The sequence below is a fragment of the Paenibacillus sp. MSJ-34 genome, from assembly GCF_018918005.1.
In the GTDB taxonomy this organism is placed as follows: Bacteria; Bacillota; Bacilli; order Paenibacillales; family Paenibacillaceae; genus MSJ-34.
Window position 1 is genome coordinate 1 of the sequence record NZ_JAHLPR010000034.1, and the last position, 82,327, is coordinate 82,327.

At 51.4% G+C, this 82,327-nt stretch carries 72 protein-coding genes, 2 pseudogenes and 1 riboswitch; of the genes and pseudogenes, 21 read left to right on the plus strand and 53 right to left on the minus strand.

Annotated elements, in window-relative coordinates; genetic code table 11:
* Positions 1–27: 27 nt before the first annotated feature.
* Positions 28–663, minus strand: coding sequence for a MerR family DNA-binding transcriptional regulator (locus KQI79_RS17475; RefSeq protein ID WP_216539581.1), 636 nt, complete (start codon positions 661–663; stop codon positions 28–30).
* Positions 664–805: 142 nt separating this feature from the next.
* On the opposite strand from KQI79_RS17475, the gene KQI79_RS17480 reads away from it, so the two are divergent.
* Entirely contained in the window at positions 806–1,183 is a 378-nt protein-coding gene (locus KQI79_RS17480) for a hypothetical protein (RefSeq protein WP_216539582.1), read from the plus strand.
* Positions 1,184–1,362: 179 nt separating this feature from the next.
* Positions 1,363–1,776, plus strand: a pseudogene (locus KQI79_RS17485) (chromosome condensation regulator); the annotation flags it as partial.
* On the opposite strand, the gene KQI79_RS28310 reads toward KQI79_RS17485, so the two are convergent.
* The 5 genes from KQI79_RS28310 to KQI79_RS17510 form a co-directional block, all read right to left on the minus strand.
* Positions 1,709–2,023, minus strand: a complete 315-nt coding sequence (locus KQI79_RS28310) for a GNAT family N-acetyltransferase (RefSeq protein WP_216539641.1) — start codon at positions 2,021–2,023, stop codon at positions 1,709–1,711. The pseudogene KQI79_RS17485 and the gene KQI79_RS28310 overlap by 68 nt on opposite strands.
* Before the next feature lie 490 nt (positions 2,024–2,513).
* Complete coding sequence (locus KQI79_RS17495; RefSeq protein ID WP_216539583.1) at positions 2,514–3,029, minus strand: thioredoxin domain-containing protein; 516 nt, start codon at positions 3,027–3,029, stop codon at positions 2,514–2,516.
* Positions 3,030–3,031: 2 nt separating this feature from the next.
* Positions 3,032–4,057 (minus strand): aliphatic sulfonate ABC transporter substrate-binding protein, encoded by a 1,026-nt coding sequence (locus tag KQI79_RS17500; protein WP_216539584.1) that lies wholly within the window; start codon positions 4,055–4,057, stop codon positions 3,032–3,034.
* Between the two features lie 3 nt (positions 4,058–4,060).
* A complete protein-coding gene (locus KQI79_RS17505) occupies positions 4,061–4,756 on the minus strand; it encodes an ABC transporter ATP-binding protein (protein WP_216539585.1) in 696 nt (231 codons plus the stop codon).
* A gap of 20 nt (positions 4,757–4,776) precedes the next feature.
* On the minus strand, positions 4,777–5,556 hold the full coding sequence (locus KQI79_RS17510) for an ABC transporter permease subunit (protein ID WP_216539586.1): 780 nt from the start codon (positions 5,554–5,556) through the stop codon (positions 4,777–4,779).
* A gap of 199 nt (positions 5,557–5,755) precedes the next feature.
* Between KQI79_RS17510 and KQI79_RS17515 the strand changes: the two genes are divergently transcribed.
* Together KQI79_RS17515 and KQI79_RS17520 are read left to right on the plus strand one after the other, a co-directional pair.
* A complete protein-coding gene (locus tag KQI79_RS17515) occupies positions 5,756–6,454 on the plus strand; it encodes a hypothetical protein (protein ID WP_216539587.1) in 699 nt (232 codons plus the stop codon).
* Positions 6,455–6,534: 80 nt separating this feature from the next.
* Positions 6,535–7,047 carry a hypothetical protein gene (locus KQI79_RS17520; RefSeq protein WP_216539588.1) on the plus strand — a complete coding sequence of 171 codons (513 nt, stop codon included), beginning with the start codon at positions 6,535–6,537 and terminating at the stop codon, positions 7,045–7,047.
* Between the two features lie 174 nt (positions 7,048–7,221).
* On the opposite strand, the gene KQI79_RS17525 is transcribed toward KQI79_RS17520, so the two are convergent.
* Positions 7,222–7,635: a VOC family protein gene (locus tag KQI79_RS17525; RefSeq protein WP_216539589.1), complete on the minus strand. Its 414-nt coding sequence runs from the start codon at positions 7,633–7,635 to the stop codon at positions 7,222–7,224.
* 214 nt (positions 7,636–7,849) lie between these two features.
* Here KQI79_RS17525 and KQI79_RS17530 point away from each other — a divergent pair, with 214 nt between their 5' ends.
* On the plus strand, positions 7,850–8,317 hold the full coding sequence (locus tag KQI79_RS17530; RefSeq protein ID WP_230193035.1) for a PaaI family thioesterase: 468 nt from the start codon (positions 7,850–7,852) through the stop codon (positions 8,315–8,317).
* Positions 8,318–8,353: 36 nt separating this feature from the next.
* On the opposite strand, the gene KQI79_RS17535 is transcribed toward KQI79_RS17530, so the two are convergent.
* The 5 genes and pseudogenes from KQI79_RS17535 to KQI79_RS17550 all read right to left on the minus strand — a co-directional run bounded on the left by KQI79_RS17535 (position 8,354) and on the right by KQI79_RS17550 (position 10,740).
* Positions 8,354–8,860, minus strand: a complete 507-nt coding sequence (locus tag KQI79_RS17535; RefSeq protein WP_216539590.1) for a tetratricopeptide repeat protein — start codon at positions 8,858–8,860, stop codon at positions 8,354–8,356.
* Positions 8,838–9,437, minus strand: coding sequence for a GNAT family N-acetyltransferase (locus tag KQI79_RS17540; protein ID WP_216539591.1), 600 nt, complete (start codon positions 9,435–9,437; stop codon positions 8,838–8,840). Before KQI79_RS17540 ends, KQI79_RS17535 begins: the two co-directional genes overlap by 23 nt.
* Positions 9,438–9,507: 70 nt before the next feature.
* A complete protein-coding gene (locus KQI79_RS27675; protein ID WP_253298234.1) occupies positions 9,508–9,984 on the minus strand; it encodes an AraC family transcriptional regulator in 477 nt (158 codons plus the stop codon).
* 132 nt (positions 9,985–10,116) lie between these two features.
* Positions 10,117–10,425, minus strand: a pseudogene (locus KQI79_RS27680) (helix-turn-helix transcriptional regulator); the annotation flags it as partial.
* 81 nt (positions 10,426–10,506) lie between these two features.
* Positions 10,507–10,740: a hypothetical protein gene (locus tag KQI79_RS17550; protein WP_216539593.1), complete on the minus strand. Its 234-nt coding sequence runs from the start codon at positions 10,738–10,740 to the stop codon at positions 10,507–10,509.
* 206 nt (positions 10,741–10,946) lie between these two features.
* Between KQI79_RS17550 and KQI79_RS17555 the strand changes: the two genes are divergently transcribed.
* Both KQI79_RS17555 and KQI79_RS17560 read left to right on the plus strand, forming a co-directional pair.
* The gene (locus KQI79_RS17555) at positions 10,947–11,321 is read left to right on the plus strand and encodes a BlaI/MecI/CopY family transcriptional regulator (RefSeq protein WP_216539594.1); all 375 of its coding nucleotides are present in this window, start codon (positions 10,947–10,949) and stop codon (positions 11,319–11,321) included.
* Between the two features lie 14 nt (positions 11,322–11,335).
* A complete protein-coding gene (locus tag KQI79_RS17560; protein WP_216539595.1) occupies positions 11,336–12,784 on the plus strand; it encodes a M56 family metallopeptidase in 1,449 nt (482 codons plus the stop codon).
* A 342-nt stretch (positions 12,785–13,126) separates the two neighbouring features.
* Here KQI79_RS17560 and KQI79_RS17565 read toward each other — a convergent pair whose 3' ends face one another.
* From KQI79_RS17565 to KQI79_RS17585, 5 genes are all read right to left on the minus strand, one after another.
* Positions 13,127–15,211 (minus strand): S-layer homology domain-containing protein, encoded by a 2,085-nt coding sequence (locus KQI79_RS17565; RefSeq protein WP_216539596.1) that lies wholly within the window; start codon positions 15,209–15,211, stop codon positions 13,127–13,129.
* Between the two features lie 72 nt (positions 15,212–15,283).
* Positions 15,284–16,009 (minus strand): carbohydrate ABC transporter permease, encoded by a 726-nt coding sequence (locus tag KQI79_RS17570; protein ID WP_216539597.1) that lies wholly within the window; start codon positions 16,007–16,009, stop codon positions 15,284–15,286.
* A gap of 113 nt (positions 16,010–16,122) precedes the next feature.
* A complete protein-coding gene (locus KQI79_RS17575) occupies positions 16,123–16,998 on the minus strand; it encodes a carbohydrate ABC transporter permease (RefSeq protein ID WP_216539598.1) in 876 nt (291 codons plus the stop codon).
* A gap of 81 nt (positions 16,999–17,079) precedes the next feature.
* Positions 17,080–18,456 carry an ABC transporter substrate-binding protein gene (locus KQI79_RS17580; RefSeq protein WP_216539599.1) on the minus strand — a complete coding sequence of 459 codons (1,377 nt, stop codon included), beginning with the start codon at positions 18,454–18,456 and terminating at the stop codon, positions 17,080–17,082.
* 87 nt (positions 18,457–18,543) lie between these two features.
* Positions 18,544–19,770: an ROK family transcriptional regulator gene (locus KQI79_RS17585; RefSeq protein ID WP_216539600.1), complete on the minus strand. Its 1,227-nt coding sequence runs from the start codon at positions 19,768–19,770 to the stop codon at positions 18,544–18,546.
* A gap of 290 nt (positions 19,771–20,060) precedes the next feature.
* Between KQI79_RS17585 and KQI79_RS17590 the strand changes: the two genes are divergently transcribed.
* From KQI79_RS17590 to tkt, 3 genes are read left to right on the plus strand one after another with little or no spacing between them, the layout of a single operon-like run.
* Complete coding sequence (locus tag KQI79_RS17590) at positions 20,061–21,110, plus strand: NAD(P)-dependent alcohol dehydrogenase (protein WP_253298229.1); 1,050 nt, start codon at positions 20,061–20,063, stop codon at positions 21,108–21,110.
* 46 nt (positions 21,111–21,156) lie between these two features.
* Complete coding sequence (locus tag KQI79_RS17595) at positions 21,157–22,842, plus strand: ribulokinase (RefSeq protein ID WP_216539601.1); 1,686 nt, start codon at positions 21,157–21,159, stop codon at positions 22,840–22,842.
* Positions 22,843–22,870: 28 nt separating this feature from the next.
* Positions 22,871–24,880, plus strand: a complete 2,010-nt coding sequence (gene tkt, locus KQI79_RS17600) for a transketolase (protein WP_216539602.1) — start codon at positions 22,871–22,873, stop codon at positions 24,878–24,880.
* A gap of 123 nt (positions 24,881–25,003) precedes the next feature.
* On the opposite strand, the gene KQI79_RS17605 is transcribed toward tkt, so the two are convergent.
* The 5 genes from KQI79_RS17605 to KQI79_RS27690 all read right to left on the minus strand — a co-directional run bounded on the left by KQI79_RS17605 (position 25,004) and on the right by KQI79_RS27690 (position 28,077).
* A complete protein-coding gene (locus tag KQI79_RS17605) occupies positions 25,004–26,518 on the minus strand; it encodes a glycosyl hydrolase family 18 protein (RefSeq protein WP_216539603.1) in 1,515 nt (504 codons plus the stop codon).
* 120 nt (positions 26,519–26,638) lie between these two features.
* A complete protein-coding gene (locus tag KQI79_RS28315) occupies positions 26,639–26,821 on the minus strand; it encodes a hypothetical protein (RefSeq protein WP_356711414.1) in 183 nt (60 codons plus the stop codon).
* Entirely contained in the window at positions 26,796–27,236 is a 441-nt protein-coding gene (locus KQI79_RS17610; RefSeq protein WP_356711417.1) for a hypothetical protein, read from the minus strand. Before KQI79_RS17610 ends, KQI79_RS28315 begins: the two co-directional genes overlap by 26 nt.
* 84 nt (positions 27,237–27,320) lie before the next feature.
* Positions 27,321–27,734 carry a S66 peptidase family protein gene (locus KQI79_RS27685; protein WP_367398212.1) on the minus strand — a complete coding sequence of 138 codons (414 nt, stop codon included), beginning with the start codon at positions 27,732–27,734 and terminating at the stop codon, positions 27,321–27,323.
* A 76-nt stretch (positions 27,735–27,810) separates the two neighbouring features.
* Complete coding sequence (locus KQI79_RS27690) at positions 27,811–28,077, minus strand: S66 peptidase family protein (protein WP_253298230.1); 267 nt, start codon at positions 28,075–28,077, stop codon at positions 27,811–27,813.
* A gap of 109 nt (positions 28,078–28,186) precedes the next feature.
* On the opposite strand from KQI79_RS27690, the gene KQI79_RS17620 reads away from it, so the two are divergent.
* Positions 28,187–29,056: an immunoglobulin-like domain-containing protein gene (locus KQI79_RS17620; protein WP_216539605.1), complete on the plus strand. Its 870-nt coding sequence runs from the start codon at positions 28,187–28,189 to the stop codon at positions 29,054–29,056.
* A 32-nt stretch (positions 29,057–29,088) separates the two neighbouring features.
* The gene (locus KQI79_RS17625) at positions 29,089–29,622 is read left to right on the plus strand and encodes a hypothetical protein (protein WP_216539606.1); all 534 of its coding nucleotides are present in this window, start codon (positions 29,089–29,091) and stop codon (positions 29,620–29,622) included.
* Positions 29,623–29,640: 18 nt separating this feature from the next.
* Here KQI79_RS17625 and KQI79_RS17630 read toward each other — a convergent pair whose 3' ends face one another.
* Entirely contained in the window at positions 29,641–30,090 is a 450-nt protein-coding gene (locus tag KQI79_RS17630) for an SRPBCC family protein (protein WP_216539607.1), read from the minus strand.
* An 85-nt stretch (positions 30,091–30,175) separates the two neighbouring features.
* Here KQI79_RS17630 and KQI79_RS17635 point away from each other — a divergent pair, with 85 nt between their 5' ends.
* The 6 genes from KQI79_RS17635 (at position 30,176) to KQI79_RS17660 (ending at position 35,650) form a co-directional block, all read left to right on the plus strand.
* Positions 30,176–30,970, plus strand: coding sequence for an AraC family transcriptional regulator (locus KQI79_RS17635; RefSeq protein WP_216539608.1), 795 nt, complete (start codon positions 30,176–30,178; stop codon positions 30,968–30,970).
* Positions 30,971–30,986: 16 nt separating this feature from the next.
* A complete protein-coding gene (locus tag KQI79_RS17640; RefSeq protein ID WP_216539609.1) occupies positions 30,987–31,469 on the plus strand; it encodes a GNAT family N-acetyltransferase in 483 nt (160 codons plus the stop codon).
* A 117-nt stretch (positions 31,470–31,586) separates the two neighbouring features.
* Positions 31,587–32,315 (plus strand): YwaF family protein, encoded by a 729-nt coding sequence (locus KQI79_RS17645; RefSeq protein ID WP_216539610.1) that lies wholly within the window; start codon positions 31,587–31,589, stop codon positions 32,313–32,315.
* A gap of 184 nt (positions 32,316–32,499) precedes the next feature.
* Positions 32,500–33,837, plus strand: a complete 1,338-nt coding sequence (locus tag KQI79_RS17650; protein WP_216539611.1) for an ABC transporter substrate-binding protein — start codon at positions 32,500–32,502, stop codon at positions 33,835–33,837.
* 31 nt (positions 33,838–33,868) lie between these two features.
* Entirely contained in the window at positions 33,869–34,810 is a 942-nt protein-coding gene (locus KQI79_RS17655; RefSeq protein WP_216539612.1) for a carbohydrate ABC transporter permease, read from the plus strand.
* A gap of 15 nt (positions 34,811–34,825) precedes the next feature.
* The gene (locus tag KQI79_RS17660) at positions 34,826–35,650 is read left to right on the plus strand and encodes a carbohydrate ABC transporter permease (protein WP_216539613.1); all 825 of its coding nucleotides are present in this window, start codon (positions 34,826–34,828) and stop codon (positions 35,648–35,650) included.
* Between the two features lie 1,048 nt (positions 35,651–36,698).
* Here the strand turns inward: KQI79_RS17660 and KQI79_RS17665 are convergent.
* From KQI79_RS17665 to KQI79_RS17770, 22 genes are all read right to left on the minus strand, one after another.
* Complete coding sequence (locus tag KQI79_RS17665) at positions 36,699–37,313, minus strand: C40 family peptidase (RefSeq protein WP_216539614.1); 615 nt, start codon at positions 37,311–37,313, stop codon at positions 36,699–36,701.
* 225 nt (positions 37,314–37,538) lie between these two features.
* Positions 37,539–38,735, minus strand: coding sequence for a GNAT family N-acetyltransferase (locus KQI79_RS17670; RefSeq protein WP_216539615.1), 1,197 nt, complete (start codon positions 38,733–38,735; stop codon positions 37,539–37,541).
* 33 nt (positions 38,736–38,768) lie between these two features.
* A complete protein-coding gene (locus KQI79_RS17675; RefSeq protein ID WP_216539616.1) occupies positions 38,769–39,410 on the minus strand; it encodes a phosphatase PAP2 family protein in 642 nt (213 codons plus the stop codon).
* A 213-nt stretch (positions 39,411–39,623) separates the two neighbouring features.
* The gene (locus KQI79_RS17680) at positions 39,624–42,062 is read right to left on the minus strand and encodes a glycoside hydrolase family 31 protein (protein WP_216539617.1); all 2,439 of its coding nucleotides are present in this window, start codon (positions 42,060–42,062) and stop codon (positions 39,624–39,626) included.
* A complete protein-coding gene (locus KQI79_RS17685; RefSeq protein ID WP_216539618.1) occupies positions 42,049–45,771 on the minus strand; it encodes a glycoside hydrolase family 31 protein in 3,723 nt (1,240 codons plus the stop codon). Before KQI79_RS17685 ends, KQI79_RS17680 begins: the two co-directional genes overlap by 14 nt.
* Positions 45,768–47,600: a glycoside hydrolase family 125 protein gene (locus KQI79_RS17690; RefSeq protein WP_253298231.1), complete on the minus strand. Its 1,833-nt coding sequence runs from the start codon at positions 47,598–47,600 to the stop codon at positions 45,768–45,770. The genes KQI79_RS17685 and KQI79_RS17690 overlap by 4 nt, the downstream gene beginning before the upstream one ends.
* Positions 47,601–47,729: 129 nt before the next feature.
* Positions 47,730–49,031 (minus strand): ABC transporter substrate-binding protein, encoded by a 1,302-nt coding sequence (locus KQI79_RS17695; RefSeq protein WP_216539619.1) that lies wholly within the window; start codon positions 49,029–49,031, stop codon positions 47,730–47,732.
* A 140-nt stretch (positions 49,032–49,171) separates the two neighbouring features.
* Positions 49,172–49,999: a carbohydrate ABC transporter permease gene (locus KQI79_RS17700; protein ID WP_216539620.1), complete on the minus strand. Its 828-nt coding sequence runs from the start codon at positions 49,997–49,999 to the stop codon at positions 49,172–49,174.
* Positions 49,989–50,879, minus strand: a complete 891-nt coding sequence (locus KQI79_RS17705; protein ID WP_230192659.1) for a carbohydrate ABC transporter permease — start codon at positions 50,877–50,879, stop codon at positions 49,989–49,991. The genes KQI79_RS17700 and KQI79_RS17705 overlap by 11 nt, the downstream gene beginning before the upstream one ends.
* 19 nt (positions 50,880–50,898) lie before the next feature.
* Positions 50,899–51,924, minus strand: coding sequence for a LacI family DNA-binding transcriptional regulator (locus tag KQI79_RS17710; RefSeq protein WP_216539621.1), 1,026 nt, complete (start codon positions 51,922–51,924; stop codon positions 50,899–50,901).
* A 1,001-nt stretch (positions 51,925–52,925) separates the two neighbouring features.
* Positions 52,926–54,494 (minus strand): cobyric acid synthase, encoded by a 1,569-nt coding sequence (locus KQI79_RS17715; RefSeq protein WP_483311398.1) that lies wholly within the window; start codon positions 54,492–54,494, stop codon positions 52,926–52,928.
* A gap of 30 nt (positions 54,495–54,524) precedes the next feature.
* Positions 54,525–55,346 carry an adenosylcobinamide-GDP ribazoletransferase gene (cobS, locus tag KQI79_RS17720; RefSeq protein WP_216539622.1) on the minus strand — a complete coding sequence of 274 codons (822 nt, stop codon included), beginning with the start codon at positions 55,344–55,346 and terminating at the stop codon, positions 54,525–54,527.
* Entirely contained in the window at positions 55,343–55,948 is a 606-nt protein-coding gene (locus KQI79_RS17725; RefSeq protein WP_216539623.1) for a bifunctional adenosylcobinamide kinase/adenosylcobinamide-phosphate guanylyltransferase, read from the minus strand. Before KQI79_RS17725 ends, cobS begins: the two co-directional genes overlap by 4 nt.
* 13 nt (positions 55,949–55,961) lie before the next feature.
* On the minus strand, positions 55,962–57,029 hold the full coding sequence (gene cobT / locus KQI79_RS17730; protein WP_253298232.1) for a nicotinate-nucleotide--dimethylbenzimidazole phosphoribosyltransferase: 1,068 nt from the start codon (positions 57,027–57,029) through the stop codon (positions 55,962–55,964).
* Positions 57,007–57,837, minus strand: a complete 831-nt coding sequence (locus KQI79_RS17735; protein WP_216539624.1) for an ABC transporter ATP-binding protein — start codon at positions 57,835–57,837, stop codon at positions 57,007–57,009. Before KQI79_RS17735 ends, cobT begins: the two co-directional genes overlap by 23 nt.
* Before the next feature lie 6 nt (positions 57,838–57,843).
* Positions 57,844–58,881, minus strand: a complete 1,038-nt coding sequence (locus KQI79_RS17740) for a FecCD family ABC transporter permease (protein ID WP_216539625.1) — start codon at positions 58,879–58,881, stop codon at positions 57,844–57,846.
* Positions 58,882–59,910 carry an ABC transporter substrate-binding protein gene (locus tag KQI79_RS17745; protein WP_253298233.1) on the minus strand — a complete coding sequence of 343 codons (1,029 nt, stop codon included), beginning with the start codon at positions 59,908–59,910 and terminating at the stop codon, positions 58,882–58,884.
* Positions 59,911–60,086: 176 nt separating this feature from the next.
* A riboswitch (cobalamin riboswitch) is annotated at positions 60,087–60,287 on the minus strand.
* A gap of 97 nt (positions 60,288–60,384) precedes the next feature.
* Positions 60,385–61,350 carry an adenosylcobinamide-phosphate synthase CbiB gene (gene cbiB, locus KQI79_RS17750; protein WP_216539626.1) on the minus strand — a complete coding sequence of 322 codons (966 nt, stop codon included), beginning with the start codon at positions 61,348–61,350 and terminating at the stop codon, positions 60,385–60,387.
* On the minus strand, positions 61,351–62,100 hold the full coding sequence (locus KQI79_RS17755) for an adenosylcobinamide amidohydrolase (RefSeq protein WP_216539627.1): 750 nt from the start codon (positions 62,098–62,100) through the stop codon (positions 61,351–61,353).
* Positions 62,097–63,197, minus strand: coding sequence for a threonine-phosphate decarboxylase CobD (cobD, locus tag KQI79_RS17760; protein ID WP_216539628.1), 1,101 nt, complete (start codon positions 63,195–63,197; stop codon positions 62,097–62,099). The genes KQI79_RS17755 and cobD overlap by 4 nt, the downstream gene beginning before the upstream one ends.
* A 603-nt stretch (positions 63,198–63,800) precedes the next feature.
* Complete coding sequence (locus KQI79_RS17765) at positions 63,801–65,108, minus strand: FtsW/RodA/SpoVE family cell cycle protein (RefSeq protein ID WP_216539629.1); 1,308 nt, start codon at positions 65,106–65,108, stop codon at positions 63,801–63,803.
* Complete coding sequence (locus KQI79_RS17770; RefSeq protein ID WP_216539630.1) at positions 65,105–65,437, minus strand: PadR family transcriptional regulator; 333 nt, start codon at positions 65,435–65,437, stop codon at positions 65,105–65,107. The genes KQI79_RS17765 and KQI79_RS17770 overlap by 4 nt, the downstream gene beginning before the upstream one ends.
* A 175-nt stretch (positions 65,438–65,612) precedes the next feature.
* Between KQI79_RS17770 and lplA the strand changes: the two genes are divergently transcribed.
* Together lplA and KQI79_RS17780 are read left to right on the plus strand one after the other, a co-directional pair.
* Entirely contained in the window at positions 65,613–66,620 is a 1,008-nt protein-coding gene (lplA, locus tag KQI79_RS17775; protein ID WP_216539631.1) for a lipoate--protein ligase, read from the plus strand.
* A gap of 31 nt (positions 66,621–66,651) precedes the next feature.
* Complete coding sequence (locus tag KQI79_RS17780; protein ID WP_216539632.1) at positions 66,652–67,455, plus strand: Cof-type HAD-IIB family hydrolase; 804 nt, start codon at positions 66,652–66,654, stop codon at positions 67,453–67,455.
* A gap of 121 nt (positions 67,456–67,576) precedes the next feature.
* On the opposite strand, the gene KQI79_RS17785 is transcribed toward KQI79_RS17780, so the two are convergent.
* The 7 genes from KQI79_RS17785 to aspA all read right to left on the minus strand — a co-directional run bounded on the left by KQI79_RS17785 (position 67,577) and on the right by aspA (position 75,526).
* Positions 67,577–68,503 (minus strand): carbohydrate kinase family protein, encoded by a 927-nt coding sequence (locus KQI79_RS17785; protein WP_216539633.1) that lies wholly within the window; start codon positions 68,501–68,503, stop codon positions 67,577–67,579.
* 4 nt (positions 68,504–68,507) lie between these two features.
* Complete coding sequence (locus KQI79_RS17790) at positions 68,508–69,524, minus strand: ADP-ribosylglycohydrolase family protein (RefSeq protein ID WP_216539634.1); 1,017 nt, start codon at positions 69,522–69,524, stop codon at positions 68,508–68,510.
* 59 nt (positions 69,525–69,583) lie between these two features.
* On the minus strand, positions 69,584–70,315 hold the full coding sequence (locus tag KQI79_RS17795) for a GntR family transcriptional regulator (protein ID WP_216539635.1): 732 nt from the start codon (positions 70,313–70,315) through the stop codon (positions 69,584–69,586).
* A gap of 90 nt (positions 70,316–70,405) precedes the next feature.
* Complete coding sequence (locus KQI79_RS17800; RefSeq protein ID WP_216539636.1) at positions 70,406–71,107, minus strand: M50 family metallopeptidase; 702 nt, start codon at positions 71,105–71,107, stop codon at positions 70,406–70,408.
* 19 nt (positions 71,108–71,126) lie between these two features.
* Positions 71,127–72,464: an MFS transporter gene (locus KQI79_RS17805; RefSeq protein ID WP_216539637.1), complete on the minus strand. Its 1,338-nt coding sequence runs from the start codon at positions 72,462–72,464 to the stop codon at positions 71,127–71,129.
* Between the two features lie 146 nt (positions 72,465–72,610).
* A complete protein-coding gene (locus tag KQI79_RS17810; protein WP_216539638.1) occupies positions 72,611–74,044 on the minus strand; it encodes an NAD-dependent malic enzyme in 1,434 nt (477 codons plus the stop codon).
* A gap of 57 nt (positions 74,045–74,101) precedes the next feature.
* Positions 74,102–75,526: an aspartate ammonia-lyase gene (gene aspA / locus KQI79_RS17815; protein ID WP_216539649.1), complete on the minus strand. Its 1,425-nt coding sequence runs from the start codon at positions 75,524–75,526 to the stop codon at positions 74,102–74,104.
* A 260-nt stretch (positions 75,527–75,786) separates the two neighbouring features.
* Here aspA and KQI79_RS17820 point away from each other — a divergent pair, with 260 nt between their 5' ends.
* The gene (locus tag KQI79_RS17820; RefSeq protein WP_216539639.1) at positions 75,787–77,427 is read left to right on the plus strand and encodes a hypothetical protein; all 1,641 of its coding nucleotides are present in this window, start codon (positions 75,787–75,789) and stop codon (positions 77,425–77,427) included.
* A gap of 425 nt (positions 77,428–77,852) precedes the next feature.
* On the opposite strand, the gene KQI79_RS17825 is transcribed toward KQI79_RS17820, so the two are convergent.
* Complete coding sequence (locus tag KQI79_RS17825) at positions 77,853–82,193, minus strand: S-layer homology domain-containing protein (protein WP_216539640.1); 4,341 nt, start codon at positions 82,191–82,193, stop codon at positions 77,853–77,855.
* Between the last annotated feature and the right edge of the window lie 134 nt (positions 82,194–82,327).

Sequence of the window (82,327 nt, forward strand, 5' to 3'; positions counted from 1 at the left end):
GTCCATGTTCATCAAAGAAGATTCGTTTTAGCACGTTCGTCTCCATATCCTAACCTTACCAAAAACAAAAACGAGGCGGAAGCCCTGCCCACCCCAAAATTTTATAAATTCTATAATGTTGAAAAAGACGGTTTTCCGTAAACTGCTTAGCACAATAATCTTTTTTAATTCCCGCGACGTAAAGGCCCTATATCCGTTTTCCGGGTTCCGCTTAGAGCGAATGAGCCCCTCCTTTTCCCAATGTCGAATAGCGGATGGGTTAACACCGGCGATAGCGGCAACCTCCCCGATTTTCATCTCTTCCGTTACCTGCATATTCCTGTACTTGGAGAAGTCGGTTTGTTGAATCAGGCTCATGACCTCTTCGACGCGTTGTTTCTCTGCTTGGATGTTGTACTGTTGTAAATTGATTTTCCAAAGTGCCTGTTCGAGGCAGCCTTTTTTTAACAAACTCATGACATCGTAGCTGACAGGAATATCGAATCCTTTTCTTAAGGCACGTAAAGCAATGAAAGCTTGAACATGGACCGGTGTATAATATCTTCTATTACTGGCTGTCCGAGGTACGTCGGGCACCAAATCGAGATCTTCATATCTTCGCAAAGTGGTGGTGCTAACATGAAGTCTCTTGGCCATTTGTTTCGGCGTAAAGGTTTTGTCCATTGGCGACACCTTCCTTAAAGTCAAACCTTAAAGTACGACAACAACATTATAAGAAATACCGGCCCTCCCCACAAGGATGATTGGTATATCAAACGAAATCTTGCATGAATGTTGTATGATCGAAGTTGGAGGTGATTTGTTCATGGAAAATTTGACAGCAGAAGAAAAGCGGCAGTCGGTTGAAGCGTTTAAGTCGATAATTCGTAAATCGGAAAAGGCGCTTTCCCATATGAAAACAGATGCGCCACAGACGAGGTTGCTTGAGAAGCGAATGAAGTCTGCTCGGATTGGCGTAGATACGCTTCTTGCACGTTGGGAAGGCCAGGAGTTGGATGTCAGCAAAACAGATTTAATTGAAGCAAAAAAGGAACTTGAGGGCTTGCTGTTGACACTTCCTTCATTTCTTAAGAAATCAAAAGCGGGCAGTGGGCAGCGGACCTACATTACGAGAAGGATAAAGGCTTTTAAAGTTGCCGTTTTCTATATGGACGATTTGATTAAAGAGTTGGAACAAGCGTAATCAACATGCACTGTTGCACATTTTTGAGCGACAAAATGGCGCGATTTCCCCGTTATCCGGAAAAGATGGGAAGCCGATGCGGACCTTAGCTAAGGCGCTCGACCGCGATTCTACGCGGCATCCGCTCGGAGTGGAGCCGGTTTAAAATAAAATAGGTCTTGTTTTCAAGGAGGTAGAACATGGGTTATATTTCACCGAAAGAAGCGGCGTTAAAGGGGAAACGGTGGCCTAAAGATACCATAGCGGCGGGGCGTCGTCATACCGTTGGGCTTAACTCTGATGGCACGGTGACGGCTGTGGGCGATAATAAATATGGCCAATGCGATGTAGGCGGCTGGCGCGATATTGTAGCGGTCGCCGCTGGTAATGTTCATATGGCGACGAACACGGGTAATGCTCATACCATTGGTCTTACATCGGACGGCACGGTAGCGGCTGTGGGTTGGAATAAGCATGGCCAATGCGATGTAAGCGGCTGGCGCGATATTGTGGCGATAGCGGCGGGTTGCGCTCATACTCTCGGCCTTACATCGGACGGCACGGTCGTTGCTGTGGGTGATAATGAATACGGCCAATGCGATGTAAGCGGTTGGTGTGGCATCCAACTGCCCGTTTTTCAAAGAGTTTGACGCTTTCGAAGCCACTCAGAGGACCTAGGTCGTTAAAACCGAACTCAATCAAAGCTTGGCAAGCTTCTGTGGAAAAACCCATATTCCAATATTCGTGACGAACGAAGAATCCGAGTTCACCGTTGTTATGTTCTTTTGAGATGCTGACCAATCCGCAATTCCCAATATAATCGTTTGGTGAATCCTTCTTGAATAATCCAAACTCATATATACGTCTATATCACCCTAAAAAACGTTGCAACGCTAATGTCGCGACGCGGACAAAGGATCCCTTATTTGGGGAAAATACATGCATCGTGAGTCAATTTCATCATACCGCTGCGCGGCTGACGACCCGGGGAGCGGGCTAATGAAACGTAAACACGCTAATAGCCTGAAAATCACCTTGTTGCTCGTGTAACGAAACTGAAACACGCTAATGAGGGGAAGAAGGCGATAAAACCGCCGATTTCCAAGGAATACCGATACGTACTTTCGTTAGATTGGGAATGTCCTCATTTTGAGCCCAATAAGGATGGTCAGTTTCGTTAGCGCCAAACAAGGAGCACCGTGCGGATCGCCTTCGCAATGTAGGGGCAACCCTTTCTATATGTGCAATAAAGCCAGTTACTTCAACGGTGGCGGATTATGAAGTTGACTCTTTTTCATAGAACAAGTCATGTTCCGGTTTCTCAACAGTCCGTTCGAATGCCGATCATCTCTTAGGCCAGAGCCTGCTCGACTTCCTTTTTTAACCCGCCGGCGTCAATTTCAACAGGGTATTGAAACTCTTTGCCGTTAATGAATACCGTCGGGACCATCTTCACCTGACGTTTTATGGCTTCTGCGATAATTTTCAAACTTAAGTCTATATTTTCAGGTTGCTCCTGTAAACCGTACTCTTTGGCTAACAGCTTTTTAATCGAATGGCTGTCGGATTCGCTCCACTCGCTTTGTTTGGCGAACAAATCCTTCATCAGCTCGTAGACTCGCTGCGGATCCTTATAGTCTAAAAATGCGTTCGCCAGTGTGCCATATAAAAGCATTTCGCGCGGTTTATCATAATGTTTCACCACATATTGAACTTGGCCGTTCTCAATATAAGGGGGCAATGTTTCGTCAGCCGCTTGAAAGAATGTTGCGCAATACGGGCACGCCAGGTTCAAAAACACTTCTATTTTTACAGGCGCATTTTCGTTGCCATAGCTTAAGAATGCATTTTCGATTACTTGTGTCATGTTTAATCCTCCTGCTTGATGTTGCTTGGAATGATAGACTTGTCGATCTGAACGGCGTCTTTGACGTTAATTTTTGTTTCCAGCAGTCCCGCCTCAACGAATTTGTCGGCCAGTTTTTGCTGGCTTGTAATTATAGCGTCGCCAATCTGTTCAACGCCGAATGTACGGCGGTCATTGGCTTTTTGCAAAGGCGCAACGTCTAACCCCAATTCAGCGGATAGGATTTTCGAAATTTCTTGTTTATTTTCATTGGCCCACGTATCGGCATTTTGCAATTCTTGAAGAATGGTCGTCACGACTTCCGATTTGTTGTCCAAAAGTTCTTTGGTCGCAAAATAGAACGTCCGATTTTCCGAATTGCCGGAGCCATTAACAATGGTGCGCGTTTCTACCGTGTTCTCTACAATTGCCAAGTACGGATCCCATGTACCGTATACGTCGAACTCGCCTTTCGTAAAGGCAGCCAAGCCTTCAGCGGCATCTTTATATAACTTGATGTTGACATCGTTCAAATCAATGCCGGCCTTCTCCAAGGCGACCAAAAGCAAATAATGCTGGTTGCCGCCTTTGGTTACCCCGATCGTTTTCCCTTTGAAATCATTGACGCTTTGAATCCCGGAATCCGCTTTGACAACTAATGCGACGCCTTCCGGATACGGGGCTTCAGATGCCACATAGTTCAAAGGATGTCCCCCGGCTTGCATAAACACGGCGTTACCGTCGGATGCATGGCCGAAGTCAATGTTATTCGTATTTAAAGCTTCCAATAACACCGTACCGGTAGGAAACACTTTCCATTCCACCTTATAGCCTTTTTCACTTAACGCTTTATCCAGATTCCCGTGTTCTTTTAAAATGTTTAGCGTATTTCCTTTTTGATAGCCAATAGTGACAACGCCTTTTTGATTATTTTCCGGCGGAACGGCAGATCCGTCAGCGCCGGCGGGCGTGTTGGCGGAATCGTTTCCGCAAGCCGCTAAAACCAGAGTAAAAAGAGCAACTAGAGTAATTAAAAATGTTTTTTTCATGTTCTACACTCCTAGAATTTGATTTAATATTTTTTTCTCATGGAAGGTAAACGTATCGTCACGTTCCCGAGGTCTTGGCAAGTCAATGCGTTCATCCAACTGAATGACGCCCCGGTCGATCACGATCACGCGATCCGCTAAACGTACGGCTTCCGTTACATCATGGGTAACGAGCAGGGAAGTGAATTTCTGCTGCTGCCACAACTCTTCAATCAGGTTCTGCATTTCGATTCGGGTTAGCGCGTCAAGCGCGCCAAGCGGCTCGTCAAAAAGCAAAATATCCGGATTGCTTGCCAATGCCCGGGCCAGGGCAATACGTTGTTTTTGTCCGCCTGACAGTTGGTCGGGCCAATCATATTGTTTGTCGATCAATCCCACTTTCTCCAATGACTCTTTTGCAACATTCCGATTGACTGCGCCAAGCTCAATGTTCTTCATAATATTTTTCCAGGGCAGCAGCCTATCGTCTTGGAACATGATCCGGATTTTCGGATCGTTCGTTTCTTTACCGGAAAAATGCAATTCCCCCGTTGTGATCTGCTCCAATTTTGCAATGATTCGCAATAGAGTGCTCTTTCCACAGCCGCTTCTTCCAACGATGGCCGTAAAGCTTCCTTGCTCGATCGATAAATCGATATGATGTAATACTTCATTCTCGCCGTAACTTTTGCCGACATGTTTCAGTTCAATGTTGACCATGACATCCCCCAACAGGCTAGTTATTTCTTACGGTAAACAGGATTCCATTGTAAAAAGCGGTGTTCGAACAGTTTCGCAATGACATCGGATAGCTTTCCTAGTATCGCGTATAGAACAATGGTTAGCACGACAATGTCCATTTGCATGAATTCGCGGGCGCTTGTTGCCATAAAGCCAATCCCTGAATCGGCGCCAATCGTCTCCGCTACAATTAATGACATCCACATGACACCGAGCGCATAACGAATGCCAACCAGAATGGAAGGCAAGGCGCCGGGCAAAATAATGTTCGCAAACAATTTCCACTTGGATAACCCATAAACGGTTCCCATCTCAATCAGTTTGCGGTCCACATTTTGAATGCCGCTGAAAGTGTTGATATAGACAGGGAACATGACACCTAGCGCAACGAGAAATATTTTGGCGGATTCGCCGATTCCAAACCATAGAATGACGAGCGGAATCAGCGCCAAATGAGGGATGGTACGAATCATCTGCATGGTTGTATCCGTTGTTCTTTCAAAAAACGTAATCGTTCCATTCAATAGGCCTAGTATAAAACCGATGATCCCCCCTATGAAAAATCCGATTAAAGCGCGTTGCGTACTAATAAAAACATGTTCTTGCAATTTACCGGAACCCGTTAATTGAATCGCAGCCTCTACCACGTCCAACGGCGTTGGCAGGATGGAAGAACTGATAATCTTGGATTGCCCTAGTATTTGCCAAAGTACAATCGTTATGATAGGGAAAAGCCACGGTACTAATTGGTTCGTATACCATTTCTTCGTTTTGTTCATCTTCTGATCTCCCGACAGTTGTGAAAATAGTAAATACGATAGCAAGTTGAGTTTGATTATATGGAATTCCGATAGGAATTGTCAACTATAAAAAATGACGATATTGGAGGAATTAGTAAAGAGGGGCGTTATTGGTAGCTGTAATATGATAAATGGCTTACAATATAAGTAAACTAGCGAGCACCTAAGGGGTGATGAATTGAAACTTTTTCATTTTTCAGAGCCGATCGAGTTCGAAGATTTAATCCCTGGCACGCATAATAGATGGGGAAATGATGCCCTTCTTTTCCGGGTAAACAAAGGGACAGGGAAGTTAACCGCGAAGTATGGGAACGATAAAAATGGCGATACATACGGATTTTTGCTGCTGGACCATAAGCCATTGATAAACAGCTACGGGGAAGAGTTGTACTGTCCTACTTGCGCAAAAATTTTAAGTATTGGGTTAGGCAGAGAGAATGTTGATAAAAGCCTGATTGATACCATTAAATATTCACAGGAATTAGCCAATGACATCGCCGATGCTTTTGAAAATGTGAAACCTATGCTGCCAATCTTAGAAAACGGATACTACTTGCTTACCCGCATCGAGATGATTCCAACGGATGGCGACGGCCATTTTTTTTGGAATCTATCCGCTTCTAAGAAACGCTATAGAGCATCGGCGGACGTATATTATAAGTTTCATGTCAGTTCCGGCACTCCCAAATTCCTACTTCCGTCTCAGAATATTCATTGTTTGAACGAGGAAAGAGTTAACCATTACTTAGATGAGATCAACGACGGGAAGACTATGACAGGACTAGCCTTTTACTATGAAGGGTTCATGAGCACATTATTAGACGGACACATAGAGCAACTGCAGCTTATATCGAAAATAAAAGTATCGATTGTTTAACCATAATTAAAGTGACAGGATTTAGTTACGATCAAAACAAAAAGCCGGATAAGATGTATGCCGGCGGAGAAAGGTACGATTTGAACTTATTTAGAAAACCTGAGAGGATTTATAAATATCTAAAAAAGACATCCGATTCCAGGAAATCGAAACTTGAGATTCAAGAAGTTGAGAAAATTGTTCATGATTGTCGGAACGTATGGCTGCATGAGAATGAACCCGTAGGAATCGATTTTGGAAAAGGAAAATATCCCGACTATTTATCCATTGCGTTCTCCGATCTGGCAGGAGATGTTTCGGATGAACGAATTAGAGAAGTGATGGCTAGGCGGGACGACAAGGCAGAGTTCGAGTTGGAGATGATTTTTAAGAAACTGCAATACCAAGAACCCGACAAAGCGTTCGAACTGGCAAAGAAAATCATCCATGACGCGAATTGGAAGGTGTTGTTCGAGGAAGCGTTTCGTTATTTAGCGACAATAGACAGTACGGAAGTGGAAGATATATTTATTGCATATTTAATCGATTCCGATTATGATTCAAAGGATATTTGCAGAAAAATAGCAGATGAATATTTGAATAACAGGTCCTAATCTATTCCCTTTGAAAAATAGTAGGATCAATAAGATCTATGGCCGAATTCATTTCATAGAAATATCCTATTTGCATTTTCTCTTTGAGAGCCAATCCGGAATAATTGCGGTTGATCTCATCGATCCAATCTTTCTCCAACTCGTCGACGAACCGAGAGAGCAAATTGTCTAACTTTATTTGTAGTAACCGTTGCCTTCTTCTCCAAGAAAGGTCGCGATATACCAATGGTTGCCAAAGGGATCTTCCACCCCTCCGCTTCGCTCGCCATACGGCATGTCCGACGGCTCATACAGCGAAGTCGCCCCGGCGTCCAATGCCCGTCGGTAGCACAGGTCCGTATCTGGAACAAACACGTGAAGCGAATTCTGTCTGGGCGGAAAGTTTTCGTTTCCGGCCGACAATTCGATAATCGTGTCGCCGATGCGGACTTCGGCATGAGTGATTCTACCTTCGTCGTTAGATGCCCGATTCAGTTCAACCCCATCAAAAACTTCTTTCACAAATTCAATCATCTTATTCGCGTCTTCCACCGTAAAATACGGCGTAACAGTGTGAAAACCATGAGGTGTAAACTTATTCTTGTTCATGTTTTATACCCTCCTTGTTTTTTCTCATTTTATTATAAAACCATTTGAGAAATCTATGCAGTGTAACTCCCATTCCGGTCCCATTTATTAATAGAATAGCAAAATTACCAGTATTCGCCAAGGACTAAGATACAATTCAACTCGACTTTCTATTATTTACCATATATTATATAATGAAATAGATAAATCATTAACGCTGGAAGGAGATAATCTCTTGAACGGATTGTTGTCCCAATATAAACGCATTATCGCCGGCGAAACCGCGCCTTCTCCCGTGGAGCTTTTATTGGGTATAAGGCCTTTGGACATCGAGGAGGGGCGTTCGGTCTTCGAATTGGAAGCAAGGAACGATCATTCCAATCCACAAGGAACGGTTACTGGCGGCGTCACGACAACCCTTGCCGACATGGCTATGGGAATGGCGTTCGGAACGACGCTTCAGCCTCATGAAACATTCACGACCATTGAATTGAAAATCAATTTCTTGAAACCGGTTTGGCAGGGAAAAATCAAGGCTGAAGCAGTAGTGAAAAAACGCGGCAAAACGATCGGGTTGGTGGAATGCAGCCTGTTCGATGAGATAGGAAGTCTTGTTGCTTTTTCCACAAGTACGTGCATGGTACTTGAAGGTCAAAAGGCCAATGGCAGGTCGCAGCATATTGCAAATGAGGGAAATCGATAAGATGCAAAAGTCGGAGTTGCATGCAAATTATCGATTTCACTTCGTCTCATCAAGATGTGTCGCGTAATACATAAGACCTCGTTTGAAGTAATGAAGTTTCTCGTCGGTCGTTGTCTCCATCAAATTGACCAGGACGATTTCCATCGCTTCCTTGTAGCTCTGGGTATTATACAGGGCCATCGCGAGTAATACCTGAAGAGCCCGGTTGTCGGGAAACTCCGTCACACCCCGGCGCAATGTTTCTTCCGCTTGCCGGTAGTATCCCAAATAACGATATGTGCTTCCTAGACCAAGCAAGCATCGTTCAAGATCCGGTCCGGAGAGCCCTAATTCAAGGGCTCGTTCGTAGTAAGGAATAGCCTCTGCTCCCAATCCCGAATTGTCATGAGCCACTCCCAACTGGAAACTAATCTCCGCGTCATCCGGGTAAGCGGCGGCCAAATCGGTCAGCAGCGCTCTAGCTTCCTTCAGAATGTCTTGGTCTTGCTTCGCTCTTCCTTCCTCGCGCAGTTGAATCGCTTCAGCTAAACGATCTCGCCTCATTGTTCTTCAAATCCTTCCATTCGACTTTCAAAATACTATAGATCTCCAAATCGACGATACCTTTGCCTGACCAAAGCGTAGCTTGTCTTAACGTTCCTTCATACACGAAGCCATTCTTTAACAATACTTTCTTGGAAATTTCATTCGGAGGCATGACTTCAGCCTGAATTCTGTTGACGTTGACATCCGTAAACAGAAAATCGAGCAATCGATGTACCGCTTCGGTCGCGATCCCTTTCCCCCACTGCGACTCCGACAAAAAGTAGCCGATCGTCGCCATGTTTACCTTTTGATTCAAGTCGAAAGCTTCAATGATACCAAGCAGGCGATCGGGTTCCGAATGGCCGAAGATTCCCCACTTGACTCTCGACTTTTTATGATAGTCTCTCTCAAAATGGCCGATCATATTTTTTACCGTCTCTTTATTATGTTTAGGGATAATACCGCAGTATTCAAATACTTTATCATTGTTATAGATTTCAAAAACGTCGTCAAAATGGTACTCTTCAATTTTCTTAAGCGTTAAACCGTCTGACTTCAAGATAGGGAATTGTCCAAAAATGGCCTCCAAGTTCATTCCTTCACCGCTCCAGTTCCTATTTTTTATTGAAAAAATAGTGCAAGTTCTTGCCGTTGGATATTATTTTTCATGCTCTCTTCTTGATCGGCACGTATAGATCGACCTTGCATTTTCCTTCCGGATCCGAAGCGGGATCGTTCATGCAAAATTCGAGGCACGGCCTGTCGTCGGCCTCATATTCGCTATTCGGCAGCCATAGGCCGAATACGTTTTGATAAGCGAGAACCAATTTATCAATGGTGTCGTAGTACGAGTACAGAGCATACATGCCGCCGGATAAGGTTTGGAATTGCACATGCGTTGCATGCTTATGTTTTTCAAATCCGCTTGGCAACGTAACGCAAGCATCGTAACGGCAAGCGTATTCGTCGACGAGATTCCCATCGTCCAACGATATGCCAATAAAAAACTGATTATGCGGAGTAAGTCCTTGTCGACTTGCCCATTCTCCTAACTTGTCCCACGCAACGCGAGTGTCCATGTAGCTCCCCACATGTCTAACATACGCCACTTCATATTCCGGAAGATCCGTGATTGTGATCATCTTTCCCCAAGCCCTCCTCAAAAGATCATTTTTCCCGTTTTTATTGTAATCGTGAAGAGGAACGAACTCTTCTGGCTTATTGCTAATATATGACGAGAAATTGCTATTTTGTCTTATGCTGTTTCTAAGCTCGCTTGGGGTTTTGCCATAATGTTTCTTGAAGAGTGCGTTGAAGGTCGACACGGATTCAAACCCGCATAGATGCAATATGTCCAGAACGCTCTTGTCGGTTTCAGCCAAATATCGAACAGCCCTTTGCAAACGCACTCGATTTACGAATGCTGCCGGAGTGACGCCAACAAGGGATGTAAATATTCTTGAAAAATGGTACTTTGAAAAATTCGAAACGCCGGCCAATATATCGAGGTTGAGTTTTTGATCGCTATGTTCCTCTATATATTTCATTACTTTATCAATTCTGCCTTGATAGTCATTATTCATTTTGCCCAAACTCCCAATTGCCAATGGTATTAGAATACCCAAATTATACTCCGCAAATGGAAAAGATGGATAGCCTTTTGGTCATTTCAAGCACATCGCCTTTATTTTCAACGCTAAACGAACAGCAACTAGTCTTACTTTCTTCTTTTGTTCTTCGTCAGTATCGCTAAAAAAAGCGGGATCATGGGCCAGTTCTAATAATGCCTCACGAGTTGCTTGAACGGAGAGTTGTTCATTTTGAATGAGATAATAGCAAATCTGATAGCAATACGCTTCATGTTGTCTTAATATCGCCACTTTGGTTTGTATGTCCATGTATACACTCATCCTTATGCAATGTTCTGCAGTTCCATCTTCAGTTACTACGTTCTGTAGTAAATTAATAGTACTACATTTTGTAGAAAATTCAAGGTGAACTTCTCTTGACAATCTACTACGAATTGTAGTAAATTCGTATTACTACGGACCGTAGTAATGAAATCGTTATGGACGCATAACGAGAATTAAAGAGGTGTACACCCATGGAAAAAATGCAAAAATTGTCTGACACTGAAATGGAATTGATGGAGGTGATTTGGGAATGTGACCCGCCTGTCACATCGACCGAATTGTTGCAAATTTTCGCTCAGCGGGGTAAGGAGTGGAAGGCACAAACGATTTCCACCTTCCTATCGCGGTTGGTGGACAAAGGGGCGCTAGAAACCACGAAGCATGGCCGAACGAACAAGTATGTTCCCCTCATATCGCCGAAAGATTACAAACTGGCGGAAACGCAACATGTACTGGACGGGTTATACCAAGGATCGGTTAAAAACTTAATCGCTGCTTTGTATGACGGCGACAAGCTTTCGGATGAAGACATTGCAGAGCTGAAGCAATGGTTTTCGGAGAAGTAAGCGAGGTGCAGTCTATGAGTAAACTTCTGGAACTGCTCGTCTCCCTTTCCGTTGCGGGAAGTACCGTTTTGATCTGCATTCTCCTGTTGCGGCTCGTTTCTCCAGACGTTTTCTCTGCGAAATGGCGATATGCGATGGGAAAAATGGCAGTAGGATTTTATCTTTTACCTGTAGCCTTTGTTACGAACCGGCTTGTGCAACTCTTCATTCCGAAGCAAACGACAACCCTTCCTATAGCCGGTCTGCCTTCGAGCGTGCAACAAGCACAGCCCGGCCTACCCAATGGGTTCATACCAGAACTGAATCTTTCTGCCGATGCAGCTTTCGTCTTTCTGAGTATTTGGGGTACAGGAGCTTTGGTTTTTGCCATATGGCAAGTATATTGTTATCGCAGGTTTATAAAAAACTTACAGCAAACCCGTTCGTCCGTGCCGGAGAACAGCGAAGCTGCCAAACAGCTGAAACTGATGAAGCAAGCTCTTGGCATGCCAAGCAACGTCCGACTTGCTTACAGCTCTGCTGTTCGAAGTCCCGTTCTTGTGGGCTTATGGAAACCTACGATTTATCTCCCTATGGAGAATATCGCGAATGTGGACATGGGCATGGTGATCCATCATGAATTGATTCACTTGAAACGGAAAGACTTATGGATCAAGGCGATTGCATTGGCAGCAAGCAGCCTGCATTGGTTTAATCCCTTCGTTCACCTTCTCCGGAAAGACATTCATACATGGAGCGAGCTATCCTGTGACGAAGAAGTCGTGAAGGAAATGTCTTACACCGAGCGAAAACGGTATGGTGAAACGATCCTGAACGTGATGATAGGTTCAAGGGGCATGCCCATTCGATTTTGCGCCTCCTTATCCGGCGACGGCAAACAATTGAAAAGGAGATTAACGAACATGCTTAATGTGAAAAAACTGAAAAAACATACGATGATTATGACCGCAGCGGCAGTCATTGCTATTGGAGCAATCGGTACATCGACAGCCGCCTGGGCGGCTAGTATGACACCCAATATCAATACCAATACGAATCAAACTATTGAAGGCGCAGGTGACTCTATACTATATGAGGGCGTACAACTCTTGAGATATAGCGCTCTAACGCCTGATGAACAAAAATTCGTAACCGAAGAGGGTCTAGGGGGCGTATATGTTCTTGAAGGTTACGAACACCCTGTACCTTTTGACGAATTGACGCCCGCTGAACAAAAACAGGTCACTAAAGAGGAGGGGTATTATTCGCCTGAGAGCATCGCTAGAGTAAAAGAATCGACTGAGAAGTACCCTCCTGGAACATCAGTTACAATTACACATCAAGAAGACAAGTCGATTCCTCCCGGAACTTCAATAACAGTAAGGAAATTGACTTCCGAAGAAATTAAAGAACTTGAAAAATTGCGATCTGAAAAGAATACGGAAAAAATACGGGCTTTCTACGAACAGATACACAAAAAATGAAAATGAATCTATAAAACATGAAAAAGCATTGCCCAACAGGCAGTGCTCTTTTCATGTAGAATTCAATTTGGAAACTGACAATCCTTATTGGGCTCCAAATGATGACGTTCCCATCCTAACGAAAGTGCGTATCGTTATTCATTGGAAATCGGCCGTTTTATCGCCTTTTTCCCTTCATTAGCGTGTTATAGTTTCGTTACACCCGGCAACAAGATGATTTACAGGCGATTAGCGTGTCTAGGTTTGGTTAGCCCACCCGGCGGGGGAGTCAGCCGCTCGCGGCATGCTGAAATTGACGCTTTTTAGTTTCTTGCAATCTGAACACCAATATTCCGGTATACCCTAATTTTTCAACTCGAGCATCCGCACGATGGCCGACACGGCTTCCGCTCTGGTCGACTTAACCTGCGGCGCAAACCGGTTATCGCGCCAGAAATCGAGGATGCCGTTTTGCTTTGCCGCAGTTGCGGCGTCTTTCGCCCAGGCAGGGATGGCTTCCTCGTCGGCAAAGCCGGTTTGCGACTCTCCGTCGGCAGGCAAGCCTGACGCTCTGGCAACCATGACGATCATTTCCGCATGGCTGATGTTGGCCGACGGCCGGAAAGTACCGTCCGGATAACCGTTGATAATGCCGAGTTGTACGGCCTGCGAGACCGCCTTAACCGCCCAATCCCCGATCTTGTCCTGGTCAGCAAAGGCGAGCTTGGCGCCTTCCGCCGCCGGTTTCATCCATTTCATCAGCAGGACCGCAAACTCGGCGCGGGTCACGTTGCCATCCGGCCGGAATGTTCCGTCCGGATAACCGTTCGCGATCTCTAGCTCGGCGGCTGCTATAATGTTCGTCTTCGCCCAATGCTCCGCAATATCGGGGAATGGAAGTTCCGGCACGGGAACGGGTACCGGTGCTGGCGTCGGTGCCGGAGCGGGGGTTAACGGGGGGGCCGGCGCTTGGGCTGGAACGACCGTGACGACGCATTGGGCGGCGAATCCCCCGTCCTCGGCAGTTGCCGTAATGACGGCGATGCCCGGCGCGATCCCGCTAACTTTGCCCTCGTTGTCCACCGTAGCCACTGTGCTGTCGCCGCTTCCCCATTTCACCAATTTGTTCGTTGATTGCTCGGGGCTCACCTTTGCCGTCAACTCTTCGCTGCTTCCCGCTTGCAGGCTAAGCATATTTTTATTTAAGCTGATGCCGCTCGCGGCGACGGTACCCAACGCGTGCAAGGAAGAAGAAGAGACCGCATAAAGGGTTCCGTCGTTTCCTATAACAGGGTCTTTAGAGCCGATTGAGTTTGCGCCAAACTCCCATTTCACTTTCCCGTCGGCATCTACCGCGTATAACATATTATTAGTACCGGCATAAATGGTGCCATCCATTCCTACAGCCGGTTTCGAGCGCATCGTGTCTTTGGTAAGCATCCTCCATTTCACTGTTCCGTCCGGATTGAAGGCGAGCAACTCCATTTCCGCTCCGACATAAATGGTGCCGTCGGCGCCGATGGTCGGGGAAGAGCGTGGGTAGGAGTAGTCCGTATAGCTCCATTTCTTCAATCCTTCCGGATGAACGGCATATAATCCTTGTTCCTTTAGCCCTAAAACGCGAGTTGTCAAATAGATTGTACCGTCCGGCGCAATTGTCGGCGCATTGAAAATGAGCCCGCCAATAGGAAGTGTCCATTTTTTAGCTCCCGTCGATGTGAATGCATACAGAACCCCGCTGGTGTCGCCGACATAGATCGTCCCGTCTTTCCCGACTATAGGGGAAGCGGCCAACCCCGCTGTCGCGTTCTCCCACTTTTTCGCTCCGTCCGGCTCAATCGCATACATTTTCCTATCGCTGGCTCCGCCGATGTAGATGACCCCATCCGTCCCTACGGCCGGAGCTGAGAACGGATTGTCAAAATAAAGCTTGACTTCGGGTCCTCCCCTTGTAAATTCCCACTTCTTTTTCCCATCCGGATCGAAGGCATGGACCTCGTTGCTTGCATTTGGATCTGCAGCCGCATAGATCGTACCGTCAGATCCGACGGCGAGTTTATTCGGCGAAAAATTTAATTCGATTTCCCACTTCAAGGATCCGTCCGGCTTAATCGCGTACAGTTTTCGCTTATCCGTGCCCACGTAGATCGTTCCGTCCGGACCGACCGCCGGCGCAGTAAATACCATAGCATTAAAACGGTATTCCCATCTGACCGTCGCCTTCGGATTGCCGGGTTGCTTCGGTTGCTCCGGTTGTACCGGAATTTTAAGGATGGGAACGTTTCGTTTGACGTTCGGATCAATCGTCGCATCCTTTAGATCGAACGGTTCCCCCGCAGCGACAGAGGATAGGAGCATTGTCGTTACCGAAATAACCATGATGAAAATGAGCGCTCTTGTTTTCCATCCGGTCTTACCAATATTCTTCCGATGTTTGTCTAATTCCACGCAAAATCCCTCCTTCATATCGATTCTAAAGGAGGGAGCGCTTCGAAAGCGTTTCAAACATAATATTCGGTTTTACCCTTTCACCGAACCTGCCGTCAGCCCTTTAACTAACGACTTATAGGTAAAGAAGCCGATGAGGATCGGGACAAGCACTACCATTGTCCCAGCGGCCGACATCTTGCCCCAGAAATAGCCTTGCTGTGTCATAAACTTGCTCATATAAACCGGCAAAGGCGCGGATTGCGTTGCGGTTGCGGTAACGGCGAAGAAAAACTCGTTCCATGTCACAATAAACACCAGCAATGCCGAAGAGATGATGCCGTTTTTAATTAAAGGCAGCATAATTTTGAAAAAGGTACCTGACTTCGAACAGCCGTCTATTTTCGCAGCCTCTATAATTTCACCGGGAATTTCTTTAAAGTAGGTGGTACACATCCATATCATCAAAGGAATGCCCGCTCCTGTATTCAACAAAATTAAAGCCAGCTTCGTGTCCAACATATTCAATTTCGCGAGCACAATATAGACAGGCGTAATGACAGCGACGGCCGGCAAAAATATGGTCGTAATAAACCAAAAGTAAATGCTGTTCGCTTTTTTCATCGACGAATAGACTAGCGCGTAAGCGCCCAGCACGCCAAAAATTCCGGACGCTACCACCGTACCAAGCGTAATTTGCACGGAGTTGGATAAATGTTTGAAGAATTCGGGAGTGACAACATCCCGATAATTGTCCAATGTCGGTGTAAAGAATAATGATGGAACGGAAACCTGGCTTTCAAATTTGAAACTGGACAAAAACATATACAACATCGGGAAAAGCCATAACAAAACTACAACATACGCTATTGTTGTCATCAGATTCTTTTTTGCGCGTCTGCTCAATTTTTTCACCACCTAGACTAAGAAGTTCATACATTCTTTGTATTGTTCTTGATCATAAATCCGTAAAATCTTTGGACAACAATCAGCGTAAGCGCAACGGTAACGACAGCGATTGCAGCGGCGGTTCCCACATTCCAATCGTAGAATAACGCCTTATAGGAATAGTACGGCAAATTGCTTGACGAACTGCCCGGGCCTCCGGATGTCGTGACATAAATTAATCCGAACACTTTCAAAATATTGATTAATCCGAGTGTCATGGCAACATTGATATGATCGCGAATTAACGGCAATTGAATATGGAGCAACAATTTCCAACCGGTAGCCCCATCGATTCTTGCGCTCTCAATAATTTCGGACGGCATGTTTTGCAATCCGGCCATAATGATGAGGAAGAAGAAAGGTGTCCATTGCCATACGATCAAGATCATAATCGTAAGCAAGGCATATTTCCCGAAGAAATCGATCGGTTCCAGCCCCAGCGCGCTGGAGATATAATAATTGAGACCAAGCGACGGATTCAGCATCAATGTTTTCCATATAATGCCGACGACGGCTTCCATCACAAAATAAGGGATAACAAATAGCGTTCTCAGCAGATTGACGCCCTTAAAGTTGCGATTCAGCATCAAGCCGAATAAAATGCCGAGCACGGTACATATCGCTAATGCAACGATAACAATGAGCAGCGAATTCAATACAACTTGATAAAACTGGCCGTCCGTCAATATTTTTTTATAATTGTCGATTCCGGCAAACTTAATGCCTAAATCGGGTCTTTTCACATTCCAACTAATAAATGAAAATATAATGGTAAGAATAAACGGAATCTGCGTGACAACTCCAACAACAATCAGTGCTGGAAGAATTAATAATTTACTCTTATCGCCCTTTGTATTCATTGTTCTTCTCCTCTTCCATTAAATAAATTACTGGTACGTACTTACTCCGTACCAGTAATTTTGGAGAATGTAGTTCGATCGTTACTTCTTGTATCCTCCCGCAACAGCTACATCCGTCAATATTTTTTGTCCTTCTTTCAATACTGCGTCAATGTTCTTTTGATCGACCAAATGGGATGCAAGCAATTGAGCGATTTGCTCGCCCCAAGATGAATATTCAGCCATATTCGGAATGGAATTTCCTGTATACGGTGTTTTATTTATAGCAGGGTTATGAAAATCTACTTGCAAAATCGCTTTTTTCGTAATGTCTGCAAAATCGCTGGCTTGCTTATAATTTTCATTGTCGTAAGTGGAGATGCGAGTGCCTGACGGCGTGCTTTCCCAACCTTTTTTCTCGCCCACAAGATTGATGTAATCTTTACTTGTAGCCCATGTTAAGAACTTGAATGCCGCCTCTTTATTTTTGGAAGAAGCGTTAATGGCGAGGCCCCAGCCTCCGATGGTATTGGTAGCGTCTTGTTTCACTTGAAGCGGCGCCATGGCGTATCCGATTTTTCCGGAAACTAGCGAGTCTTTCGAATTGGCGAGCGTGCCGGCAGAGACGCTGGCGTCGTACCACATGGCCGCTTTTCCGGTCGACATCAAGTTCAACGCTTCCGTATATCCGGTCGAAGTCGGTCCCGCTTGTCCGGCATCGGCCAAAATTTTCTTATAGAATTCAATGGCATTTTTCATTTCCGGCGTATCAAACGTTGCATTCCAGTCCATATCGTAATATTGCGCTCCGAACGCATTCGCGATCGAACTGAAAATAAACATATTTTGTCCGCTGCCAGGCAAGCCCCTCAGCGCAATGCCGGCAATGCCTTTTTCTTTATCTTGCGCTTTCACCGCCAGATCGTAAACTTGATCCCATGTCGGATTTTCCGGCATCGTTAAATTTTTCGCTTCGAAAATTTCTTTATTATAGAACAATAATGTCGTTTCCGCATAGAACGGCAGCGCTCCGAGACCTTTCGTTTCAGAGGATAAGGAATCCCGTACTACAGGGAACACATCCTCCAGATCGTACCAAGCTTTTTCGTCGTCGCTCATGCCGTTCAGCAGCCCGTCCAACGGCTCCGTCCAACCGTTATCCAAATAAACGGCAGAATCTTGAGCGCCGATGGTGAACAGATCGTACTGCCCGCCGCCTAAACCGACATCTTGCGTAATTTTCGAACGGATTTCGTTCTCGGAGAGAACGGTATAATTGACTTTAATTCCTGTTTTTTCCGTAAATTCGGAAGTCATCTCTTCCATAATCACCATATCGTTGTTATTGACCGTAGCGATATTCAATACGGCGCCATCCTTGGCGGAATCCCCGTTGCCGCTCGAACATCCTGCTAATAAGCTTCCTGCCAAAGTGATTGCCGATAACATACTTAACGCATACTTTAACTGTTTTTTCATAGGTTGACCCTCCATTGATGAACAAATAGATAATGAAAATATTTATGTGATATTCCCCCGCTTGCTTTTGTCCTTCACCTCCTTCCATTACCCATAATGGGTTTCAATGAAATCGATAATATCAAGCGAGTCCATATACTTTCTCACAACCATCAATCCCGCCCCTTCCAACATGCCTCCCTTTTCATATTTGGAAAAGCGGATGTCGATCGAGTCTACAATTTCTTCGGGCAGGTCATTGCTTAAATTGTTTTTTAATTGCGCTAAAAATTTGGGGGAATTGACAATCATATCGCCAAAAACGATCGTGTCCGGGTTCAAGATATACAGCAGATTGGCGATTCCGTAAGAAAGAAACCATGCCATCTGATTCACCGCCCAAACCGCCAGTTCGTCGTCCTTTTCGTAATAATGATAAATCTCGCTGATGGAAGAATGTTCATGAAGCTGCGAATTCGGAAACTCATGCAATCTTTCTTCCACTAATCGAACTAAATTGATGGGAGCCGCATATCGCTCCAAAATGCCAACCTTATTGAACTCATTCCGTTTGGCATTGAAGTTGATGCCCATATGGCCGATTTCGCCCGCGATTCCATTTTTGCCGCGGATTAAATTTCCGTCGATCATGATGCCTCCGCCAATCCCATCCCCTAAATTCAAATACATCATTATGCCCTTCGTATTTCCCGTTTCTTCTACATAGTCTCTCCATTCTCTTAAAGCGGATACATTCGCGTCATGATCGATGTACACGTTCAAGTGAGGATATTTCGCTTGTATTTGCTCCAGGAAATCCACTTTGGAAAGCTCGGGCATATCATATACCTTTGCAATCGTTTTCCCATTATAGGTCATTAACGGACCTACAATCGCGATCCCGATGCCTAATACCTTCTTGCTTGCGTCGCTCGCAATCATTCGGTCTATTCCGTCGTATATAAACGACAATATGGAAGAGATGGGTGTATCCTTATCGATTTTAACCATGCTTTTTTGCAGCACTTCCGCTTGAATATCGCATAATGCAAATTCGATCGCATCGCGGTTAATCCTTACGGCAACGGATACAACATCATCCAGGGCCAGCGAAATGCCGGTAATTTTGCGGCCGTTTTCAGATAAGATCGGGCCTTGTTCTTTAATGACGCCCATTTCTTCAAATTCATTGATAATATTGGTGATGGTGGCTTTATTTAACCCGCTCTTTACAGCCAGCATCGATCGTGAAATGATCCGATGCCTTAAAAGTAAATTTAGCACCAATCCACGATTGGCCTTCTTCACTTCATCTATGTTTTGAGCTCTTTTCATTTTTCCTCCAATCTGTTTATTGTGTAAACTTTTATAAGATAAAAAATTTACGTAATCAACTTAAATATCATTGACAATTTGAATATATTACACACTGGAAGCGGTGTCAACTAGAAAAAAAGCATTTTTTTCGATTGGAAAATAATTTCTGCCCGAAAAAATGGGCCGAATAAGAAAAAGTTGGATTCATTACTTAAATTTTTTTCTTCCTAAGAGTTTACATGATAAACTTTATAATTTATGATATGGATATATTTTAACATGAATACATGAGACGAGGAGTAAGAGACATGAGCAAAACAATGAAGGTAGCCATTATGAATACGGTGGGAAAATTAGATTTCGAACAAAAGCCGCTTCCCCAAGTGAAAGATGACGATGTATTAATTAAACTGGATTACGTCGGAATTTGCGGTTCGGATATGCATCTGTTTGAAAACGGTTTTATCGGAGAAAAGCATGTAACGGAGCCGATTGTTCTAGGACATGAACCGGGCGGAGTGGTAGAAGCGGTCGGAAAAAATGTTACGGATCTGAAGCCGGGAGACCGCGTTGCCGTAGAACCGGGCATTCCATGCTATACATGCGATTATTGCAAATCAGGAAGATACAACCTTTGTCCGAAGGTGTATTTCTACGCCTCTTTGCCTGTTCTCGAAGGATGCTTTGCCGAGTACATTTCGCATCCCGCCAATCTATGCTTTAAGCTGCCGGACAATGTAAGCACGATGGAAGGGGCGTTAATGGAACCTTTGGCCGTCGGCATGCATGCAGCCTTGCAATCCGGCGCTCAAGTCGGAGCGTCTGCCGTAATCTTAGGCGCAGGGGCGATCGGTCTGCTCACAATGCTTTCTTTAAAAAGCATGGGCGTGCACAATATTACGGTTGTCGACCTGGTGGAGAATCGCTTGGAGAAAGCCAAACAATTAGGCTGCACCCATACCGTTAACGCCACCGAAGGCAATGCCATCGACGCCGTCATGGCGTTAACGAACGGCGAGGGTGCGGATTACGTATTTGAAACGGCCGGCGCCGAAGCAACGATTTTGCAAACCGCCAAAATGGTCAAACGAGGCGGAACGATCGTTCTTGTAGGGTATACAAGCAGCGGCAAAGCGCAAATGCATGTGAACAATATTATCGACAATGAAATTACAATCAAAACGGTATTCCGTTACCGCAACATTTATCCCAAGGCGATCGAGGCCGTATCCAAAGGAATCATTCCGCTGAAAGATATCGTTTCCGATATTTTTGAATTTGACCGCATTCAAGAAGGAATGGAGAAATCGATTCAGCAGAAAGACAAAGTAACGAAATGCGTCATTCGCATCCGCTAACCGCATCTCGAGCTTGCCGCTATCTGGATAAAGAGGAGGTCTTGACTTGGAAAACAAAGCAAGCATGATTGTTGCCGGCGTGGATTTTGGCAGCGACTCGGTACGAGTCGTTATGGCGGAAGGAGCAACGGGCCGAACTGTTTCCGAAGCGTCCTGCGCCTATCCGCGCTGGTCGCAAAGATTATATTGCAACGATGAGATCAGCCAATTCAGGCAGCATCCGTTAGATTACATCGAAGCCTTCACCGCTGCCTTTACAGCGGCGCTGCGCGATGCCGGCGAACATGCCGGCGGGCGTTTGCGCGCCATCGGCATCGATACCACCGGATCGACGCCATGTCCTGTCGATGGAGCGGGTGTTCCCTTGGCATTGAAACCCGAATTCGCACATAATCCGAATGCCATGTTCCATTTATGGAAGGATCATACCGCGATTGCGGAAGCGGAAGAGATTAACGCCGTCTTTTCCTCGGCAACTTCGGTCGACTATACGCAATATCAGGGCACCTATTCTTCGGAATGGTTTTGGGCCAAAATTTTGCGCACGATACGACAAGATGAAGAGGTAAAAAAAGCTGCCTATACGTGGATTGAACATTGCGATTGGTTTGCGGGCCTGCTGACCGGACAAACGGATCCGCTGGCGCTGTACCGCTCTTCCTGCGCGGCAGGCCATAAAGCCCTTTGGCATAGCGCTTTTGACGGTTTGCCGGCGGATGAATGCCTTCAGCAATTGGACCCCTATTTAGTATTAATAAAGAAAAGATACGGCGCCGGGCCTAAGCATGCCGACACGGCGATCGGTACGATTTCCAAAGCGTGGGCCGTACAATTAGGCGTGAATGAACAAGTCGTCATATCCGGCAGCTCTTTCGATGCTCATGCCGGAGCGGTCGGAGCAGGCATCAAGCCGCACACTTTAGTCAAGGTCGTAGGAACTTCCACCGTCGATATGATGATCGAGCGGTCGGAGCGCTTGCAGAATAAAGAGATGAAGCATGTATGCGGAATGGCCGAACATTCCATCGTCCCCGGATACGTAGGGATTGAAGCCGGACAAGCCGCCTTCGGCGATATTTTCGCATGGTTCAAATCGCTGTTAATGTGGCCGGTCGAGCAAATGCTTCGGCAAACGGAAGTCTTATCGGAAGACCAAAAAAAGCTGCTGCAACAACAATGGTCGGAGCAGCTGCTGTACCGGCTTGAAGCGGCGGCAAAAGAAATCCCGTTGCTTGCGGCGAATCAAATCGTCGCTTTGGATTGGTTTAACGGCAGACGATATCCCGTTTTAAATGAAAATGTGAAAGGAACGATTGCAGGGCTGAATTTAGGAAGCACTGCGCCTGCGATTTACCAAGCGCTTATCATGTCGGCTATTTTCGGCGCCAAACGCATTTTTGACAGTTTTATCGAACACGGGCTTCGAATCGACCGCATCATCGTCATTGGCGGAATCGCCAACAAATCCCCATACATTATGCAAATGATGAGCGACGTATTGGGCCGGCCGATTATGATCAGCAAAGAAGACCAGGTCTGTGCGAAAGGAGCGGCCATATACGCCGCCGTCGCTGCCGGTTTGTTCGCAAGCATCGAAGAAGCGCAGCAGATCTATTGCGAACCGTACGAAGCCGATTTTAATCCGAACCCCGATAAGCAGCAAGACTATGCCGTAAAATACGAGCAGTATCTCAAACTGGCGCAAAATATTGAGGATTTTCATCGTTTATAACCTATTTTCTTGCAAAGGACGTGCATCTATGATGACGAACATCGAACAGTTATCCGTTCAATCGCTGCGCAGCTTATCCATTGATATGATCGAACAGGCCAATTCGGGACATCCCGGCATGCCGCTCGGCTGCGCCCCGATGGCCTATACGCTGTGGACCAAATTTATGAACCATAATCCGAACAATCCGGCTTGGTTCGACCGGGATCGCTTCGTTCTGTCCGCCGGTCACGGCTCTAGCCTGCTTTATAGTTTATTGCATCTTTCCGGCTATGCTTTGTCGATGGACGATCTCAAACAATTCCGCCAGTGGCAAAGCAAAACGCCGGGGCATCCGGAGTATAAGCATACCCCGGGAGTGGATGCTACGACCGGTCCCCTCGGTCAAGGCATTGCGACCGCAGTAGGGCTGGCCTTAGCGGAACAGCATCTTGCCGCCGTGTACAATCGGCCCGATCTGCGCATTGTCGATCACTTTACGTACGCCATTTGCGGCGACGGGGATTTAATGGAAGGCATCTCCTATGAAGCCGCCTCGCTTGCCGGACATTTGAAATTGGGCAAATTAATCGTGTTGTACGATTCCAATGATATCTCTTTGGACGGCGAGTTGCATATGTCGTTTTCCGAAAATGTACAACAAAGATTTGAAGCCCAAGGCTGGCAATATGTTAAGGTAGAGGACGGCAATAATGTAGAACAAATTTCGCATGCGCTGGAACTCGCCAAAGCCGATCTTACAAAGCCTGCGCTCATTGAAATCAAAACGACTATCGGCTACGGTTCGCCGAATAAAGCCGGCAAATCCGCTTCGCACGGCTCGCCGTTAGGTTCCGAGGAAGCGAAATTAACGAAACAGGCATTGCAATGGGCTCACGAAACCCCTTTCTATGTACCTGAGGAAGTATACGCTCATTTCCAAGCGGAAATCGTGCAAAGGGGCATGAATCGAGAAAAGGCGTGGCAGGAGCTGTGGAACAAATATGCCCTTGCTTATCCGGAACCGGCCAAGCAACTGCAGGCGGCGATCGAAGATCAGCTTACGTTGAACTGGAAAGAAATCTTGCCTGAATATGCATTCGGAAGCTCCGCCGCAAGCCGGGCCGTTTCCGAAGAAATCGTTAACGCGCTTGGGAAAGAATTGCCGAGCGTCATCGGCGGCTCCGCCGATCTTGCAAGTTCCAACAAAACGATGATCAAACAGGCCGAACCGTTCTTGCCGCAATCCTATCACGGCAAAAATATTTGGTTCGGAGTCAGGGAGTTTGCGATGGGAGCCATCCTCAACGGGTTGGCCTTGCATGGCGGATTAAAACCGTATGCCGGTACGTTTTTCGTATTTTCCGATTATTTACGCCCGGCGATTCGTTTGGCGGCGCTCATGGGCTTGCCTGTGACCTATGTCTTTACTCACGATAGTATTGCGGTCGGAGAGGATGGGCCGACGCATGAGCCGATCGAACAACTGGCTTCCTTGAGAGCCATGCCTAATTTGTCCGTCATCCGTCCGGCGGATGCCAATGAAACGATAGCTGCCTGGAGATTAGCCCTGGAATCCAAGAGCACTCCTACTGCGCTTGTGCTTAGCCGGCAAAATCTGCCTACGATGAAGGATACGCGCCTGCTTGCTTACGAGGGAGTTTCCAGAGGCGCATACACGATATCGAAGAGCAAATCCGGCAGTCCGCAGGCTTTATTGCTCGCGACCGGCTCCGAAGTTCATCTTGCCGTACAAGTTCAACAAGCGCTGGCGGAAGAACAAATCGATGTCGCTGTCGTCAGCATGCCTTCCTGGGATCGCTTTGAGAAGCAAAGCGCGGAATATAAACAATCCGTGCTCCCCCCATCCGTCAAGAAACGGATCGCCATTGAAATGGCTTCCTCTCTCGGCTGGGAACGATATGTAGGCATGGAAGGCGATATCATCGCGATTGACAAATTCGGCGCTTCCGCTCCGGGGGAAACGATCATCGAACAATATGGCTTTAGCGTCAATCAAATTGCCGTACGCGTGAAAAAGCTGCTTCATAGCCAATAGGTGAAAAGTTGCAGACATGATGTCTGCAGCTTTTTTTTGTGAAAAAACCGCAACGGTATGTAATACTAAGCCTGTATTTCAATCTAAAAAAGCTGCCAACAAAGGCAGCTTCTTTTCTAACGATTAAGGTTTTAACGATTGCGCCAACCTTGCCAGCAGCGACCCGTCGCGGTCTCCGTTCAATTCCCAGAACATCGCGCCGCCGAGTCCGTTGGATTTGATAAACTCCGCTTTATAACCGATCGATTGCTCATCCTCATAGGAGACGAACTGCCCGGTTTCCGCTTTATATAGATAAGGCACTTTCGTGCTGTCGTTCCAATAGCGGACGAACCCGTTCCCGTTCGCTTCCCAGCGCTCGGTCTTGCCGCCTTCGCAAGGCTGGTACAGCCCGTTGTTGTCCGGAGCGCAGCCGCCCCAGCTTCTGCCGTAGAACGGAATGCCCAGCACGAGCTTCTTAGGCGGAACTCCCGCGTTCAGATGGCCGTTGACCGCGGCTTCGGCATAGAATCGATGGGCATTCGGATCCGGATCGGCCGGATCGAAATAGAGAGGCGCGTTATTCCCGCTGATCGCTTCCCAGTCGCCGTGAAAATCATACGTCATAATATTGATAAAATCGACCGTCGCGCCGACTTGATCCAATTCCGTATTGGCTACATATTTCGGGTTTGCACCGGATGCGATCGTCAGCAAGTAATGCTTGCCGTCCTCCTTGCCCGCGGCGTCCAGCTTCTCGCGGATTTGCTTCAATAACAGCGTGAAGTTCCCCTTATCCTCCGCGCGCCGCACATTCGATTCCAGGCCGGCCTCCACCGGATACTCCCAATCCAGATCGACTCCGTCGAAGCCGTGTTCGCGAATGAACTTCACCGCGCTATCCGCAAATTTGGCCCGCGATTTCTCGGTCAACGCAGCGTCGGAGAAACGTCCCGACCACGTCCATCCTCCCACGCTGACGAGCGTTTGCAGATGCGGATACGTTTGCTTCAATTGCCGCAACGCTTGAAAATCGTCGAGAAACTTGGCGCAATCTTCCCCTTCGCATCGGCCCGGGAACGGTTCTTCCTGTTCCTTGGGACTGCTTAATGCAACCTCTCCGTCTACGATGTTGGCGAACGCATAATTTATATGCGTAAGCTTCGCCCCATCGATATCCGACACTTTCAAATTCCCCCATGATGTGAAGTACGCTACGATTTTATAGGACGGACTGACGACAACCATATTCCGCACCTCATTCCATTCCGCCAAATAACCGGCCGCTGCGGCGACAAATGGCAGCGGAACGTAGACGACCCCGTTCTTCCTTAGCGGAACCGCTTCCAAAACAGTTGATTTATTATTTATGTATGCCTTGTCGCTGTTTAGTTCCATTTCGATGAGCAGCGTATTTTTTTGCAGCGTAAACCGGTTGTTCCGGACGTTCCCCAGCCGCAAATCCAAAGCTTTCGCCAACGGCGCTGCGGCAACGTACAATACATCCCCGGAATAGAAAGGCTCCAAATGTTGAACCGGACGATTATTTACTAGAACTTGCATGTTTGTTGCAACCGTATCTGCCGCAAATACGGATGTCGTACCCAAACAAAGCGAAAAAATGAGGACTGCGATAAGCGTGTGCCATTTCTTCTTCATGCGATCAACCTCCTCGAATGAAACTGATTTCACAGAATCATTATAGAGGAGGCGAAACTTGTACTAGTAGGTATACTTTTCTATAAAATAGGGATACAAATGTCTAATCGTTCGTCAAACTTATTTATGCAATTTGTGAACTTCGGCCTCGACGACGAATAATCTGTCGTTCAGCACCCCGATCTGGCGTTCCTGCATATCCGTTCGCATCGTCAGCTTCTTGTCCATGACTTGGATCATCGCCACGACATCTTCCGTCTGGACATGTTCCATACGATCAAGCTGGTCTTTTACCGATGCCACCTGATTTTCGACCGATGCCAATCTGGTCTCCATCGACGACATCCGATCTTCCATCGATATCATTCGAATCTCCATCGACGATGTCCGATCTTCCATCGATATCATTCGAGTCTCCATCGACGACATTCGATCTTCCATCGATATCATTCGAGTCTCCATCGACGACATCCGATCTTCCATCGATATTATTCGAGTCTCCATCGACGACATCCGATCTTCCATCGATATCATTCGAGTCTCCATCGACGACATCCGATCTTCCATCGATATCACTCGAGTCTCCATCGACGACATCCGATCTTCCATCGTTGTCATTCGGGCTTCCATTCCATCGAGCCTGACTGTTATAGGAGCGAGTTGTTCCTGTAGCACTTCTTTTAACATTTCTTTTAACTGTTCCATTGTCACACCTCAAAGTATAGAGAATGGAGCTATTCTATGTCGTGTTTCTAAGTATATTATAACCGAGGAACAATTGGTATGCAAACGTATGTTCTCGCTAAAGTCTCTCAGCGAACGGATTTTCCAAGAGAATCAGATCGTTCTTAGCTGGGATTAATTCGATCTTCCCTCCGAGCGGGAGGATCAATTTCGGGTCCGTATGCCCGAAATCGACATCGACGACGATCGGTATATGTTCGGCACCGAACTCGCCTTTGATGATATCGATAATGATCTTGTTGAGTTCTATCTTCTCCTCGTCGGAATAATCCTTCGCTCTGCCGAAGATCACCCCTTTGATTTTGGAAAAAATGCCTTGCATGCCGTAATTCCGCAGCATATATCCCACTTGCATCGGCGAAGGCTTGTCTTCCGAAGTTTCGAAGAACAAAACCTTGTCGTTCCAAAACGCTTCATCGGGCCAATAGGCCGTCGATTTCATAAATTCAAGCACTTCAATGCAACCGCCCACAATAACCCCTGTGCTGCGGCATGTCCCTGCAAAAACGTCCATCCCTTCCGATTGTCATAAAAAGGCTGGCATTCGCCTAATGTTTGCAATTTCCCCCAATCTTGATACCGTTTGTCCATTTCCGAAAAGGGGAATACCGATATGGGTAAGAATGAGAAAAGAATATTGATTTTAAGTGGTCCGCATGTTCCGAAGGAAGGCTTTTCAATTGGGCCAGCCCTGCCATAACGGACGGTCCGTAAAATGTTATCACTCCCAAATGATTGAAATACGACAAGAACGTCGTCGCGCCGGAAAAACCCATAATGAATTTAGGATTGTTCCTGACAACCTCCGTATTCAAGAAAGGCAGAATGCGGATCGATTCGTAAATATTGCCCGGGGTTTATCAATAACATATTTGCAACTATTTTCCTGCAGCGTTCGTTTGGAATGCAAGGAGTGATTCGCTTATGAAAAAGCTGGTTTTCATCGTTATCAGTTTGCTGTTATCCGCATGCGCAGGGGCGATTCCGGATTCGGAGAAGGCGCCGTCTGCGGTCATTGATCCTGCCGTCGCCGCTCTCTCGGATACGATAGGCAACCCGGATACGGTGCTCTACTCGGCGATGCTCCCGCCCGACCGGGCGCGCGCCGCGGCCGACGATTACAATCCAAACACCGGCAAATGGTTTGAAGCGGAGAACGGCCTCAATCTGATCGCTTCCTACAGTTCCGGAGTCGTTCGGGCGGGAACGGAGGCCGGCGCCGCAATCGGACAAATTCCGGAAGGTCGCTCGGTCCGGTTTCAAATTACGCGCAGAGACGACGCGGGAAAGAGGTTGGAACTGATCAAGGAATATACGGCGGACGTCACGAATACCGTCAATGGACGCGTCGATTTTTCGCATAAAATGCCTGAGCAGCCAAACGTCAATTACTTGCTCAGCGTCGAAGTCATATCCGCCGAAGGCGCTGTGGAGGATACGCTGCTCTCTCCTCTCTTCGTCCCGCCGAACGAGCTGAACGCGCGGCTTACCGTCGAACCGCCGGCCAAAGGCGCAGAGACCGCCGAATTAACGCTATATAATGCAGGGCCGAATGACTTGTTTCTCGGTTACGGATATACTATGTATCGGAGCGAACCTGCGGGATGGACGTTAGTCCCCATTGAAGGCGCGGTACCGTCCATAGGCATCGTGATCCCGCCGGGCGAATCCTTTCATGAGAAAATTTCGCTTCCCTCGGACCTTGCGCCGGGTTCATATCGGATTGTGAAGCCTTTCGAAGGGCATATGACGGAGATAAGCGTGGATTTAGCGGCCGATTTCGAGATACGATAGATATATCATTCCTATGGAAAGAGGATAACGCCATGTTCGACCCTACCGTTTTCGACAATTTAAAAGTTGCTTTTGAAAATCAATTGTACGATTTGGATAACTTGAGCGGAACGATCCGCATAACCGGCCGGATCGACCGTTTGGAAATGTCGACCATGTCAAGGGAGTTCGCCCTGCAATTTGCGTTGACGGATCAGGATACGGTTAAGGCGGAAATTCGTCTGGCGGCGTCTTTGAAAGATTTAGCGGCGGAAATTCTCGAGGCGCCGGGCGAAACTCCCGGCTGTACGCTGCTGCTGCGCTTTCTTCTTCCGGTGAAAGACATCGCGAAGGAATGCGCAATGATTGAAGACTTGTTGCTGCGGATATGGAAACCCGACCTTCCGCCGGTGCAGACGATAAGCTTCGTATACGGCGGGAAGCACGAGAACTATATGAATACGGTCGAATTGCAATTCAATCGGCAAATTAATGAGGATCAAATGAGGGACATCCCCGAATTAATCGAATATATGCTCCTAACCCTCACGGAATTAAGCGAAACGTTCGGCAAGGACGCCCCATAATCGGGGCGTCCTTGCTCATTACCAGCCAAAATCCATCGTTTTTCCCGTTTCGGCCCAAGTCTTGACGGCGCTTAAAATCATCCACCAACTGCTCTTCGCGTTTTCGAACGATGGGTGATCGGGCGTCCACCGGTCGTTCACCAGGGTCAGTTTCGTGCATTGGCCTACCGTCTCCAGCGTATATGTGATTCTCGATTCGAGCGAAGCATGGTTTTCCCTGTAAGATGGACCGGGATGTTCGGTCATGCTTAACGTTCGGCAAGGCTCGAAAGCCAGAATGGTTCCATACACATGCACGGTTTCTTCGCCGTCGTTGCCCGGTCCGACGTACTCGAAAGAATCGCCGACTTGGAAATTCGATCGAAGCGCGCTTCCGAAAAAAACGCTGCTCGTTCCTTCCGCCGTTGTTAGCGCGTCCCATACCTTCTCGGGCTCCGCATTAATATAAAACTCGTATTTCAATTCCATACGATCCCTCCTTCGTGCTATGATTGATTATATCGATCTATTAGATCGTCGTATTGTAAAAACGCGACAATCGGGAGGGACAAAGATGCATTTAAAGCCGAGCTTAGGCATTTTAAAAATGCGCGACATGGAAAAGAAATATAAGCTTACGCGCCACGCGCCCTCCGGCGACCTTGCATTTTTCGTCAAACATTACTGGATCGTCAGCTGGGATTTAACCGGGGAAGAACCGTACTTGCAGCACGTAATCCCGAACCCGTGCGTCAATATGGTGATCGAACATGGCAAATCAGGCATTTTCGGTCCGGCGAAACATAAATTTTCCTATCTTCTCAAAGAGAAAGGATGCGTCTTCGGCGTGAAGTTTAAACCGGGAGGATTTTACCCTTTCTGCAAAAGACCGATATCCTCGCTCACGGAGCGGGCAGCGACGATCGCTGGCATGTTCGGTGCGGATGCCGGCTGCGTGGAAAGCTCCATCCTATCGCAAACCGACGAACGGAGAATGGTTGAACTGGCGGAGAAGATCTTGCGTCCAAAGCTTCCGGACAAGGACGAGAATATTATATTTGTCAACCGGATCATAGACCGGATCAACGAAGACCGGGACATTATCAAAGTCGATGACGTATGCCGATATTTCCATATCAATATTCGAAAGCTGCAGCGCCTGTTCGACCAATACGTGGGTGTCAGCCCGAAATGGGTTATTAAGCTCTGCCGGTTGCAAAATGCGGCGGAATCGGTCGATCGCGGCCAAGCCTGCGATTGGTTGAAGCTATCCTCCGATCTCGGATATTTCGATCAATCCCATTTTATTAAAGATTTCAGAACCGTAATCGGGCAAACCCCGGAGGAATACGCCCGCGGCAAAAACTAAGCAAGGAGGAACGGCCTTGAAAATACGTAAAGCGGTGCAACGCGAAGCCGGTTTGCTTAGCGAGCTGGCATTTCGCTCGAAAGCTTATTGGGGATACAGCGAAGACTTTATGGAGGCATGCAGGGAAGACTTAACCATCACGCCGGACTTGATCGAATCCTCCTCGGTTTACGTCCTGGAAGACCGAGGGCAAATACAAGGCTTCTACGCCCTCGATCTCGAGCACGACGGCTTCCTCTTAAGAGATTTGTTCGTCGATCCTTCGACAATTGGAAAAGGATGCGGCAAAGCGTTATGGAATCATATGATTCGAACGGCTCACGATTTAAACGCCGCCGAAGTACGCATCCATAGCGATCCGAATGCGGAATCGTTCTATAAGAAGATGGGGGCCAAGCGAATCGGCGAGACGGCGTCCACCGTGTTCCCGGACAGAATACTCCCTCTCATGGCCGTAAGCATTACAGGCGAGACTCCCCAAGGTACTATGCAAAAATAGTACTTCTTCGATCCTCTGCCAACCGGTACACTATATTATATCGTCCCGCACCGGCAGCTTGCCGGTGCGGACGGATTGCGATTTTCATTCGCAAACGGTTGTTAAGGGGGACCATCCATGCCGTCATTTTTCGACGCCAATGTAACCGAAACGTTCACGATGTATTCGATACCGCATATTGCCGGCATCATCGCGCTGATCGCGGTCTTGATCGGCCTGTATGCAAGCAGATCCGCCATTCGAAACGACGACCGGCTGAAACGGATCGTACGGTACGGTATTCTCTGCTCGCTGGCCGTTCCCGAGATATTCCTATACGTTTGGTATGCCGTGAACGGCTTGTGGGATCCGCGGCAGACGTTGCCGCTGGAGCTTTGCAGCATATCGGCAATGCTTGCGGTCGTCATGCTCTGGAGGCGCAGCAAACGGCTGTATCCGTTCGTTTTCTTTGCAGGCATCGGCGGGGCGATGCAAGCCATCCTGACGCCGGATCTGGACTTTCCGTACCCGTATTTTCGCTTCTTCCATTTTTTCATCGTCCATTCCTCGATTATTATCGCCGCCTTATACATGACCTGGATCGAGCATATGAAGCCGACCTGGAAATCGATCAAATATGTCATGCTGGGCCTGAATGCAATCGCCTTGTTCGTCTGGTTCCTCAATACGATCTTGCATTCCAATTACATGTTTTTAATGCGCAAGCCGGAGTCGGCGTCTTTATTGGATTGGTTGGGACCTCATCCCTATTACTTGATTGCCGAGGAAGTGGTCGCTTTATGTCTGTTCGTCGTCATGTATTTGTTGTTTGTTGCCTTGCCGGACCGGGTCGCCAACAAACGTTAAGACCGTTTCAGCCTGTTGATTCATAGGCGAAGCGGTCTTTTTTTGGACAATGAGAAATATTATTTACTTTACCTATATTATTTTTGTAATTTTCATTCATAAGCATAGTAATAAGTCTACAGCACGTTTTTTATATTCATGCACAGATGAGCAAAATCCAATCGGATGAAAGGAGCAAAGAAGAATGAGATGGTTTCGATTTACTTTCATCGCTCTTGCCCTGATTGTTTCGTTCGCCTTGATGTCCGGGTGCGGCTCTTCCGGCACACCGAGCGAGCCGGCCCAAGCCGAACAACAGAAGGAGGTTACGCAAGGCTCGGACAAGGGAACCGTTAATGAACCGCAGCCGGAACAAACGAAGGTGAAGCTGACGATGGGCAGTTGGCGGACGGAAGACAGGGCGGCCTATGAAAAAATTATCGCGGAATTTAACAAACAATACCCGAACATCCAAATCGAATTCAATCCGACCAAAAACACGGAGTATAATACCGTCTTAAGTACGGCGCTGCAAACCGGCGGAGGTCCGGATATCATTCAACTGCGGCCGTATGCGGCGGGCCGGCAACTCGCCGATGCAGGGTATTTGGAACCGCTCGACGGACTGCCCGGACTTGAGCAATTTTCCAAGGAGGCTTTGTTGTCCGCGAGCGGCGCGGACGGCAAAGTGTACGGCGTTCCGACAATTAACAGTACGACCCTCGTCTTCTACAATAAAAAAATATTCGAACAATTCAATCTGCAAGAACCTAAGACATGGGATGAATTTCTGAACGTCGCGGAAACGTTGAAGCAAAACAAGGTTACTCCCTTCGCATTCGGCTCCAAAGAAGGATGGATTTTATCTTTGACGCATGGAGCGCTTGGACCGGCATTCTACAGCGGGAACGATTTCGCGCAAAAGATCGTATCCGGCGCAACCGATTTTAAGAGCAAGGAATTTCTCGCTTCATTGCAAATGATGAAAGACCTGGAGCCGTATTTCCCGGATAATTATACGGGAATCGGCATGGACGACATGCGCAATTTATTCGTGACCGAGCAAGCCGGCATGATGGTCATGGGCGTGTGGGAAGTCGCCGTCATGAAAGAGATGAATCCCGATTTGGAGATGGATGTATTCGCTATTCCGGATTCCAGCGGCAAGCAGACCGTAACGACTTGGGTGGACGGCTCCTATGCGGTCAACGCCAAATCGCCTCATAAAGAAGAAGCGAAGAAATTTATGGAGTTTATGACCACGAAAACGTTCGGCGCCATGGTCGCCGACGAGCTGCTCAAGCTAAGCGCCTTGCCTGGCGTGGAAGCGAAAGATCCGCTCGTCACGAAAGTTTCGCAGCTCACCTATAGCGACATGGCAACACCGTATTTGGCCGTCGTCTATTTTGCAGGCGGGAATCCGTCGACGAAATCGGCGTTGGAATCGTCGCTTCAAGGCATGTATTTAGGAAAACTGACGCCTCAGCAAGTGGCGGAAGAAGTGCAGAAGAGCGCCGACACCTGGTTTAAACCAGGCAACTAATCTTCGAAATAAGCGGGAGGGAATGAAAAGGATGGCGAAATCTAGGACAGATATGCCAAACGGAGTCAAATTTAACGTTAGAAAAGGATGGATCCATCTATTCCCCCTCCCTGCCTTTGCCGTATACACGCTCTTTATCGTATACCCCATTGCGGCGGCATTCGGCTACAGTTTATTCGATTGGCAAGGACTGCAACGGGGAACCTTTGTCGGGATCGGCAATTTTGTGCGCCTGTTTACGCAAGAACCTTTCAATCGGCTGTTTTGGAATGCGCTCAGCCATAACGTCTACTACTTCGCCTTGGAAATGATCGTGCAGAACGGCATCGCCTTCGTATTGGCTTATATCGTTTATTCCAAAATTAAAGGAGCGGAATGGTTCAAAGCCGCTTTTTTTCTGCCCCGGCTGCTTTCCGTCATCGTCGTCGGATTTCTATGGAAACTCATCTTGCATCCGAATAACGGAGCGCTGAATGTCGCACTCGAAGCGATCGGATTGGACTCGTGGGCAAAGCCGTGGCTAGGCGAACCCGCAACGGCGCTGACAGCGATTATTCTCGTCAACTGCTGGTTTCTGATCGGTTTTGCCGTTCTCATCTTTCTCGCCGGCTTGCAATCGATTTCCCAGGAAATCATCGAAGCCGCCAAATTGGACGGCGCCCAGAAATTCCGCCTTCTCCGGTACATGATCGTCCCGATGATGAAACCGTCGTTTATCATCATGACGGTATTTACGTTCGTCCACTCGTTCGAGGCGTTTGAACTCGTATACGCAATGGAAGGCTCGCAAGGGGAACCGTATTTTTCCACGGATACATTGGCGGTTTATTTCTACCGCACCGCTTTCGGAAGCGCGGGCGATTCGGCGGCGATCGGCCTCGGCTCGGCGCTCGCCGTTGTGCTGTTTATCATTATTGCAAGCTTGTCGGCTCTATTTATGTATTCGACCCGCAAACAAGAGACGGAATTTTGACGAGGAGGTGCGCCAATGAGAACCCATCGCGGCATTCGTTTCGCACAATACGCCATCGCCTCATTATTCGCTGCGATCAGTTTATATCCTATTCTCCTGATGCTGACGTCTTCATTGAAATCGAACATCGAAATATTGAAAAACCCGATTTCTTGGCCGACCTCCTTCAGTCTGGCGTCCTACGGGAAATTGCTGGACCAAATTCCGTATTTCGATTATTTCGCCAATAGCGTTATCGTTAGCGCGGCTACGGTCATTCTCGTACTGTCGCTCGGTTCGCTTGCCTCCTTTTATTTGGCCAGATACCGTTTCCGTTGGAACGGAGCGCTCTTCTTTTATTTCCTGCTCGGCATGATGATCCCGATCAAGCTGGGGATCGTGCCGATGTTCTTGTTAATGAAGCAATTGCAGCTGTTCAATTCCCCTTGGTCGCTTATACTCGTATTTACGGCTGCGGGCTTGCCGTTGTCTATCCTAATCTGCACCGGATTCTTCCGCACGCTGCCGAAGGAATTGGAGGAATCCGCCAGAATCGACGGCTGCTCCGAACTCGGCATTCTGCTGCGCATCGTCGCGCCGCTCATGCGGCCCGCGCTCGGCACCGTCATGATCATTAACTTTATTACCGCATGGAACGATTTCTTCTTCCCTCTGATTTTCATCCAAGACGAGGCGCGCAAGACGATTCCCGTCGGGATGCTGACGCTGTTCAGCGAATATTCCGCCGACTGGAGCGTTCTGTTCGCCGGACTCACATTGTCCGCTCTCCCGATGATCGTCTTGTTTCTGATTGCTTCGCGTCAATTTATGGACGGCTTGACGGCCGGTGCGGTCAAATGAGATTATAAAAAAGTTTCCGCTCCGGCACAAACGGCTTCGAGCCGCGTCGGAGCGGAAGGCGACTGCTCTGCTCATCTTCTTTTGTCGCGGTATCCGTGCGAATAACAAGGGTGGTGGCCAGCGCTTACTCCGCCAACTTTATCTTTGACTGAATAAGCGTACATATGTTTCGGAACCGGGACGCAAACATGATTATTCACGATTTCAATTGGATGGATGACGGGAACGATTTGCGGATGGTAAATGTTTTTAACAATCTTCGTCGGCGCAGTCGTCACCGGGCTTACAGGAGGACAATACGGATTGCAATACATGGAAATCACTCCCCTCTTCTAAACTAATGACATCATATGATCGAGTCGAATATCATGCCTGTACATTCGCCTGTATGAAATGACAAAAACTCACGGTTTGCTTAAAGCAAGCTGTGAGTTTTATCGTTAGTGGCCGCATGTATTTCCCCATCGAAAGGGAAAATTAGGGGAAAAGCCAGAATGAAAGGCCCTCATTGCCACTAGCGTTGCACCGAATGTTTTACTGCGTTTCAAGCCGATGATTGCGATAGGGATGAACAAGGTTAACGGATTTTGAAGGCCTTATTTGATCCAATAACGCAATTTGGGCGGAGTTAGCGGATTTTGAGGGCTCTATTTTTGTCGAAACTTCACAAAACCAAGGATTCTCAGCCGATCGCGACATGGTAACGGTTCGAAAATCCGTTAATTCCAAATATTCGACTGGAATTCAAAAAATAAGACCTCGGAAATCCGTTATATTTCCATGGTACCGCATCCCAGCTAGAAGATTTAATGCAACGCTAGGCCCTCATTGCCTCATTGCCTGGCTTTTTTTCCGCCTTCTGTCGGAATCCCGTTGGTTCAGGACAGAGGGAATCAGCGTTTACATGCCGTGAAGGTGTCCAAATTGTTTGCATACGACTCTCTGAATGAAGGGGATATCGACAAAAGGAAAAAAATAACCTTACGGAATCAATAAAGCCGTATCCCCGATATGACTTCGGAAAAGATACGGCTTCCTATTTCTCATATTAAGAGACGAAACGGCCCACATTCTCCAATTCTCTTGGCGCTCTTGCAAACGTGTAAGGTCTCCCGGAGTGTTGCATGACATACGAGCGAAGATCGCCACGGTATATTTGCTGCAGCGAAGCGGACGTCTCCAAATCGGCCGGCGTAACAAAAGCAGGATGCTTGTTCACCAGCGGAACTCCGTTCTCATGAAACACGGATGCGACGAATTGCGAGCAAAAATAGGCATGTTTGCGTTCAATCTTGCATTTCATTAAAATGCCGAACAATCCTAGGAGATTATAACGATATAGCTCCTGGTTTTCTTCGAAATTGCGGATATATCTGCGAATCCGCTCATAGACTTGCGCGTCCACGGTAATTTTGTAGAGCGCGCACCGGGTTACGCTTCGATCGCATCGAATCAAAGATCCGTACACATTTTCTTTCACAAATCCGCCGATGATCGGATTGTTAGGGTTTTTGCGCCCAAAACTGTATAATTCGGTCAACTCGCTGTCAAATGCAATCGATGCATGATTGAGCGGAGCTTTTGTAAACATTTTAATCGCTCTCGAGAACAACGTTCCCGTATCGGTAAGAAGGATGTAAATGTTCTTCACTTCTTGCAACATAGTACCTCACCTATTTAATAAATTTCGTCCCGAATAAATCATAGTTTTATTCTACGGCGGCTAACCCTGCTTTAAAACGGACTAGCGATGGGAATTGAATCTAGACCAAAGTCGAGGTAAACCCTACTTCCCTGAAACGTATTCTAAATGAAGTATATCACAGAAATACGATAATTTTGCAAATTTTATGTAAACACCATAATTTATATAAGAAAAAGAAGCGAATTAAAAGAAATCCGTAATATACGTCGTTCTGACAGGTATCGCTTCGTTCAATGCGGCCGCAACCCTCTCCGCGCCTTGCAGCCTTCCCACGGCAAATAGAGTATCGGGGCGCTTATAGCCTAGAAGCATGGCGGTCAACGACTGAATATCGCATGACAACGCATCCTGAGCGTCCTGTCCTTCGCCAAGCTTGGACACTTCATGCCTGCCGTTCGCACGGAATTGAACGATGAAGCTCCCGTCGTTCCAAGGCGCGAGAGGATCGCGAATACGGAGCGAAATGCGCTCCTCCGCACGAACCGGCTGAGACTCGGAGCGAAACGGATAGCCCCGCACAAATGCTTCCACATCCACAATTCGCCCCATCGTGTAAGGTATCTTATCCTGCTTGAAACGGGGATTCGGCAATAGAAACGGCAATTGATCGTCCGCAGGCGCCGTTAAAATCAGCTTTTCCATCATGGAATCGTGATCGGCGATAAAATTCCACAGCCCCCTTCTCGCTTCCTCGTCTAAATAGACGAATTCATGCACCGTACAGACGGAATCTTTAATCTGGTATATGATGTACCCCCTAGCTTCATGTCGTTCGTTATAATAGACGGCGGCCATGCCTGCTTTTCTTTTGCTTTGGAATACAAACCGGTTCCATTGCCATTCCGTGCGCTTCAGCATGCCGTTATAGCCGGCGGAGAACGGTTCGTACACGGAATGGAGCAGCCGCCAATCTTGATCCGCCAATGTTACATATCCCGGGGAAGGCGCCATTTTGACGACTTGCCTTGCCTCCAATTCATATTGAATATATTCGGTATAGGTTTCCCAACCGAATTTGCGGTAAAAAGCGTATGCGAAAGGATTCAAAAAAGACAGCGGCATCCCTTTTTCCATCATGGCCAGCAGCGCGTTTTGCAGAAGCTGCGCAACCAGCCCTTTGCGGCGGTACTGGGGCCAAGTCGCTACCGAAGCGATCCCGCCCATCGGGAACGCCGTTCCGTCAATCCAAGTTTCGAACTCGTGAATATTCATTTGGGCAGCCAATTTGTTATCCACGAAATATCCCCAATACCCGCCAGGCTTAAACCGGGACAATTCCTGCTCTCGCTCCGCGTCGCTGAATTCAAACTGAAAGGCGAACTCGCTTAATTTCAAACATTCGGCGAACTCTTCCTTTTGAATCAATCGAATTTGTTCCATACGTCTCCTCCTAAAAGTTTATAGATTGTACTTCTAGAATTCACTTCGAACAAACATGCGCCGGAAGCACCAAATGACAATCAACATCCAGCAACCGCTGGCCAAATATCCGCCGATAATATCGCTGGGATAATGCACGCCCAAATAGATGCGGCTGATACCGATGAAGGCGATCAACGCAACCGCGCACACGATGAGAAGTCCGCGGCCCCCCGCCGAACGGATATGCCGCCAGAGCAAGTAGGCAAGCGCGCAATAGAGGGCAAAGGCGGCCATGGAATGCCCGCTCGGGAAACTGAATCCCGTCTCTTCGATTAACCGGTGCAAATCCGGACGCTCCCGCTGAAAACCGTTCTTCATTACGAAATTAAGCGTCGCCGCGCCTCCGACCGCTACGAATAAAAACAGCAGTTCCTTCCGATGCTTCAACACGGCGAAAAGAAATACGGCCGCAACGATCGTAACGGCAATGGTGCCCTTCGTTCCTCCCAGCGCCGAGAGCAATTTGCTCACCGCGGTAAAGGAGTCGGATTCGAATCCTTGGACGAATGCGATGATGCCGCTGTCAAACGGCTCGATTCGTCCGCTGAATATAATAAATGCGAAAACGGTAAAACAGGCGGCTGCGAACAATGCTGCAAATAAGGAGTAATAAGTGCTCTTTTTTCGATTCATAACGGAAACTGTACCTCTTATTTCTGCAAGATGATATAAATAAATTTAATCATATCCGATTTATACGTCATCTTCAATAGCGAGTAACGGGATGGCCGCGACATTCCTATATCGCTTTTTAAATAGAAAAAGGGGACCGCATTCGCCTCATCGCTGAAAATTCATTCGCAAATATGGCGGTTGTCCCCTTCAAAATGGTGTATATTTCCTTGCTTAAAAAACGACCGTAACTTCCCCTGCGCTCGCTTGCCGCAGTTTGACGAACAATTCGCCCTTGTCTCGATCGTACAGCCATCCGGCATCGGCATGTTTCCATTCGCCGTGGTCCCGGATTTCGTTCAAACCGTCGACGTCCGCCGGAGAGGAAGGCAAATGTTTGAAGATCAGCTTCAACGAATCGCGCCCATTGTCGTACCCTTGGTTATCGTAGGCGTACTGCAATTGCAACGATTGTTCCCGTTCCTCCAAACGGACGTTCAACAAATTATATTCGCCGCGGCCGTATCCGTCCGTCAAGCCGTCGTCTTCGTACAACCGGAACTCGCCGGACGAGCCGGCGCCGCCGCAGTATACATGCAGCGCAAGCTCGGACCAGCCCGCATCCGCGGTATGCTGGCGAAGCGCCGTCTCCGGAATGATCGCACCGGCTTTCACATAGATCGGCAGCGTGTCAAGCGGCGCATGCGCCAATATATGGCGTCCGCCTTCATGCCGTTCTCCCGTCCAATAATCGTACCAGATCCCTTCCGGCAAATAGACGGCGCGGTATTCCGCGCTTGGCCGGTAAATCGGCGCAACGATCATGTCGGGACCGAACATAAATTGGTCGCAAAGGTTGCGCGTATGCTCGTCGTGCGGATATTCGAGCACGAGCGGCCGCATAATCGGCAGCCCGGTTTGCGACGCTTCATAAAACAACGTATACAAATACGGAAGCAAACGATACCGCAATCCGATATAGCGGCGGCATATTTCCTCTATCTCGGGACCGAATTGCCACGGCTCCTGATAGACGGGCTCCATCGCGCAATGATTGCGGCTGAGCGGAGCGAACACGCCCATCTGCATCCATCGCGCCAGCAGTTCGCCCGACGTGTGGTGCACGAATCCGCCGATATCCGCGCCGCAGAAAGCGACGCCGGATAATCCCAAATTCATGCCCATCGCCATGAACATCGCCATATGTTCCCAGTAGCTGCGATTGTCGCCGGTCCATACGGCGGCATAGCGCTGGATCCCCGCATATCCGGCCCGGGTCAGCACGAACGGCCGCTCCCCTTCAAGCAGCTTTTCCAACCCTTCGTAGGTCGCCTTCGACATCGACAAGCCGTACATATTATGCCATTCCCGATGCGTCTGCGGATTGCCGTTGTTCCGGTGCAATACGTCGAGATCCATCGTTTTGGATTCGCATGCAAACACGCTCGGCTCGTTCATATCGTTCCATATGCCGCTGATGCCCATGTCGGTATAGAAACGGTGCAAGCCGCCCCACCACTCGGCGGTCCGCTCGTCGGAAAAGTCGGGAAAGGCGCTGTCTCCAGGCCAGACCTCGCCGACGAACAACGTTCCTTCGATTTTTTTGCAGAACAGTTCGCGGGAAATCCCTTCGCGGTACACATCGTATTGCTCGTCCTTCTTCACGCCGGGATCGACGATCGGCACGATCCGGAACCCCATTTCTTTCAGCTCGGCGATCATCTGCTCCGGCTCCGGAAATCGCTGCCGGTCGAACGTGAATACGCGGTACTCGTCCATATAATGAATGTCCAGGTAGATGACATCGCACGGAATATTCCGCTCGCGGAACGTCCGCGCAAGCCGCATCACTTCCTCTTGGCTCATATAGCTGTAACGCGATTGCTGATACCCCAATGCCCATAAAGGCGGCAGCTTCATCCGGCCCGTCAATGCCGTGTAGCGGGAGACGACGTCTTTGAGGCCGGGGCCCGCGATGACGTACAGGTCGAGCGCTCCCGTCTCCGGGTCGATCAGGTAGGCGCCGCTGTCGGCGCGCATATCGAACGCGGTTTTGCCCGGATTGTCGACCAGCAGCCCGTATGCCGCATCCGCGTCATGATGGATGAGGAATGGGATCGATTGGTACAGCGACTCCATATCCGGCACATGCGGGTCGTAAATGTCCGAATTCCACATCGTATACCGTTCTCCGCGTTTATTGAGAAATCCGGTCGTTTCGCCCAAGCCGTAAATGCGGGCCGAGGCATTCAGCGGACCGCGGCAGCGCAGCTTGCGCTGGCCTTGCAGCAGTTCCAGCTCCGCGACAACGGCCTTGCCGGACGCATCCACCACTTCGACGGACATCGTCGCCTTGCGGACGACTGCCGTTAACGATTTCCCGCAAATTCGCAGCTCTTCTTCCGTCTCTTTCACATCGACCTGAAACGGCGGCTCGCCAGGTACGATGGCGGAAACGGGAGGGGTGGAAGCGGGATCCGCGCCCGGCGTTCCGACGATTCTTACCGTATGTTCCGCAACGAACATGACGGCTAGGCTCGCTTTCGCTCCGTTAACGGTCACCGCGCGCGCATCCGCCTTCCAGCTTCGAAACGGGCCGAAGCCCGTTAACGACGCCGCGCCTTGCATCGATTCGTCCTCTCGGTCGGGTCGGATCGATTCACTCGTTTGCATTCGCTTCACCTCCGCTCCCTATCGCAACCGCTATGCGCCGCTTGCCGGCCGGCACGGTTACGTACAGATCGTTTCCTTTGACGCAGTACGATCCTTCCTTCAAATCGCCGATCGAATCGGCCTGCGTCATTTCCGCATCCCCGATTCGCATGCTTCGAACGCCCGCGACTTCGCGGATAAGAAGCGCAACCGTACCTTGAACGTTCGATTCCACTTCAAGTTCGAGCGCATCGTTGCGTTTGTTTCCTCGCATCAGAACGCGATGTCCCAAATCGTCTTGGAATCGGTAGTCCAATTCATTTACTGCAAATATCATAAACGCGAGCCGGTCGTAGCTGTCCACCCGATTGCCGACATGCGCGCCGATTTGCAAGCTCGAATCCAAATTAAGCGCGACGACGGAATCTTGGCGCATATAAACCGGGATGCTTTCAAGATCGGCCTGAACTTGCAGCGAAACGCCCCCGCGGATCCGTTCGTCGCCCATTAACGCCAACCATTCGCCCTCCGGGAAATAAACCCGTTTGCTGTAATGGCCTTCTTCCGTAACCGGAGCGACAAGCAGGCTGTCTCCGAACATATATTGCTCCATCAAGCCCGAACAAGCGCGGTCGTCGGGATAGGCGACTGCCATGGCGCGCATCAGCGGCACGCCCGTTTCACTGGAGACGATCGCCTGATCGTAAATGTACGGCAGCAAATTCATGCGAATGTCGGCATATCGTTTGTAAATGCCGATCACCTCCGGCTTGCCGGTACGTTCCGCAATATTCCACGGCGTACGGTCTTGGTTGAACTCGCCTTTCGTCTCCGCATGATATTGCATGACCGGGCAAAATGCGGCCATCTGCGTCGACCGGACGAACAATTCCGCCGTCGGAATATCGCCATGAAAGCCTCCGAGATCCCAACCCCAGAACGGGATGCCCGACATGCCGCTCGTCAGGCCGGCAATGATCGAAGCGCGGAACGCTTCGTACGTGGAGCGTTCGTCGCCGGCCCAATGCAGCGGATATTTCTGCGCTCCGCTGTATCCGGCCCGGCTGAAAGTAATGCCGTCGCCATTCGTTTGCCGCTGCACGAAATCGTAATAGCTGCCGATATAGTCAAGCGGATAGCGATTGCGCAATTCCTCCCCTGTCGATCCGTCGGCGAATTGCAGATCGCGGCCGAAGATGCACTCGCCGCCATCGGTTTTAAACCCGTCGATTCCGACTTCGTCCATCAAATATTGGCGTTTGCCGAACCACCATTCGCGCGCCGCTTCGTTCGAAAAGTCGATGACCAGGCAATCTTTAAACCAGTTGTACGGGATGCGGTAAGGTTCGCCGTTGCCGCGCTTCACATGATAACCGCCGGCAAGCATCGCCCGCTCGTCGTTATCGCGCTGTTCGTGCGCAATTCCGTACATATATTTCTGAATCGGAATTTGCCACAACAACACCTTCAACCCGTTGTCGTGCAAATCGGCCACCATCTGTTTCGGATTCGGCCAGCGGCCCCACTCCGGAAACGTGAAATCGCCGTACCGCAGCGGCTCGTTGCCGTCCTTCGCCTCGTACTGGGCATCGTTGAAAATATAGAACGTCGCTTCATCGCTCCATTGCTCCAACACAATGACCGTTGCCGGAATTTCGTACTTGTTGGTCAGTTCCACCTGCTTCGCCACTTCGGCTTGGCTGTCCCAATTGTTGCTCGACATCCACGGCCCGAACGCCCATTTCGGCGGAAGCGCCGGTTTGCTCGTCACATTCGCCAGTTGGCCGATCATCTCCATCGGTTTGCCCGCAAACAGGTACATCGTCAAATCGGGCGCAGCGGATTTCACATCGACTTCGATTTCCAACAGATCGGATACATGGGAACCGAAATGGAATTGCGAATACATCGTCGTATCCAGATAAACGCCGTATCCCGCCGAGCTCATATAGAACGGAACCGGCATATACGTTTTCATGCCTTGGCTCCGATATTCGTTATACACATAATTGTCCACCGAATAGCCGCGGTATTCCATGCGGGAATAACGCTCGCCCATGCCGAACGCCCGCTCCCCGTCCTGCAAGTCGAAATGGAGCCGCGCCTTGTATACGCGGCCGTCTCCATCCGTCAACAACTGTACCGGAAGCCGGTTCGGGCCGCGCGCCGTGCGGAATACGACTCCCGATCGTTCGTCGCGCAGTTCCAAGCCGAACGATTCCTCGTCGTATCGCACGGTCAGCACGTACCCGTCCAAGCGGATCGACGCTTCGCCGGAAGCGGGATTGGCCGGAAAGCCGTCACGCTCCCGCCCGCTCCATTGCAGCCGCATCTCCGCGGTTCCTCCGTTGCGGCGGGCGATGACGAGCGACGGCGCGGCCTCCATGCCCGGCAAGCCGGCGCAATGCAGCGCGATACGTTCCGCGTCGGCTGCGACTTTCGTAATCTTGCCCAGCGAGCGCCATTCGCGCACGTTGAACCGGTACGGTTCGGAAGCGGAGCGCTGCTCCCCGTCCTGAACGGCAAACCGGTATACGACTTCATCGCCGTATGCGAACCGTCCGATCGCCGCTTGCCAATACTTCTCTCCGTCCGGCGCCGTTTCGATCGTCATCGGAACGGTACGGAATTCGCCCCCGTTGACGGCAAATTCCGCTTGCGCCCGCTGCGTCGCCTCCGCTGTCGCCATGCGGACGAAAACGAGTTCCCCCGACTCCGGATAGCGCGGGGATCTTTCCGTACGATCGTATACATAAGGATCGTCCGTTCCCGTCGGTTCGTGCCGGATATGAATACCGCTCCCCGACGCATCGTTATCGGCTCCGGTCAACTTCTGACGGAGATTGGCTGCCGCTATCGAATATAGCGCCGAGGCGAAACGGCTTTCCTCCAGTTGCCCGCCGGCTTGCTGCAGCTCGTATTCGTAATAGATCGGTTCGTTTGCCGATTGCGGATCGATCGCAGGCAGCATGCCGTATTCCGTTCGTAAACGGCCGACGTTCTCGACCAGCTTTTTGGCTTCCGCCAAATCTCCTTTTTCCGAGTAATACCAAGCGAGCAGAGAGCTTATATCCGAACGCTCGCAGCCGCCGTAATACGTATCCCCGGCAGACAGGCGGACGCCTTTGCCAAGAAGCTCCCGCTCCACAACGAACAGCGCTTCGATCAGAATGCGGTCCTCAATGCCGAGCAAGCCGAAAGGTACGGCCGCCACGACGATATCTCCGTATATTTCGCGGCTGCCCAGTTTACTGACCACTTTGCCGTCTTTGATCAGCTTCGCAAACAGCAGCTCGCGCATCTCCTTGAGCAGGCGCTGCAAATCGCCTTCCGCAGGCAAGCCCTGCCCCGCTCCTACAGGCCAATGCGGCTGTACCGCCAGAACGGCGCCGTACATGACAGCCAGATTGCTCAAGTAGATCGCCGGCTCGCCCGCTCCGCCTTCCAGCCAATGCCGGCGCGGTTCGTTCCAGCGTGCGGCAATTTGCGCAACGGCCTGCGCCGCCGTATCCGCCATTTGTTCCATCAACGCCGGTTCGCCCGTCGTATTCGTATATTCCCCGACAATCCATAACCAATAGGCCAGATCGAGCGTATCGGTCCGTTCCCCAGACCGGATTTCGGCTTCTGCTTCCCGTAGGAACGGCAGCGTCTTCTCCGCATCTCCCGCCTTCAAATACGAGTAACATTCAAACGCAGCGCTTTGCAGCGACTGTTGTACATTCATCATTGCTTCGTCTCTCCCTCGTAAAATGCGCAATACATCGCATAGGCCAAAAAGCCGGCGCATGTAGCGAACGCTTCTCCCGTCACACATTCTCCCGTATGTTCGTCGACGCTCTCGCAAGCGATGCCGTTATCCATCTTCAAATGCGGAAGCAACCGAAGGAAATGATCCTTCCGGCCCGACAGCAAACTGTTGGCAATGCTCAGCACCCACGGATGCGGCGCGTGCTCGCAGCCGATATCGGCAATATTGCAGCCGGCGAACGAATATTTATATTCCGGCCGGCGGATTTGCTCGACCGTATTCGAATAGATTTCGTCGTCCCAAGCGCAGAAGCCGTAGAACGGCAGCAGCGTCAAGCTGCCCGGCGGCTCGTCGTAAATATTCCAGCCTCCCTGCAAATCGACGGACCACGCGAACATCTTCTTTCCGTCCGCTTCGCAGACGCAATGCTCATAGATCGCCCGCTTCGTTTGCTCCGCCGTGTCCCGAAGCTCCCCGCTAAACGCGGCGCCTCGGCTAGGTTCGAGCAGTTCCGCGATATACCGCAATATCGTAACGACCAATACATTATTATAGGTAAGATACGGGTATACGATCATATCGTCCGTCGGCTGCAAAAACGTTTCATACAAAGCGATTTCCGGATGCTTCTTCGTCGCGAGCACATCCAATATTTTGCGGATCCCTTTGGCGAACAAAGGCTCTTCGACGATTTCCCGCTCGCCCGTACGCTTCACATATTGATACAACGCAATGATCGGCGCGCATAATTCATCAAGTTCGAATCCCGGCTCCAGCACCGTCCCGTCGATATACCGGCTATGAATGCCGACGTTCTTCATTTGAATGTCGAACACGTACTCCAGCATGTTTCGCGCATACTTCGGATCGGCGATCAAGATGGACGGAAAGCTCCACAGCAAGCTGTCGCGGTCCCAATAAGCGGCGCTCACGTAATAGCGCGGGCTGCGCGAAGTGACGAGCACGAATTGTTCCGTATCCATCGTCAAACCGGAAGCATAGAAAAAGTTAAAGAATAAGTTCGTATTGAACAATTCGTCGAGTTTCGCGTCGCCGCTCGTCTTCCGCCGCGCTTCCAGCCAGCGCAAGGTGTCGCCCAGCAGCGCGTCGTAGCCCTTGCGCATCATTTCCTTGGCCGAAGTCGTCGATCCTACTTCTTCGAAACCGAGCCCCCAGTAGAAATGCAATTCCTTGCTTTCCCCGGGCTGAAGCTCCAACCGCTGGCCGAAACGGTATGACACCCGGTCGTCCCCGGCTTGAACTTCCGCGATATCCATCGTCTCGGCGAAAATCGGCGCAAAGGAAAAGACGGACACGGTATGGCGGAAATCGAATACATAGGAATGGTTCCAGCCGCTTTCATATGCGTGTTTCGTTCCTTGCATCGGCTTGCTCTCGTTGATCGTATGCAGCGTCCCCGCCCATACGCCTTGCATCCCCAGCGCAAGCGAGACGGCCGCTTTGCCGTTGTTGGCGGCTTGCAAACGGTACACGAAGCCTCTTTCTCCCACCGGGGCGAGCAATGTCCCTTCGAACGCCAGATCCGCGCTTCCTTCCGCTTGCGCTTCAAAGGCCGGAACCCAATCGTTCAATCTCCGCCAGCGCAAATTCCGAAGCTGCAGCTTGCGCCCTCCCGCTTCGATATACGGTTCGAACAGCGGCAGGTCCTTCGCCAAATCGCCCGTGATTTCGACAATGCCTTTGTATCCCATATGCAAAAAATTGATGGACTCGATCGCGCCGCTTCCTTCCTCAATTAACGGCAATGCGATCTGTTCGTTACCCGTAGGTACGTATCGTTTCATCATTCCACCTCATCATTTCGTTCATCTTGGTTGTGTTCCCCAAAAAAGTGACGTAACATAAAGAGAGGGAGGGACCATGTACCCCTTATACGATGATCCCATCCCCTTAACTGGATAAACCCGGAACTGACGTTATTCGCTCAAAATTTGCTCCACTTTCTTTTGGGCGTTATTTAATGCCGTTTGCACATCGGTAGCGTCTAATTTCGCTTTATCCAGTTCCTCACCTATCGCCGTCGTCAATTCATTCCATTTTTCCGGCTTCGGTCCTACCGGCGGCAACACCAACGTATCCAGCGCGTCGATGACGACCTTCTTCGATTCCGGCGGCGTTTTCTTGAAGTAATTGTCAAGCATTTGCTCGTCGGAAACTGCCGGTACGCTCCAATCTTTCTCAATGCGCTTGTCTACGACAAACGGGTTGGCGGACATAAATTTCAAGAACTTCCAAGCCGCCTCGGCATGCTGCGTATCTTTCGATACGGCCAAGCCGTCCGCGAAAAATTGATGCGCTTTCTGCGTATTGCCCGGCTCCAATGCGATATCCCACGCAAACGGCGCGTCGCTGAAGCGGGCCATATTCCAAATGCCGGTGCGCAGCATCGCGATTTTGCCCGTTTTGAACGCATTCAAGTCGGCGTCGGGTTGCGAGAACGTATCGTCGTTCAGCGGCGGGGAAACTTTATATGTTTTTGCCTTGTCGATCATCCAAGTCAAAGCTTCGATATTGGCAGCGCTGTTGACGGTCGGATTGCCGTTCTCGTCGAACACGCCTCCGCCGTTTTGCACGATCGTTTTATAGAATTCCCAGAACTGCAGCGGCGCGTAAGTGCCCCAAACTCCGTTTTTCGCATCGGTCAGCTTTTGCGCGGCCTCCAGCTCTTCTTTCCACGTCCATGACGCTTCGGGATACGGTACATTGTTTTGATCGAATAAATCTTTATTGTAGAACAGGACGACGTCGGAGAAGCTTTCGACCATGCCCAGTTGCTTGCCATCGTATTGGAAAGCGTTATAGGCGAGCTCTTTATAAATGGCAGGATCGAAATCTTGATCCGCTTCGATAACGTCGGTCAAGTCTCTAAGTACATTTTGCGCGGCATAGGACATAAAGTTTTCATACCCTACCTCGAATACGTCCGGCGCGGTTTTGGAAGCGATCGTCGTATTCAGCTTGGTGTAATAGTTTTGAAAATCGACGATTTCCAAATCGACTTTAATGTCCGGATTTTGCTTTTCGAACTCGGCGATCATTTCTTTCAGCGTCTCTTCTTGCGCGCCGCTGGCCGTATACTGCATAAATTTAATCGTTTCCCGCTTCGCTCCGTCTCCGCTGTCGGATCCTTGTCCCGCTTCGCCGCTTCCGGCACCGCATGCCGCCGCCGTCAGCATCAAACCGATCAGCAGCGTCCACAATAAACCTTTTTTCAACACTGGAAACCCTCTCCTTTGGATGAAAATACGAGTGTGATTAGACCCTTGCTTGTTGTTTCGCTTGTTTGTCAGCTTTCCGTTTCCTGCTTCCGCTCGTTACCCGTTTGCGGCATCACCCCTTCCAAAGCCGAAATCCGGCTTTATTTGATCCCGGTCATCGTAATGCCTTTAATGAAATGCTTCTGCGCGAACAAGAACACGATAAAGATCGGGATGAACGCGATAACGTTGCCCGCCATCAGCACGTTCCATTCGGTCGCCCACCGGCCTTGCAGCTTGCTTAGGCCGAGCGGCAGCGTCATGAGGCCCGTATCGCTCGTAATGATGAGCGGCCACAAGAAGTTGTTCCATGAGCTCATGAACGAGAAGATGAGCAGCGTTGCCAGCACCGGCTTGCTAAGCGGCAGGATGACGGAACGGAACACGCGGAAATACGACGCTCCGTCGATGAAAGCCGCCTCCATCAGCGAATTGGGAATGCCCATCATATGCTGGCGCAGCAGAAACGTGCCGTATGCGCTGAATATGCCCGGCAGTATTAAACCGGCAAGCGTGTTCACGAGACCCAGCTTTTGAAAGATGATGAATAGCGGCGTCATCGTCACTTGCATCGGGATCATCATCGTCACGAGAAACAGCAAGAACAAAGCGCCCCGGCCGCGGAACGGAATTTTGGCGAAGACGAAGGCCGCCATCGCGCAGACGAGCAATTGCAGACCGGTCGAGATGACCGCTACGATCACGCTGTTCCATAACGATTTGAATATCGGAAAATACTTCTGAATCTCGATGAAATTATCGAAATTGAAATGCGACGGAATCCATTGCGGCGGCATTTTGACGACTTCCAAACTATCTTTGAAAGCGCCGGACAACATCCATAGAAAAGGAAATACGAAAACGACTGCCGCAATCATCAAAATCAAATGCGTGACAAGGTTTTTCAGCGTAGACGTTTTACTTTTCATAGATGACCCACCTTTTTTGCAATTGATTCTGAATGACGGTAATAACGAAAATGATGGCGAACAGCACCCACGACTGCGCCGAAGCGAAGCCCATTTTGTTGTTCATGAACGCGTTCTTGTATACTTGCTCTACGATCGTGCTCGTGCTTCCGGCCGGCCCCCCGCCTGTCATGATCATGACCTGGTCGAACAACTGGAAGGAGTTGATCAACGAGATCGTCAGGACGAAAAATAACGCCGGCGTCAACAGCGGAAGCGTAATCTTGAACAGCCTGCTCCAGGACGTCGCGCCGTCGATTTGGGCCGCTTCGTAGTAATCGTCCGGAATTTCCTGCAGGCCTGCCAGCAAGATGATGGCGACAAAGCCGACATCCTTCCATACCGTGACCGCGATAATCGCCGGCATCGCCCAGAAAAAGTCTTGCAGCCACACCGGGCCTTGAATGCCGAACCAGGACAGGAAGTAATTGACAAGCCCGCTCTGTCCGTTCAAAAACCAGCGCCATACGATGGATACGGCGATCCACGACGTAATGACCGGAATGAAAATGGCCGCTCTGTAAAATTTGATGCCCCGTACTTTGCGGTTGAGCAGCAGAGCGAACAGCACGCCGAATAGAAGCACCAGCGGCAAATATCCGACCAGAAATTTAAATACGTTAAGTATCGACGTGTACGATTTCTCGTCTTGAAACACTTTCACATAATTGTCGGCTCCGATAAATTTCGGATCGGAGAGCATATTCCAATCCGTAAAACTGATCACGCCGGATGCGATCATCGGAACGAGCTGAAAGAGCAGCAGCCCGAGCAAACTCGGCAGCAGAAAGACCAAGATGGCTGTGCGCTTCATCCATTTGTTTTGACCTACCATCGCCATGTTCCTTTCTTCGTAGAATTCAATTGATTTTTTTGACCGTTTCGCGTTCCACGATTTCAATCGGCAGCAGCGTTACCGTATGATCCAGCTCCTTCTTTCCTTCGAGCACCTGCATCAAATAACGGGCCGCCGCCACGCCGCGCGCTTTCACATCCTGCTTCACCGTGGTCAGCTTCGGAATGAATATGTTGGCTAATGAAATATCGTCAAAACCGATGACCGAAACGTCGTCCGGCACGGTAAGGCCGCGGTCTCTCAGCCCGTTAACGGCGCCGAAAGCCATCATGTCCCCGGTGGCGAACACCGCCGTAATTCCTTGCCGCTGCTCGGCGATTTGCCGGCCGGCTTCCACCCCGTACTCGTAGCTCACCGATCCTTCGAACACGAAATCGTGATTATAGAACAGGTTCGCTTCCTGAAGCGCGCGTTTATACCCTAAATATCTTTTCTCCACGACGCCGTCTTTGCGGATGGTTCCCGTTACAAGGGCGATATTGGTATGGCCGTTGTCGATCAAATGCTTTGTCGCCAAATAGCCGCCCAATTCGTCGTCTATGCGGATTTTTTTGAAATTATCGTCGTTGATATAGCTGTCGATCAGCACGATCGGCATTTTCACTTTTTTCAAATCTTCGTAGAAGCTTTCCTGGAAAATTCCCATAATGACCGCGCCGTCCAAATTGCGCTGCATCGTCAAGTCGAGATAACCTTTATTTTTCTCCACTCCGGATAGAATAATGTGATAATCGTGCTGGCGCAGCTCCGATTCGATCCCGCAAATCAAATCGCTGTAAAAAGGGTTTTCCAGCAGCAGTTGCTTCTGGTCTTCGGTTTGCGGAATGACGACGCCGATCAGGTTCGACCGGTTGCTGGCCAAACTGCGCGCCGAATAATCGGGAATGTAATTGAGTTCGGATATGGCTTGCTTGATTTTGGCGAGCGTATCTTCGGACACCTTCCCTTCCCTGCCGTTTAGAACGTAAGAGACGGCTGCCGTCGACACCCCCGCTTTCTCCGCAACGTCTTTGATCGTAATCCGTTTCATGAGGCACCTTCTTAAACTGAAATAGTTGGATCGATTGATCGCATCCACGCCTTCCGCTGCGTTAACGCCGCAATCGCCGGACATCGCTCGTTCGGGGATTGAACTTCTTCGCAGTTAAGCGTTTAACCATATAATAAGTTAGATCGACCTATTTTTCAACCTTTTTCCCAAAAATTAATCGCATACATTTGTGAATTTAAGTTAACTGTTTAACCAAATATCCGGTTTCGAAAGGGCTTCCAACACTGCAAACGGCAGGGTTCGAAATGAATTGTGTGGAAATCTCGAAGAAAGTTGGCGGGGGATTTTACCAATCGTTGCATTAACTTTTGTTGCAATATTGAAACAGTTGGGTGGATACCGTGCTATTCCTTCATATTGCTTCTACCGCCCCGGCGCCCAAGTTCGCGGACACAGGAGACGCTAATTGTGACAAACGACCCGATTTCGGCCAGTTTGCGGACAGACGATCCTTTATTCGCGGCAAAAGCGTAAAAATAAGCCCTGCGACGAACGGATAACGGAACCAATGTCCGCCGAAACAGCGAATAAGCGGTTTTGACGCAAAATAACGGTCTTACGGTCCGGATCGCAATTTCTCGATGCAATGCCAGTGCGATTTTATCGCGATTTCGAGGTGAAAATCGTGCAAATTGGTGTCAATTTCATAAGACCGCTGGCGGCTGACGACCCGTCGGGCGCGGTAACGAAACTGGAACACGTTAATAGCCTGTAAATCACCTTGTTGCTCGTGTAACGAAACGGGAACACGCTAATGAGGGGAAATCGGCGGTAAAACCGCCGATTTCCAATGAATAACGATACGTACTTTCGTATAAATTTGGAACGTCTTCATTTTGAGCCCAATAAGGATCGTTAGTTTCGGTAGCGCCAAACCGGGAGTGTAAGTCCGCGCGGATCGCCTTCGAAATCGCGGGAGATATCCCCTTTTATATGCGCTTTCGCAGTTTATTCGATTCATTCATGGCAGGATGCGTTCACTATGCTTTGCGTATACCGATAATTTCATATATTTTTACCATATCGAGATGCTGGCGCACGGCTTCCGCGATCCGGTCGAAAGCAAGCTGCTGCCGATCGCGGTAGACGAACGGTTGCCCGGCAAGCTCCAGCCCTTTCTCTTCGCGTGCAAGATTCAACCATGTATGGCGAAAACGGTCGTTATGAAAAATACCATGCAAATACGTGCCCCAAATCCGGCCGTCTTCCGAAACGGCGCCCTCCTGCGCCGGCGAATTCCCGGAACGGTCGATCAGCGCCATAAGCCGATGCATTCGCTCGTGTGCCGGAGCCGTCTGCCCCATATGAATTTCATAGCCGGCCACTTCGATTCCGTTCATGCGTGCCCAAGCCGGATGACTGCAGGCGATTTCTCCGCTTGCCCGTTCCGTTCTTTTCTCCGGATAAAAAACCGTTTCGAGGGGCAAATAACCCAAACCTGCAACGTCTGCCGTTTCATCCGGATTTCCCGACTCGACGCCATGGGGATCGCGCAGCTTCCGTCCCAGCATTTGATAACCGCCGCAAATGCCGGCAAGCCGGCATCCCGCGGCGACGCGGGCGGCAATCGCATCGTCAAGGCCGGCCGAGCGCAAATATTCGAGGTCGCCGAGCGTATTTTTCGTGCCGGGCAAAATGACGATGTCCGGCTCTCCCAATTCGGCCGCGGTTTGTACGTACCGCAGGCGCACATCCGGTTCCGCCGCAAACGGATCGAAGTCGGTAAAATTGGAGATGCGCGGATACCGGATCACCGCAATGTCCAGCACAGCGTCCTTACGCTTCGCATCCGCCGGATCTTGCCGGCGCACGAGCGCCATCGAGTCTTCCGCCTCGATATCGAGCTGCGGCAGAAAAGGCAGCACCCCGAGAACGGGGATGCCCGTCCTTTGTTCCAGCCAGTCCAGCCCCGGCTGCAGCAGCGTCTTGTCCCCGCGGAATTTATTGATAATAAATCCTTTCACGCGGGCGCGCTCCTCCGGTTCCAACAGCTCGAGCGTGCCGACGATCGAGGCGAACACGCCCCCGCGATCGATATCCGCCACGAGCAGGACCGGCGCATCGGCCCAGGCGGCGAGCCGCATGTTCACGATATCCCTGTCCTTCAGATTGATCTCGGCCGGACTGCCCGCGCCCTCAATCACGATGACATCATGCCGCGCGCGGAGCCGTTCCAGCGCATCGACGACAATTTGCTTCGCAAACGGCAAAAAGTCGCGCCGGTAATCTTGCGCGCTCAACTGCGCATAAGGCTTCCCGTGCACGACGATTTGCGCGTTCATCTCTTTCATCGGCTTGATCAGAATCGGATTCATATCCGTCGTCGCAGGTATTTCGCAAGCTTCCGCCTGCACGCCTTGCGCGCGCCCAATTTCTTTGCCGTCCAATGTGACGTAAGAATTGAGCGCCATGTTTTGCGATTTGTACGGGGCGACTTCCCAGCCGTCCTGTTTCAGCACGCGGCATAATGCCGTCGTCACTACGCTTTTGCCGACATCGGAAGCCGTGCCCTGCAGCATAATCGTCCTTGCTCTTCCCGTTTGCATCATCGCGATCCATATACCTCCCGTTCATCCGGCTCAAAGCGCAAATTGATGGCCGATAACGGCCAACGCGACCAACAGCGCCGTTTCCAGCCATTCGTTTAGCGCGCCGTACGTATCCCCCGTCAGACCGCCCAGCTTGCGGGCGATATAAGACGCGGCCAACCAGCCGAGCAGCAGCGCGCCGGCGCCCATGAGAAGCGGCATGGCGGGTTCGATCGGGCGGATCGGCTCGCCGGAGCCGCCGGAACCCGCCCATAAACCTAAAGCCGCAATAACGATCGATACGGCCGCAGCCGTCGCGGTCGCCGCAGCCGCATGCCGGGCGCCCGCTTGCTTGAAATAGCTGCCGAGGCCCGAATCTTGGCGCGCATACGGCCAACGGACGATCGCAACGACCATAAACCACCGGCTCCAAACGAACGGCAGCGCCACATACCATAGCCAATGACCCTGTTCCAGCAGCGTATATATCGCCGCGCCTTTGATCATGAGCGTCAATACGCACACGATCACGCCCATCGCGCCGACGCGGCTGTCTTTCATAATGTCCAGCATTTGCTCGCGCGGCCGATGGCTTAACAAGCCGTCCGCCGTATCCATGAGCCCGTCCAAATGCAGCGCGCCGGTCAACATGACCGCGAATGCGAGCGACAGCGCCGCGGCGAGCGCGGGCGGAACGGCGAAACCTGCCGCGAACCCGGCTGCGTACAACAACCCGCCCAGCGCCGCGCCGACGAGAGGATAGAACGCGACGCTGCGTACAAACACTTCTTTCGTATAATTCACACGCACCGGGAACGGAATCCGGCTCAAAAATTGAAACGCCGCCGCTAACGCCTCCCATTGCCGTTTCATAATCGATACGCCCTGCTCTTAAGCTCGATCGGAATGCCGGCCGTCACCAGGAAAACTTGATCGCACAGAGCGGCAAGCTTCTGGTTCATCGAACCCGCCAAATCGCGGTATACGCGGCCTAGCGGGTACTCCGGCACGATTCCGTCGCCCACTTCGTTCGTTACGAAGACGAGCGGTCCGGCGTACGCCGCCGCCGCGGCAACGAGCGCGTCGATTTGTTCGGCAACCGCGTCGGCCGCCGCGTTCCAATTCCCGTCCGAATCCGCGCGCAGCAGCCAATTCGAGAGCCATAGCGTCAAACAATCGACCAGCACAACGCGCGCTTCGGAACTTCCCGGCGCTGCCGCCGGCGGGATGCCCGCATCGATCCGCTTGGACCATTGCTCCAATAGGCCGGACACTCCATACGGTTCCTCAATCGTCTCCCATGCGTATTCCGCCCGCTCCCGCTGCAAACGGTGCAGCCGGACCCGTTCGCGCATTTCCTCATCGTAGATTTGCGAAGTGGCAACATACACGCCGGAAGGGGCCAGCGTCATGCATAACCGTTCGGCAAAACGGCTTTTGCCGCTGCGCGCCCCTCCCGTCACTAGAATTGGCATGCTCTACTCCCCCTTATTGCGATTCGCCGCCGGACGATACGCCGGCGCTTGCAAACGTCGCCATCTCGCGCATGATTTTCACGGCCGCGTCGATGAGCGTAAATGCAAGTACGGCTCCCGTCCCTTCCCCGAGCCGCATATCCAGCTGCAGCAGCGGCGTCAGCCCTAGCTCGTCCAACAACGCTTCGTGACCTTGCTCTTGGGACAGATGCGAGCCGATCATATAGCCGGCAGACAGCGGGGCCAGCCGCGCCGCGACCAATGCGGCCGCGGAGGAAATAAAACCGTCGATGACGACCGGGCAACGATGCTTTGCGGCGCCGAGAATGACGCCGACCAAGCCGGCGATTTCCAGGCCGCCTACCTTCGCCAGCACATCGAGCGCATCCGCGGCGTTCGGCCGGTTTACGGCAATGGCTTTGCTTACGACTTCGCGCTTATGCGCCATCTTCGCGTCGTCGATGCCGGTGCCGCGCCCGACGGTTCTATCCGGCGCCATGCCTGACAATACGGACAATATGGCGGCGCTGGCCGTCGTATTGCCGATGCCCATCTCGCCCGTCGCGAACATCCGGTATCCGTCGTTCACATATTGTTCGACGATATCCGCGCCGACCAGTATCGCTTGCAGCGCCTCCTCCCGGCTCATCGCCGGCCCTTTCGCCATATTCGCCGTCCCTTTGCGGACTTTGCGCGACACTAGCTGCGGATGCTCCAAATCGCCGTTCACGCCGATATCGACGCAAACGACTTCCGCCCCCGCCTGCCGGGCGAGCACGTTTACCGCCGCTCCGCCCGCCACAAAGTTCATAACCATTTGCGGCGTAACCGCGGCGGGAAATGCGCTCACGCCTTCCTCGCATACGCCGTGATCCCCCGCCATGACGATGACGGCTTTTTTCCCAAACTCGGGTTTCGCTTCTCCGGTCATGCCGGCAAGCTGTGCGGCGATCGCCTCCAATTTGCCCAAGCTTCCCGGCGGTTTCGTCAACTGATCCAAATGGTTCCGCGCCTGCTCCTCCGCTTCGCCGTCCAACGGCTCGATGCCGGCGCACAGCTCAGTGAATCGATGTAACATCATCCCGACCTCCTCCGAATGTTTTCTCTTGTTGCCCGTCTTCCGGCTGCAGCAAAATTTGGGGCGCACGATTGAGCGGATGGGAGATCACGATCGGATCGACCCCGAATACTTGCCTAATTCGTTCTTTACGAATAATTTCATCCGGCGCGCCGTCGGCAAGAAGTTTTCCTTCATGCAGCAGAAGCAGCCTGTCGCAATATTGCGCCGCCAAATTGAGATCATGCAGCACGGCGATGACCGTCAACCCGCATTCCCGCTGCCATGAGCGAACATAGTCCATAAATTGGATTTGATAATGAATGTCCAAATACGTTGTCGGTTCGTCCAGCAGCAACACTTCGGGCTCTTGCGCCATCACTTTGCCGAGCGCCGCCCGCTGCCGCTGGCCCCCGCTTAACTCGTCCAGCGTGCGGTGCACGATTCCGTCCAAATTCAATCGCTGCGTGATCGCGGACAATAACGGTTCCGCATCGCGCGAATCTTGGCCGAGCCAATTCTGAAACGGAAAGCGGCCCATTTCCATCACTTCCCGCACCGTATACCCGATCGGCGGCAGCGCGTCCTGCTGCAGGACGGCAAGGATGCGGGACAGCTCCTTGCGGGAATAGGAGGCCACGTCTTTTCCCATCACTTCAATCGTGCCCGAGGTCGCCGCCTCCACCCCCGACAGCAAGTGCAGCAGCGTCGATTTGCCGCTGCCGTTCGGTCCGATAATGCCGAGCCACTCGCCGCGCGCCGCAGAAAAACAGATGTCGCGCAGCACCGTCGTATCGTCGTACCGTTTCGCCACGTTTTCGACACGAATCACAACGCTTCAGCTCCTCCGCAATTTTTTGTTCCGATGCAGCAAATAAGCGAAGAACGGCGCCCCGACGAAGGCGGTTACGACGCCGAGCGGAATTTCCGTCGGCGCCAGCACCGATCTGGCCGCGGTATCCGCCCATACCATGAAGATGCCGCCGCCGATGGCGGACAACGGCACGATCAGCCGGTAGTCCGGCCCGACAAGGAGCCTGACCATATGCGGGACGACCAGCCCGACAAAGCCGATGACTCCCGCTACCGATACCGCCGCCGCCGTCATGAGCGTAGCGGTCAGCAGCACGATCGTCTTTGTCCGCTCGACATGCAGTCCAAGGTGGGCGGCCTGCCGCTCCCCTAGCGCCAAAATGTTCAGCGGCCTCATGTACCGGATCAGCACGATCCAGCCGATCAACAAATACGGAGTCAACACGGCGACATACGGCCAACCGCGCAGCGCCAAGCTGCCCATCGTCCAGAACAAAATATCGTTCACCGTCTGCTTGGACATCGCCACGAGAAAGGAAACGACCGCACCCAGAAACGCTTGCATTACAACGCCGGATAAAATTAACGTTTCGGTTGGAATTTTGCCTTCCCGCTGCGCCATACGCAGTACGATCCACAACGTGATCGAGCCGGTCGTAAAAGCGACGAGAGGAATCGTCCATTGCCCGGCAAACGAATACTGCATCCCGAAATAAATTAAGAAAGCCGCCCCGACCGAAGCGCCGGACGATACGCCGAGCGTAAAAGGATCGGCGAGCGGATTCCGCAGCACCCCTTGAAACGCCGCACCGGCCAGCGACAGCGATGCGCCGACCAGCATGCCGAGGACGATGCGCGGCAACCGGACCTTCACCATGATCTGTTCCGCGGAATCGGTCCACGTCTGCGGAATCGAATCCCCGACCCATGGAATCCGATGAAGCACAATCGCCGTAATATCCCGCACCGGCACTTGCACCGAACCGATCGCAATACAGACCACAATGGACAAAAGGAGGAGCAAACCTCCGGCTCCTCCCCACACTAGCAGTTTCGTTTTCATTTATTTCACCAAATCGGGATAGATGCCTTTCGCCATTTCAAGCAACCCTTCCGTTAGCCGCGGTCCCGGTCTGCTGAGCGTATTGTCGTCCAAACCGACGACGCGGTTTTCTTTGATCGCTGTTATTTTATCCCAGCCGCTGCGTCCGCGAATGATCTCTTCCAGCGGTTTCTTCGTATCGAAATCGACCAATTCCTTCGCGTACAGGATGACGTCCGGATCGGCCTGAATAATATTTTCCTCGCTAATTTTGCTCCAGCCTGTAATATCGGAAGCGACGTTCACGCCGCCGGAAATCGTGATGAGTTCGTCCATAAATTCGCCCTTACCGACGGTATAGCCCGGAGAAAACTCGACATACACCTTCTTCTTCTCCTCCGGCTTCAAGTCCTTCACCGCTTCGACGACCCGGTCGCGATCCGCCTTCATCCGGTCGGTCACTTGTTTCGCCTGTTCCTGCCGGTCCGTGATCTGCCCGTACAATTCGATATTGGCGATGACATCGTCCAACGTTTTCGGCTCGACTTTGAAAATGTTAATGCCGAGGCTGCGCAATTTTTCCACCGTATCGGCTTTCATCGAGATCCCGGTAAACACGATATCCGCTTGCGCGGCGATCAGCGACTCTTCGTTCGGTTTCGTAATGCCGCCCATTTTCGGTTTGGACAGCGCCGCCTCCGGGTAGTCGTCGTAATCGGAGACGCCGACGATTTGCTCGTCAAGCCCTAATGCGAATAACGACTCCGTTTCGGCAGGCGATACGGAAACGATTTTTTCCGGCGCCTTGTCGAAAGTAAATTCATGCCCGGTCGCATCCTTGACCGTCAGCGGATATTGCGTTTTTAAATCCGCCTGGCCGGACTCCGTCTTGCCGTCCGTCTGTTCTTGCCCTTGGGCCTGTCCTTGTTCGAGCCCGGCATTCGTTTCATCCGCCGCCGTTTGCGGACCGTTCGAACCGCATGCGCTAAGCGCGAATGCGAGCGTGAACGCCAGCATCCAGGCTGCGATTCGTTTGAAGCTGTTTGTCATTTCGTTCCTCTCCTCCACCTAGTAACGATTCCGAAGAATGCTTGACGCGAATACCCATTACGGACATACCGACGGCATCAACAAGAAAACCCCGATCCTGGGATCGAGGTACGTCGAATTCGAAAGCAACATTAGCGTGATGCTCCAAATTAGCGCAATCCTTTCCTCGAAGGATTTGTAAGTCGCACCCATAGGCAGGTCTCCTGACTTGCGGGTTACTATTTTCTCGCCTTCCCATCCGAATAAGGACAGTGGCCGTTGTGAGAAAATCCCCGGTTTACAGTGGCGGGACCGTGCCGGATTTGCACCGGCTTCCCTTTTAACCTTGCAATCTCGCTCCGTACGAAACGGCAAGGACCCATCGGTATTGTATTCAATTCTATCTTTCAAGCGATTCGTCTCAGTGTTGATTATATGGGAAAACCCCCGGCTTTACAACCTGTTTGCAAAAATATCACACCTTGAGCCGCGCTTCTACCGAAGCAGGTCAAGGCCAAGCAACGCCGCCGCGCATACTAAGGCGAACAACGTCGCAACGTCCAGCATGAGCCGCGCCGCCTTGCGAATATGATCCGCCCGAAGCGGATGAACCGGATCGCCCATGTAGGCCCGAAACGAAGCGACGCCTTTGTACATGTTCAAGCCTCCGAGCCTTACCCCGAGCGCTCCCGCGACCGCCGACTCGGGCCATCCGCTGTTCGGGCTCGGATGGAGGTTCGCGTCGCGGCGGACGGTGCGCCAAGCGCGCGCGGCGTCGAGACGGCGCAAGAAGGCGGCCAGCGTAAGCAGTACCGCCGTGAGACGGGCCGGTATCCAGTTCGCGATATCGTCAAGCCGGGCCGATGCCCAGCCCAGATGCAAATATTTATCGTTTTTATATCCGACCATCGAGTCGAGCGTATTGACGGCCCGATAGGCCATCGCCAGCGGCGCGCCCCCGATGGCGGCATAGAACAGCGGGGAGACGATCGCATCGACGATGTTCTCGGCGACCGTTTCCACGGTGCCGCGCACGATCTCCGGCTCGTCCAGCTTCCCCGTGTCGCGGCCCACGATCATGCCGAGCGAACGGCGCGCTTCGGGCAAGCGGCCGGAAGCCAAGTGCCGGTATACCTCCATCCCGGCGTCCTTGAGCCCTTTGGCGGCGATCGTCGTGGAGATGAGCCATGCCTCCGCTCCCCAGGCCAGCCAAGGATGAATGCGCGCCAGCAAGGCGAGAACGAGCCAGACGATGGCGAACGAACCGCCCGCGAGCAGCAGCGGCAGCAGCATGCCTGCAAGCTTCAGCTGCCGGCCGGGCCCGGCGAAACGGCGAATCGCCCTCTCGACCGCAACGATCGCTTTGCCCATCCATACGACAGGATGGGGAAGCCGCCTTGGATCGCCCACGATACGGTCGACGATGTAGGCTACTACCAACAATATTGCCCGGATCGCCATTTACGTCAATTCTCCTTGCGTTCGTACCGCTTCATAGACGGTTTCGTAGACGAGGCGCCCGAGCAAATTGCCGAGCGTCGTCGCGCTGCCCGCATAGCGGTGAACGCCGGCGAAGCGCTCGCTTTGGCTGGCGGCGATCGCTACCGTATCCGTCGTCGTGCCTGTCGCGATCTCGCCGGTATGCGCGTCGACGATGCCAAGATCCTGGAAGGCCGCGCTCTTCGCCTCCGTCGCCGTAATGAGCGCGCCGGCCATCGCCGCTTGCGTCAACCTGCCGTCAATGGCGACGATCGTATTGATCGTACCCGCTGCGTAAGCGCTGAATACCGGGCGTTCCTTGCCTGCGCGCGCCCCGTTGGATGTGCCGGCGGTCGTGCAGCAGACGATCGCCGCCTGATCGCCCTCCGCCTCGGCAATCGAGGCAAGGGCGATGTTGGCCGCCGTCAGCAGGCCGATCGTCCGCTCCGGCGCATATCCCCATGCGCCGATCAAGCCGTCGATATGAGCGACCGGATCGGCGCAGTCGAACGTCTTCGGCACGAAGGCGTTTATGATGCGGTCAGCTCGGCCGAATCCGCCGCCGTACGGCGCGCCGCTCAGCGTCTCCAGCCCGCATGGGGCGTTCATGACGATATGCCCCAAGCCGAGAGGCTCGCTCCCGTTTCGGCAATGCCGGAACTCGAGCCCGGGCCAGACGCGGGATAGGTACGCATCGTTCTCCTTGGACAAATTGCGAAACGGTTGGCTCATTGTCTCATCCCTCCCGGCCATACTTCTTTCATCGCTTCGATCAAGCGTTCGTTCGCCTTCCGGTCTTTCACCGCAATGCGGATATCGGCAGCGGTCAATCCTTCGTACATCGAGCAATTGCGAATCAGCACGCCGATTCGTCCGAGCTCGGCTTGCATCCGCTCCGCCGTCCACGGCGCCGGCAGCCGCACAAGAATGAAATTGGCTTCGCTCGGCCAAGTTCGGCAGCCGAAATCCCGCTCCAGCGTTTCGATCAGAAACGCGCGCTCCTCCGCCGTGCGTTCCCTCGTCATCCGCTCATACGTTTCTCCTGCCGCCAGGCAACATTCGCCAGCCGCAAGCGCCAGCCGGTTCACGCTCCATGTGACCTGCTTGCGCTTCATACGCCCGATCGTTTCCGGATGCGCGGCGGCGAATCCGAGCCGCAGTCCGGGAATCGCGTAAAATTTGGTCAGCGACCGGATTACGATCAAATGAGGGTATTTCGGCAGTCTAGGAAGCATCGTCGCTTGCCGTTCCGGCGGAATGAAATCGATAAACGCTTCGTCCAGCACGATATAAGTGTCCGTTTCCTCCGCCCGTTCCAATACCGTCTCCAACGTTGACATATCGTATTGCAGCCCTGTCGGGTTGTTCGGCTGCCCGATAAAAACCAGATCCGTCCGTTCGAGCAAATTGCATAATTCGGCCGTACCGGCGCGAAATCCGTTCTCCTCGCCGCCTTGCGCCGCGACGACGTTCGCGCCGAATTGGCGTGCCAACTGCATATATTCCGAAAAGCACGGGGTGACGATGCCGACATTGCGCGGCGCAAGCCCGAGCACCGCCAGCGCCATGCACTCCGCCGCGCCGTTCCCGATGCAGATGGAGGAAGGCTCCAATTCTGTCCGCTGCGCGAGCAGTTTGCGCAACTCACGATGATCGGGATCCGGATAATGGATTACCGAATGCAATTCCTGCCGCAACCGTTCCATTAGACCCTCCGGCGGGCCGAGCGGATTAATGTTTGCGCTGAAATCGAGTATGCTGTCCGGCGCAACGCCGAATTCCGCCGCCGCCGTATCCAAGTCGCCCCCATGCCCGAATCGTTCGATCATTTATCATGTCTCCCCCATTTTTTATAATGGTACCATTATGTTCTCGATCGCCCGTTTCCGTCAACTCCCCGCCGCCGGGCCGCGCGCAGTCCGGCTATATCTCATTGCGGGCAAGCGAAAACCGCCGGGTCGATTCCCGGCGGCGAAAAGTCGCTGGTGCGCCGCAAGTGACATGCAATATCGGGACGCATGTTATTTGCACCCGACAGCAGTCGAGCGTCTGACAATTAGATGGAAAAAACGGCGCTAATATGATCCTTTTTCCTCGATATTCTCAAATAGATGGAAAACATACCGTTAATTGATCCGTAGTCGATCAATATCGCGCGAACGGTTGGAATTGCCTCCGCAATTTACCGTTAATGCGCTTCCCCTGCTCAAACGGCACGAAATAGATGTAGCTTTTACCGCTAATCGCACCGGAACGCCTTCATCGGGCACAAACTTGACGGGGCCACCCAGCACACATAACGGGCAGCCCAACGACCGCTTAACCGAAGGCCCGGCGTATAGTGCAACGGAGAGCCTAACGTACAGCGCACGGAGAACCCGACCCGCACACATAACGTACAGCGCGCCGCTACATCCGAAACGTCCGTTCCCCTATACCGCTTCCTTCGCCGGAATCATATCTTTGCGCCGGTAAATGCCGAGCAAGAGTCCCATCATCCCCATCCATATCAATTGCTGCCCGCCGCCGGCGCTTATAAACGGGAGGCCGATGCCCACTATCGGGAGCACGCCGAAAGACATCAGCACATGCCAGGCAAATTGCACCGCAAACACGAAACAGATAACGCCGCCGACAACGGAGCCGAACGCGTCCCGGATGCGCAGCGTCATGCCGAGCAGGCGCCGGACGAGAAAGACCATCAGCACGATGGCCGCCGCTCCCGCCAGCCAACCGAAGCTGTAAATGAAATAGGTAAACACCATTTCATACTGGATGCTTGGAATGAGCGGATTCGGCGCGCCAAGCCCCAGCCCCCACCATCCTGCCTCGCCGATCGCCTTGAGCGATTGGAGCGTCGTATAGCCTGCCCCTTCCGGATCGGCGGCCGCGCTTACGAAAGCAGGCAACCGGAACATGAAGCTCGCTCTTGCGGGAAAGAAATGATAAAGCAGGAAGACGGGAATCGCAGCGAAAGCGAGCATAGCCAAGTTATGTTTCCAATTGCGCGCGTGCAGCCACCACAATACGAAAAAACCTAGGGCGAACAGGAGCGCATACAACAAGCTTGGAACGCCCATCAGCCACAGGAACGGGATTCCGAACAGGACCGCCGCGAGCCCCCACGCTTTCCAGCCTTTATCCGCGCGCTGCGTTACGATCCCGGCGATGGCCAATAGCAGCAAATACGGGACAAAACTATAGATGTTGACGCCGATTCCGCCGACGGCAAGCCAGCCTCTTTCGCCGTTCATAGTCGTGTCGAACCGCATCGCCAATAACATAAGCAGCAGCGAGCCCGCGTACAACGGCACTGCGATCTTTTGCAGCTTGCGATAATCCATAAAAAAGAATGCCGCGAACGCAATCAAACCTAGGCCTAGAAAAATCAAATGACGGTTGACATAATCAAGCTTGCCGTCCCCTGCCTGAACCGAAGCCATCGCCAGTACACCGACGATAAGCCAAACCGCAAAAAAACCGATAAACCCCCAGTCGACGCGCGGCTTATGCGCCGAATGGAACTGGCGTCCAACGGCATGCGCGTCGCCCATATGACGAATCGCTTCCGCCGCGGCTTCCTCCTCCGGCATCCCCGCGGCAATCGCCTCTTCCATCCGTTCGGCGATATGATTCTCCAATTCTTCCCGGATCGAATCATGCACATCCTTCGCTTTCACATGTTTCAACACTTCATCGATATATGCGCTAATTTTGCCTTGATGCGGCGCTACGCTCATGCTCCTCCCTCCCCTAACACACCGTCCAGCGAATTGCGGAACAGCGTCCACTCCGCCTTTTTCTCTTCCAATAGTCGTTTGCCGGCCGGCGTAATGCGATAATATTTACGTTTGCGCCCATCCTGCCGATCCCAATAAGCCTCCACCAATTTGCCGCTTTCCAGCGTATGTAGAATGGGATACAACGTCCCTTCGCGCAATGCGAACGTCCCGCCCGATCGGCGTTCGATCTCCTTCGTCATTTCGTAACCGTACATTTCTTTCCGCTCCAGCAGCGATAAAATGAGCATGACGGTACTTCCCTTCAGCAATTCCTTATTAATTTTCAAACGAATCCTCCTCCTTGCGCAGGCACCTTTTACCTTGATTTACTATACATCGTATATCTATTTATTATAATGCGGCACTTGTCCCCCGTCAACGGCGAAATTCTTTGTCTAACCCGGCAATTTGATTTACAATGTGTAAGGAGAGAATAAATAAAATGTCCAGGAGGAGTGAGCCATGCTATTTATCGATAATCAGGGCATTACCGATCCGAGGGTGAATTTGGCCATAGAAGAATATGCGCTCAAGCATTTGCCGGCGGATGACAGTTACCTTCTGTTTTATATTAACGAGCCTTCGATCATCATCGGCAAGCATCAGAATACGATCGAAGAGATCAATGCGGAGTATGTCCGGGAACAAGGAATTCACGTCGTACGCCGTTTGTCGGGAGGCGGCGCGGTCTATCACGACCTTGGCAACCTGAATTTCAGCTTTATTACGAAAGACGACGGCCAATCTTTTCATAACTTCCGCAAGTTTACCGAGCCGGTCATCGAGGCGCTGCGCTCGCTGGGCGTCGAAGCGGAATTGACCGGACGCAACGATATCCAGGTTGGAGAACGGAAAATTTCGGGCAATGCCCAATTCTCTACCCGAGGCAGAATGTTCAGCCACGGAACGCTGCTGTTCGATTCGGAAATCGAAAGCGTCGTGTCCGCCTTGAACGTCAACCCGGAGAAAATTCAATCCAAAGGCACCAAATCGATCCGCAGCCGGGTAGCGAATATTAAGGAGTTTTTGAGCAAGCCGATGACGATCGAGCAATTTAGAGCCGAATTGCTCCGTTCCATCTTCGGCATGGACCCCGATCAAGTGCCGCAATATAAGCTGACGGAAGAAGATTGGCGCCAAATCGAGCGAATTTCCGCCGAGCGGTACCGGAATTGGGACTGGAACTACGGCGAATCGCCGAAATGCAATATTCGCAATTCCAAACGTTTTCCGATCGGGATCGTCGACATCCGTCTGGATGTGGAAGACGGGCGAATCCAACTTGCCAAAATATTCGGCGATTTCTTCGGCGTAGGCGATGTGGCGGATATCGAGGAGCGGCTGCAAGGAGCTCGCTATGAGGAGCAATCGGTGCGCGAAGCGCTGCAAGGGGTCGATATCAAGCATTATTTCGGCAACCTGGAATTCGACTCGTTTATCCGGCTTGTTATGCTGCAATCGGAATCTTGATCACAATACTTACGCCTAAGGAGAGAGACATATGTACAAATTGATAGCGATCGATGTGGACGACACGTTGATTAACGATGATAAAGTCGTGACGGAAGGAACGCAAAGAGCGCTGGAGCAGGCGATTGAACGCGGGGTAACGGTGACGCTGGCCACCGGGCGCATGTATGCCTCGGCGCAGAACGTCGCCCGCCAAACGGGGTTGAACGTTCCGCTCATTACGTACCAAGGCTCGCTCGTCAAAAACTTGATCGACGGCAGCGTGTTGTATGAACGTTCCGTTCCGGCGGACGCGGCGCGCAAAATTTTCGAATATTGCGAGCGGAACGAACTGCATCTTCAATTATACGTCAACGACCGGCTCTATGTTCGCGAAGAAAACGACAAAATAAAAGAATACGCCGATATCTCGAAAATTCCGTATACGGTCGAGCCCGACTATGCCAAATTGAGCGCCGAGCCGAATACCAAAATGCTGATTATCGACGAGCCCGCCTACCTGGACGAGCTTGCGCCGATCTTCCGCGACATGTTGGGCGACGCTGTGCATATTACAAAGTCGAAGCCGAATTTTCTTGAGTTTACGCATCGCGAAGGCACGAAAGGCCATGCGCTTAAGGCGCTCGCGAAGCAATTCGGCTGCGATATGTCCGAAGTGATGGCGATCGGCGATTCCTGGAACGATCACGATATGATCGAAGTTGCCGGCCTCGGAGTGGCGATGGGCAATGCGATCGATTCGCTCAAAGCGGTCGCCGATTATGTCACGCTCACCAACAATGAGGAAGGAGTGCGGCATGCCATTGAGAAGTTCGTGCTGCATCCTGAGATGTAACGGCTCTTATCCATTTGCATGAGCCGATTCGAGCGAGCTGCGGTCTCGCGAGCGGACCTTGCGGACACTCGTTCCGCGAATACGCCAAAGCCAAAGCCAAGGCAAAAGCCCGGCGCTGTTATCAGCGGCCGGGCTTTGCCGTTTTCATAAACTCCGTGATTTCCTCTTCCGCAGCGATGCCGGATTTCGGCCCAACGGCGAGCACCGATCTCGCCGCGGCCGCGCTTGCAAATTCGGCCGTACGACGCAAATCCCATCGTTTCGTCAATCCGTACACAAACGATGCATTGAACGTATCGCCGGCTCCCGTCGTATCCAGCGGTTCGACCTGAAAGCCTTCGACATGGAACTGTTCCTGCCTGGTCAGGACGAGGCATCCCCGCGCGCCGAGCGTAACGACGACGATTTTCGAATCGGAGGTGAGCAGCCGCCCGATCGCCTCTTCCCGCGATATGCCCTCGCCGTATTTCTCGAACGCGAACTCGTTGAAAAACAACAGCCGCGCTTCGTTCATGTACGGTGCATCTTCGTCTCTGCCTGCGAAAGACCCCGCCTCCACGTCGAACGCCAGACCCGCTCCGCTATCCCGCAGCTCGCTCATTAGCGTTTCATGGCCGACGATGTTCTTCCAATCCCGTATCGTCGTATAAACGTATGCGGAATGCAGCAGCACGTTTCTTTTTCGCTCATCGATTTCCAAAGGCGGCTTGGCGTTCGTCAGCACGAATATTGTCCGTTCCCCGCCTGCCAGCATAATATGCGTCTTGCTGTTGGGAACGCCTTTGCATATTTGCACGAAATCGGTACGGACGCCGTGACGCTTCAAATCGTGCAAAATAAGCTGCGTATACGAATCGTCGCCCAAATTGCCCATCATGTACGTTTCCAATCCGTATCCCGCCATCACGCTGGCGGCGTTGCCGATCATGCCGCCGATTTTGCTCTCTATAAATTCGGCGCGCGTCTTCGCTCCCAGTTCGGGCCATCGTTCGCACCGGTAATACTCGTCGATGTCGTTGTCTCCGATCGCCACTGCGTATTGTCTCATCCGGTTACCCCCCGCTCACTTGATGCAATCCTTTCGCCAAGCGGCCTAAATCCATCTTGTTTCGCTCGTTGATGATGCTGAGGTAGCTTTCCGGCAGCGATCGGCTGCCGTTCAGCGTACCTGCGATCGCCCCGGCGATCGTCGCCACCGTATCCGTATCGTTGCCGATATTGACGCCGCCGTAGATCGTTTCCATCGTGTCTCCCTTCGCGGCAACGAAAAGGCCGAAGGCGGCCGGCACGGCTTCCGCGACATGAATGCCGCTGCCGACATAATCGGCGATATCGCGCATTGCCTCGTATACGGAGCCGCTCTTGGCCGCAAGATCGATCGCCAGCTCCATCCGTTTGTAAACCGACGGTCCGGCGACCGTGATGCCAAACTCCTTGCCTCTTCGCTCGCCTTGCTTCGCTCCGTACAACCCGGCAAATACAATTTCGTCGACATCCGCGTCGTCTTGCATCGCCCTGCTCACAGCCGCGGCGACGGCGCAGGCGCCGGAAATGGACAAATGATTGCCATGCGTAGGCAGCGATGCGACGACGGCATCCTCGATCGCTCGATCGAGATCTCCCGGGCGGATGAGGCCGATGGGAAACATGCGCATAGCCGACCCGTTCGTTGCCCTGCCGTTGTTGAGAATCATATCGCTTGCGACAGGAACGCCGTTTTCCTTCCAAGCGGTAATGGCCGCTCTTGTCGTCGGCCCGGCAAACGGAACGAAGTATTCGTCATGTTCGGACCATTCGATCAAGCCTTCCATGACGACGGCCTCCGTTACCTCTCCCCGATGGCGTATAATCGCTTCGGATATGAAATAGGCAAGGCTGAAATCGTCCGTCACCTGGCCGGCAGCGTTTCCCTTGGCGAACGTATCCGCAGGCGGGTTCACCAATTCCTTCACATATCCTCCGAAGTAATCGATAATTTGCTCCGTAGTGCGCATTTCCGTTGCGGCGCCCATCGCGTCTCCTACCGCCGCGCCCAAGATGCCGCCCAATATTTTTTCGTATTTGTCCATTTCCAGTCTCCCCTTCGATGCATACCGCCCCGCCGTCTTCACGGGCCGCGGGGGCGCATTCAATAATCGGTATTGTTGAAGCGGACCACCATGCTGTGAACGTCGGATCGAATGACATTTTCGCAATATTCAAACGGCGTTTCTTCATCGACATAGGTTAAGCGGCGAACGAACAAGATCGGATCGTTGCGTCTTACATTCAGATGCATGCTCGCTTCTTCCCCGCATAACACCGCGGTAATCGCTTCTTCGGCATGATGGAATCGGATGTCCGTCTTCTCGCGGATGAGCCGGTAAAGCGACACATTATCGCGCACATCTTGAAAAAAATCGATGCCGCATACCATCTTCTCATTCAAGTAGGCGTCTTCCAACGCGAGCGGAATGCCGTCGGCGTAACGGATTCTTTTCAAATGCATAATCGGCTGCCCGATGGACATCCGCAATTGTTGCGCCAACTTTTGATTCGCTGTCCGCCTCGTTACTTCCAACACTTTCGTTTGCGATACGGAACGGTTTTTCCTTATGTTTTCCGTAAAACCGTGCAGCCGGTTATGATCCCGGTATTGAACGGGGATCGATTTCACGAACGTTCCTTTTCCTTTTTGCGTATAGAGCACCCCGTTGTACACCAGTTCGTTGATCGCCTGCCGTACCGTAACCCGGCTAACCCCGTATTTTTCCGCATATTCGAATTGGCTCGGTATCATATCGTCCACCTGATACACTTGATTCACGATGTCGTCCAAAATTTTGTTTTTCAATTGCTTGTACAGCGGCGTGTGGTCCATTATCAATTCCCTCCTTTCATGTTAGCTTGATATAATGATAATACAAGTTGTGCGGAATTTGAACTCTTTTCCATTTTCATAGCGAATTGGTTATTGGAACGATCCGGTCAAATGCCGATCCCGCGTCTTAAGGCTGCGCTTCCCGATGACCGCCATAACGGACAAGACGCCTAGGAAAGCGGCCTGGGCAAAGAAAAACAACCCCCAAACGATCGCCGGAATCCCCGTCATCCGGGCCAAATTCGCGGCGTCTCCCGCTCCGTCGGGAGCCAGAATGCTGAGCGCTAAAATATCAAAGGCGGAAACGACCGAACTGATCAACAGCAGAACGTATAAAGAGAACGTGATCGAAGACAGCTTCTTCCCATCTTTCATCCGCATCGTGAAAAACAGCAGCAGCGAGAAAATGATCAACCATAATATGCCGTAAAAATTACGCACCCATAACAATAAATTGACAACGGAAAAAAGGAACAGGACGCCCAAGATCACTTTATCCTTCTTCCACCGCCATAAATACGCAAAAAAGACAACGGCCAGAGAGGAAAACACATAGCCCGCGATGCTCGTAATCAATCCTCCCAAATAGGATCTGGATCCGGTGAGCGTCACCCCTTCCGCATTGGCGAACAACTCAATATAATATACTTTGCCGCTCATCATCAATACGGCCAATGCGTGCCCGCTCTCGTGGATCATCGTATCAATGACGCGCAGAAATGCGCCGATAACCGGCAGCTTCATCAGAATGACCGTCGCCAATACGAGAACGGTATACTTTACTATTTTCAAGACGAACCTCTCCTCCCCGTTACCTGACCGCTCCTTGATCGCGGTCCTTGGCTGCCGGCACGCCCTCCGGCTGCAGAGGCCGAACCAATTGCCTGCGCAGGAACAACCACGATACGATCGGCGAACTGCCGATCGCGAGCATCAGCCCCGCCATCGCGAGCGGCGACTTGGTCAGCGCCACGACGGCTATAAACATAACGGTACCGAAAATTCGGCCGATATTCAAGCCGGTTTCGCGGAAAATAACGTACTCGACGCGATGTTCCGCGCTTTCCTTCGTCCGCCCGATCGCATCGAACGAGGCCGACGTAATCGGAATGCCGTACAACGGATAGAACAGGGCGACGCTAATCCCGAAAATCAGCAATGTCGTAAAGTTGATTTTGATAAAGAAAGGCAAAATGGCCGCCGTGATCGCGAGCGACCCGATAAGCATCGATCGGCTGCGCAGCGAAGGTTTCATCCAACGCCCGGCGAAATAGTAGGCGAGCAGCGACACGGCCGAAGTAAGGAGCGAATAGTTTCCAACCTGCAGTTCCTTCTTCGTGGCCAAATATACCATCAGACCGATGAGAAACGTAAAGACCCCTTCCCTGACCCCCTGCGCGATAAGCGCCGGAAAAACATGGCGCCACGGACTGTCCCGCTTGCCCAGCTGCCGAAATGCGTGCAGCCATTCGAACCTGTCTTGCACCGGCCGTTTTTTGAGAAAAAAACTGAAAATGACGGCGACGATAAACGTGACGAGCGACATGGTGAAAATAACGCGGTATCCCGTTGTATTGCCGGTTCGGGCAATCAAAAATCCCGATACCCATGGCGCGATCATGCTTGCCAACGAGCCGAGCAGGCCGGACCAGCCATTGAAGCGATCCCGGTTTCCCGGTCCCGTCGCTTCAAAATAGACAACATTGAACGCGACCCAGAAAAGGGTGAAAGCCAGACCCTGGAGCGCGCCGAGCGGCACGATGTATACGGCGGCCCGCTTGCCGAAGAATAAGACGGATAAATAAAACAAGGCCGAGAGGGCGACGCCGAGACGCAAACAATTCATCTTATTATGTTCCTTCACCCATTTGGCGATGGCCCACATGCCGAGCGCGCTCGCCACTTGCTGCGATAACGCGAACCAGCCGATGACCAGAAGATCCGATTTCGCTTTCCATAAATAGACGTTGATGAAGGTGCCCGAGAGCGCATTGGCGACCGCGAACAAACCTTGAATGACCAATAAAAGCACCGTCTGCTTGTCCAAACGTCCCGATTCGCCATGCCCGCTTCGTACGGCGTTTCCTTCAACGATGCCGCCTGCAACCGTTTTGTTCGTTATGAAAGTTCTTTGTTTGCTTTTTTGCATTGCTTCTCCCTACCGTCTTCCTTTTTTTGCGGCAATTCTCATTTAAGATGCCCCAAAATACGGCAAAGAAAACGTAGAAAAGAAAATAGACCGGCGAATCGGTCTATGAAAGCAATCTATTAAAATGCGGCGAAACGGCCCTCCGCTTACGGCTTGGCCGCCATCTCTCTTCCTTTGCGGCGGCGGGCGACGCCCGATTCGTAGGCGGCTTTGATAACGGCCGATTTCACTTTGTCCACGACATTGCTGTTGAATACGCTCGGAATAATATATAGTTCGTTTAGCTCGTCCTCCGTAACGACCGAAGCGATCGCATGCGCGGCGGCGAGTTTCATGCGTTCCGTAATTTTCGAGGCCCGGCAATCCAATACGCCGCGGAACATGCCCGGAAAACAGAGGACATTGTTAATCTGATTCGGATAATCGGAACGGCCCGTAGCCATAACGCGGACATACGGTTCGGCTTCCTCCGGCAAAATTTCCGGCGTCGGGTTCGCCATCGCGAACACGATCGGGTCCGGAGCCATATTCCGCACGTCGACAGCCGTAAGCACTTTCGGTCCCGACAAGCCGATGAATACATCCGCCCCTCCGATCGCTTCCGAGAGCGGCCCTCTGACGAGATGCGGGTTCGTATGTTCGGCATACCATTGCCATGCAGGGTTGTCATACGCCTCCCCGCGAACGAGCGCTCCCGCCCGGTCGACGCCGACGACGTTGCGAACGCCGGCAGCAAGCAAAATTTTGGTGCAGGCGATACCCGCCGCGCCGATGCCGCAGACGACGACTTTGCAATCGGTCAGCTTCTTGCCGACCACCTTGACCGCGTTGAGAAGACCGGCCAGCAGAACGACGGCCGTGCCGTGCTGGTCGTCATGAAACACGGGGATATCCAGTTCGTTCATTAACCGTTCTTCGATTTCGAAGCAGCGCGGCGACGATATATCTTCCAGATTAATGCCGCCGAAAGCGGGGGCGATCGCCTTGATCGTTCGGATAATCTCTTCCGTGTCCTGCGTGTCAAGACAGATCGGGAAGGCGTCTACGCCGGCCATTTGTTTAAAGAGCATCGCCTTTCCTTCCATGACCGGCATCGCCGCCTCCGGACCGATGTTGCCGAGCCCGAGCACGGCCGTGCCGTCCGACACGACGGCAACCGTATTGCGTTTAATCGTCAATGTGTGCGCTTTCGAACGGTCTTCGTGAATCGCTAGACAAACGCGCGCGACTCCCGGCGTATACACGCGGGATAAATCGTTTCTGTTCTTAATCGGCTGCTTCGGAGTCGTTTCGATTTTCCCGCCGAGATGCATGAGAAATGTCTGATCGGACACATTAATGACCTTAACCCCGTTCATCTTCTCCAATTTGCCTACAATTTCGTCCGTTTGCGCCGGATCGGCTACGTTCACCGTAATATCCCGCGTCGACGTCGTCTTCCCTACGCGATAGACGTCAATGGCCATAATATCGCCGCCCGCGTCGCTGATCGCGGTGGCGATTTGCCCGAATGTAACGGACTCCTTATGCATTTCCAACCGTAAAATAATATTCGTATCCGCGCCAGTGGAACCGGCCACACCCAATCACTCCCGCAATAATAAATTTGAACAAGAGCTCTTCCGAATGTTTCAACTTCAATGCTTATGCGCCAGGCTTGACCCGGCAATGCCGGGATGAGTCATTTCGAACGGATCGAGGATGCGATCCAGTTCTTCCTTCGATAGCAGCTTGCTTTCCAGACACAGCTCGCGCACCGACCGTCCGGTTTGCGCGGCCTGCCGGGCGATTCTCGCCGCCGTCTCGTATCCGAGGTACGGATTCAATGCGGTAATGATGCCGAAGCTTCGCTCCACATATTGCTTGCACACTTCTTCGTTCGCTTCGATTCCTTCGACGCAATGCGTTCGGAACACCTGAAACACCTGATTCATCAGCCGCAACGATTGCAGCAAATTGTACACCAGCACAGGTTCCATGACATTCAATTCCAATTGTCCCGCCTCGGAGGCGAGGCAAATCGTATGATCGTTGCCGATCACTTGAAACGCCACTTGATTGACGACCTCGCACATGACCGGATTCACTTTGCCCGGCATAATGGACGAACCGGGCTGCCGGGCGGGCAAGTTGATTTCGTTCAAGCCTGCGCGCGGCCCCGAAGCCATAAGACGCAAGTCGTTGGCCACCTTCGACATATTCATCATGCATACTTTGAGCGCGGCGGACACTTCCGTATAAGCGTCCGTATTTTGCGTGGCGTCGACCAAATGTTCGGCGGTAACGAGCGGAAACCCGCTCAGTTCCGCAAGCAATTCCACCACTCTCCGGATATATAGCGGATCGGCATTGAGTCCCGTGCCGACTGCCGTAGCCCCCATATTCACTTCGTATAAATGGGTTCTCGTTTGCTTAATCCGCCCCAGATCGCGTTGCAGCACCCGCGCGTAAGCGGCAAATTCCTGACCGAGGCGAATCGGCACTCCGTCTTGCAAATGCGTGCGCCCCATCTTGATAATGCCGTCGAACTGCCGGGCCTTGCCTAGAAACGCTTCATGCAATTGACCCAAGGTCGCCAGAAGTTTCTCGATGAACGTGAGCGTGGCGATATGAACGGCGGTAGGAAACGCGTCGTTCGTCGACTGAGCCATATTGACATGCGTATTGGGGCTAACGACGGCATAGTCTCCCTTCTTGCCGCCGAGCAGTTCGATCGCGCGGTTCGCAATCACTTCGTTGGCGTTCATATTCATGGATGTGCCTGCGCCGCCTTGAATCGGATCGACGATAAATTGGTCATGCCAGCGCCCGGCAATCACTTCATCGGCCGCTTGGACGATCGCCCGCCCGATCGATAGCGGAAGCCGTCCTGTCTCCATATTGGCCAAGGCGGCCGCTTTCTTGACCAAGGCCATCGATTTGATCAGTTCCTCGTCGATCCGATAGCCGGTAATCGGGAAATTCTCCGCGGCTCTGATCGTTTGGATGCCGAAATACGCATCGGCGGGAACCTCTCTCGACCCCAGAAAATCAGACTCGATTCTTACCGTTTCATTTGCCATCATAAGCAACCTCCACGTTGTCCTTTTATTTATAGTGTAACAATATTTTCGTCGATTAGAAAGATTTATTGTATCAATTAATTTTATTTTTCAGTACGTTTCCATTATATGTTGAAGTTGTTCATTGGATTACAGCTTGTTTGACCGATAACAAATATTACTAAATTGGAACGATTTTGACTTTCCTGTGCTGTAAACTTGTTTTTCCCTATGAGGCCTTATACAATCGACGATAGATTGAAGAAAGAGAGGGGAAAGCCGTGTTTGAACAAAGATTGAACGAAATCGTCTTCCATACGGCATGTATGGCCGCAAGGCGGCCGCTGCGCGAAAGCGGATTATGGCATCACGGAGACATTCGCAACAATTTTTACGATGCTTCCTATATCATTGCCGCTGCCGCCGATACGACAATGGAATTGCCTTTTGATCGTATGGAAGCGGTAGAACGGGCGGAACGGGTTTTGCTGCAAGTGGTGCGGCTGCAGGATCGAACTCCGGGAAGCGCGACCTACGGACATTGGCCGCTAGGTCTGGATCCCGATCCCGCCGAAGCCAAGCCGAATCCGCTTCCTGCGGAATTGATGGGGCTGCTGATGGCCTATTTTGTGAAACGTTATCGGCATGTATTGTCCGAGTCGCTGCAAGCGGAATTCCGAATTGCGTTCGAAACGTTGTATCGGAGCGATTTTTATCGAACGCCGCTTTACCATTATCATCATCACGAGGCGAAATATACCGCCGCCAAATTAATATACGGAACGATGTTCGGCGATGCCGGCTTGCTCGACGACGGTATCGCCTGCCTGAAAGCGACGCTGGACCGGATCAAATCCGCAGGGATGACGGAATACGGGTGTTTGCCGTGGTTCTGGCATTGGATTCAGGCTTTTGCATGCGCATTTCATTGCGTGGAGCGGCAGGATATCAAGGATATGCTCGCCGAAATGCTCGATTTTCTATGGGAAGAACGGGCGGCTTTTTATTGGAAAGGAACTTGGATCGGAGCCCATTCCCGCGGGCTTGCGCATGATATTCCGTCCGATGGGAACGTCTTGTTCGATTATGTCCAATTCGGCGACTTTTCTTTCCCGGAAACCGTCCCGCGCGTGGAATATGCAGGGCTGTTGTTCTATCCCGCCCCGGATTCCGTCCGGGCCCTGGCCGTCGGGCGATCTTTCCCTGCGGAGGTCAAGAAGCTCGTTCCCCCCAAGCCGGAAGCCTCCGCTTACGAAACGTTACATAGTTATGTATACGTAGAAGAACATTACGCGGTCGGAGGCATGTGGGAACGGACGTTGGAATTCGACAACGAGCAGCATCGATGGAGCGCCACTCTGCCCTTAACGGGAAACGGGGACGCCAATAAAGCGTTTTTCTTTCATCCCGGGGCAGGCTTTGCGGGCGAAGATTCGGCTGATTGGAGACATCAGAGCGAAGTCGAGGAAGTTTTGCTGCACCGCAATGTAGTCATGGCGCTGTACCCTATTTCCGACGAAGGTCCGGACTATATCGTCGGATGTTTGCCGAAAGGGCGCTGGCTGGACCAAGACCGCGCCATATTCGGACAGTGCGGGGACGTGTATATCGCGGTATACCTGATGCAGCCGTATCGGATGACGCTGACGGACCGGGCATGGCGGGTGATCAGTCCCGGCCGCGCCAACGGCGTTGTGATGGAGGTCGTGGATGGCCGGGCAGCCCGGCAGGCGGGAATGGCGGATCTGGAGTCGTTTGCCTCGGCCAGACTTGCCACAAAGGCCGTATTCGATCAGGAGAAACTTGCTGCACGCTATGAAACGACAAACGGAGACGTGCTGGAGCTCCGGTGCGATCGCCGCGATGCGGTCAAACGGAGCGTGAACGGCGTCCCCGTTCGTTTTGACGGGTATGAGCGTTAGAGGGGGCGGCGGTTCACGCTTGCCGCAAATGCGGCTTGGCTTCTGCGGGGCGGGGGTGCCTCTACGGTCAACTTATTAATCTTCATCGGCCTTTTGTCGAAATCCCCTTCCCTCAGAAGCCGGTCGTTGCGAGTATTTTCAGCCTTCTGTCGAAATCCCATTCACTCAGAAGGCTGATTTTTCCGTTCAGGCGACAATCGGCAGTTGCTTGAAGTTCTTTGCGATATCCCTTTTGTATTTGGGTCATTAAAAGGGCTTATTTATCCGCCCCTCTGTCCGACTGATTCAAGGGGATATCGACAGAAGGCGGCATGAGCAGATTACCGGGACAAGCGAGCACTAGTTTACGCGGGTGCCTTTGGATACATAGTAAAGAGAGGAACCAACCCCAAACGGCTGGTTCCTCTTTTCATGTTATTCCTTTTTTAATTCGCAATGGCGGCAAGGATCAATTTGACCGCTTCCGCGCGGGTTGCCGGATCGTTCGGCGCGAACTTCCCGTCGCCCCGGCCTTGAATCAGTCCCGCGTCATAGGCTGCCGCGACGTACGGCTCGGCCCACGCCGGTATGCGATCCGCATCCGCAAAGGATGCTTTCGCCTGCGGATCGACGTCAAGCGCTAGCGCTCTCACGATCATGACTACCAATTCCGTACGCGTGATTTCGAGCGCAGGACGGAACGTTCCGTCTTCATATCCTTGAATGATACCGGCGCCGGCCGCTCCGGATACGTACGGTCTAGCCCATTGCGGAATGGTATCTTTATCGGCGAAATCGGCATCCGTCCGCTGCTCCCACTTCAGGGCGCGCCCCAGCATCGCGGCAAATTCGGCACGCGTCACTTTGCCGTTCGGACGGAACGTTTGGTCCTCGTAGCCTTGAACGATACCGAGCTTCGCCGCTTGCTCAATCAACGACGCCGCCCAATGCGTATCCGTGTCTATAAATTTCGGCGCTGGCGCCGGCTCAGGTTCAGGCTTGCTTCCTTCGTCCGTTTCGCCTGTCTCCCCGCCGGTTCCCGGCTCGCCCTCCGTCTTTTTATCTTGATCCTCATCCTTGTCGTCCGGCTTGGAAACGACAGGCGTCGAAGGTGCCGACGGGTTCGGCGTTGAGGCGGACTCAGCTTTCGTCTTCTGCGTTACGCTTGGCCCGTCCGTACTCCAAGTTCCGAGTTCGTTGCTTGCCTCCACCTTAAACGTATAGGTCGTGTCCGTATTCAATCCGGTTACTTGATACTGATAGACGGTACCCGGCACCGTGGACAGTTCGGCGCCGTTCTTGAAAATTTTGAACGCTGTCACTTGGGAAGCGTCGATCTCGCCCGACCAGGACAAGTTCATTCCCGACTTCGTGACATTGCCGGCCGTTAATCTGCCGTTCTTCCATGTCGGTACGTCCGCTTCGGGAATCATGCTTGCTCCGAACGCTTCGATCGCGGCGTTCAACGCCGCTACGGCCGCATCGATTTCCGCCTGCGTCACTTCTTCCCTTTCCGTCACCTGCTTCGCCGCCTCGATCGCCAAATGGAATTCCATGACGGCTTCCGCCGGATATTGTCCCGGCTCGGTTCCTTCCACAGCGCTGCCATATACCGCTTGTGCAACCGATATCGCCTCTAGCAGAGGCGTTTTATCGACAGGCGCGGAAGGATCCCGAATCACCGAAGATTTGAAGGATTCCACCGCATGATGCAAAGCCGCCATGGCATCGTCGATCTCCGTTTGCGTCACCCCCGCTTTATTCACTGCCTCCTGCGCGATCGCAATCGCAACGGCTAAAGCAGACTTGGAGCCTTCCGGATATTGCCCCGGTTCGCTTCCTTCAACGGCGGCATCATGTATGCTTTGCGCTTCCGCGATCTCCTGTTCCAAAGCCGCCTTATCGACGAACCGCACCGGAATCAAGAGCGGATCTGCGGCAATGCTCTCTAACTCATCCGACAAAGCGTACTTGATATTGTCGAATGCAAAGGTGCGTCCGTTGGCGGAGTCCCATAAAAACCCAAGCACAATCCGGTCAAAATCTTTAATACCTGTCGTTGTTTTTACCAGTTGGCCGTCAATGTACATCTTTAAATCGATGCCCGACGTATAGTCCCATTTGAATTCATGCCAGCCCTTGCTTCTTTCTACGGAAGTTTTCTCCCATGCTTGCGAATTGCCGCTCGCCCGAACCGAATAATAATCGAGAGAGCCGTACGTCGAACTGCCGTCATAAAGTACGCCCATTCCGGCCAAGAGCGTACTTCTTGCATTTCCGACATGCGCAACAACACGCGTATTGCCCGACTTGGAGCCGTCATCATACATCATCATGGTAACAATGCCTTGTTGCTTCGATCCGAATAGCTTTTGAATCGCGTTGCTGCCATCGCCTTTCACGAATAAGGCGCTTTGTCCGCCGTGATATGCGACCCGATCCGATATGGTTCCCGTTTGGATCTGCGTACCCGACTCGGGAACGAAGTCCCCCCAACCCGCTTCGAAGCTTTGCGAATAAACTAGATCTTGATATTCCTGCACAAGGGCGGTCACTTCAACCGACTCTGCATCGGCAACATTGCCGTTTGCATGCAGCGTTCCCGTCTGCGAATCGACAACGAAGCGTTCATCGTTCGTCGTATACCGAACCTGATAGAAAGGCGCATGCTCCATGGCAATGCCATCCTCGGTCATACCGTCGATCCGAAGCCGGACGGCAGGATTCGCATCCGATAATTCGGTATCGTCCGTTGCGACTTGATACGAGACGATGGCCGACGCTTCATGAACGGTGACAGTCGCTTGAGCGCGAATATCGGGATCGACGGTGCTTTCGGCCGTAATCATCGCTTCGCCCGGTTTCATTGGCATAACGAAACCGTTCTCGCTTACCGTTGCCACTAACGGATCGCTGCTCGACCATTTGACGCCTTTGAACCACGCATTTTGCGGCGTAATCGTCGCCGTCAATGTTTTGCCTGCTGCCTGCGCATACAAGTCCAGCGTGCTATGGCTCAGCGTCAACGACTCCGGCAAAATTTCAGGCGCTTGATTCACAGGCTCGTCATTCGAATATTCATGCGCCCCGATATCCGTTCGTCCGTCCGTTAGCGGATTGTCAAAAAAGTCTTTCGCAGCCATTGGCCACACGGAAGGCGTCATGCCGCTCATGTCCAGACCTGCATGAATCGCCGGAGAATCCGGCAACAACTTGTATCCGTTCAATTGCTCGACATCGAAGATATCGTTCGCCGCATCGATAATATCTTTGGGCTCTTCTCCCGGTCTGGCGAATTTCGGACTTTGGAAAATGTTATCCTCGAACGTTACGCCCGCAAAAGCCGCATCCTTGATGCCCGTTCCAGGATAGAAAATATTGTTCTTGATTTCCCCGCCGGCAAACGAGGTTGCGCCCATCGGCGTATCCGCCTTGGTATAAAAAATGTTATTGTACATGCGGGCATAAATGCCGGATTTATCGAAAATTCTCGTTTGGATATTGGAATCCGTGAAGAACGTATTGTTATGAATAAGCGGCGCATCGCCCGCGGATTTGGGCAAATAGTGCAGCAGGTATCTGCCGTCGCCGTCGTTAACGCTTACATTATAGCGAACGACCGAATTCGTGGACCCGCCCATAAACAGAATAAATCCGCCGCGGTTGCTATGGCTGTAATTATATTGATACAACGTCCCTTCGCAAAACATATCGATGTCAAAGGCTTGCCCGTCGTTATAGCCGTAAATGCCGCCGTACACCTCGTTATACTGCATCACCATATCTTTGACGCCGATGACCCACAAGCCGGCATAGTTGACGTTGCCGACATTTTTGGCCGAATGTTTGACGACCGTGTTGTATTCCATTCTCCCGTTCTCGCCGACATTGCTCATGACGAAGCCGTCGCCTTGCACCTCTTCCACATAGTTGTTGTTGAAAATAACATTCTCGAACACTCTCGGGAAATTGGCGTTAATATCGCCTTCTTTATACAAACCGGCGTTCCGGATCCCCTCGATATCGACCCGCTTCACAATATTCCCTTCCACAAGCACATCGGAAATATTGCCGAGGATGAGGATGCCGCCGCTGCCGATTTTCCACCCTTTCGGATTGCCGTCCACATCGTGAATATAATTGTTCCTGATCACAATGCCGCGATGCGGATTGGCTTCCCATTCCTGTACCGTAGTCGAGGCGGTGCGGATATTGATGCCCGCGCGTTGCGACACAACATCGGGATTGAAGTTCGTCAATTCGAAATTGGAAAATTCCAAATAGCTCCCGTCCACCACATCGATCGTTGCGGACATCGTTTTGTCTTTGACGCCGGTATAATTTTTAATAATGGCAGACTCCTCGGTCGTTGTCGTCCCGTTCCCGTTGATTTGCGGGCGGCCGTCCTCCTCCCAATTGCCGTAAGAACTGAAAACGATGGGTGCTTCTTCAGTGCCGGATGTTTTTCTAAGCTTCAAAGAACCGTTCCAAACATCTCCCGCCTTGAACAAAATACGATCCCCGGGCTGGAACTTCATGCCGTTTACTTTCTCCAGCGTCGCCCAGGCACGGTCTTCCGCCATGCCGTCATTCGCATCGTCCCCGCCGGTGCTGCTTACATAATATGTATTGCCTGCCGCAAGCGGCGTCCGGAGATTTCCGGCATCGGCAGGAAGCGCTTCGGCCGCCGCCCCGATCCGTCCCGGAATAACCAGCATGGCCATAAGCACCAAGCTTAGGAACGTTGCAGCAAATTTACGCATCATTTCGGTCTTGCGATTGTTCATGTTCGAACCTCCTCATATAGTATTTCTTGAAGGCAGTTTTGAGTTTACTTCCAGTCCCCTAGGGGACTGGCGGCCGCCTTCAAAATTTCCAGTTGATCTTTGAAAAATAAATTTGGGACTGGACTTTCCGGAAT

Coding starts and splice junctions, on each gene's coding strand:
- cobD (WP_216539628.1), bottom strand. CDS start 63,197: ATGATCGAACGATTCGGGCATGGGGGCGACTTGGATACGGCGGCGGCG.
- KQI79_RS27675 (WP_253298234.1), bottom strand. CDS start 9,984: ATGATCACAATCACGGATCTTCCGGAATATGAAGTGGCGTATGTTAGA.
- KQI79_RS17780 (WP_216539632.1), top strand. CDS start 66,652: ATGTACAAATTGATAGCGATCGATGTGGACGACACGTTGATTAACGAT.
- KQI79_RS17625 (WP_216539606.1), top strand. CDS start 29,089: ATGTTCGACCCTACCGTTTTCGACAATTTAAAAGTTGCTTTTGAAAAT.
- KQI79_RS17585 (WP_216539600.1), bottom strand. CDS start 19,770: ATGAAAAGAGCTCAAAACATAGATGAAGTGAAGAAGGCCAATCGTGGA.
- tkt (WP_216539602.1), top strand. CDS start 22,871: ATGATGACGAACATCGAACAGTTATCCGTTCAATCGCTGCGCAGCTTA.
- KQI79_RS17575 (WP_216539598.1), bottom strand. CDS start 16,998: ATGAATACAAAGGGCGATAAGAGTAAATTATTAATTCTTCCAGCACTG.
- KQI79_RS17710 (WP_216539621.1), bottom strand. CDS start 51,924: ATGAAACGGATTACGATCAAAGACGTTGCGGAGAAAGCGGGGGTGTCG.
- KQI79_RS17785 (WP_216539633.1), bottom strand. CDS start 68,503: ATGAGACAATACGCAGTGGCGATCGGAGACAACGACATCGACGAGTAT.
- KQI79_RS17525 (WP_216539589.1), bottom strand. CDS start 7,635: ATGAACAAGAATAAGTTTACACCTCATGGTTTTCACACTGTTACGCCG.
- KQI79_RS17680 (WP_216539617.1), bottom strand. CDS start 42,062: ATGCAAACGAGTGAATCGATCCGACCCGACCGAGAGGACGAATCGATG.
- KQI79_RS17790 (WP_216539634.1), bottom strand. CDS start 69,524: ATGGACAAATACGAAAAAATATTGGGCGGCATCTTGGGCGCGGCGGTA.
- KQI79_RS17745 (WP_253298233.1), bottom strand. CDS start 59,910: ATGACAAACAGCTTCAAACGAATCGCAGCCTGGATGCTGGCGTTCACG.
- KQI79_RS17650 (WP_216539611.1), top strand. CDS start 32,500: ATGAGATGGTTTCGATTTACTTTCATCGCTCTTGCCCTGATTGTTTCG.
- KQI79_RS17705 (WP_230192659.1), bottom strand. CDS start 50,879: ATGGCGATGGTAGGTCAAAACAAATGGATGAAGCGCACAGCCATCTTG.
- KQI79_RS17685 (WP_216539618.1), bottom strand. CDS start 45,771: ATGATGAATGTACAACAGTCGCTGCAAAGCGCTGCGTTTGAATGTTAC.
- KQI79_RS17825 (WP_216539640.1), bottom strand. CDS start 82,193: ATGAACAATCGCAAGACCGAAATGATGCGTAAATTTGCTGCAACGTTC.
- KQI79_RS17725 (WP_216539623.1), bottom strand. CDS start 55,948: ATGCCAATTCTAGTGACGGGAGGGGCGCGCAGCGGCAAAAGCCGTTTT.
- KQI79_RS17635 (WP_216539608.1), top strand. CDS start 30,176: ATGCATTTAAAGCCGAGCTTAGGCATTTTAAAAATGCGCGACATGGAA.
- KQI79_RS17740 (WP_216539625.1), bottom strand. CDS start 58,881: ATGAAAACGAAACTGCTAGTGTGGGGAGGAGCCGGAGGTTTGCTCCTC.
- KQI79_RS17670 (WP_216539615.1), bottom strand. CDS start 38,735: ATGGAACAAATTCGATTGATTCAAAAGGAAGAGTTCGCCGAATGTTTG.
- KQI79_RS17540 (WP_216539591.1), bottom strand. CDS start 9,437: ATGAACTTGGAGGCCATTTTTGGACAATTCCCTATCTTGAAGTCAGAC.
- KQI79_RS17535 (WP_216539590.1), bottom strand. CDS start 8,860: ATGAGGCGAGATCGTTTAGCTGAAGCGATTCAACTGCGCGAGGAAGGA.
- KQI79_RS17590 (WP_253298229.1), top strand. CDS start 20,061: ATGAGCAAAACAATGAAGGTAGCCATTATGAATACGGTGGGAAAATTA.
- KQI79_RS17480 (WP_216539582.1), top strand. CDS start 806: ATGGAAAATTTGACAGCAGAAGAAAAGCGGCAGTCGGTTGAAGCGTTT.
- KQI79_RS17630 (WP_216539607.1), bottom strand. CDS start 30,090: ATGGAATTGAAATACGAGTTTTATATTAATGCGGAGCCCGAGAAGGTA.
- KQI79_RS17660 (WP_216539613.1), top strand. CDS start 34,826: ATGAGAACCCATCGCGGCATTCGTTTCGCACAATACGCCATCGCCTCA.
- KQI79_RS17755 (WP_216539627.1), bottom strand. CDS start 62,100: ATGAGCCAACCGTTTCGCAATTTGTCCAAGGAGAACGATGCGTACCTA.
- KQI79_RS17605 (WP_216539603.1), bottom strand. CDS start 26,518: ATGAAGAAGAAATGGCACACGCTTATCGCAGTCCTCATTTTTTCGCTT.
- KQI79_RS17510 (WP_216539586.1), bottom strand. CDS start 5,556: ATGAACAAAACGAAGAAATGGTATACGAACCAATTAGTACCGTGGCTT.
- aspA (WP_216539649.1), bottom strand. CDS start 75,526: ATGGCAAATGAAACGGTAAGAATCGAGTCTGATTTTCTGGGGTCGAGA.
- KQI79_RS17500 (WP_216539584.1), bottom strand. CDS start 4,057: ATGAAAAAAACATTTTTAATTACTCTAGTTGCTCTTTTTACTCTGGTT.
- KQI79_RS17580 (WP_216539599.1), bottom strand. CDS start 18,456: ATGAAAAAACAGTTAAAGTATGCGTTAAGTATGTTATCGGCAATCACT.
- KQI79_RS17620 (WP_216539605.1), top strand. CDS start 28,187: ATGAAAAAGCTGGTTTTCATCGTTATCAGTTTGCTGTTATCCGCATGC.
- lplA (WP_216539631.1), top strand. CDS start 65,613: ATGCTATTTATCGATAATCAGGGCATTACCGATCCGAGGGTGAATTTG.
- KQI79_RS17505 (WP_216539585.1), bottom strand. CDS start 4,756: ATGGTCAACATTGAACTGAAACATGTCGGCAAAAGTTACGGCGAGAAT.
- cobS (WP_216539622.1), bottom strand. CDS start 55,346: ATGAAACGGCAATGGGAGGCGTTAGCGGCGGCGTTTCAATTTTTGAGC.
- KQI79_RS17675 (WP_216539616.1), bottom strand. CDS start 39,410: ATGAATCGAAAAAAGAGCACTTATTACTCCTTATTTGCAGCATTGTTC.
- KQI79_RS17665 (WP_216539614.1), bottom strand. CDS start 37,313: ATGTTGCAAGAAGTGAAGAACATTTACATCCTTCTTACCGATACGGGA.
- KQI79_RS17555 (WP_216539594.1), top strand. CDS start 10,947: ATGGAAAAAATGCAAAAATTGTCTGACACTGAAATGGAATTGATGGAG.
- KQI79_RS17495 (WP_216539583.1), bottom strand. CDS start 3,029: ATGACACAAGTAATCGAAAATGCATTCTTAAGCTATGGCAACGAAAAT.
- KQI79_RS17700 (WP_216539620.1), bottom strand. CDS start 49,999: ATGAAAAGTAAAACGTCTACGCTGAAAAACCTTGTCACGCATTTGATT.
- KQI79_RS17550 (WP_216539593.1), bottom strand. CDS start 10,740: ATGGACATACAAACCAAAGTGGCGATATTAAGACAACATGAAGCGTAT.
- KQI79_RS17795 (WP_216539635.1), bottom strand. CDS start 70,315: ATGGACCACACGCCGCTGTACAAGCAATTGAAAAACAAAATTTTGGAC.
- KQI79_RS17765 (WP_216539629.1), bottom strand. CDS start 65,108: ATGAGCGTAGCGCCGCATCAAGGCAAAATTAGCGCATATATCGATGAA.
- KQI79_RS17560 (WP_216539595.1), top strand. CDS start 11,336: ATGAGTAAACTTCTGGAACTGCTCGTCTCCCTTTCCGTTGCGGGAAGT.
- KQI79_RS17690 (WP_253298231.1), bottom strand. CDS start 47,600: ATGATGAAACGATACGTACCTACGGGTAACGAACAGATCGCATTGCCG.
- KQI79_RS17655 (WP_216539612.1), top strand. CDS start 33,869: ATGGCGAAATCTAGGACAGATATGCCAAACGGAGTCAAATTTAACGTT.
- KQI79_RS17805 (WP_216539637.1), bottom strand. CDS start 72,464: ATGCAAAAAAGCAAACAAAGAACTTTCATAACGAACAAAACGGTTGCA.
- KQI79_RS17475 (WP_216539581.1), bottom strand. CDS start 663: ATGGACAAAACCTTTACGCCGAAACAAATGGCCAAGAGACTTCATGTT.
- cobT (WP_253298232.1), bottom strand. CDS start 57,029: ATGATGTTACATCGATTCACTGAGCTGTGCGCCGGCATCGAGCCGTTG.
- KQI79_RS17645 (WP_216539610.1), top strand. CDS start 31,587: ATGCCGTCATTTTTCGACGCCAATGTAACCGAAACGTTCACGATGTAT.
- cbiB (WP_216539626.1), bottom strand. CDS start 61,350: ATGGCGATCCGGGCAATATTGTTGGTAGTAGCCTACATCGTCGACCGT.
- KQI79_RS17715 (WP_483311398.1), bottom strand. CDS start 54,494: ATGATGCAAACGGGAAGAGCAAGGACGATTATGCTGCAGGGCACGGCT.